Genomic DNA, 111,793 nt, shown 5'->3' with positions numbered 1-111,793 from the left:
CCATGGTGCAGTGCCCGGAGACCGGGTCGTAGACGGCGTAGAGGCAGGTGGCGCCGACCGCGCCGGCCGACTCGATGCCCTCTTCGGTCTCTTGGAGGATGAGGTCGTCGAGCTGGGTCAGCAGCTCGTCGGGGGAGAGATCCACGTCGGCGAGGGTGCGGACGGCCGTGCGCAGCCGGCCCATGGCCGCCGAGGCGTGGATGCCGTGGCCCACGACGTCGCCGACGACCAGGGCGACCCGGGCGCCGGAGAGCGGGATGACGTCGAACCAGTCGCCGCCCACACCGGCCTGGAGGCCGGCCGGCAGATACCGGGTTCCCGTCTCCACGGCGAGCTGGGCCCGCCTGTGGTGCGGGAGCAGGCTGCGTTGCAGGACCAGGTCGGCGCCGTCGTCCTCCTGCGGCAGCTCGGCCTGGAGGAACCACTGGACGTGTTGTTCGGCGTCCATCAGCGGGCAGGCCCGCACATGGGCGTCCACCTGACGTCCGTCGCGGTCGCGGAGTGCGACCCGTCCCGCCCAGGCCTGCCGCCGGAGGCCGCACGTCCTGGCCGGGTCGGGCAGGCGGGCGGCGAGGAGATCCGCCGCCGGACGCCCCACGGCCTCTGCGGGCGTGTAACCGAGGAGGAGCCGGGCGCCGCGGCTCCACGCGGTCACGACGCCCTGCGCGTCGACGGCCGCGACGGCCGTGTCCGTCACCTGCGGAGTGCCCTGTGTACGCATGACTCTCAGTTCCGCACATGTTTGGGGGCGGTGACCTCTTCATATGTCAGCACCGGGGGGGGCGGCCGGGCATTCCCGTGCGGGCGCCCCGCACGCCGAACAGTCCGGGGCCGGCGAGGTGTCAGCGCAGCCGGCGTGAGGTCACGGTGAACTGGGCGCCGTCGGGATCGCGCAGCACGGCTTCGTCCTCGCCCTCGTACAGGACGCTGCCGCCGTGGTGCTCCGCCGCCCGGGCGCACGGTTCCACCTCGGGTACGGCGAAATGGACCTGCCAGTGCGGCCGGACCGACGGGTCGGGCGGCGCCTCCACCGCGCCCGACTCGATGCGGGCCACGATGTCGCCCTGATGGCGCAGCAGCACCCCGCCGCCCGCGTACTCGACCTCGCAGCAGCCGGGGATGCCCGACGCCCAGTCGAGGACCTGGCCGTAGAAGATGGCGGCGTCGAAGGCGTCGCGGGTGTGCAGGGTGATGAACGTGGATCCCGCCTGCCGCCATGCCTCCCACTCGGTGACGAGCCGGCCCTGCCAGACCCCGAACGTGGCCCCGTCGCGGTCCGCGACCAGCGCCGCTCTTCCGGGCGGGAAGGAGATCGGCCCCACCGCCACGGTCCCGCTGCGCTCGCGCACGCGGGACACCGCCTGGTCGGCGTTCGTCACCGCGAAGTACGGCGTCCAGGCCACGGCCATCTGCCACATGCCGGCGACCTCCGCGATCCCCGCGACGGGCACGTCGCCCGCCAACGCGGTGCGGAACCGGTCGCCCAGTCGGGCCGGGCGCCACCGCCAGCCCATGACGGCCCCGTAGAAGTCCTGCGTCACCTCCAGGGCGCGGCTGCCGAGACTCACCCAGCAGGGAGCGCCGAACACGGAAGGCGTGGAGACGAGGTCCGCCGCGTCCGGTGAGTGTGTCGTGTCCTGGTTCATGGCCATCGCGCCCTGGTCTCGTACCCGGCAGCCGCCGCTCTGACTGACTCCAGTGTCCATTCAGAGTTCCCGGCCCGCACGCCACCTGCGCACGCCGGGTGTGTCCGGGCCCGCGGACGCTCCCCGCCGGAGGAGCCGCCTCGGGTTCTCATGGTGTACCGGGCCGGGACTCGTAGTGCAGGCTGTGGAAACGGCCGCGGTCCTCCCGTCCGGCGGGGTCGTGGCCCAGCGCCCGTACCGCCGTGATCGCGTACTCCCGTTCCCGTTCGTCGGTGAAGCGCCGCTGGGGGTACGTGCGGGTGGCGTCGAGCGTGGTGTGCAGTCCGCGCGCGGCCAGGGCGTCGACGATCGGCTGGTACGACACCGTGCGCAGTACGAACGCGCTGACCCAGACCGGTCGCCGGGCGCCGTCCAGCAGCGCGGTGAAGGTGCGGGCGGTGACATAGCTGCCTCCGCCGGTCAGCGTGATGAGGCCGACGTCGGCCAGGGCGCGTCTCAGCGCGGGGCCGGGCGGACCCTGTTCCAGGTCGTCGGTGAAGGCGGCGTCCAGCAGACCCACCTCGAGTGCGTACCGCACGGCGGGGGCGGCGACGTCCAGGCCGAACACCGGCACCGCGTCGGGCCGGCGCCGCGCGGCGTAGAACTCCCTGTCCTGCTCGGCGAGCCGGGCCGTGGACAGCTCCTGGCGGTCGGGCGAGACGTACCGCTCGTACAGGTCGGCCAGGGTGATGTCGTGGTTGAGGAGCGCGGCGTTGATGCCGTACGAGCAGCACACGTCCAGCACGGCCGGCCTGCCGGGGTGGCCGTCGTCGAGTGCCGCCCGTTCGGCGGCGGCGCGGCGGAAGACCGGCTGGGCGTGGTGCGGGATCTCGTACTCCAGCGGGGCGAGCCGCCGGAAGTACGTCCGGGGATCCGGCCGGTCGTAGATGTCGTCGAACCGGGCCTTGCCGCCCGCAACGCCCGCGGAGCCCCCTGTGCCCGACCCGGACATGCCGTACTCCTCCTCGCGGGACACATGTGTGTGTCTCCATCATGTCCCCGTCCCGGCGTACCGGGATCTCCGCCACACCCGGGAGCACACAGGTGCACCCGGTCGCCGCCCGGCGGGATCCGGGCCGTGCACCTACGGTGGTCGAAGGGGCACCGACGAGCCGAGCCGCCGTAACGGAGGAGGCCGCGATGGAGGAGCACTTCGTCTGGGTGACGACTCGCCGCATTCGGCCGGGCACCCTGGAGGACTTCGAGAAGGCGTGGCGGCCGGGCGCCCATCCGCAGGGGATGCGCCGCGCCTACGCCTACTGGTCCGAGGACGGCCAGGAGATCACCGGGGTGTCGTTCTGGGACTCCCAGGAGTCGTGCGACGCGTGGCGCGCCTCCGAACCGGAGGAACAGCGGCGTGCCGCCATGGCGCCGTACGTCGTGGAGGAGCGGGAGGGCTTCTACCGTGGCCGGGAGCTCGCCGTTCCCGGCAGCTCCGGGTGAGGGCCGCGGCGCCCGGCGGTGCCCGTGCCGCGCCCTCACAGGTCCGTCTGTTCCTCCTCGCCGGTGAGGAACCGGTCGAGCTGCTCGGCCTGCCGGAACGCCGACGTGCGGGCGCCCTCCGGGGCGAGAGCGGCCTGCAGCCGGTCGATGACGTCCGGGCGGGGTGAGTGCTCGACCTCGTCGCGCAGCGCGGCGGCCTCCGCCTCGACCTCGTGCACCGCGTCCGCGAGCCGGGCCAGTGCCTCGGGCGGCGCCGCCGAGCGCAGCCCTGGCAGGACGGCGCTCTCGAACTGCTCGCCGTGCCGGTGGACCGTGATGATGAGGTGCCGGACGAGTGGTTCGAACGGGCCGCTGCCGGTGTCGGTGTACTCGAGGTCCTTCATCGTCTCCTCGGCGCGGACCAGGTCCGTCGCCTGCTGCCGTACGAGCAGGTCGCCGCCGGGCACATACCGGCGCACGGTGCTGTGCAGCCGGCGGTCGGCCACGGCCATGTCGCAGGCCAGGGCGACGGCTGCGCGCTTCAGGCAGGTCCTGCGTCCCGGGTCGCCGGTCGGGAGCCGCAGGGTCTCCGTGAGGATCCGTTCCGTCTCGCGCCGCGGCCGGGTCAGGGTGGTGGTGATGTCGGTGCCATGTGCCATGTCCGTGCTCCCTGAACAGCTCCCGCGTACCCCGGCACACCGCGCTCGGCACACATCCCGGCGGTGTCCCCGCCCGTGTCCCGCCCGCGCGCCCGGACGAAGCCCCCTCGTGCACCAGCCGCGCACCAGCAACAAGCCTCCTCGTGCATCAGCGGCGCACCTCGAAGCCCCCGCGGCCGTCGAACCGCACCTCGCGCACCGCGTCGAATCCGTCCGCCGCCGTCGGCTCGCGCAGGCGCTTCAGCGTGGCCAGGACGCCGACGTCCGGGACGCGCTCCCGGCCCTCGCGGGCCGCGTTGCGGCGCAGCGAGCCGGTCACGTCCGGCGGGAACCAGTACGCGGTCGCCGTCGCCCCGTGGGCGTGGGCCGCCTCCACCAGCGGGCCCCACTCCGCCGGCGACGGATTGGTGTTGTCCACCGCCACCGGCCTGCCGACCGCGAGGTGCTCGGCGACGAGCCGCATCTGCCGCTGCTGCCTGTTCCTGGCGCCCCGCGGGAACAGGTCCTTGCTGACCAGCGCGTACCGGTCGGACAGACACCGCTCGTAGAAGGTGGACTTCCCGGAAGCCTGCAGCCCGACCAGCACGGCCAGATCCACTCCAGTGGCCATGCACGCCACGATGTCACGCGACCGGCGGACGGGCGAAGGCGCGCGAACCGCCCGCTCCCCCGGGCTGACGGACGTGGCGCGGGATCCGGCTGCCGGGTGACGCCCGGCGCCCGCGCCCGTTTACCGGCAATCTGGTACGAAAGCACCGAGAAGGGCCATGCGGCGCACGGCCGCTTCCCGCACTCGCATCGTGGGAGCACTTCTGATGAAACGTCGTGAGGGAGCGGTCATGAACAGCACTGGCGGTGTGGTCGTGGGCGTACTGGGCTCCTACGGGGGCCGCAACGTGGGTGACGAGGCGATCCTCACGGCCCTGCTGGACCGGGTACGGGCCGGGCGGCCGGACGCGCGCTTCGTCGTCTTCTCCCGCAATCCGGCTCACACCCGGGGCGCGCATCCGGACGTCGAGGTCGTCGGCTGGGAGGGGGTGTGCCGGGAGGGCATCTCGGACCATCTGCGCCGGCTGAACGTGCTCGTGCTCGGCGGTGGCGGGATCCTCTACGACACCGAGGCGCGCCGCTATCTGCGACTGGCCCGCACCGCCCAGGAGCTCGGCGTACCCGTCTTCGTCTACGCCGTCGGGGCCGGACCGCTGACCGACGAGGCGGACTGTACGTGGGTCCGCACGGTGCTCTCCGACGCGGTCGAGGTGACGGTCCGCGACGAGGAGTCGAAGCTCGTGCTCGAGGAGGCCGGGCTCACCCGGCCGGTGTCCGTCACCGCCGACCCGGCGCTGCTGCTGGAGCCGGGCGACCGCGGCCGGGCGCTGCTGCGGGCCGAGGCCGTGCCGCGCCGGACGCGGCTGGTGGGCATGAGCGTGCGGGAGCCGGGGCGGGCTGCCGAGCACCTCGACGAGGAGGGCTACCACCAGCTCCTCGCGAGCGTGGGCGACTTCCTCGTCCACCGCCTGGACGCCCATGTCGTCTTCGTGTCGATGGAGAGGGGCGACATCCGGCACGCGCACGCCGTGGTGTCCCGCATGGCCATGGCGGACCGCTGCTCGGTGCTGCACGGCGACCACGGCCCGCAGCAGGTCCTCGACATCGTCGCGCAGCTGGACCTGGCCGTCGGCATGCGGCTGCACTTCCTGATCTTCTCCGCACTCGCGGGCATTCCGGTGCTGCCCCTGCCGTACGCCGGGAAGGTCTTCGACTTCGCCCAGCGGATCGGCGCGCCGGCGCTGCGCGGCGTGATCAGGGAGACGACGGGCCTGCTGCTGGCGGAAGTGGACCGCCTGTGGGACGAGCGCCCGGCCCGGACGGCCGACGCGGCCGTCCGTACGGCCGCCCTGCGGTTGCGGGCGGCGCAGACCGCCGACCGTCTCCTCGCCCATCTGGACGCGGCCGCCGCGCACTCCGTCGTCCGGGACGGCACACCGGTGCCGGCCTCCGCCGCGGGCTGAAAGCCGATGCCCAGGGGGTTCTGACCGCCACCGGGTTCCGAGGAGGGACCGTGACCTACCTGAAGCCGCCCCGCGTCCCCAGGACAGTGGAGCTTCCGCCCCGCCAGGCGCTGCACGCGGGCTCCACCCAGGTGCTGGTGGTCGGCGGCGGGCCGGCCGGCATCGGCGCCGCCGTCGGCGCCGCGAACGCGGGCGCGGAGGTGGTCCTTGTGGAGCGCTACGGCTTCCTCGGCGGCAACGCCACCGCGGCCCTGGTGATGCCGCTGATGAGCTTCCACAACGAGATCAAGCAGGCGGTGGGCGGCGACACCGCGCGCCTGCTGCCGCCCGATCACGGCGAGGGCGAACCGGTGGTCGCGGGGGTGCTGTGGACGCTGCTCGACCGGCTCGTGCGCACGGGAGCGGCGATCCGGCCCTCACTGGACACCGGCTACACCGTGCCCTTCGACCCCGAGCTGTTCAAGCTGGTGGCGTACGAGCTGCTGGAGGACCACGAGGTCCGTACGCTGCTCCACGCCTTCGCCTCCGATGTGCTCAGCCTGCCCGACCGGGCACGGGCGGTGTTCGAGACCAAGTCGGGGCCCCTCGTCCTGGACGCGGACGTGATCGTCGACTGCACGGGGGACGGTGACATCGCCGCGGCGGCGGGGGCTGCGTACGAGATCGGGCGGCCGGAGGACGGCTGGACGCAGCCCATGTCGCTGATGTTCCGCATGGTCCGCTTCGGGCACGAGGAGTTCGCCGCGTACACCCGCGCCCACCCGGACCAGTGGCGGGGCGTGCACGGGCTGTGGGATCTGGTCCGGGCCGCCACGGACGCCGGGGAACTGGATCTTCCACGCGAGGACATCCTCTTCTTCGCGACCCCGAACAGCGGCGAGGTGGCGGTCAACTCCACCCGTGTCACCGAGGCGCTCGGCACCAGCGTCTGGGACCTCACCCGCGCGGAGTTCACCGCCCACCGGCAGATGGCGCAGATCGCCCGCTTCCTGCGCGAGCGCGTGCCCGGTTTCGCCGACTCCTACGTCGTCCAGAGCGGCGTGCAGGTCGGCGTCCGCGAGACACGCCGGATCACCGGCGACTACCAGCTGACCGGCGAAGACGTCCTGAAGGCCCGCAAGTTCGACGACGCCGTCGCCCGCGGCGCCTACCCGGTCGACATCCACAACCCGAGCGGCCGCGGCACCCTGCTCAAACGGCTGCCGCGCGGCGAGTCCTACGACATCCCCCTGCGCTGTCTCCTCCCCCGCGGCCTGGAGCGGATCCTGGTCGCCGGCCGGTGCATCTCCGGCGACCACGTGGCCCACTCCTCCTACCGCGTCATGCCGATCTCCATGGCCACCGGCCAGGCGGCGGGCGTCTGCGCGGCGCTCGCGGCGACCGGCGGCCGGCGGCCCCGCGACGTCCCCGCCAGCGCGGTCCAGCGGGAACTGCGCGCCCAGGGCGCAAGCCTCCCCTGAGCATCCGGCGGCCCGCGCGACATCCGGCGCGCCGGACGCGCCCCAGGTGACGCCGCGGCCCGCCGGGGTACGCGAACGCCGTCGCCGACCCGGCTGCGGGAGCAGGAGACGGGCGAACGGCTGGTGGACCGGCCGGCGAGCTGAGGCGACGGCCGTATTCGGGCGCCCGCACGGGGGTACCCCGGGTCGCATGGCCGGTATCGAACTCAGAAGCGCAGCCTTCAGCGACCACAGCATGATCCCGCGCCGTCACGCGCATGACGCGGACAACGTCTCCCCGCCGCTGGCCTGGTCCGGCGTGCCGGAGGACGCGGCGGAACTGGCCCTGCTGTGCGAGGACCCGGACGCCCCGTCAGGAACCTTCCTGCACTGGCTCGTCACCGGTATCGATCCGCACACCGGGGGCCTGGACGCCGGCGAGACGCCCCAGGGCAGCCGGCCGCACCGCAACGGCTTCGGGGAGCGGGGCTGGGGCGGCCCGCAGCCGCCGGTCGGCGACGAGGCCCACCGCTACTTCTTCCGCCTCTACGCCCTGCCCGCCCCGGTCTCGCTCCCGGACCGGGCCACCCCCGACGAGGCACACGCCGTCCTCGAACGGGAGCAACTGGCGAGCGGCACCATCGTGGGGCTCTACCAGCGCTGACCGGGCCGCCGCCCGGCCCCGGATGCGCGACCGGGCCGGGGCGGCGGCACTCGCGGTGCACGCCGGTGCCCCACCGCGCGGTGCACGCCGGTGATCAACGGCGGGGTGCGCGCCGGTGAACCACCGGGCGGTGGACGCCGGTGATCAACGGGCGGACCCGCCTCCCACCGCCAGGACCGCCTGGTCGATGCGGTCGGCCAGGTCGAGGTCGCGCGGGGTCACCGCCTGTACCGAGCGAGTCTGCAGGGTGAACCGCACCCCGTCCGGTGTCCGCTGCGTCCGCGGGTGTTCGCCGAGCTCGTCGGCGGCGCGCTCGACCTGTGTCAGCAGCAGCTGAACGCGGCCGGCCGGCAGTGCCACGGTGCGGGACAGCCCGTGGGTGTCACCGGTCCAGCCGGGGCGATCCCGCAGCGCGGCGGCGACCTCCTCCCCGGTCAGGGGGCCGGGGCGTCCGTGGCGCGGCTCGAGCGCTCGGGCATCACGTCGGGCTCCACGAACAGCGTGCCGAACTCGTCGGGCAGGGCGCTGCGCAGGTCCGACTCCAGGCCCGCGTCCTCGGCCGTGATCCGGCCGACCACGGTCTTGGCCAGGAACAGCGCCTGCTCCGGGGTGGCCCCCACGGGCCGCGCCACGTCGGCCAGCAGCTCGTCGAGCCGCACGTCGGAATCGTCCGCGGCGCCGCCTTGTTCCAGCACGCCCCGCTCGTGGGCGGGTACGGCCTGCCGCAGATGTTCCCGGCGTGGCGGGTCGAGGCGCCGGCCCAGCGCCGCGAGTACGAGGTGGACGGCGGCGTCGGCGGCCTCCGTGTCGTCGAGCCGGGCCCGAGAGGCCACCTCTTCCACCAGATGCCGATGGGTGATCATGCTGCCTCCCGCTGGTAGTTCGCGTACCGACGGGTGCCCCTGGGCCGTTGTGGATACACCGCCGCACCTGTCACGCGTGTCCCGCTGCCACGTGTATCCGCCGAAGGAGACATGGATCGCCGTATTCGTGGTAGTTCGGCACGTGCGGCACGGAAGCGCTGTGCAGAAGACGACGTTCCGGAGGTACGAACATGGCTACGGCACAGATGGTGCGCGACGTGATGACCGCCCCGCCGGTCGAGGTCGACCCGAACGCCTACGTGACCGACGTCGCCCGCCGTATGCGGGACGAGGACATCGGCGCGGTCGTGGTGACGGAGGAAGGCCACCCGCGCGGCCTGGTCACGGACCGGGACCTGACCGTGCGGATCCTCGCCGAGGGCGGCGACATCAGCGGTGTCCGGGTCCAGGACGCGTGCAGCACGGACCTGGTCACGCTCAAGCCCGACGACCCGGTCGACCGCGCCGCCGAGCTGATGAGGGAGAAGGCGGTGCGCCGGCTCCCGGTGGTCGATCCCGACCGGGACTGCGTCGTCGGCATCGTCTCGCTGGGCGACCTGGCCGTCGAACGCGACACCGACTCGGCGCTGAGCGAGATCAGCGCGGCACGACCGAACACCTAGTCCTCGGTCGCGGGCAGCACACGGCCGCGCGGAAGGAGAGACGCACGGAAGCAGAGAAGGAGAGAAAGGGGGAAGACCATGGATCACGACACGTTCATCGGGCAGGTACAGGCACGCGCCCGCCTCGACAGCCGCGGCAGCGCCGAGGCCGCCACCCGCGCCACGCTGGAAACCCTCGGCGAACGCATCCCCGCCTCCCTGGCGGGCAACCTCGCCGAGCAACTGCCGCGCGAGATCGGCGAGCACCTGCGCCGGGTCGCCACGGCACCGGACCAGCCGGACACCGGCATCCGGATGGACCACGGCACCTTCATCGACCGTGTCGCGGAGCGCGCGGGCGCCGACAGGGCGAAGGCGGCCCACGAGGCCCGCACCGTCATGGAGGTCGTGGGCGAGGCCACCCAGGGCGGCATGACGGACAAGGTCAGGCAGTCACTGGACGACGAACTCGCCCGGGTGCTCTTCGCCGGCAGCACCGGCGGCATCGCCTGACCCCGGGCTCGTCTTCGGCCGCCGGCTCGGCGACGAGCCGGCGGATCTGCGTGAGGACCGTCGGCGAGACCGGCCCCCGGGCGTCCCTAGCGCCACTCCCCCTCGGTCAGCGGTTCCAGGGGATGCTTCTCGCGCGGCATGTGCAGGCGGTGGAAGATCTCCGCCGACTCGGGAGTCTCGGGCTCGGTGTCGAACCGGACGTCCAGCTCCCGCTCCACGTCATGGGCGGCGCCGATGAGGAGGAACTCGGTTCCCTGCCGGTCGAGCAGTCCGGGATCGGCGCCGGTGAATCTGCGTCCCTCGAACCGTTCCTGCTCCCGTCGTGGCAGCTCGGCCCGCTGCGGCGGGGACAGACCGGCGCCGGGCGGCGCGCCCGCTCGGGGATTCCTGACCGCGATGACGTAGCTCGCCTCGGGCTCGATGGTCAGCTCCTTCTGCACGGCACCTGGACGTGCGGGCAGCTCCAGCGCGTACGTCAGGTGGGTGTGGTCGCCGTGCCGGACGATCGCGTAACGGCCCTCTCCGGCCGGCCTGGCCTCGGGCTGCGTCCGCTCGCCCCGCGTCCGCGTGCCGTACGTCCGCCGCTCCAGGTCCGCTTCGACGGCCTCGGGCCGGTCGGCCACCTCGTCGACGAAGCCCCAGAACCGCTCGTGCTCCTCCGGCCGCGGCAGGCGCTTGCGCCCGATGACGAGGCGCCGGCTGCGGTTGCCGTCCGAAGGCTGCAGGATCACGAAGAAGCGCTGGATGTCGTCGACGGCGTGGACCTGCTCCCGCTCGACCCGGGGCCGGTACGCGAAGTAGATGTCGCCTCGTTCGAGGACGTCGCTCACCATGACCACTCGCCACCCCTCACCGGCGATGACCGGCGAGTACCCGGTGCGGCCTGCCGCAGTCGGCGGCCGTGTCGGTGCGCTGCGCCACGGGTACCCGGCGGGCCGTGGAGCGGCAACGGGGGTGCGGGACGCGCCGGCGAGGTGCCGTCCCGCCGCAGGGAACAACCACTGGGGAGCCAGGGAGCACTGATGACGTCCAGGGAATTCCTCGCCGTCGTGCGGGAGCAGGGAGAGTACTCGGACCTCGACGAGGCGACGCGGGCCACCGAGGCGGTGCTGAGCACCCTCGGGGACCGTCTGCAGCCGGCCGCGGCGGATCATCTGGCGGACCAGCTGCCCGCGGAGATCGGCGAGTTCCTCACCGGTGTGGGGAACACCGGCCGGAGCTGGGGCGTGGAGGAGTTCCTCCGCCAGGTGGCCCGGGCCGCCGCCGAGGACGAGACGGCCGCCCGGCGCGACGCGGAAGCGGTCCTCACCGCCCTCGGCGAGACCGTGTCGGGCGGCGAGCTGAACCGGCTGATCAGCCAGCTGCCGAGCGGCTACGCCGAGCTGTTCGGCCACCCCGAACTCGCCTGACCCCTCGCGCCGCCTCCTGCCGCGTCCGGTCGGGCGGTACGGCACCGGGCCGGCCGAGTCACCTGGAGGAACCATGACCGCAGCCGGCCGCTCCGGCACCGTGCTGGTCGGCATGGACGACGCGCCGGATGCCTGGTCGGCCCTCGACTGGGCCGCCGCCGAGGCCGCACGGGGCGGTGACGCGCTGCGGATCCTGCACGCCGTCGGTGCCGGCGGAGAGCCGACGGGACCGGGTGGGGAGGCCGATCCGCACGTCGTGCAGGCAGGCGTCGCCCTGCTGGACGACGCGCAGGCCCGGGTCGCCTGCGCCAGGCCCGGTCTCGCGACCGATGTCGTCCTCGCCCGGGGTCACCCGGCCGAGGCGCTGATCGAGGCCGCCCGGGATGCCGGTGCCCGGCTGGTCGTGGTGGGGACCCGCGGCCGGGGCGGGTTCACGGGACTGCTGCTGGGGTCGGTCGGCCTGCGGCTGGCCGCTCACACGGACCGCCCGGTGGCCGTCGTCCGAGGACGGCGCACCGGGGGTGACGCGCCGCACGACGTGGTCGTGGTCGGCGTCCACGACGAACGCGACGCGGACGTCGTACGGTTCGGCCTCGAGGAGGCCGAGCGCCGCGGGACGACGGCGCGCCTGCTGCACGCCTGGACGCCGTTTCCCCGGACCGGCCTGATGGCGTCCCAGGTGAGCCGACTGGACGACGCACGGCGGCTGCACGAGCGACTGCTCGACCGCGCTCTCGGTCCGGTCGCCGGCCACCCGAAGGCGCCCACGGACACCGACTTCGTCATCGGCTCGCCCGCCGGCGTGCTGGTGGAGGCCTCGACGCGGGCCTGCCTGGTCGTGGTGGGGCGCCGCCCGCCGCGCGGCCCGCTGGGACTGCGGCTGGGAACGGTGTCGCACGCCGTCCTGCACCACGCGAGCTGTCCTGTCGCCGTGGTGCCCGTCGCAGGGGACGAGGAGTGAACCGGCGGCCTGTCGGCCGGTGAGAACCGGGAACCGGCGAGCGCCGTGCGGGCCGTGCGTCACACGCCCACGGGCCAGGTCTCCTGCTCCCGGCTCTCCGCGCCCAGCGGGCGCAGGGGGGTGAGCGCGTGGGTGCGGTCGAGATAGCAGAACGCGTCGTAACGCTCGGCCAGGACCGTGGGGACGTAGTTGCCGACGCGCTCGTACTGCGGCCGGTAGACCACGCCGATCGCGCGGTGACCGCGCTCTTCGTGGAACCACTCGCCGTGCCCGGCCGACGGCGGCCGCTGGAACTGCACATGCGGGAAGACGAACAGCGCCCGCGCCCCCGACAGCGCCCGGTGCAGCAGATCCTCCAGGCTGCCCCGGCGCGCGGCCGGCACGCCCATGACCTTCGGTACGCCGCCCCACGCGTCCGCGGCGATCACGGTGCCGGAGTGCGAACCGAACCCGACCAGCACCACACCGCTGCCCATGTGCCGTTCCCGCACCAGCTGGCCGACGTTGACCATGCCGGTGTCGGCCATGTCCGTGGCGCGGGCGTCGCCGACGTGCGTGTTGTGCGCCCACACCACGGCCTTGGCGCCGGAGCCGTAGTGCTCCGTCAGCCGGTCGAGGGTGTCGGCCATGTGACGGTCCCGGATGTTCCACGCCTCGGGCCCGCTGTCGAGCATGGCCCGGTAGTAGCGCTCGGCTCCCGCCAGCACCTCGGCGTTCTGCCGGGCGGTGAACTCGGCGAGGGAACCGTCCAGAGCGGCCGTGCGCGCCGCCCGCCGCCTCAGTTCGGTCAGCAGGGACATCACCTGCGGTTGACAGCCCTCGGGCACGTACCGGGTGGCCAGCGCGTAGGACTGCGGGTCCTGCGCGTACGGCTCGAAGCAGCGGTACGCCTCCAGGGCGTGCCCCACCTGGTCGGGGTCGTGTTCGCGCAGGTGGGCGAGGACCGCGCTCAGCGACTCCCACAGGCTGTAGACGTCCAGCCCGAAGAACCCGACGCGCCGCTCGGGCGGCAGCCCCTCGTTGTGCCGGCGCAGCCACCGCGTGAAGGCGGCCACGTCGGTGTTGCCCCACATCCACGCCGGCCAGCGCCGGAAGCCCTCCAGCACCTCGCCGGGATCCTCGGGGGCGCCGGGCGCGGCGACCACCGCGCTGTGGACGGCCTGGCAGTCCGGCCAGTCGCCCTCCACCGCGACGAAGGAGAAGCCCTTCTCCTCGATGAGCCGGCGCGTGAGCACGTCACGCACCTGGTAGTAGTCGGCGGTGCCGTGGGAGGCCTCGCCCAGGAGCACGTAGCGGGCGTCGCCGACGCGCTCCAGCAGCGGGTCCAGCGACGCCGGATCGGCCAGGGGCAGGGCCCGGGCCCGGATGCGGTCCTGGTCGGTGTCGGGCACGGCGTGCTCCCCCTTCCGCGGGGCATGCGCCCTTTCCTCGGGGCGCGCACCGGGTTCCCGCCCCGCCGCACGCCGAAACGGGCGGCAGGGGGCCGGGCCGCCCGTACGGCACGCCTCTGCTCAGGCGCGCGTCACCGGGCGCAGCCCACGTCCAGCACCTCGACCACGTCGCCCTGGATGGTGTAGACGAGCCAGCACCACTCTCCGAACGCGGCCGCGAGGTCCGGCGCCTGCGTCTCGGTGTCGTCCGTGACCGCTCCGATGAGCCGGATGATCTCTTCGTGCATGTCGTCCGGCACGTCGAAGAGAACGTTGGCGGCTGTCTGGATCATTTCGACTTTCATGGCACCCCCCGATCGGCAGGAGCGGCATGGTCCGGCGAAGCCGGGTACTCCGGGCTGCGCGCATGTCCCGGCATATCCCTCATCGACCACGGTAAACCCATCGGCCGTCCCTCAGGGAACGTCCACGGCCAGATCGTCCACCACCGCGCGCAGCCCCCGCAGTTCCGCGACGCGCCGCTGTCGGGCGGCGCCGGTCCCGGTGCACTGGACGGCGCTCAGCCAGTCGCCGACGCACTGGTCGTCACCGTGGCGGCCGAGGTGGGGCTCGATCCGTTTCCACAGCTCTTCGACGAGCCGGCCGACGGCCGTGGGGGCGCAGTCGCGGGTGTGGGTGGCCGGCAGGGTCCCGGCCGGCCCGTGCCGGGCGGCCCGCCAGCACGCGGCCGTCAGCAGTGCCTCGGGGACGTCCGGGGCGGGTTCCCCCGCGCGCACCAGGTCCACGGCGTGCCCGACGAGGGCGCGGACGAGCAGCGCGTACGCGGTGGTGGCCTCGGCGTCGGGCAGCACGTCCGCGATGCGCACCTCGATGGTGGGCAGGTGGGCCGAGGGCCGGACGTGCCAGTAGACCATGGCCGGATCCAGCGCCGCGCCGCTGGCCAGGAGCCGGCCGACGAGCCGCTCGTAGTGGTCCGCGTCGCGCAGAAGGGGAGGTGGCCCGGCCGACGGCCACCGGCTCCACACCATGGAGCGCCAGCTGGCGTATCCGGTGTCCGCGCCCGCGCAGTAGGGCGAGTTGGCGGTCAGCGCCAGCAGCAGCGGCATCCAGCCCCGCAGGTGGTCGACCGCCGGTACGGCCTCTTCCCTGTCGGCGACGCCGACGTGCACGTGGCACGCGTTCACGCCCTGCTCGTGGACGACCGGGCCGAAGCGGCGCGCCAGTGCGTGGTACCGGTCGCGGTCCAGAACGGGCGGCGGCCCGGCGCGGCCCAGGACCGCGACGCCGCTGGGCACCAGCAGGCAGTCGTGCTCGGCGGCGGCGAGGGCGGCGCCCGTGCGTAATCGGACGACCTCCGCCTGGAGTTCGGCGGCCGTACGGCACACGGCGCTGACGGTCTCCATCTGCGCCTGCGACAGCTCCGGTGTGGCGTACGGCCCGCCGAGACGCGCGCGGGCGGCGGCCACGACGGAGGCCGAGCGGCCGACGGCCGCCCCGCTGTGCCGGTCGGCCAGCACGAACTCCTCCTCCACGCCCACCGTCGTCGCTGCCGGCGTGGCCGGCGGGCATCCGGGGCCGCCGGCGGCGGCCGGGGTCACGGCATCAAACGGCTCTGGCACATCCAGCCCCTTCGCACGACACACGGGACACGGGCCTCCCCCGTCGCGGACTCCGCGCCGAGGGCGCACCGGCCGTCGGCGGACGGGCGACGAGGGGGAACCGCCATGCTCGGCCCTGCGCCGAAACCACCGCAAGCGGTTGCCCGGCCACCATCACCGCGGGCCGGCCGCCGGCCAGGAGCGCCGCCGGATGCGCCTGGTGCCCGTGCCACTGCTGTGACGTGCCCTCACCTCGCCGGCCGGAGGGACCGGGCGCGTCCGAACCACCGCGCCCTGGACGGAACTTGACGAAGCAGCCGAGCCGTTCATGTGCCGGGCGGCGGCCCGGTCGTGCCTCTCACTTCGAGGAACGGAGTGGCGAGGTCGACCTCGCCCGGACGGTCCGGCTCCTCGATCCGGTCGAGCAGCCGTTGCGCGGCGCGCCGGCCCACGTCGTGGCTGGCGTTGTCCACCGTGGTAAGCCACAGATGACGCAGACGGGAGAGGGAGGTGTTGTCGTAGCCGACCAGGGAGAGGTCACGCGGCACCTGGAGACCGCATTCCTCGGCGGCGGAGAGCGCGCCGACACAGGTCATGTCGTTGACGGCGAAGACGGCGGTCGGACGCTGCGGGCGGCTCAGGAGCCGGACCGCGGCCCGGTAGCCGCCCTCCTCGGTGAGGTCGCCCTGTTCCACGACCGCCGTGCCGGCGAGGCCGTGCTCGCGCATGGTCGCCTCGAAGCTGCGCCGGCGCAGGGCGCCGACCGCGCCCCGGCCCGCGATGTGGGCGATGCGGCGGTGGCCGAGGCCGATGAGGTGCTCGGTGGCCAGGCGGGCTCCGTGTTCGTCGTCGTTGGCGACGATGTCCACTCCGGGCAGCACCGGCTCGCGGGTGCCGGCGACGACCGTGGGGACCAGCCCGGCGGCGGTGCGCAGGGCCTGCGGGTCCTGGAGCGTGCCGACGGCGATCAGGCCGTCGACGCGGAGTTCGGTGAAGGTCCGGGTGAGGTCCTCGCCGAGGCGCCGGTTGAGGTGGCCGTCGGCCAGCAGCATGTGCAGGCCGTTGTCGTAGAGCCGGGTGTTCAGCCCGTCGAGCAGGTCCACGAACCAGGGGTTGCGCAGGTCGTTCAGCAGCACCCCGACGGTCCGGGTGCGCCGCTCGCTCAGGCTGCGGGCGGCGGCGTTGGGCCGGTAGCCGAGCGCTTCGACCGCGGCGAGGACCGCCTCGCGCTTCTCCGGCCGCACACCTCCCGAGCCGCGCAGCACCAGCGAGACCAGCGACTTGGACACGCCGGCCCGTTCGGCGACGTCACGGATGGTCGGGGAGCCCATGAATGGACCGTTCCATACCCTCCCCGCAGCTGTAAAGGTCTCTTGACACCCACAGGAGGCAGGACCCATGGTGGGCCCAGCCTCTGGAACGGTCCAAAGAAGGGTGCTCATGGTGCGTACGCTCGGCGTCGCCGTCGTGGGATTCGGCTGGATGGGACGGGTGCACACCCAGGCGTACGCCCGTCTGCCCCACCACTTCCCGCAGTTGTCCGTGCGGCCGGAACTCATCGCCGTCGCGGACGAGGTACCGGGCCGGGCGGAGGAGGCGGCCGGTCTGTACGGCTTCGCCACCGCGACCCGCGACTGGCGTGAGGTGGCCGCCGATCCGCGCGTCCAGGCCGTCAGCATCACCGCCCCGAACTTCCTGCACCGGGAGATCGGCGTGGCGATGGCCGAGTCCGGCAAGCACATCTGGATCGAGAAGCCGGTGGGGCTGACCGCCGACGACGCCCGGGCCGTGGCCGACGCGGCGGCGAAGGCGGGAGTCCAGGGCACGGTCGGCTTCAACTACCGCAACGCGCCCGCCGTGGAGACGGCCCGGGAACTGATCGCCTCCGGCGGGATCGGCACGGTCACTCACGTCCGCATCCGCCTGTTCAGCGACTACGCCGCCCATCCGGACGGCGCCCTGACCTGGCGTTACGAGCGCGGCCGCGGTGGCAGCGGCGTACTGGGCGACCTCGCCTCGCACGGCGTGGACCTGGCCCGCTTCCTGCTCGGCGAGATCGTCTCGCTCACCGCCGACACCGCCGTCTTCCTGCCGGAGCGGGCCCGCCCGACCGGCGCCACGGCCGGTCACAGCCTCGCCTCCGGCGGCGAACTCGGCCCGGTGGAGAACGAGGACTACGTCAACTGCCTGCTGCGCTTCGCCTCCGGCACCCGCGGGGTCCTGGAGGCCTGCCGGGTCTCGGTCGGCGAGCAGAACGCCTACGGCTTCGAGGTGCACGGCACCAAGGGCGCCGTCTTCTGGGACTTCCGCCGCATGGGCGAACTCGCCGTCAGCCGCGGCACGACGTACCAGGACCAGCCCGTCAGCACGGTGTACGTCGGGCCCGGCCACGGCGAATACGCCGCTTTCCAGCCCGGGGCGGCCACCAGCATGGGGTACGACGACCTCAAGGTCATCGAGGCGTACCGCTTCCTGCGTTCCGTGACGGAGGGAACGGCGACCGGCGCGACGCTGAGCGACGCCGTAGCGGCCGCGGTGGCCCTGGACGCGATGTCCCGCTCCGCCGAGCAGGGAACGTGGGTGGACGTGACGTGAGCGCCGTACGCGTCGGGGGCCGGCAGCGGGTTTCGTCGTCCCGCCCGCAGCCGGGTCGCGGCGCCACCCGATCGGTCGGTGCCTGGGACGGTCGGCGTGCCGCGGTCGCGGACTAGGATCCGAACCGTGGCAGAGGTCCCCGATGAGTTGACCAGGCTGGAACGGACCGCCGAGGAAGAGCGCGCGAAACTCGCGGGTCTCAGCGGTGACGCGTACGACGCCCAGGTTCGCCGCTGGCGCGAGGCGTCCGAGGCGGTACGGGCCGCCGTCGCCGCGTACGCCACGGCCACCGGCGCGAACCGGGACGAGGTCGAGCAGGCCGTGCGCTGTGCCGTACGGAAAAGCCAGGAGGACCCGGCCGTCGAGTAGGGCGCCGGACCGTCGGGCAGGTGGCGGAGAGCGCGTTCCGGGGCAGGGCCGGGCAGACAACGCGGGCTTGTTCGGCGATGCTGGACGGGACGGGGTGGCACACCTGCACGCGACAAGGAGCACGGTATGCCGACAGATCCGGTAGGACGATTCCTGGCGGCCCTCGACCCGGACCACCGGGAGGCCGTCGGCGCCAGACCGCGCCAGGAGCAGGAGCAGCTCGCAGCGGCCTGGGAACGGGAACTGGAATCCGACGACGAACTGGACACCCTCGACGAGCTGTCCCCGCCCGCCGCGGAGGCGGAGGCCGCCCGCCGGGTCCTGCACGGCCAGGCCGGTTAGGCCCTGCGCGGCAAGGTCCTGGACTGGAACCGGGCGCCTCGTGGGCGAGGAGCCCTCCTGGCGAGGAGGCCTCTCATGTCGTCGCGGCGACCACGGCGGAGACGACGGCGGTCGCGACCAGGCTGCCGATCATGACCAGTCCCACGCCGATGACGAAGAGTCCGCCGGCGTCGTCCGACCAGTCGGCGTAGGCGGCGAGGGTGAGCCCGGCCGTCGTGCCCAGCACCGCGCCCGCGACGTAGTGCCGGGAGGCGGCCCAGCACACCGGCAGCAGCAGCGTGAGGACCAGGCCGATGACCTGCCACGCCTCGTACGGCCCGGTCGTCGAGCCGTCCGGGTGCACATCACGGTGCTGGTCCCAGCCCAGCCAGGCGGCCCACACCGCCGACGACACCCCCGCGAGAACGAGGACCGACAGAAGCTGGGCGAGGTGTCTCGGTTGTCCATGACTCATGCCCTGAGCCTGGCGACCCGCGCGCCGCGCCGGCAGAGCGCGGGTACTCAGCTCGACCTGAGTACGCGAACGCGGCCCGGCCGGCATGGCGATGAGTTCGCGGCCGCCGGGCGGTCTTCATGGGAGGGACGGAAAGAAGGAGATGCATCATGCCCGGACCAGGAACCGCCGGACAGCCCGTCGCCGAGCTGGACGACCGCTACAGCTCCGCGCTCCAGGCCCGGCCGGGCGCCGCGGAGGTCACCGCCACGGACTGGGCGGAGGCCGAGCGGCAGCTGGCGGCCGCCGAGATCTTCTGGCTGTCCACGGTGCGGCCCGACGGCCGGCTTCATGTCACCCCCGTGATCGCCGCCTGGCACGAGGGGGTGCTGTACTTCTCCACCGGCTCAGGGGAGCAGAAGGCGCGCAACCTGGCTCACGACGGCCACTGCGCGCTGACCACCGGCTGCAACGCGCTCGGTGAAGGGCTGGACCTCGTGCTCGAGGGCGAGGCCGAGCCGGTCACCGATCCGGCCGTGCTGGAGCAGGCCATCACGGCGTACGAGGCGAAGTACCGGGAGCACATCACCTCCCCCGACGGCACCTTCCACGGGATCGGAGACGCCGCCCGCGCAGGGCATGTGGTGGTGTACGCGGTGACCCCGGACACGGCGTACGGCTTCGGCCGGCGCGAGGGTGTGTACAGCCATACTCGCTGGCTGTTCTGAGGCACGGCGAGCCTGGGGGCCGGTGGTCAGCCGCGCTGTTCGGTCGGCAGCTCCACGGGATAGGGCTCGCCGAAGTCGGCCGAGCGGCCGGCCTTCTCCCACTCGGTCGCCTGCGCCAGCTGACGCCGCGAGTAGTCCTGCGCCATCGTCACCGCGTTCACGCCCAGCAGGAGGTGGCTGGGGACCTGCTCCTGGTGCACGGTGCGGACGATGATCTCGGCCGCCCGGCGCGGGTCCCCTGCCGCACCGGCGGTGCTCTGCCGGACGCGCCGGTTCATCGCGCCCACCGTCTCGTCGTAGGCGTCGGGGATGGCGTGGACCGTCATGGAGGAACCGGCCCAGTCCGTGGCGAAGCCGCTCGGCTCCACGACCATGACGCGCACGCCGAACGGCGCGGTCTCGGCCGCCAGGACCCGGCTGAACCCGTCGACCGCGAACTTGGCCGCCTGGTACGAGGCGATGCCCGGCGAGCCGCCGACCCGGCCGCCGATCGAGGAGAACTGCACGACGGTGCCCGCCCGTTGCCGGCGCAGGAGGGGCAGCGCGGCCTTCGTGACGTGGTAGACGCCCCAGAAGTTCGTCTCGAACTGGGCGCGGAAGTCGTCGTCGTCCGCCGTCTCGATGGGCGCCACGTTGGCGTATCCCGCGTTGTTCACGATCACGTCGAGGCGTCCGAAGCGCGCGACCGCCTCGGCGACGGCCCGCCGGGCGGCGTCCGGGTCCGTGACGTCCAGGGCGAGGGGGAGGAGGCGGTCGCCGTACGCGCCGAAGGCCTCCGCGAGCACCTCGGGACGGCGGGCGGTGGCCACGACGCGGTCTCCGGCGTCGAGGGCGGCGGAGACCAGGGCGCGGCCGAGGCCGCGCGACGAACCGGTGATGAACCAGACCTGCGTGTTCTGTCGACTCATGCAGTTAGTACAACACCGTTCTCTTAATAACGCAACCTCGTTGCCTTACATCGTTCCTATGATGTCCTGCATGAACGAGCCTGCCTTTCAGCGTGCGCGCAGTGCCGAGGCCAAACAGGCACGGGAACGGGCGATCCTCGACGCGGCCCGCACGCTCGGCCGCCGGCACGGCATCCGCGAGGTCACCCTCACCGACATCGCCGCGGCCGTGGGCATGCACAAGTCGGCTCTGCTGCGGTACTTCGAGACCAGGGAGCAGATCTTCCTGGAGCTGACCGCGGAGGGCTGGCGGGAGTGGTCGGCGGAGCTGCGCGCGGGCCTGGAGAGCAGGGCGCAGGCCACGCCCGCCGAGGTCGCCGTCGCGTTCGCCGGCACGCTCGCCGCGCGCCCCATGTTCTGCGACCTGCTCGCCCAGGCGCCGCTGAACCTGGAACGGAACGTGTCGGTCGAATCGGTACGCTCGTTCAAGCTCGCGACCCTCCACGAGGTCGAGCTGATCGGCAAGGAGCTGCACCGGCTGCTCGGGCTGACCGAGACGCAGGCGGTCGACACGGTCGCCACGGCGACCGCGATGGCCGGGGCCCTGTGGCAGATGGCCACCCCCGGGCCGCGGCTGCGCGAGCTCTACGCGAGCGATCCCCGGCTCGGCCATGCCGTCGTCGAGGTGGAGCCCCGGCTGACCCGCGTTCTGACCGCCTATCTGACGGGGCTCGGCACCCGGCCCGCCACGGCCGCGTGAAGCGGGCGGCGTTCGAAGACGCGCACGCGACGAGCGGCGGCGGTCGTCACAGCGCCAGCTCGACCACCACGGGGCGGTGATCCGAGATCGCCGTGCCCGGCGCGGATGCCGAGCGCACCGACTCCGCCGTGACGCCCTTCGCGAGGACGCGGTCCAGCTGCACGAGGGGACGGTGGGCGGGATAGGTCGGGAGGCGGATCAGGTCCCGCCAGCGGTCGGCCGACCGCCGTGCCGAGCCCGGTGCCGCCAGGTCGAGCACGGTTCGCGGCAGCGCACCCACCAGGTTGAGGTCGCCGAGCAGCAGCTGCGGCCGGGGCAGTCCGGCGAGCCGGCGGCACACGGTGAGCAACTGGCCGATGTTCCAGCCGGGCACGAAGGAAAGGTGCACCGCCGCCACGGTGAACGGGCCGCGCGCTCCCTCCAGCACCGCCGCCACCGCGGCACGCGGCTGGTCCCGGCTCAGGGCGAGTCCGGGCCGGCCGGCGACCCGCAACGGGACCGGGCAGGGCGCCGGAGACAGCGGCAGCACCCGCCACTCCCGCACCGGAAGGCGGGACAGGAGCGCGATGCCGTGCGAGGGGGCCTCCGGCGCCGGGCCGGCGTGCTGCGGACCGTAGAGGAGCGGCCCCGGCCGCGCCGGGTCGGGGACCCAGCCCCGTCCCGGCACCGGCCTTCCGTGCAGGGCGGAGGCGTAACGCCAGTCGTGCGCGTCCATGGCGCCGGCGGCAACGGCGGCCTGGTCGGCCCGGCCCGACCGGTCCTGGAACCGGTCGAGCTCCTGCAGGGCCAGCACATCGGCGTCGAGAGCGGCGACGGCATCGGCCAGCGGCCGCCAGGGGACCTCGTCCGGCACGGGCACCGGACGGCCGTCGCCCCCCGTCTCCACGCCGTGCAGGACGTTGAAGGTCGCGAAGCGCACCCGCGCGTCACCCCGACCGCGCCGGAGGAGAGGACATCGTTCCCACACCCGACGGTCTATCACCCCCGGCGCGCTGGCAACGCGGAAACGCGGCCCTGCGTCGAGCCATGTCAGCCCGGCCGCCTGAACGATCAGCCGGCGAGGATCCTGCCCTCCTGCACGACGTAGTGCGCCGGTGCGGAGCAGCCGATGGACGGCGTGACCAGCAGGCTCACGGTGAGCGGTGCGGGTTCGGTGCTCGCGGTCGAGAACGCGCAGACCGCTCCGCTGCCCGTGAGCGGGTACCAGAACCAGCCGTCGGCGTCGCCGACGGTGACCCGGTCGGACTCCTTCCAGGCGCCCTGGGTGTGCCGGTAGACCTGCAGCCGGACGGAGGCGGCGTACTGGTCCTGCGTCGACCGCAGTGCGGTCAGCGTGACCTTGTAGTCGCTCCCGAGGACGGAGGAGGCGATGACCTGGGTGCGCGGTGCGGAGTCGGCGCCGGCCGCCCCGGCGCCGGCCGCGCCCAGGCCGGCCGCCAGGAGCAGCGTGCATGCCGCGGCGACTGCACCGCGCGCGTGGTTACGGAAAAGGCTCATACGTTCCCCCAGTGAAGCAAGCTGGACCAATCGGTCGGATCGGCTCGTACAGTGAGAGGACGAGTGATCTTGCCCCAGGGTTGTACGGGGTGAGCCGGTCAGGCGTAGAAGCGGGACAGACTCTGCAGCACCGCGGCCGGCTTGGCGCCGTCCTCGATCTCGATCGTGCCGTCGACGGTGATCTGGACGCCGCCGGGCACGTCCTCGACCGAGGTGAGGCGGGCGGCGAGCCGGATGCGGGAGCCCGCCTTCACGGGTGCGGGGAAACGGACCTTGTTCAGGCCGTAGTTGACCTTGGTGGTGACGCCCTGCACGTCCAGCAGTTCGGTGAAGAGGGGGATGAACAGGGACAGGGTGAGGTAGCCGTGCGCGATCGGTGCGCCGAAGGGGCCCTGGGCCGCCCGCTCGGGGTCGGTGTGGATCCACTGGTGGTCGCCGGTGGCGTCGGCGAAGGTGTCGATCCGCTCCTGCGTGACCTCGATCCACTCGCTGGTGCCGAGGTCGGTGCCGGCGAGCTTCTTCAGTTCGTCCAGGCCGTTGACGGTGATGCTCATGAGTCGCCTTCTTCTTCAGGGAGTCGGGGTGCCGTAGCGGTGGCGGAGGCGGGACTTGAGGAGTTTTCCGGAGGCGGTGCGCGGGAGTTCGTCCGCGACGACCACCGATTTGGGGATCTTGTACTTGGCCAGCCGCCCGGACAGCGTGGCCAGGACCTCGTCCGGGTCGAGGTCGGCCCCGTCGGCGGGGACGACGATCGCGCGGGGCACCTCGCCCCACGCGGCGTCCGCGACACCGATCACCGCGCACTCGGCGATGCCGGGGTGGGCGAGGAGGAGGTCCTCTATCTCGGCGGGGTAGACGTTCTCGCCGCCCGAGATGATCATGTCTTTGATCCGGTCGACGATGTACACGTAGCCGTCCTCGTCGACACGGGCCGCGTCGCCGCTGCGGAACCAGCCGTCGGCGAAGGCGGCCTCCGTCTCCTCGGGCAGCCCCCAGTAGCCGGGCATGACATGGGGTCCGCGCACCACCACCTCGCCGGTCTCGCCGACGTCGACCGGGGTGAGGTCGGGCCGTACGACGCGTACGTCGCTGAAGAAGTGCGGTACGCCGGCCGAGCCTGCCTTGCCGATGGCGTGCTCGGCGTCCAGGAAGAGGGTGCCGGGCGCGGCCTCGGTCATGCCGTAGCCCTGCAGGAAGGTGAGCCCGCGCTGCTGGTAGGCGGTGATGAGCGGGGTCGGCACCGGCGATCCGCCGCAGGTGAGGATGCGCAGCGAGGACAGGTCGGCGTCCGCCCAGCGGGGGTGCCGGGCGATCTGGTCGAACATCGTCGGCACCCCGAACATGAAGGTGATCCGGTGCCGTTCGATCATCTCGAGGGTCGTCCCGGGGTCGAAGGCCTCGGCCAGGACACAGGCGCCGCCCTTGAGCAGGACCGGCAGGGTGAGCATGTTGAGGCCGGCCGTGTGGAACAACGGGGCGGAGACCAGGGCGCGTTCGTCGGCGATCAGGTCGTGGTCGACCAGGACGTTGACGGCGTTCCAGGTGATGTTGCCGTGGGTGAGCATCGCGCCCTTGGGGCGTCCGGTCGTGCCCGAGGTGTACATGATGAGGCAGGTGTCGTCGGGGCCGACCGGTTCGTCGATGGGTTCCTCCGGCGCGGCCGCCAGCGCCTGTTCGTAGGCCGCGCCGGTCTCGAGGTACGTCCGTACGTCCGTCTCGCCCGGCAGTCCCGCGACGAGGCCGGCGTGGGCGGGGCCGTACACCAGGGCCCTGGCTCCGGAGTCGGCGAGCTGGTAGGCGATCTCGGGGCCGGCCAGGCGGGTGTTGAGGGGGACGAACACCGCGCCGAGGGTGCCGGCGGCGAACAGGGTCTCCAGGTAGGCGGGGTGGTTGGGGCCGAGGTGGGCGATGCGGTCGCCGCGCCGGACGCCTCGGGAGCGCAGGACGTGGGCGAGGCGGGTGACGCGGGTGTGCAGGGTGCGGTAGTCGGTCGACCGGCCGCCGTGGATCAGGGCCGTGCGGTGCGGGGTCTTGCGGGCCCGGCGTGCGGGCCACGACCCCAGTCCCTCGTTGCGCATCGGTCACCCCTTACGGTTTCGTCAGCCCGAGCAGCCGGGCCGCGTTCTCCTTGAGGATCCTGGGCCTGACCTCGTCCCTGACGTTCAGCTTCGCGAAGTCGGCCAGCCAGCGGTCCGGGGTGAGCACCGGGAAGTCGGAGCCGAACAGGACCTTGTCCTTCAGCAGCGTGTTGGCGTACTGCACGAGCTGCGGCGGGAAGTACTTCGGCGACCAGCCGGAGAGGTCGATGTGCACGCCGGGCTTGTGGGTCGCCACCGCGAGCGCCTCGTCCTGCCAGGGGAACGACGGATGCGCCAGGATGATCTTCATGTGCGGGAAGTCCGCGGCCACATCGTCCACGTGGAGCGGGTTGGAGTACTTCAGGCGGATGCCTCCGCCGCCGGGCACGCCGGCGCCGATGCCGGTCTGCCCGGTGTGGAAGAGGGCGATGGCGCCGGTCTCCTCGATCACCTCGTACAGGCCGTACGCCACCGCGCGGTCGTTCGGGAAGAAGCCCTGGATGCTGGGGTGGAACTTGAAGCCCTTCACCCCGTACTCCTCGACCAGCCGCCGGGCCTGCCGCACGCCCGCCCTGCCGCGGAAGGGGTCGACGGAGGCGAAGGGGATGAGGACGTCCGCGTTGGCCGCCGCGGCCTCGGCGACCTCCTCGTTGGGTACGGGCGCCGTGCCGGTCGCGGACTCGGCGTCCACCGTGAAGATGACGGCGGCCATCCGCCGTTCGCGGTAGTAGGCGGCGGTCTCCTCCAGGGTGGGCTTCCGGTTGCCCTCGACCTTGAAGTAGGCGGAGGAGGCGTCGTGCAGGTGGTCGTCCAGGGAGGAGTGGCCCTTGGAGGACACCTCCGCGTGGGTGTGGACGTCGATCGCGACGAGGTCCTCGACGTTGAGGGTCGGCATGCTCACGCCTCCGGGATCTTCGGGGCGGGGATGCCCACGGTCTGCGGTTCGGCGCCGACCGAGGTGTGCCAGGCGGCGGCCAGGGTGTCCGGCGTCCAGCCGCCGTCGGCGTAGGCGGCCCGGATCTCCTGCGGATGCGACCAGAGGGCCACCTTGTCGCCGCCGATCCCGATGCACTGGCCGGTGATGCCGCGGGCGGCCTCGGAGGCCAGGAAGGGGACGAGCGCCGCGCAGTCCTCGGGGGTGCCGAACCCCTCGCCCTTGCGCAGGAAGTCCGGCAGCGGCTCGCCGTTCCTCATGGCCTCGACGTACGGGGCGAAGGCGGGGATGGTCTCGGTCATCGCGGTGGCGGCGACCGGCACGATCGCGTTGACGGTGATGCGGGCGCGGGCCAGTTCCATGGACCAGGTGCGGGCCATCGCGGCGATCCCGGCCTTGGCGGCGGCGTAGTTGGTCTGGCCGAAGTTGCCCCGCTGCCCGGCCGGGGAGCCGACGAGGACGAGCGTGCCGCCCTCGCCCTGCTCGCGCATGCGGACGGCGGCGGCGCGGGCGCAGGTGAAGGTGCCCCTCAGATGGGTGGTGAGCACCGCGTCGAAGTCGTCGTCGGTCATCTTCCACAGCACCTTGTCGCGCAGGATGCCCGCGTTGGTGACGAGGACGTCGAGCCGGCCGAACTCCTCGACGGCGCGGCTGACCAGCCGGTCGGCGGCCTCGGCCGTGCCGACCGGGACCACCTCGGCCACGGCGGTGCCGCCGGCCTCGGTGAGGGACTTGACGGCCGCCTCGGCCACGGCGTCGTCGACGTCGTTGACGACCACGGACGCGCCGTGGGCGGCCAGGGCGTGCGCATAGGCCAGGCCGAGGCCCCGGCCGCTGCCGGTGACGACGGCGACCTTGCCGGTCAGATCGATGGTGGGCACGAGCGATCCCTTCGCATGGGGGTGGGGTCGTGGCGAGATCGAAGCTAAGAGCAATAATTGTTGTCGTCAATAGTTGTTGGCCACCTTCGCAGTACGCCATGCTGGACGCCGTACCCGACAAGCCACCCCTCGGGAAGCCTCACCGGCGCCCACGGGGGCCGAGACCAGGGAGCCCGCCATCGCCCGCCAGCACACCGACACCCCGACGCCCATCGACGCCGACGAGCCGTGGATGCGGGCGCTGCACGCGGACACCGGCTATCTGCTGTACCGCCTGGGGCTGCGCTCGGGGCAGTTGTTCAACACGTTCCTGCAGGAGTCGGGGCTGCGGCTGCGGCACTACGCCGTGCTCCGCTTCCTCGCCACGTGCGAGGGCGCGCTCCAGCGCGAGCTGAGCGCGCGGCTCGGCTACGACCCGAGCGCGATCGTCGGCCTGGTGGACGACCTGGAGAAGCTGGGCTTCGCCGAGCGCCGCCCCGCCCCGGAGGACCGCCGCAGCCGTATCGTCGTTCTCACCGACGGCGGCCGGGCGTTCCTGCGCGACACGGACCAGGCGGGCCGGCGTGTGACCGACGAACTGCTCACCCCGCTCGCCCCCGCCGAACGGGAGACGCTGCACGCCCTCCTGCTGCGCGTCGCGGAGAACAGGCTCGACTGAACGCGGGGGCGCCGGGCGCCGGCCACCGCGCGTGTCGGGCAGGGCGCGGCCTCGTAAGGTGTCCGCGTGACCGGTCCTGTCCCCCGCCCCCAGTCCCTCCTGCTCAGCTTCCTCGGTGACGAGGTGCTGGGCCGCGGGGTGTGCGTCTACACGGGCAGCGTCATCGAGGTCTTCCGGCGCGCCGGAGTGGGAGAGCAGGCCACCCGGTCCACGCTCACCCGCATGGTCGGCCGGGGCCTGCTGAGCCGGCGGCGCGAGGGCCGGCGGACCTATGTCGGCCTCACCGAGCGCTCGGAGGCGATCCTGCGCGACGGCGAGCGGCGCATCTGGAAGACGGGTGCGGTCAACCGGGACTGGGACGGCACCTGGACCCTGCTCGGCTTCTCGCTCCCGGAGTCGTGGCAGCGGCAACGGCACGATCTTCGTTCGCAGTTGACCTGGGCCGGCTTCGGCGCGCTGTTCAGCGGGCTGTGGATCGCGCCGGGCGAGGCGGACGTCTCCGGGATCGTCGCCGAACTCGGCCTGGAGGCGCACGTCAAGGTCTTCCGGGCACGCGCGGACACCGGGACGGACATCGCCGAGATGATCGACGACACCTGGGACCTGCCGGAACTGGCCGCACGCTACCGGGACTTCCAGGCGTCCTGGCAGCCGTACGCCTCGGGCGGCGCGCGTCCGGCCGGCGAGGACGCCCTCGCCCTGCGCCTCCGGCTGACCGCCGAGTGGCTCCAGGTGATCCGCAGCGACCCCCGGTTGCCCCTGCGGCATCTGCCGGCGGACTGGCCCGCGGCCGCCGCCGAGCAGACGTTCCGCGCGGTCCACGCCGCCCTGGAGGCGCCCGCACGGGACGCGGCGCGCCGGCTGATCGAGACGATCCCGGCGGCGTAGCGCCTCTGGTACCGCGCCCGCGGCGGGCCTCGGGCCCGCCGTCGTGCGGGTGGTCGCCGCCGCGCACGGCGGTGCGTCCGGCACCGGCGTGATGTTGTGCACTCTATTGACGGCCGCAAGAAATCAGCCCTACATTCCTCCCCACCTTCATTCAGTGCACTGAGCATCTGCCAGGTCTCCGCTCCGCAACCGCCTCGAGGAGCCACCTCCATGCCCGCCAGCACCCGCGCCCGAACTCCCCGTACCCGCCTGCGCATCGCCCTGGCCGCCCTCGCCGCCCTGGCGTCCGCGGCGCTCACCGCCCTCCCCGCACCCGCCGCCCGGGCGGAGACCGGCACCACCGCGCACCTCACCGGCACCCTCGCCGACGGCGCCGCCTGGATCGCGGACGTCCCCGCCCACTGGAACGGCACCCTGCTGCTGTTCAGCCACGGCTTCGGCCCCACCGTCGCCCAGGACGCCCCCTCCGGCGCCGTACGCACCGAGTTGCTCGCCGAGGGGTATGCGATGGCCGGGTCGTCGTACGACCCCCATGGCTCGATGTGGGCCCTGAACAGCGCCGAACGCGACCAGTTCGCCACGCTCGACGCCGTCAGCGCGAAGATCGGCAGCCCACGGCGCACCCTGGCCGTCGGCCAGTCCATGGGCGGGCTCGTCAACGCGCAGATCGCCCGCGACGGCGCCGGGCGCGTCGACGGCGCGCTCGGCCTGTGCGGGCTGGTCGCGGGCGCCACCGATCTGGACAACTACCAGCTCGACGCCGAGTACACCCTCGCCCGGCTGCTGCTGCCCGGGCAGGACGTCGGCCTGGTGCGCTTCGGCTCCGCCGACGACGCGGCCGCCACCGCCGGGAAGCTCACCGACGCGGTGACCGCCGCGCAGGGCACCCCGCAGGGCCGCGCCCGGATCGCGCTGGCCGCCGCCTTCCTCAACCTGCCCGCCTGGGCCCCCGGCCAGGACCGGCCCGCCCCGGGCGACTGGGCGGGCCAGGAGGAGCAGCAGTACGCGTGGTTCGCGCAGGGCATCCTGTCCTTCGTCGAGGGCGGCCGGTACGCCGTCGAGCAGTCCGCCGGCGGCAACAACTCCTGGAACCGGGGCGTCGACTACGGCCGCCTGCTCGCCGGTTCCGTGCACGCCCCGCAGGTCCGCGCGCTGTACCGGGCGGCCGGGCTCGACCTGCGCGCCGACCTGGCGTCCCTCACCCGGGGCGCCTCGATCACCGCCGACCCCGCCGCGGTGCGTGCCGCGCAGCGCACCTCGTCCGCCGGCCAGGGCCTCGGCGTGCCCCTGCTGGACGTGCACACCACCGCCGACAACCTCGTCCCGGTCGAGCAGGAACGGCAGTTCGGCGACCGGGTGCGCGCGGCGGGGGACGGCGCGCTGCTGCGGCAGGCCTACGTGGAGCGGCAGGGCCACTGCGCGTTCACCACGGCCGAGACCGTGGCCGCCCTGCACGCCCTCGAGCACCGCGTCGCCACCGGCCACTGGGACGACGCCGCGACCCCGGCCGCGCTCCAGCGCTCCGCCACCGCCCTGGGCCTGGACGGGGCGGCGTACGTCCCGTACCGCCCGGCACGCCTGACGGTCGGCCGCGACCGCCCGGCGCACCCCACCCGCCCCTGACGTTGGGACCCTGTCATGTCCGACGCATCCGCCGCCCCGCGCGGTTCTCTCCCCCTCGGCACGCTCGTCGCCGGCTGTCTCGCCGTCTGCCTCGCGCAGATCGGGCTGGCCATACCGGCCACCCTCAACGGCCTGTTCCAGGAGCACCTCCACCCCGTCGGCTCCCAGCTCACCTGGATCTCCGACGCGTTCCTGCTGCCCGTCGCCGTCCTGGAGCTCACCTTCGGGGTGCTCGGGGACCTCTTCGGGCGCAAGCAGCTCCTCGTCGGCGGCGCGGTGCTGCTGTGCGCGGGCGAGGCCGTCGCCGCGAGCGCCTCCGGCATCCATCAGCTGTGGGCGGGGCAGGCGCTGGCCGGCCTCGGCGCCGCCGCGCTCTTCCCCACCTCGCTCGCCATGATCGCGGCCGGCACGCACACCGGTCCGCAGCGCGCCCGCGCCATCGCCGTATGGGCGTCCAGCCTGTCGGCGGGCGGATTCCTCGCCCCGCTGCTCGGCGGCATCACCGGCACCTACGGCTCCTGGCGGTCGGCTTTCGTGGTGGTGGCCGCACTCGCCGCGGTCAGCGCCCTGGTCAGTCTCCGGCTGGCCGCCAACTCCCGCTCGCCCGAGGGCCGTTCCCTCGACGTCGGCGGCCAGGTCACCATCGGCGTCGGACTGTTCGCCCTGCTGTACGCCGTCATCCAGGGACCGGCGGACGGCTGGGGCTCGGTTCCGGTGGTCGTCGCGTTCGTGGTCGCGGCGGTGTTCGTGGGCCTCTTCGTGGCCGCCGAGAGCCGGGCCCGCTCGCCCCTGCTGCGTCTGGACCTGTTCCGCAACCGTTCCTTCGCGATCGCGTCGGTCGTCGCGGTCGTGGGCATGTTCAGCTTCCTCGGCACGGCCTACGCGGCGAGCATCCGGCTCGGCCCCATCCAGCACCAGAGCCCGATGCGCACGGCCTTCGCGTTCCTGCTGCTCAACGGCATCACCCCGGTGCTCACCCCGCTGACGTCCCGGCTGCTGCACCGGCTGCCCGCACGGGCGCTGCTCTCCAGCGGTCTCGCGCTGATCGCCGCGGGCGACTTCCTGGCCGCCGCGCTCGACGTCGGCGACGGGCACCTCACCTCGCTGATCCTGCCGCTCGGCCTGGTCGGCATCGGCTTCGCCTTCACGGTGTCGTCCATCACCGCGACCGCCGTCAACACCGTGCCGCTGCCGCTGGCCGGGATGGCGAGCGCGGCGACCAACCTGCTGCGGGACTTCGGCTTCACCCTCGGGCCCGCGGTCATCGGCGCGGTCGCGCTGAGCCAGGCGGCCTCCCGGGTGACCTCCTCACTGGCCGCCTCGGCGTCCCTGAACGCCGAGTCGCGGGCGGCGGCGCACGAGGTGCTGAAGGAGGGCGGCCCCCTCGCCCTGAACTCCGTGCCCGCCGCCTCCCCGCCGGGCGCGGCCCGCGGCTACGCCCTCGACGCCCTCGGCCACGGCTACGCGATCGGTTTCGTGGTGTGCGGCGCGGCCGCCCTCTTCTCGGCCCTGCTGGCGGTGACCGCACTGCGGGGGCGTACGGCGGAGGAGAGCGGGACGCCGGCGGAGGAGGGGACGGAGCGAACCGCCCTGGCGACGGGGTGAGCCGGGGCCGCTCCGGGCCCGTCTCTTGGTCGGCGTCCCGGCAGCGGCCGGTCCGACGGCAACTGCCACCCGGCAACAGCCGGTTCGACGGCAACTGCCGGGGGCGTGCGGGGAGTGCCGGAGATCAGTCGCCGGGGCGGAACCGGAGCGCCGACCAGGTGTCGTCGATGGCGATCTGCCGCACGGGCCGCACGCCCCGCTCGGACAGCGCGGCGGCCAGGGTGTCGCGGTTCAGGTCGGTGCCGAGCTTCCCGCCCTTCGGGTAGGCCACCCAGGCGAGGGCGTCGCGCCGCGCGGCGGCGAGCGCCGCCTGCGCGTCCGGGCCGGAAAGGTCGGCGGAGGAGGTGACGAAGGCGAGGACCGCGTCGGCCGACGCCGGGTCGGCGGCGGACTCCGACTCCAGGTGGACGTCGTCGGGCTCGCCCAGCACGGCGACGCTCTGGCCGGTCTTGATCTGCAGCTTGTCGAGTACGGACACCTCGCTGATCCTGCCACACGGCCGCTCGCCGGGGCTGTCGCCCGGCAAGGGCTGGTCGGACACCCGAGCCGGACGGGCCGGAGATCCGGCCGTCGGCGGCGGACAGTCAGACGGAGCTCGTCAGGCGCACGGGGGCGGTCGCGCTGCGTGCGGCCGCCCCCGCGACCAGGCCGGAGCACCACGAGGTGCTGCTGGACTTCCTGGTCCGGCCCGGCGCCGTGCGTGCCGTACGCACGACGGCCGTTCCCCTCTGCCGGCTGTGTCGGCTTCCAGGGGGAACGGCCATGCGCGGGAGGAGGCCCGGTGTCTCAGCCGGCGGCTTCGGTCTCCGGCTCGGGCTGCCGGCCCGTCTCCTGCTCGAAGCGGGCGTGGAACCGCCGGGTGTGGTCCACGTGGCGTTCCGGACCGGTGAGGGTGACCATGGCCGTCAGGCGGGCGTCGGTGCTGGAGGCCGCCAGACGCAGGTGCAGTTCTCCCGGTTCGACCACGCGCCGTCCGTCGCGGCCGGTGAAGGAGGCGAGGTCGGCCGGCACGGTCACCCGCAGCCGGCGGCTCTCGCCGGGCGCCAGCGGCACCCGGGTGTAGCCGACGAGGCGCTGCACGGGCTGCACGACGGAGGCGACGGGGTCGTGCAGGTAGAGCTGCACGACCTCGGTGCCGTGGCGTTCCCCGGTGTTGCGGACGGTGAAGGCGAGACGGAACTCGCCGCCGGTGTCCGCCTCCGCCTGCTCGACCGTCAGTTCGCTCCAGCGGAAGGACGTGTAGGACAGTCCGTGGCCGAAGGCGAAGGCCGCCGTGGGGTCGATGTTGGAGACATCGCTGGCCTGCGCGAGCCGGGCGCCGAGGTAGGTGGCGGGCTGGGCGCCGGAGCCGCGCGGCACGCTGACGGGCAGCCGCCCGGAGGGATTGGTGCGGCCGCTCAGCACTCCCGCGATGGCGGCGGTGCCCTCCGCGCCGGGGAAGAAGGACTGCACGAGGGCGGCCGCCTCGTCCACGGCGCGGCCGAGGGCGTAGGGCCGGCCGGCGAGCAGGACGGTGACGACCGGCGTGCCGCTGTCGAGCAGGGCGTCCAGCAGGTCCTGCTGGGCTCCCGGCAAGGTCAGTGATGCGCTGTCGCAGCCTTCGCCGCTGGTTCCGCGGCCGAAGAGGCCCGCGCGGTCTCCGAGGGCCGCGATGACGACGTCGGCCTCGCGTGCGGCGCGGACGGCCTCGTCGATGCCGGTCACGTCGCCGTCGTCGACGCCGGTGCCCCGTACGACGGTGAACTCGGCGTCGGGAAACTCGTGCCGGAGGGCGTCGTGCAGCGTCGGCAGGTCGATGCCGGGCGGCGTCTGCGGGTGGTGCACGCCGACGTGCTGGGGGAAGGAGTAGCAGCCCAGCACGGCCGTGGCCTCGGTCGCGTTGGGGCCGACCAGGGCGATCCGGCGCGGCCGGTCCAGGGGCAGGGTGCCGTCGTTGGCCAGCAGGACGACCGCTTCCTCGGCGACGGTGCGGGCCAGTTCCCGGTTGGCCGGGGTGTCCAGGTCGATGGTGCCGCGCAGCGTCTCCGGGTCGTCCGGGTCGGCTCCCGCGAGCGCGGCCGGGACCGGGTCCCAGCCGACGTCGAGCAGCCCGAGCCGGGCCTTCTGGGTGAGCACCCGGCGCAGGGCGCGGTCGATGAGCGCTTCGGGCACCCGGCCCGCCGCGACGGCCTCCGCGAGGGGCGCACCGAACGTCTTCACGGTGGGCAGTTCCACGTCGACGCCGGCCCGCAGGGCCGTGCCCGCGGCCTCCGCCCAGTCACCGGCGACGCCGTGCAGGGTCCTGAGGAAGGCGATGCCGAAGTAGTCCGCGACGACCGTGCCCTCGAAGCCCCAGGTGTCGCGCAGCAGCCCGGTGAGCAGGTCCTCGTCGGCCGCGGAGGGCATCCCGTCGGTGTCGGTGTAGGCGTGCATGACGGAGTCCGCTCCGCCCTCGCGCAGCGCCATCTCGAAGGGGGGCAGGATGACGTCCGCGCGCTCGCGCGGGCCCATGCCGACGGGCGCGAGGTTGCGGCCGGCGCGGGAGGCGGAGTATCCGGCGAAGTGCTTGAGGGTGGCGACGACGCCGGTGGACTGCAGGCCCTGGACGTAGGCGGTGCCGATGCTGCCGACCAGGTACGGGTCCTCTCCGATGGTCTCCTCGACGCGTCCCCAGCGGGCGTCGCGGACCACGTCGAGGACGGGGGCGAGGCCCTGGTGGACGCCGACGGACCGCATGTCGCGGCCGATCGCGGCGGCCATGCGGCGGATCAGGTCCGGGTCGAAGGTGGCGCCCCAGGACAGGGGCACGGGGTAGGCGGTGGCGCCCCAGGTGGCGAAGCCGGCGAGGCACTCCTCGTGGGCCAGGGCGGGGATGCCGAAGCGGTTCGCCGCGGTGATCCGCTTCTGGGTGCGCGCCAGGGACAGCGCCCCGAGGGCGGGGTCGACGGGTGCCGTGCCGAAGGGGCGGGTCAGCTGTCCCAGACCGGCGGGCAGGAGGGCGTCGAGGTCGACGGCCTCCTCCATGTCGTGCTGGTGCGGGGCGACTTCGCCGCCCTCGGCGGAGGCGCCGACCCACACTCCGTACAGTTGGGCGATCTTCTCGTCCAGGGTCATCGCGTCGATCAGCGCGGACACACGGACGGCGATGTCCTGGGTGGGGTCGTTCCAGACAGGGGCTTCGGGGGTGGTCTCTACGGCCACGTTGGCGGTCACTTTCCTCCCACGCCCATCAGGCCCTGGACGAGGGCCCTGCGGGCGAACAGGTAGACGAGCAGGACGGGCACCATCGACAGCATCACGGCGCCCAGCAGGCCGGGGATGTCGATGCCGTGTTCGGTCTGGAAGTTGTACAGCCCCAGGGTGATCACCTTGGCCGAGTCGGACTGGGTGAGGACCAGCGGGAACAGGAAGCCGTTCCAGGCCTGGAGTGCGGAGAACACCACGATGGTGGACAGGCCGCCGCGGGAGAGCGGGACGACGAGCTGGAAGAACATCCGCCGCGGGGTCGCTCCGTCCACGGTCATGGCCTCGAACAGCTCCGGGGAGATGTCGCGCATGGCGCCGCTGAGGATCAGGGCCGACATCGGCAGGCAGAACGCGGCGGTGGGCAGGATGATGCCCAGGAGGTTGTCGTACAGGCCGGCTTCGCTGATCAGGTAGAACATCGGGACGATGACCGCCTGGGCGGGGATGGCCAGGCCCAGCAGGAACAGCCGGAAGATCTGCGAGGTGACCCGGCTGCGGCTGCGGACGATCGCGTAGGCGAGCGGCGGCACGAGCAGCAGCACCACGCCCACGACACAGACGGTGACGATGACGGTGTTGAGGAAGTACCGGCCGAAGCCCGAGTCGAAGGCCGAGGTGTAGTTGTGCAGGGTGAAGTCGTGCGGGAAGGACAGCGGTCCGTTCTCGGCGTAGTCCTGCCGGGTGCGCAGGGTCGCCGCGAGCATGACGTACAGCGGCAGGCCGACCAGGACGAGCCAGACGATCGAGCCCGCTCCCGCCAGGTAGTTGGGGCGTCGCCTCATGAGACACCCTCCATGTCGCTGCGCATCTTGTCGTAGCCGGAGACGCGGACGACGATCAGCGAGATGATCGTGGCCGCGACGACCAGGCAGAGCGCGATGGCCGAGCCCGCGCCGAAGTCGAAGCCCTGGAAGGCCTTCTGGTACATGTAGTAGGCGCTGATCGTGGTGTCGCTGCCGGGGCCGCCCTGGGTGAGGATGAGGACCGTCTCGAACGTGGTGAGCCCGCCGACGACCATCAGGATCATCGAGGTGATCATCGAGTTGCGCAGCTGCGGCAGGGTGATGTGGAAGAACTGGCGGTAGCGTCCCGCGCCGTCGATCTCGGCCGCCTGGTACAGCACCTGCGGTATCGCGCGGGCGGCGCCCTGGTAGATCAGCGTGTGGAACGGCGTGAACTGCCAGGTGCTGACGAAGGCGAGCACGCCGATGGCGGTGGCCTGCCTGCCGAACAGGTTGCCGTCCCCGAACAGCCAGGTCATCCGTGCGGGGATGCCGAAGTTCGGGTCCAGCAGCGCCCGCCACAGCACCGACACCGCGGTGGAGGACAGCAGCAGCGGCACGAAGTAGATCGCCGACAGCACCGCGCGGTTGCGCTGGTGCCCGGCGGCCCACACGCCGAGCACGATGCTCAGCGGCGTCTGCAGGACCACGCCGAGGGTGGTCAGCAGGAGGGTGAGCCAGATGCTTTTGATCATCACCGGGTCGTCGAGGATGCGGTGCCAGTTGTCCAGGCCGACGAACCGAGGTGATCCCAGGCCGTTCCAGCTCATGAAGGACAGCACCGCCACCACGACGAGCGGGGCGATGGCGAAGAGGGCGAAGAAGACGGTCGCGGGCAGCGCCCAGAGGAAGGTCGGGCGCGTGCCGCGGGCGGCGCGGGTTTCCTCCGGCCGGCGCCGGGCCCGCTTGGGGGCCACGGCGGCGGGCGGAGCACTGGTGGTCTGTGTGCTCATGAGGGGTTTCACTCGGCGGGGAGGGCCTGCATGGCCTTGATGAAGCCGTCCGCGTCGATCTGTCCGTCGAAGAACTGCTGGACGGCCTGGTGGATCGGCGTCATCGCCGCCGGCGGGTAGGCCTGGTCCCAGGAGAGCTGGAAGGACTTGGCCTTGGCGACGAGGTCGTACTGGAAGCGGGAGTACGCGGGGCTCGCCGACTGGCCGAGGAACTTCGGGGTGTTGGTCGTCGTCGGCAGGTTGCCGATGGCCAGCTGGGCCTTCACGAACTCGTCCGAGTACATGAGCTTCAGGAACCTGGCGACGGCGTCGGGGTGCTTGGTCCGCTTCAGCACGGAGTAGAAGTTGTTGGTGTTGCCGACCACGTCGGAGGTGTCGCCCTTGCCGTCGGCGACGCTCGGGAACGCGGTGTAGCCGAGCCCCTTGGCGGCGAACTCCTTCGCGTCCTGCTGCTGCTGGGCGTAGTACCACGAACCCATCAGCTCGAAGCCGGCCTTGCCGGAGGCGACGAGGGCGGGCGAGGCGCCGTTGGTGTACTTCACCGAGTCGTAGTTCTTGCCGAAGGCCCCGGCGTCCACCAGCTGCTTGAGCATGCCGAGCGCCTTCTTGCTGTCCGGGCCGGCCCACGCCTCCTTGTCCCCGCCGAGGGCCTTCTGGAACAGGCCCGGTCCGGCGACCCGGTCGTAGACGTACTCGAACCACATGAGGGTCGGCCACTGGTCGCCGCCGCCGAGGGCGATCGGCGTGACGCCCGCGGACTTCAGCTTCTTCACCGCGGCGAGCAGTTCGTCCCAGGTCTGGGGCGGCTTGACGCCCGCCCTGTCGAGCACGTTCTTGTTGTTGAACAGCAGGACCGGCTGGGTGCCGCGCATGGGGATGCCGTAGGGGTGGCCGTCGACGACGGCGCTGTTGAAGACGGCGGGCAGGAACTTGTCGTCCAGGCTGGGGTCCTTCTTGATGAAGTCGTCCAGCGGCATCAGCAGGCCGGCCTTGACGAACGGCTGGATGCTGCCGCCGCCCCAGTTGAAGAAGATGTCGGGCGCCTTCGGAGTGCTGATGATCGTCTGCAGCTTCTGCTGGTAGTCGGCGCCGGGGATGGTGTCGAGAACGGCCTTGACGTCCGAGGTCTTGTTGAAGGTGTCGACGATCTGCTTCTCCACCTTGTTGCTGGCGTCCCCGTAGACCAGCACATGGATCTTGCCGTCGTCCGCCGAGCCTCCCCCGCTGCCGTTCCCGCAGGCCGCGAGACTCGCCGAGAGGGCGAGTGCCGTGGCACAGACGAGCACCCGGGACATCCGTACACGCATGATCATCCCCCTTCCGAAAATTTCGGCATCTTCGCCGAAAGTGCTGCGGCTGGACAGTAGGCGCATGGAGGAGAATCGGTCAACGGTCGTGCATCCACGCGGCCAAACCGTTATCGGTGGCCATGGCCTATGCTGCGGCCATGCGCGAAGAAGACCAGGTGGCCCGCAGAGTCACACTGGCGACCGTGGCCAGGGAAGCCGGTGTCTCGCTTCCGACAGTTTCGAAGGTGCTCAACGGTCGTTCGGATGTGTCCTCTGCGACCCGGGCCAAGATCGAGCATCTGCTGGAGGTCCACGGCTACCGCCGGCGGACGCTGGGCGCGCCGCCGACGCCCCTCATCGAGATCGTGTTCCACGAGCTGGAGAGCGTCTGGGCGATGGAGCTCATCCGGGGCGTGGAGAACGTCGCGAAGCAGCACAACGCGACCGTCGCGCTGACGGAGAGCGGGACGCGGCAGGCTCCCGGGCCCGAGTGGATCGAGGGTGTGCTGCGCCGCCGGCCCCTGGGGGTGCTGCTGGTCTTCTCCACCCTGCCCGAGGACGTGAAGCGGCAGCTCGTCTCCCGGGCCATACCCTTCGTGATCGTGGACCCGGCCGGCGACCCCGATCCCGACGTGCCGTCCGTCGGCTCGGCCAACTGGGCCGGCGGGCTTGCCGCCACGCGGCACCTCACCGACCAGGGCCACCGCCGCGTCGCCATCATCACCGGCCCCGAGGACCTGATGTGCTCGCTGGCCCGCCTCGACGGCTACCGCTCGGCACTGGCGATGGCCGGCATCGACGCGGATCCCGGGCTGATACGTTTCGGCGACTTCCATGTCCAGGGCGGTTTCGAGCACGCGCTGGACCTGCTGCGGCGCCCGGACCGGCCCACGGCGATCTTCGCCGGGAGCGACCTGCAGGCCCTCGGCGTCCTGGAGGCCGCACGGGTACTGGGGGTCAGCGTGCCCGGCGAGCTGTCGGTGGTCGGTTACGACGACGTGCCGCCCGCCCAGTGGTCGAGCCCGCCGCTGACCACCGTCCACCAGCCGCTCCAGCGCATGGCCGAGGAAGCGGCCCGTATGCTTCTGCAACCGAAGCACGCCAAGAAGTCCGCCTCGCGGATCGAGCTGGCCACGCATCTCGTGGAACGCCAGAGCACCGCACCGCCGGCCCGGGACTGAGAGCTTCGAAACTTTCGCAGCGTTCGATCGAACACCGCGAGGAGCCAGTGCGGATTGCATACCACTCCGAAGGGGCGTCCGTAAGACCCATAAGAGGTCAGCCCTGTGGTCCCGGCACACGAGGACGAAAGTTTCGTTAATGGAGAGGGCTCCGACAGAGAGACTTTCGTTGAAGTTTCGGAAACGAAGCCGTTGACCGCCCTTTCGAGCCGGGCGCATACTCACTGGCGCTCGACGCCCCGCAGCGGCGCCAGTTCACCCGTTCCATCGCGCTGCCGGGTCTGCCCATCGGCCTTCACACAGGAGGAAGCATGGACATGGACCACGCGTTCGACCCCTCGATGAGCCGCAGAGGCTTCATCGGCCGCGCCGGTGCCCTGGCACTGGGCGCCACCGCGTCCGGGCTGCTGCTGCCCGGAACCGCGCACGCGGCCACGACCATCACCACGAACCAGACCGGCACCAACAACGGCTTCTACTACTCGTTCTGGACGGACTACGGCGGGTCGGTCTCCATGACCCTCGGCTCCGGCGGCAACTACAGCACCTGGTGGCAGAACTGCGGGAACTTCGTCGCCGGCAAGGGCTGGAGCAACGGCGGGCGCCGGACCGTGCAGTACTCGGGCAGCTTCAACCCGTCCGGCAACGGCTATCTGTCCCTGTACGGATGGACCTCCAACCCGCTCGTCGAGTACTACATCGTCGACAACTGGGGCACCTACCGGCCCACCGGCACCTACAAGGGCACCGTCACCTCCGACGGCGGCACCTACGACGTCTACGAGACCACGCGGTACAACGCCCCGTCCGTGGAGGGCACCAGGACCTTCAACCAGTACTGGAGCGTCCGGCAGTCGAAGCGGACGGGCGGCACCATCACCACCGGCAACCACTTCGACGCGTGGGCCCGCTACGGCATGCCGCTGGGCAGTTTCGCCTACTACATGATCCTCGCCACCGAGGGCTACCAGAGCAGCGGCAGCTCCAACATCACGGTGAGCGGCTGACGTTCGCTTCCGCGACGGCTCGATCCGACCTCGGCCCCCCACCACGCCGACACGAGGAGGACCAACCCCGCATGCGCACCCCAGCACGCTCCCCCGTCATGGCCCTGGCCGCCGCCGCGACGGCCGTGGCCGCCACCGTCACGCTGTCCGTCGACGCCGGCCCGGCGCACGCCGCGACCTGCAACGGATACGTAGGACTCACGTTCGACGACGGCCCGTCCAACGATCACACCCCGGCCCTGCTCAACGCGCTCAGGCAGAACGGACTGCGCGCCACGATGTTCAACGAGGGCCAGTACGCCGCGGCCTACCCGTCCCAGGTGCAGGCCGAGATCAACGCCGGAATGTGGGTCGGCAACCACAGCTACACCCATCCGCACCTGACCCAGCTGAGCCAGTCGCAGATCGACTCCGAGATCTCCCGCACCCAGCAGGCCGTCGCGAGTGCGGGCGGCGGCACTCCGCAGCTGTTCCGTCCGCCCTACGGCGAGACCAACGCCACGGTGCAGGCGGTGGAGGCCAAGTACGGCCTGCGGCAGATCATCTGGGACATCGACTCGCAGGACTGGAACGGCGCGAGCACGGACGCGATCGTCCAGGCCAACGCCCGGCTGACCAACGGCCAGATCATCCTGATGCACGAGTGGCCCGCCAACACGCTCGCGGCGATCCCCCGCATCGCACAGGTGCTGGCGAGCAAGGGCCTCTGCGCCGGCCGGATCTCTCCGCAGACCGGCCGCGCCGTGGCCCCCTGACGGGTACTCAGGTGGCGCGGCGGTAGCACGCCGTCTTGCCGGAACCTACCCGCTGCCCATCGGCCCGGTCCCCTGCGGGACCGGGCCACATGCGTGGGCGATCGCGCCCCGCACGTCCCCTTGCGGAGACGGCAGTCGGGCGTGAAAGGCATGCACCCTACGGGCCGGGCCGCGCACCGGCGGACCTCCGGCGAGCGCGCACCCACCCGAACAGCACCACCGAACACAGCGCCGCGAACGCACACCAGGTCGACACGAACTCCAGCCGCCACAGCGCCCAGCACACCGCCGCGCCCACGGCGGCCAGGACGCCCAGCACGAACAGCCGGCGGTCGCCGGACAGCAGCAAAGAGCCGATCGTGGCCAGCAGATAGCCCACGACGAGCGGCACCACCGGCGAGACGTGCAGGGCGTATCCGACGGTGTGGCCGCGGATCTCGGCCGTCACCGGATCGCCGGCCAGGCCGCGGGCGAGCAGCGCGGCGGTCACCGCTCCCGCGGCGAGCGGGAGGAGCGGGCGTGGGGCGGTGCCGCACACATCACGCCCGCCGGGACCCAGAGCGCGAGCACCGGCAGCGCGATCACCGCCCAGGCGAGGGTCGCGGGGCCGCCGCCCCCGCCCGAGCGCCACACGGCCGACTCCACGATCTGATGGGCGCCCAGCAGCAACGGCACTGCCGCGAGCGGCAGTTCACGGCCGCTGCGCACCAGCGCCACACAGGCCGCCCCGACCGCCGCGACGGCACTGCCCGCCGCGAGATCGGCCGTCGCACTCCAGCACATCCACGCCACCAGGGGTCCGCCACGGGCCTTCCGGCTCTGCCGCCGACCACGGTACGGCCTTCTGCCGCGGCCTCCGAGATGATTGGCTTGCCCCGGCCCTCGCGCCCCACCACCCGGCCCGGCAGTCAGGAGGACTCCGCACCATGAGCAGTGGCTACGCGTTCGAGTACAAGGTCGTCACCTTCCGGGAGTCGCTGATCGGCGACGCCCTGGACAGCGACAGGCTGGAGAAGGTTCTCAACAAGCACGCGGAGGACGGCTGGGGCCTGAAGGCCATCACCTCCGCCGACGTCAAGGGCCGTATAGGGCCCGGGGCGGTGGAGGGGCTGCTGCTGACCTTCGAGCGCCCGCGGCAGTGACGTCCGCGCGCACCCTGCACTGACATCCGCGCGCCGGTGCACGGACGCCCGCGGAACCGGCCGGGCGCGGACAGGTCCCCGGCCGGCCGGAGGTGTGCCGGCCTGCCGCCCGGCGGGGTGGGCAGGTCCGGCTCCGGCCGGAGGCCCGACGGCCCTGCGCCGGCGCGATGAGGGAGGCCGGTAACGCCCCGCGGCCTGCCCGCTCCGCCGGGCGTCCGGCTCGAAGACACGCCCGGGTCCATGTGAGACTGTGGGGGCAGGAAACCCGTCTGCGGATACGGTCGAGCGATGGATCTCAGGGATCTGGCCGACAGGCACGGGGGCGATCCGTTCGGCATCACGACTGCCGCCGTCGCCCTCGTGGACGTACACGGCCTGATCCGCTACTGGAGCCGGAAGGCCGAGGACCTCCTCGGGTATCCGGCGTCCGGCGTGCTGGGGCGGCCGGCGGCGTCCCTGCTCGCCGGAGAGCGCTCACCCGCCTCCGTGCTCGCGGCGGCCCAGCGGCTCGGGGAGGGCTGGGAGGGGCTGATCACCGCACGCCACCGCGCGGGCCACCCGGTCGAGCTGGCCCTGCGGGTGTGTCCGCTCAGCGCCGAGCACGGCTCCGGCTGGCTCGCCGTGGCCTGCGCCGCCTCCGACTCACGCCGGTGGCAGCTCGACCAGGCGGTGATGCGCGGCCTGCTGGAGGAGTCGCCGATCGGTATCGCCGTCCTCGACTCCGAACTGCGCTTCCAGTGGGTGAACCACGTGCTGGCCGCCATGGAGGGACTGCCGGCCGACCTCGCGGCCAGCCGTGCGGCACCCCCGGGCCCGGAACAGCTGCCCTCGGCCGTGGACTGGCAGGCCCGCCAGGCGCTGATTTCGGGGCAGGGCGCGCCGACCGTGGAGCATGTGCCACCGCCGCACGGCAGGTCCCGGCGCAATGCGCAGAGTCACCTCAGGCTCCGTTCCTCCTTCCCGCTGAAGGACCTCGACGGCAAGACGCTCGGCGTGTGCCACACCGCCGTCGACTTCACCGCCCAGGACCGGGCACGCGCGCGGCTCGCCCTCGTCAACGAGGCCGCGCAGCGCATCGGCACGACCCTGGACCTCGACCGCACGGTGCAGGAACTTGCCGAGGTCCTGGTGCCGCAGCTCGCCGACTTCGTGGCGATCGACCTCTTCCAGGGCGTCCTCGCGGCCCGGGACCTCACTCCCGGACCGGTCACCGGCGGCCCTCTCCAGCGGGCGGCGCACGTGTCGATTCGCGAGGAGGTGCCGGAGGCGATCGTGCCCATCGGGGAGCCCTCCGCGTACGCGGCCAAGTCCCCGCAGCAACGGTGCCTGACCACCGGCCGGCCGATCCTCGATCCGGTGCTGGACCCGACGACGTGGTGGCTGGCGGACGATCCCCAGCGTCTGTCCAAGATCATCGGCCTGGGCGTGCACAGCCACCTGGTGGTGCCGCTCCGGGCGCGCGGCGTGACGATGGGTGTGGTCACGCTGCTGCGCTGGGAGAACCCCGGCCCCTTCGACGAGGACGACCTGCTGCTGGTGGAGGAACTGGTGGCGCGCGCGGCGGTGTGCGTGGACAACGCGCGCCGGTTCGTCCGCGAGCACCACGCCGCCCTCGCCCTGCAGACCAGTCTGCTGCCGCCCGACCTGCCCGATCACTGCGCCGTCGAGGTCGCCTACCGCTATCTGCCGGCTGACCCCGAGGCCGGTGTGGGCGGCGACTGGTTCGACGTCATCCCGCTGTCCGGGGCCCGCATCGCCCTGGTCGTCGGGGACGTGGTGGGCCATGGCATCCACGCCGCGGCCAGCATGGGCCGGCTGCGTGCGGCCGTACAGACGCTGGCCGACATGGACCTGCCCCCCGACGAGCTCCTCGCCCACGTCGACGACCTCGTCCTGCGCCTCTCCGACGAGGCGGAAGCGGCCGAGAACGGGCCGATGGTTATGGGCGCGACCTGCGTCTACGCGGTCTACGACCCGATCTCGCGGAAACTCAATGTGGCCCGTGCCGGACATCCCACTCCGGCCATCGCCCACCTGACCGAGCCGGTCGAACTGCCCGACATTCCCGCCGGTCCCCCGCTCGGGCTCGGCGGGCTGCCCTTCGAGTCGGCCGAGATCGAACTGGAGGAGGGCACGGTCGTCGCCCTCTACACCGACGGTCTCATCGAGGCGTCGGACCGCGACGTCGACGTCGGCTTCGAGCGGCTCTGCTTCGCCCTCGCCCACCCCGACCGGCCGCTGGAGGAGATCTGCGACACGATGGTCCGCATTCTCCTGCCGGACCGCCCGCACGACGACGTCGCCTTCCTCATCGCCCGGACTCACGCGCTCTCCCCCGACCACGTGGCCTCCTGGGAGGTGCCCTCCGATCCCCGCGCGGTGCACGAGGCACGCGACAACGCCCTCCGCCAGCTGGCCGCGTGGGGGCTGGAGGACATCGCCTTCACCACCGAACTGATCGTGAGCGAGCTGATCACCAACGCGATCACGCACGCCGTCGGACCGATCGGCCTGCGCCTGATCCGGGAACGGACGCTGATCTGCGAGGTGTCGGACGCCAGCAACACCTCGCCCCATCTGCGCCGCGCCCGCACCACCGACGAGGGCGGCCGCGGCCTCTTCCTCGTCGCCCAGCTCGCCCAGCGCTGGGGCACGCGCTACACCGCCACCGGCAAGACCATCTGGGCGGAACAGCAGGTCCCGGACAACGCGGCCTGCTGAGCGGGTCCCGCTCCTCGCCGGAACTCCGGACGCGATGGGCCTCGGTGCTTCGGCGAGGCGGCCGCACAGCAGGCCGGACCCTCCCGTTCGGGGGCGGCACAATGGCGGCGTGGATCGAGACAACCGGATCATCGTCGCCCTGGACTGCGACGACCGTGCCGCCGCCGAGGGCATCGTGGACCGGCTGGGCGAGGAGTGCGGCTTCTACAAGGTCGGCCTGGAGCTTCTCACCGTGGCCGGGCCCGACGTCGTCAGGCACCTCGTCGCGCAGGGCAAGGAGGTCTTCCTGGACCTCAAACTCTTCGAGATCCCGCACTCGGTCGCCGGTGCGGTGCGCGCCGCGGGAGCTCTGGGCGTCTCCATGGTGACCGTGCACGGCATGGGTGGTGCGGGCGTCCTGTCGGCCGCCGTCGATGCCGCCCGTGCCTTTCCCGGACTGCGCGTCCTCGCCCTGACCGTGGTCACCAGCATGACCGACGAGGATCTGGCCGGCATCGGCGTCCGCTCATCCGTCGGGGAGCAGGTGGTGAGGCTGGCCCGGCTGGCGGGCGAGGCCGGCTGCCACGGTGTGATCGCCTCGCCTCAGGAGGTCGCGGCCCTGCGCGGCGTCCTGGGCCCCGATGCGCTGATCGTCACCCCCGGGGTCACCCTGCCCGGTGACGCCCCGGCCGATCATGTCCGCCCCGGAACACCGCGCGCCGCCTTCGCGGCGGGCGCCTCCCACATCGTCGTGGGCCGGACGGTCACGCGGGCGGCGGATCCGGCGGCCGCGCTCCGTCGCCTTCGCGCGAGTCCGGCCCCGCAGGCGTCGGCTGCCGTCGGGTGACCGGCGCGGTGTTCCCGGCACCGCCCTACCGGCCCGGGCCCCGCCCGGCCTCCGGGAAACGGGCGGACTCGTCGTCGGGCACCCGTACGGTCGGCTCCGGGGTCGCTCGGCCTGTCGTCGTACGGCCCGGGAAACCGGCCCGCAGCACGGCGGCTGCCGCGGCGGCGGCCAGGACCACTGCGGCGGCGAGGAGGAGCGCCTGGTGGTAGCCGTGCCGCAAGAGCGGGGTGACGACCGGCGGGCCCAGCATCTGGCCGACGGAGTACCCGGCGGTGAGCAGGGCCACCGAGCGCGGAACCCGCAGGTGCGCTCCGGTGGCGAGGGCGAGTGTGCTGATGCCGATGAACGTGCCCCCGAACAGGGCCGCGGAGACCAGGGCGGCCGGCACTCCGGCGATCAGCGCCGGCAGGGCGATGCCGGCCGCCTGGACGAGGAGCGCGGCCAGCAGCAGGCCGGGGCGGGACCAGCGGCGCCCCAGCCAGGCCCACAGCGCCGCGGACGGCACGGCGGCCAGCCCCACCAGCACCCAGGCCCCGCTGCCGGCCCAGCCGGGGGAACTCTGCTCGATCGCCGAGACCAGGAAGGTGCCGGCCACGATGTAACCGATGCCTTCCAGGGCGTAGGAGACGAACAGGGCGGTGAACCACCGGTGCACGCCTGTTCCCCGGGGGGTTTCCCGGCCCTGTGGGGTTGGGGGCGGGGCCGCTTCGGGGCGCAGGTTCCAGGAGGCGGCGCTCAGCAGTGCGGCGAGGGCGGCCGAGGCGTACCAGGCGGTGCGCCAGTCGGCGAGCGGGCCGAGCCAGTGCAGCGCCAGGACGAGCAGGCCGGACAGCGCGATGCCGGCGCCGACGCCGCCGAACCCCCAGCCGGGCAGGTGCGCGGGGTGCTCCCGCAGGTGGCCGAGAAGGGAGCTGACGGCGATCACGAAGATGAGTGCGCTGGCCACCCCGGCCGACAGCCGGAGCAGGAACCACGCCGACGTGTCCCGGGTGGCCGGCATGGCGGCCAGGCTGCCGGTCAGTACGGCCAGGGAGGTGCGCAGGACGGTGGCGGAGCGCACCAGCGCCGGGAGCGCGATGCCCGCGAGCGCTCCCAGGAGGTAGCCGGCGTAGTTGGCGGTGGCCAGGTTCGCGCCGGCGCCCGCCGTCAGCCCCGCCTGGGTGTGCATCAGGGGCAGGATCGGGGTGTACACGAAGCGGCCGACCCCCATGCCCGCGGCCAGCGCCGCCGCGGCCCGGGCGACATGGCCCCACGGCGAGGCCGGGTGTCCGCCGCTTCGGTCCCGGAGGGCGCCCGGTCGTCGTGCGCTCATGACGGAGTCCTCCGGCCGTCCCTCATCTGCGCACTCCGTTCTCTGTCGCATGTCCCTGGGAAGGGCTGTGGCAGGGGTGGTCGGGCAGCCGGTGAGCCGCCGGCCGGGCCGGGCTGCCATGGCGTCATCGTCCGTCCGCCGCCGGTGGGGGCGCCACGACCGGATTCCTCACTGCTGATAGGCCGAGCCTCCTACCGGTCGTAGCATGAGGGCCGTGGAGCTGCGCCAACTCCGGTACTTCGCCGCCGTCGCCGAGGAGCTGAACTTCGGCAGGGCCGCCGAGCGGCTCCTGATCGCCGGGCCGTCCCTGTCCCAGCAGATCAAGGCTCTGGAACGCGACCTCGGAGTGCGCCTGTTCGACCGCGACCGCCGGTCCGTCTCGCTCACCGCGGCGGGCTCCGCCCTGCTCCCGCAGGTCCGCGACCTGCTGGCCCGGGCCGAGGAGCTGGAGCGCCGCGCCAGGACGCTGTCCGGTTCCGAGCCGGTACGGCTCGGGTACGTCAACTGGCTTCCGGCGGACCTGACCGCCCGCACCTCGCCGGTGGCCCGGGTGCACCTCGACGCCTGGGTCGCGCCCTCCCACACCCAGGCCGCCCGGGTCGCCGACGGCAGCCTGGACCTCGCGGTGTGCTGGGCCCCGGCCGCGGAACTGCAGCGGCTGGGGCTGCGCGCCACGCTGATCGGCGCCGACCGGCTCTACGCCGTCGCCACCGGTGACGACACCGGGCCCGTCCGCGCCCGTGACACCGCCGTCCTCGTCGACGCGGACACCACGTCCTGGCTGTCCTGGAACATCTACGCCGAGCGCCTGGCCGGGGACACGGGGGCCCGCGTGGTGCACATCAGCGACGGCGGCGTCACCGGCCCCGCGTTCTTCGACCACGTCCGCCGCAGCGACCGCCCGGTCGTCAACTCCCCCAAGGGGCAGACCAGTCCGCTCCCGCCCGATCTGGTACGGCGCCCGGTCGTGGCGCCGGAGATCCGCTGGACCTGGTCGGTGGTCCGGCGCGCCGCCGAGGACCGTGCCGCGGTCCTCGGCGTCGTCGAAGCCCTGCGCGACGGCGTCGGAGACCTCGGCATCCACGGCCCGGACGTCTGGCTGCCGGCCGGCGACCCGCACCGCTCACCGGGGCCCTCGCACCCGCCCGCGTCCCGCCGCTGACCCGCCGACCCGGGCCAGGAGGCGTCGCCCGCCCGTGTGGCCGGTTGTCTCCCGGGTCTCACCGGGCTCAGAGGCAACTGAGAGTTTGCTGTGGCAGTCTGGCGCGCCCCAACCCCCTCGGGAGCGCTCGAATGACTTTGATCAACGGTCTGCCCGCCCATGTCCTGCTGGTCCACGTGGTCGTGGTGCTGATACCGCTCACCGCGTTGGCCCTGGTGGCCGCCGCCATGTGGCCGCGGGCCGCCCGCCGGCTGGGGGCGATGCTCCCGCTGCTGGCCTTCGTGGCCCTGGCGAGCGTGCCGCTGACCACGCATGCCGGCGAGTGGCTCGAGCGGCACGTGGCGGACGACGCCCTGGTGCGCCGGCACACCGAGCTGGGCGACGGGCTGCTGCCGTGGGCCCTGGGCCTGTTCGTGCTGGCGGCCGTCGTGTGGTGGGCGGCGCGCCGTGGGGAGGCGGAGTCCGGGCGGGGCGGCGGCCTGCGCTGGTCCGCGCTGCCGGTGCGGATCGTGGTGGGCGTGCTCTGCGTGGCCGTGGCGGCGGGTGCCGTGGCGGACGTCTACCGGATCGGCGACTCCGGAGCGAAGGCGGCCTGGCACGACGCGTACTCGAAGTCGGCGACGCGCGGCGGGGACGGCTCCTGACCCCGCGCGACCGGGCGAAGCCGCACCCTCCGCGAGGCCGCGGGGCCGGCTCACCGCAGGGTGCGGTCAGCCGAACAGGCCGCGCACGCGGATCGTCTCGACGTGCCGCCACGAGCCGCCGGGCAGCAGCACCCAGTCGCCGTTCGCGGACGTCGCCTTGCGTACGGCGGCGGGGCGCGCCGCCCGGCGCGACGGCAACCGGGAACCGCAGCCCCGCGTCTTCGCCCGCTGCCGGGTGTGGGCCGACTTGCTCATGACCACTCCCGCGACATGATGCGCTGTACTCCACCGGGTTCCCCCGCGAGCGCCCTTGCTCCGTCCTCCATCGTCCCTCTGTTCCCGCGGGATCGCCCGGTGACGCGAAGGAGAACGGTGCGCACGGACCTGTGTGCGCGGTCCGCCGCGTCAGCACTCGATGACGTTGACGGCGAGTCCGCCGCGGGCGGTCTCCTTGTACTTGACCTTCATGTCGGCGCCGGTCTCCTTCATCGTCTTGATGACCTTGTCGAGGGAGACGTGGTGCCGTCCGTCGCCGCGCAGGGCCATGCGAGCCGCGGTGACGGCCTTCACCGCGGCCATGCCGTTGCGCTCGATGCACGGGATCTGGACCAGGCCGCCGACCGGGTCGCAGGTCAGGCCGAGGTTGTGCTCCATGCCGATCTCGGCGGCGTTCTCCACCTGCTCCGGGCTGCCGCCCAGCACCTCGGCGAGGCCGCCTGCCGCCATCGAGCAGGCGGAACCCACCTCGCCCTGGCAGCCGACCTCGGCGCCGGAGATGGAGGCGTTCTCCTTGAAGAGCAGGCCGATCGCGCCCGCGGCCAGCAGGAACCTCACCACGCCGTCCTCGTCGGCCCCGGGGACGAAGCGCAGGTAGTAGTGCAGGACCGCGGGGATGATGCCGGCCGCGCCGTTCGTCGGGGCGGTGACGACCCGGCCCCCGGCGGCGTTCTCCTCGTTCACCGCCATCGCGTAGAGGGTGACCCACTCCATCGCGCGGCCCGCCGGGTCGCCCTCGCTGCGCAGGGCCCGGGCCGCCGACGCGGCCCGCCGGCGGACCTTCAGGCCACCGGGCAGGATGCCCTCGCGGGACAGGCCGCGGGAGACGCAGCCCTCCATGACCCGCCAGATCGCCAGCAGGCCCGCGCGGATCTCCTCCTCGCCGCGCCACGCCTTCTCGTTCTCCAGCATCAGCGCGGAGATGGACAGGCCGGTCTCGCGGGCGAGCCTCAGCAGTTCGTCACCGGTGCGGAACGGGTGGGACAGCTCGGTGTCGTCGGCCTTGACCCGGTCGGCGCCCACGGCGTCCTCGTCGACCACGAAGCCGCCGCCGACCGAGTAGTACGTCTTCTCCAGCAGCGGCACGCCGTCGGCGTCGTACGCGAACAGGGTCATGCCGTTGGCGTGGTACGGCAGTGAGCGCCGGCGGTGCAGGACGAGCTGGGTGGAGGCGTCGAAGTCGATCTCGTGTGCGGAGCCGATCTCGGCGCCGAGGAGGCGGATGCGGCCGGTGCCGCGGATCCGTTCGACGTCCAGGTCGGCCTGGGTGACGTCGACGGTGTGCGGTTCGTTGCCCTCCAGGCCGAGCAGGACGGCCTTGGGGGTGCCGTGGCCGTGCCCGGTGGCGCCGAGGGAGCCGAACAGCTCCGCCCGCACCGCCGCGGTCTGGGCCAGCACGCCGTCCTTCTTCAGCCGGGCGGCGAACATCGCGGCCGCGCGCATCGGGCCGACGGTGTGCGAGCTGGACGGGCCGATGCCGATGGAGAACAGGTCGAAGACGCTGATTGCCACGCCGTGACTCCGGGGGACGGGCGGGGTGTGCCGGGCACGCCCTGCGGGAGGGTTGTCGGTTACCGGGGCGGGCCGTGGCGCAGACGCCGGCGCGTCCTGTCCCGGTGCACTGCCGACGTGCGCCGGGCCGGGATGAGTTGACGCGCGGCCCTCATGACACGGCAGGCACGGCGGCGGGGACGAGGGTGCGGCGGAGCCGGTTGAACAGCTTCGGCTGGTTCAGGGAGAGCACCGCGACCGGGGTGTCCTCGCGCCGGTAGACGGCGGTGAAGCACCGGCTGTCGAGGTCGCCGTCGACCACCTCGGGCTGGGCGCCGGGAGCGACGTGCCCGGCCAGCTGGATGCGCACCCGGTACTGGTCGGACCAGAAGTACGGTGCGGTGGCCGGGGCGGCAGCCGGGACGCCCGACAGCAGTGTGCGGGCGGCCGTCGTCCCGTGTTCCGTGGCGTTGCTCCAGTGCTCGATGCGGGCGTGCCGGCCGGTGAACGGATGGGGGCAGCGGGCGACGTCGCCGACGGCGACCACACCGGGGACGGTGGTGGCGCAGCCGGCGTCGCAGACCACGCCGTCGTCGACCTCGACACCGGAGCCGGCGAGCCAGTCGGTGGCGGGCCGCACGCCCACCCCGGCCACCACGATGTCGGCGGGCAGCACGCGCCCGTCGGCCAGGCGCACTCCGGTGACGCGTTCGCCGCCGACGAGTCCGGCCACGCCGGTGCCGCACAGCAGGCCGACCCCGTGGTCGCCGTGCAGCGAGGCGCACACCCGCCCCATCGTGCGGCCCAGTTGGCGCTCCAGCGGGACGTCGAGCGCCTCGACGACGGTGACGTGCAGCCCGAGCCGGTGGGCGGTGGAGGCCACCTCGGCGCCGATGAAGCCGGCGCCGATGACGACGACCCGGGGCAGGCCGCTCAGCAGTTCGGCGCGCAGCGCCTGGGCGTCGTCCAGGGTGCGCAGTGTGTGGACGCCGGCCAGTCCGTCCGTGCCGGGGAGGGTGCGGGCGGTGGCGCCGGTCGCGATGACCACGCCTTCGGTGCGCACGTGCCGTCCGCCGGCCAGCGTGACGGTCCGGGCCGCGGGATCGAGCCGCACCGCGCGCTCGCCGAGCAGCCAGTGGACGTCGAGGTCGTCGTACTCGTCCGCGTCGCCGAGCGCGAGCGCGTCGGCGTCGAGCTCGCCCTTGAGGAAGTCCTTGGACAGCGGCGGCCGGTCGTAGGGCGCGTGCCGCTCCTCCCCCACGACGACGATCTCGCCGTCGTAGCCCTGTGCGCGCAGCGCGCGGACGGTGCTCAGGCCTGCCAGTGACGCGCCGACGACGGTGATGCTCCTCATGCGGGCTCTCCGAAGGATGACTGTCTCGGACTGACTGTCTCGAATTACACAACATCAATCGCTATACGCAACATGCTTTCCATTGTTCCGGACGGCTGTCAAGGGGACGGGACGCATCAGTCCTGGGCGGGGTGCGCCTCGAGCCGGTCCCGCAGCCAGGTGTGGAAGGCGCCGATGTGGTGCTCGCTGGGCACCAGGACGCCGCCCTTGGCGTAGGCCCGGGAGCTCATCCCCGGCTGGGTGCGCTCGCAGGCGCCGAAGTCCTGCTGGTTCACCCGGTGGAACAGCTCCACCGAGCGGTCCACGTCCTTTCCGCTCTCCACCACGTGCGGCAGGTACAGCCAGTCGCACTCCACCACCGTGCGGTCGTGCGCCATGGGGTACATCCGGTGGACGATCACGTGGTCCGGCACCAGGTTGACGAACACCTGCGGCTTGACCGTGATCGCGTAGTAGCGGCGGTCCTGGTCCTGCCCGACGCCCGGGATGCGGTCCAGGCCCTCGCCGCCGTCGACGGTGAAGCCCTTGACCTGCGCACCGAACCCGGCGCCGTGGCCGACGTAGTACTGCGCCGCGTAGCCGTCGGCGAACTCCGGGAGCACCTCGGTGAGTTCGGGGTGGATGGTCGCGCAGTGGTAGCACTCCATGAAGTTCTCGATGATCAGCTTCCAGTTGGCCTTCACGTCGTACGTGATGCGCCGGCCGACCCGCAGGTTGTCGACGTCGTAGTTCTCGATCGACTCGGTGTCGCCGAGCCGTTCGGCCACCGCGCCGATCACGTCCTGTTCGAAGGACGGCGGGGTGCCGGCCAGACACACCCACACGTAGCCGAGCCACTCGCGGACATGGACGTTCACCAGGCCGTACGCGGTGCGGTCGACATCGGCCATCGACGTCAGGTTCGGCGCCGCCACCAGCTTGCCGTCCAGGCCGTACGTCCAGGCGTGGTAGGGGCACTGGAAGGCGCGCTTGACCTCACCGGACTCCTCCAGGCACAGCTTCGCGCCCCGGTGCCGGCAGATGTTCAGGAACGCCTTGACGGAGCCGTCCCGGGAGCGGGAGACCAGCACGCTCTCACGGCCCACCTGGCAGGTGCGGAACTGCCCCGGCCGCGCCAGGTCCGAGGCGCGGGCCACGCAGAACCACATGGCCTCGAAGACGCGTTCCTGCTCCAGGGCGAAGACCTCGGGGTCGGTGTAGTACTGCCCGGGCAGCGTGGCGATCAGGCTGGAGGGAAGGCTGGTCGTCGTCATCGTGGTCACCTCGGGATGCGTCAGACGCGCACGCGGCGCGGGCCGGAGAGGGCGATGGGGTGCTCGGTGGTGCCGTCGACGGTCAGGTCGGCGACGATCTCGCCGATCACGGGCACGAACGTGAACCCGTGGCCGGAGAACCCGCAGGAAGGGCCCGCCTGCGCAGGCCCAGGTGAGCTTGCGACGGAACCTGCTGAGGGGCGCCTCGTCGATGGCACGGATCGACATCGGACTTCCTGGTCTGGGGGGGGACGGCGATCAACGTTGCGCTTTACGAAACATGTCTCTTTACACGCAACTGAACATCGAGAGCGTTGCGCCGTCAAGACGGGGGGCGGAAGTCTGCCGCCCCTGAGGGCGAGTTGTTGCGCATGGCGCATCTTCTCGCTCAGGCAGGAACAAGCCTCTTGACCGGCCGCCGTCCACACCGGACCATGTTGCGTATCACTCTCACCGTTGCGTATTGCGCATTACGGAGGATGTCATGTCCCCTCGCCCGCAGCCCGGCCGCGAGTTCGTCCTCACCCTCTCGTGCCCCGACCGGTCAGGCATTGTCCACGCGGTCACCAGCTTCCTCGTGAGCCATTCCGGCAACATCCTCGAGAGCCAGCAGTTCGACGACCGCCTTCAGGACCGCTTCTTCATGCGGGTGCACTTCGAGGTCACCCATCCGGCCACGTCCCTGGAGCTGCTGCGCACCGGCTTCGGCCCGGTCGCCGAGGCGTACCGGATCACCTGGCAGCTGCATGACGCCTCGACCCCGACCCGCACCCTGATCATGGTGTCGAAGTTCGGCCACTGCCTGAACGACCTGCTCTTCCGCCAGTCCACCGGCTCGCTCAACATCGAGATCCCGGCGATCGTCTCCAACCACCGCGACTTCGAGCCGCTGGCCCGGAACTACGGCATCCCGTTCCACCACATCCCGGTGACCCGGGAGACCAAGGCCGAGGCGGAGGCCCGGCTGCTGGAGCTCGTCGCCGAACTCGGCATCGACCTGGTGGTGCTGGCCCGCTACATGCAGATCCTCTCCGACGACCTGTGCAAGCGGCTCGACGGCCGGGCCATCAACATCCACCACTCCTTCCTGCCGAGCTTCAAGGGCGCCCGGCCGTACGCGCAGGCGCACCGGCGCGGCGTCAAGCTCGTCGGGGCGACGGCACACTACGTCACGCCCGACCTCGACGAGGGCCCGATCATCGAGCAGGACGTCGTGCGTGTGGACCACTCCCACACGCCGGACGAACTGGTCACCATGGGCCGCGACGTGGAGGCCCGGGTCCTCGCCCGCGCCGTGCAGTGGCACAGCGAGAGCCGTGTGCTGACCAACGGCAACTGCACGGTCGTCTTCCGCTGACGCACGGGCCGCCCTACGGTAGGGGGGCCGGCCGGCGCCGACGGCCGGCGAGGTCCGGCAACGGCTCGCCGCGACCCTTCGCCGCACCCCTCCCTCTGCGTATAGTTGCGCCATGAGCAACCACACCGCAGATGGCGAAACAACGGCTCCGGCGGTGAGCGGGGTGCAGTCCGTCGACCGCGCCGTCAGCGTCCTGGAGATCCTCGCCCGGCGCGGAGAGGCGGGCGTCAGCGAGGTCGCCGCCGAGATCGACGTCCACAAGTCGACCGCGTTCCGTCTGCTCGGGGCGCTGGAGGCGCGCGGACTGGTGGAGCAGGCGGCCGAGCGCGGCAAGTACCGGCTCGGTTTCGGCATCGTGCGCCTGGCCGGCGCGGTCACCGGGCGCCTGGACATCACCCAGCAGGGCCGCGAGGTGTGCGAGCGGCTCAGCGAGGAGATCGGCGAGACCGTCAACATCGCCGTGCTGCAGGAGCATTACGCCGTCAACCTCTATCAGGTGCGCGGGCCGGGCGCCGTCGGCACCCACAACTGGGTCGGACAGCTCACGCCGGTGCACGCCACGTCCAGCGGCAAGATCCTGCTGGCGCACCTGCCGGCGCGAGAGCGGGACGAGGTGCTCGCGGCCTCGGGCCTCCGGAAGCACACCACGCGCACCCTGACCACCCGGGCGAAGCTGGAGAAGGACCTGACCGAGGCGCGGGAACGCGGGTACGCGGTGACGCTGGAGGAGCTCGAGATCGGGCTGCACGCCATGGCCGCCCCGATCCGCGCCCACCGCGGCGAGGTCATCGCCGCCCTCAGCTCCTCCGGTCCGGCGTACCGCTTCACCGAGGAGCGCATGCACGAGCTGGCGCCGCTGCTGATCAAGGGCGCGGCGGAGATCAGTCACCGCATGGGCCACGTCGGCTGACGTGCTCCGGGCGTGGACCGGGTACGGCGCTCGTCGCCGATGCACCCGCGCCCGGTGAGCCACCTCGGCGCCCCCGCGGGCGGTCACCCGCACCGCGTCGAGCGTCGCGGCGACGCCGTGCACACGCAGGCACCGGACGCCCTGCGCGGCGGCGAGGACGGACACGGCGCAGGGCGCGGACGTCCCGTGACGGCGCCGGGCGCGGGCGTCCCAGTGACGGCGCCGGGCGCGGGCGTCCCGTCGCCGCGCCGGCCGGCGCCCGGCCCGGGAAGGACTTGCGGGACGCGTCCACGGGGACCGGACGGCCAGGCGCGCGGCCCTCCGCCCGGCCGGGCCGGCAACTCCCGGTCATACCCGGCCCCTTGGCTAAGCCGAGCCCCGGGCCGACGACCAGGCGGCCGACCGGGACCCCGGCCTCCAGCGCGGCCGACTGCTTCCGGCAGATCGGCGGCGGCGTCGGCGCAGCGGTCTTCGCCCTCGATCCGCAGCCGCGGCTCGCCGGCCACATCGGTGACGACATCCCGGTGGACGGCGTCGGCCTGCATGCCGGCGGAGTGGCCGCGTCAGTGCGTCAGGACGTGCGGCGCCTTGCCGCGGGCCATCAGCGGCGGCATCGCGGGGTCGGCGAGGCCGCCCGAGACGTCGTTGCCATCCGTGCGCCGGCGTCGAAGACGCGGCCGGCGGCCACCTCGACCCGGATGGTGTCGACAAGTCGCCGGAGCGGCGAGTTCGCCTCCCGGCCGCCGCCGTGAGCGGCCGGGAGGCGTGCGGGTCACCGGTATTCGACGGCCGCGTCCAGCAGCCAGTCCGCCAGATAGCCGGCGAACGAGGAGCGCACCAGCACCCAGAACCCGGCCCTGGGTTCGTCGCGGGCCACCAGGACGACCTGGGTGCGGGCCAGCGTCGTCTGCGCGCAGCGGCCGGGGCCGAAGGCGCGTGGGTGCAGGTCCAGCGAGCAGCCGTGGGCCAGCAGGTCGCGGGCCCGGGGTCCGGCCACCAGCAGGGTGGTGCGCTGGGCGGAGACGTCGGTGACCGAGACCGGTTCGTCGCCGGCCGCCGCGCGGATCCGGCCCTCCAGGTCCCGCTCGGTGCCCGGCCGGCCCACCACCAGCCATTCGTCGGGGCCGAGCCACACCGCGGTCACGTCCCCCGCGTGCACGACGGTGTTGGGTTCCAGGGGCAGCTGGAGTCCCAGGGCGAGTCCGACGGCGTCCGCCGCCAGGCCCTTGGCGTCGAGGCGGACGTTCACCTGGGCCAGGAAGGGGAGTTCGGCCAGCCGGATCGCGCCCCGGGAAGAGCGCGTCGCGGCGGCCAGGCGGTGGGCGGCGTCGGTCAGGGGGCTGCGCTGCCACGGGGTCAGGGCGGTGTCAGCCATCGCGGCGGGCTCCCTCGGGGTCGTAGAGGACGGGGCTTGCGACGGTCACCGGGACCAGCCGGTCGCCGACGGGCGCGTAGAGGCGTTCGCCGATGCGGTCCCGGCCCCCCTTGACCAGGGCGAGCGCGAACGTCCGGTCGAGCGCCGCGCTGCGGTAGCTGGAGGTGACGTGACCGAGCATCGGGACGGGCGGGGCGGGCAGTTCGCTGTCGGCGACCAGATGGGTGCCCTCGGGGAGGAAGACGGCCGGGTCCTCCGGGAGGAGCCCGACGAGGTGCTTGCGGTCGGGGCGGACGGTGTCCGCGCGGGCGTAGGAGCGCTTGCCGATGAAGTCGGGCTTCTTCTTCGACACCGCCCAGCCCATGCCGAGGTCCTGCGGGGTGACCGTGCCGTCGGTGTCCTGCCCGACGATCGGATAGCCCTTCTCGGCGCGCAGGACGTGCATGGTCTCGGTGCCGTACGGGGTGATGCCGTACGGGGCGCCGGCCTCGTACAGCGCCTCCCACAGCCTGCGGGCGTCCCACGGCGAGACGTTGATCTCGTAGGCGAGTTCGCCGGAGAAGCTGATCCGGCACACCCGCGCCTCCAGGCCCGCGACCGTCGCGTCCCGCCACGCCATGAACGGGAAGTTCTCGTTGGAGACGTCCAGTTCGGGAGCGAGCGAGCCGAGGACCGCGCGGGACTTCGGGCCGACCAGGGCCACGGTGGCCCACTGCTCGGTGACCGACGTGCAGTGGGCCTTCAGTTCGGGCCACTCGGTCTGCAGCCACTCCTCCATCCAGTCCAGTACGGCCGCGGCGTTGCCGGTCGTGGTGGTGACCAGGAACCGGTCCTGGGCGAGCCGGATGACCGTGCCGTCGTCGAAGACCATTCCGTCCAGGCGGCACATCACGCCGTAGCGGATCATGCCGACCTTCAGGGTGCTCATCATGTTGGTGTAGAGCCGGTCGAGGAAGACCGCGGCGTCCGGACCCTGGACGTCGATCTTGCCGAGTGTGGAGGCGTCCATGAAGGCCACGCCCTCCCGGGCCGCCCGGCACTCGCGCAGCACGGCGGTCTCCATGTCCTCGCCGTCGCGCGGGTAGTACCAGGGCCGCTTCCACTGGCCGACGTTCTCGAACAGGGCGCCGTGCTCGACGTGCCAGCCGTGCAGGGCGGTGGTGCGCACCGGGTCGCTCAGCGCACCGCGGTCGCGGCCGGCGAGGGCGGCGAAGGACACCGGGGTGTACGGCGGCCGGAAGGTGGGCAGGCCGAGCGCCGAGACGTCCACGCCGAGGAGTTCGGCGACGACGCCGCTCGCCAGGACGCCGCCCGTCTTGCCCTGGTCGTTGGCGGTGCCGGCCGTGGTGTAGCGCTTGGTGTGCTCCACCGAGCGCAGGCCCGCGCCGGTCGCCCGCGCCAGGTCGTCGACCGTGACGTCGCGCTGGAGGTCGACGAACCGGGGAGCGCCGGTGTCGCCGGGGACGGTGAAGACCTGCATGGGCGGGTTGTACGGCTGCGCGGACACGGCCGGCAGGACGGGGGGCTCGGCCGTGCAGCCCTCCGCCTCGGCCGCGCGGACACCGGCCGACGCACCCTGCGCGAGGGCCGTGGCCAGGTCGAAGGCGCCGTTCGCGCTGCCCGCGACCTCCACCGCCTGACGGCAGCTGCCGGGCACGAACGCGCCGAGGGCGTCGTCGTGCCGGAGCTTTCCGCCCGCCTGGCTGAACAGGTGCGCGACCGGGTTCCAGCCGCCGGAGACCAGCAGCAGGTCGGCGGCGAACTCCCGCTGTCCCGTGGACCGGCCGTAGGGGGCGACCGTCACGGCGGTCAGCCGGGCGGCGCCCTCCGTGCCGATGACCGCGTGTCCGGTGAGCACCTCGATGCCGGCGGAGCGGGCCCGCTCGGCCCACTCCCCCGGCTCGGTCCGGGTGTCGACGATCGCCGCGATGTCCACGCCGGCGGCCGCCAGGTCGAGGGCGGCGGCGTAGGCGCTGTCGTTGGTGGTGAACACGACGGCGTGCCGGCCGGGGAGGACGGCGTAGCGGTGCAGGTAGGTGCGGGCCGAGGACGCCAGCATCACGCCCGGCCGGTCGTTGTCGCCGAACGCCAGCGAGCGTTCGTGGGCGCCGGTCGCGAGGACCACGCGCCGGGCGCGGATGCGCCAGACGCGCTCGCGGGAGACGTTCTCCGGAGCTGCGACCCCGAGGTGGTTGGTGCGGCGCTCGACGGCCAGGAGGTGGTTGTCGTCGTAGTAGCCGAAGACGGTGGTGCGGGGCAGGACGCGGACCTCGGGCGCCGCGTCGAGCCGGGCGCGGGTCTCGGCGACCCAGTCGAGGTGCTCGCCGGTGCCGAGCAGGCTGCCGCCGGCCTCCGGCTGGTCGTCGGCGAGGATGACGCGGGCGCCGCCGCTCGCCGCCGCGGCCGCCGCCGCGAGTCCGGCCGGGCCGGCGCCGACGACCAGCACGTCGCAGTGGGCGTGTACGGCGTCGTAGCGGGCGGGGTCGGGTGTGTCGGCGAGGCGGCCCTGGCCGGGAAGGCTGCTCGCGGCCAGGCCGTCGTAGAGCTCGACGGTGGTGGCGGGGAGCATGGGCTCGGGGAAGGGGGCCTCGATCTGGACGACCGCGTTGGGTTCCTCGACGCCGGCGGAGAAGATGCCGCGCGGGCGGCCCAGCTTGATGCTGGTGGCGGCCTGGATGACGCCGTTGGCGAGCAGGGCGGAGGCGAGGGTGTCGCCGCGGAACCCTTCGTACCGGGTGCCGTCGAATGTGAAGGTGAGGGGGGTGCCGCGGTCGATGCGGCCGCCTCCTGAGAGACGGAACGCCTGACCGGGGACGCCCGGCTCCGGAAACCCTGGAGCCGACGGCTGCGGGCCGGAGGTCGTGGAGCGTCCGCCGGAGCCGTCCTGGAGCGAGGAGCCGCCGCCGGAGCCGCCCTGGAGTGAGGAGCCGCCGGCGGAGCCGTCCTGGATCGCCGGACCGGCGGGCACGGACGGACGCGGTTCGAGGGCGGCCGGCCGGTCCTCCCCCACCCGGTACACCGCCAGGATCTCGTTCGTCGACGTGTCCCGCACCGCGTTGAACCACCGGCGGCAGCCCGCCGCGTGGCTCCACCGCTCGGCGAAGGGGCCCTTGGGGTTGTCGCGGAAGAACAGGTACCGCGCCCACTCCTCGTCGGTGAGGGCGGCGGGGTCCTCGGGGTAGGGGACGTGGGCCTGGCCGCCGTAGTGGAACTCGGCCTCGTCACGGGGCCCGCACCACGGGCAGGGGATGAGCAGCATGGTTCGGCTCCCTAGTGGGCCACCGCGGCAGCGCCGTGCTCGTCGACGAGCGCGCCGGTGGTGAAACGGTCGAGCGAGAAGGGGGCGTTCAGGGGGTGGGGCGTGTCGTGGGCGATGGTGTGGGCGTAGACCCAGCCGACACCCGGGGTGGCCTTGAAACCGCCGGTCCCCCAGCCGCAGTTGAGGTAGAGGTTGTCGACGGGGCTGAGGCCGACGATGGGCGAGGCGTCGGGGCTGACGTCCACGATGCCGCCCCAGGTGCGCAGCACGTGGGCGCGGGCGAAGACCGGGAAGAGCTCCAGGGCCGCCGACATCTGGTCCTCGATGATGTGGAAGGCGCCGCGCTGGGTGTAGGAGTTGTAGGCGTCGATGCCGGCGCCCATGACCAGTTCGCCCTTGTGCGCCTGGCTGACGTACACGTGGACGGCGTTGGACATCACCACCGTGGGGTGGACCGGTTCCAGGAGTTCGGAGACGAGCGCCTGCAACGGGTGGCTCTGCAGGGGCAGTTCGATGCCGGCCATGGCGGCGAGGACGGAGGTGTGACCGGCCGCGCACAGGGCCACCTTGCCGGCCGCGATCGGACCGCGGGTGGTCTGCACGCCGACCACCCGGCCGCCCGCCACATCGAGCCCGGTGACCTCGCAGTTCTGGATGATGTCGATGCCGGCGGCGTCCGCGGAGCGGGCGAAGCCCCAGGCGACGTAGTCGTGCTTGGCGATGCCGGCGCGCGGCTGGTAGGTGCCGCCGAGGACGGGGTAGCGCACGTCCGGGGAGGTGTTGACGATCGGGCAGACCTCTTTGACCCCGTCGGCGTCCAGCCATTCGGCGTCCACGCCGTTGAGCCGGTTGGCCTCGACGCGGCGGACGCTGTCGCGGACGTCCTGGAGGCTGTGGGCGAGGTTCAGCACACCGCGCTGGGAGAAGAGGATCGGGTAGTCCAGTTCCTCCTCCAGCCCCTCCCACAGCTTCAGCGCGTGCTCGTAGATGCCGGCGCTCTCGTCCCACAGGTAGTTGGAGCGGATGATCGTGGTGTTGCGGGCCATGTTGCCGCCCGCGAGCCAGCCCCTCTCCAGGACGGCGACGCTGGTGATGCCGTGGTTCTTCGCCAGGTAGTGGGCGGTGGCCAGGCCGTGTCCGCCGCCGCCCACGACGATCACGTCGTACGACGGCCTGGGGTCCGGGTCGCGCCAGAGGAAGTCCGGGTGGTCGGGGAGGTCGGCGCCGGGGGTGCGGGGGCTCATCGGGCGTCTCCGTCGTGCGAGAGGTGCGGGTAGAGCGGGTGCTTGGCGGCCAGCGCCTCGGTGCGGGCACGCAGGGCGGCCACGTCCGGCTCGGGCCGCAGGGCCAGCGCGATCACGTCGGCGACCTCGGCGAAGTCGTCCTCCGTGAAACCGCGGGTGGCCAGCGCCGGGGTGCCGATGCGCAGGCCTGAGGTGACCATGGGCGGGCGCGGGTCGAAGGGCACCGCGTTGCGGTTGACGGTGATGCCGATCTCGTGCAGGAGGTCCTCGGCCCGCCTGCCGTCGAGTTCGGAGTCCCGCAGGTCCACCAGGACCAGGTGGACGTCCGTGCCGCCGGTCAGCACCTTCACGCCGGCCGCGGTGGCGTCGGGCCGGGCGAGGCGTTCGGCGAGGATGCGGGCGCCGGCGAGGGTGCGGGTCTGGCGCTCGGCGAACTCGGGCGAGGCCGCGACCTTGAAGGAGACCGCCTTGGCTGCGATGACGTGCTCCAGCGGCCCTCCCTGCATGCCCGGGAACACCGCCGAGTTGATCTTCTTGGCGAGGTCGGCGTCGTCGGTGAGGATGACCCCGCCGCGCGGACCTCCGAGGGTCTTGTGCGTGGTGGTGGTGACGACGTGGGCGTGCGGGACGGGGCTCGGGTGCAGCCCGGCGGCGACCAGGCCCGCGAAGTGCGCCATGTCGACCATGAGGAGGGCGCCGACCTCGTCGGCGATCCGGCGGAAGGCCGCGAAGTCCAGCTGCCTGGGATACGCCGACCAGCCCGCGATGATCATCTTGGGGCGGTGCTCCTTGGCGAGCCGCTCCACCTCGTCCATGTCCACGAGGTGGTCCGCCTCGGAGACGTGGTAGGGCACCACGTTCAGCATCTTGCCGCTGTAGTTGATGCGCATGCCGTGGGTGAGGTGGCCGCCGTGCGCGAGGTCGAGGCCCATGACGGTGTCACCGGGCTGCAGGAGGGCGAAGAACACGGCGGTGTTGGCCTGCGCGCCCGAGTGCGGCTGGACGTTGGCGTAGGCGGCGCCGAACAGGGACTTGACGCGTTCGATCGCCAGCCGCTCGGTGACGTCGACGTGTTCGCAGCCGCCGTAGTAGCGGCGTCCCGGGTAGCCCTCGGCGTACTTGTTGGTCGCCACCGAGCCCTGCGCCTCCATCACGGCGGTGGGCGCGAAGTTCTCGGAGGCGATCATCTCCAGGGTGGACTGCTGGCGGCGCAGCTCGGCGCGCAGGGCTGCGTGGACCTCCGGGTCCAGCTCGGCGAGGCTGGTGTTCAGGGGGTTCATACGGCGTTCGCGTTCCTCTCGGCGGCCTCGACGACATTCGCGAGGAGCATCGCTCGGGTCATGGGTCCCACTCCCCCGGGCATCGGGGCGAGCCAGCCGGCGGCCTCGGCGGCCTCCGGGTGGATGTCGCCGACGAGCCCGTGCTCGGTGCGGGTGATGCCGACGTCCAGGACGGCAGCGCCGGGGCGCAGCATGTCCTTGGTGATCAGTCCGGGCGAGCCGGCGGCCGCGACGACGATGTCCGCCTCGCGCACGTGCCAGGCCAGTCCCTTGGTTCCGGTGTGGCAGAGGGTCACGGTGGCGTTCTCGGACCTGCGGGTGAGCAGCAGGCCGATGGGCCGGCCGACCGTGATGCCCCGGCCGACCACGCACACCCGGGCCCCGGCGAGCGGAACGTCGTGGCGGCGCAGCAGTTCGACGATGCCGCGCGGGGTGCAGGGCAGCGGGGCGTCGATGCCGAGGACGAGGCGGCCGAGGTTGACGGGGTGCAGTCCGTCGGCGTCCTTGGCGGGGTCCATGCGCTCCAGCACGGCGTTCGCGTCCAGGTGGCGCGGGAGCGGGAGCTGGACGATGTATCCGGTGCAGGCCGGGTCGGCGTTGAGTTCGTCGATGACGTCCTCGACCTGTTGCCGGGTGGCGTCGGCGGGCAGTTCGCGGCGCAGGGAGGCGATGCCGACCTGGGCGCAGTCGCGGTGCTTCCCGGCTACGTAGGCACGGCTGCCGGGGTCGTCGCCGACGAGGACGGTCCCGAGACCTGGCGGACGGCCGGTGAGGGCGGTCAGCTTGGCCACGCGCTCGGCCAGTTCACGGCGGATGGCGGCGGCGGTCGCCCTGCCGTCGAGGAGCTGTGCGGTCACCGGTGGTGTTCCTTCCCTCGGCTAGCCACGGAGGCGGGACATGGACGGGTCGAACAACGGTTCCTCGGCGACGACGGCCTCGACACGCTGGTCGAAGTAGCCGATGTGCACCCTCGTGCCGGGCTCGGCCAGCTCCGCCGGCAGCCACGCATAGGCGATCCCCTTGCCGATGGTGTAGCCGTACGCCGCGCTGGTGACGTAACCGACGGCGCGGTCGCCGTCGTACACGGGCTCCTTGCCCATGACGACGGCGTGCGGGTCGTCGATGGTGAGGCAGCTCAGCCTGCGCCGGACGTTCTCCTTGCGGCGCTCCAGCGCGGCCTTCCCGACGAAGTCGCCCTTGTCGAGCTTGACGGCGAAGCCGACGCCGGCCTCGTACGGGTCGTGCTCGTAGGTCATGTCGGTGCCGAAGGAGCGGTAACCCTTCTCCAGGCGGAGGCTGTTGAAGGCGCCGCGGCCGGCGACGACGCCGCCGAGCGGTTCGGCCGCGGCCCACAGGGTGTCCCACAGCTTCAGGCCCTGGTCGGCGGTGGTGTACAGCTCCCAGCCCAGTTCGCCGACGTACGACAGCCGCATCGCGGTGACCGGAACCGAGCCGATGTAGGCGCGCTTGGCGCGGAAGTACTTCAGGCCCTCGTTCGAGAAGTCCTCGTCGGTGAGCGGCTGCAGCACCTCGCGGGCGAGCGGGCCCCACAGGCCGATGCAGCAGGTGCCGGCGGTGATGTCGCGGACCTGGACGCGGCCGTCGGCGGGCAGGTGGCGGGTGAACCAGTCGAGGTCCAGGTTGCCGTTGGCGCCGACCTGGAAGAGGTCGCGGCCGAGGCGGGCGACGGTGATGTCGCTGCGGATGCCGCCGTCGTGGTCCAGCAGCAGGGTGTACGTCACCGAGCCGACGGACTTGGCGACCTTGCCGGTGACCAGGCCCTCCAGGAAGTCGGCGGCGCCGGGGCCGCTGACCTCGAGGCGCTTGAGGGCCGTCATGTCGTACAGGGCGACCTTCTCGCGGGTGACCTGCGCCTCGGCGCCGACCACGGGCGACCAGTAGCGGGCGGCCCAGTCGTTGGGCGTGGGGATCGAACGGCCCTCGACCAGGCCTGCGTTGGCCTCGTACCACTGGGGGCGCTCCCAGCCGTTCGCCTCCAGGAAGAACGCGCCGTGTTCCTGCTGGCGGGCGTAGAAGGGGCTGGTGCGGATCGGGCGCGGCTCACCCGAGGGCTGGAGCGGATGGAGGATGTCGTAGACCTCCACGAAGTTCCGGCAGTCGCGGGCCAGGACGTACTCCGGGGAGAGCTGGTGCGGCTCGAAGCGGTTGACGTCGCACTCGTGCAGGTCGAAGGAGGAGCAGTAGCCGTCGACCAGCCATTCGGCGACGGCCCGGCCGACGCCCGCGGAGTGGGTCACCCACACGGCCTCGGCGACCCAGAAGCCCTTGACGTCGGGGGACTCGCCGAGCAGCGGGTAGCCGTCGGTGGTGAAGGAGAACAAGCCGTTGATGCCCTCCTCGATCTTCGCCTCCTTGGTCGCCGGGAGCAGGGACTGCGTCTCGGTCCAGGCCGGCTCGAAGTCCTCCTCGGTGAACTTCAGCACCGAGGGCATCTGTTCGGCCGCGTCCACGGAGAGGATGTCGTCGGCGGAGACCGGCATGGGGCGGTGGCCGTAGTAGCCGATGCCGAGGCCGTCGTAGCGGTCGCGGTAGTACAGGTCGGCGTCCTGGTGGCGCAGGATCGGGCGGACCGCCTCCTCGGTCTGGCCGGCGAGGGCGGGGACCGGGCCGGTCCAGGCGAGCTGGTGGGCCAGCGGGGTGAGCGGCAGGTTCATGCCGGCCATGCGGGCGATCTTCGGGCCCCAGATGCCGGCGCAGCACACGACGACGTCGGCGTCGATCTCGCCGTGGTCGGTGACGACGCCGGTGACGCGGCCTTCGCTCTGCCGGATGTCGAGGACCTCGTGCCGGGCGAGGAAGCGCACGCCGCGCTCGGTGGCCCGGCGGATCTGGGCCTCGACGGCGAGGACGGCCTTGGCCAGGCCGTCGGTGGGGACGAACAGACCGCCGAGGACCTTGTCGCGGTCGACCAGCGGGTGCTTGGCCACGCACTCGTCGGGGGTCAGCAGGCGGGCCTCGATGCCCCACGCGGTGATCCAGCCGTGCCGGCGCCGGATCTCGGCGAGCCGCTCGGGGCTGGTCGCCACCTCCAGGCCGCCGACCTGCAGGAAGCAGGGCTTGCCGTCGACGTCGAGGGAGCAGAACTTCTCGACGGTGTAGCGGGCCAGCTCCGTCATCGTCTTCGAGGCGTTCGTCTGGAAGACCAGGCCGGGGGCGTGCGAGCTGGATCCCCCGGTGGCCGGGAGGGGGCCCTGGTCGACCACGGTCACTTCGGTCCAGCCGCGCGCGGAGATCTCGTCCGCCAGGGCCGCTCCCACGACACCCGCTCCGATGATCACCACTCGGGGTCCCGCCATCGCCCAACCTCCGAACTTGAGACCGGCTCAGTTGCTTTTGGCGCAACGTGATTCAGGTTACGCAACTCAATGTGCCTGTCGCCGCGAAGGGTGTCAAGGGGGCGGTGACGTCGGAAAACAGGCCGGAGAAGGGGCCCGGGCACGGCAACGCCCGGCGGGCGGTGCGCACCTGCGCGCACCGCCCGCCGGGCGTCGTCAGCCGGCCTCTTTCCGGTCCCGTCCTACTTCAGCCAGGCGTCGACCTTGTCGCGGTTCGCGTCGACCCACTTCTTGGCCGCCGCGTCGTCCGACATCTTGTCCACCGCGATGTACCGGGCCACGGTGTTCTGGTCGTCGTTGGTCCAGTGGAAGTTCTTCACCAGCTTGTAGGCGGGGCTGCCCGACTTGGCGAACCGCGCGCTGACGATCTTGTCCAGGTCGTAGACGGGATAGTCGCAGGCGATCTTCGCGGCGTCGGCGTCACAGCCCGCCGTGTACTTCGGCAGGTTGACCTTGACCAGCGGCACCTCGGACAAGAACCACTGCGGTTCGTAGAAGTAGCCGATCACCCACTGCTTGTTCTTCTCGGCCGTCCGGTAGGCCTGGATGAGCGCCGTCTCGCTGCCCGCGTACACCACCTTGAAGTCGAGCTTCAGGTTCTTCACCAGTGCCGCGTCGTTGGTGACGTACGACGGGTCGCCGTCGAGGAGCTGGCCCTTGCCGCCCGACTCCGAGGTCCTGAACTTGTCGGCGTACTTGTCCAGGTTCTTCCAGTCGGTGATGTCCGGGTGGGCCTTGGCGAGCCACGGCGGCACGAACCAGCCGATCACACCCTTGTTCCCGGTCGACCCCGCTTCCACGGCGGTCTTCTGCTCGGTGATGTACTTCTTCTTCAGATCGTCGTGGCCCCAGTTCTCCAGGACGGCGTCCACCTCACCGGTTCCGAAGCCCTGCCAGGCGATCTCCTCCTTCAGGTCCTTCTTGTTGACCGTGCAACCGAGGTCGTGCTGCGCCACGTACGCGACGACCGCCGCGTCCGCCTCGTAGCCGACCCACGGGTTGACGGCCAGGTTGAAGGCGCCGCACTTGCCGTCCGAGGACTTGGCGCCGGCCGAAGTGCTGTCGCCGACCTTCGCTCCCGAGCAGGCCGTGAGGGTGAGGCCGAGGACGGCCGCAGCGGCCGCGCCGGCCCGCCAGTGATGTGCCATGGTGTCGTGCTCCTTATGCCCTGGCGCGTCGCGCCGCAGCCTGCGTGATCCGGTCGAACATGACTCCGAGCAGTACGATGGCGAGCCCTGCCGCCAGCCCCTTGCCGTACAGCTCTCCCTGCGAGAACCCGGCCACGACGTCGTAGCCGAGGGCGCCTGCCCCTACCAGGCCGCCCACAACAACCATCGACAGCACATAGATCAGACCCTGGTTGGTGGCGAGGGTCAGCGCGCTGCGTGCCATCGGCAGCTGGACCTTGGTGATGATCTGCCAGGTGTTGCACCCGGAGGAGACGGCCGCCTCCACGGTGGACTCGGACACGTTCCGCACACCGTCCGCGATGATCTTGATGGCGACGGGCGCCGCGTACACGACGGCCGCGACGATCGCGGTGAACCGGGTGGCGCCGAACAGCGCCAGGAACGGCACGAGGTAGACGAACGGCGGCATGACCTGCGCGGCGTCCAGAGTGGGCCGCACCAGCCGGTCCACCAGCCGGCTGCGGCCCATCCACACGCCGAAGACGACGCCGAGCAGCATCACCAGCACCGTGGCGACGGCGGTGGAGGCCAGTGTCGTCATGCCGTCGGACCACACACCCGTGCCGACCAGCAGACCGACGCACACCGCGGCCGTCGCCGCGGCGCGCCGGCCGCCGAGCACCGCGCCGAGCGCGACGAGGGTGATGCCGACCAGCCACCACGGGGAGTCGGTGAGCAGCGTCTGGAACGGGTTGAGCAGACCGGTGGTGATGACGTTCCGCAGCCCGTTGGTGATCCCGGACAGATGGTCCTGCAGCCAGGTGGTCGTGGTGTCGGCCGCGCTCGCGATGTGGCTGCCCGTGGCGCCGTCGCCCGGGAACTCGGCCGCCCAGACGTAGGTGTGGGACAGGTAGACCAGGACGGCGGCCCCGGCGCCGCCCGCCACCAGCAGAGGGCGGCGCCACCGCGACAGGCGGCCGCCCGTGCGGCGGGTCCCGGTGCGCGCGGCCGCCGCGGTGGTGACCCGGTCGAGCACGATGGCCATGACGACGATGGCGAGCCCGGCGTTGAACGCCGTGCCGACGTCGAGCGACTGCAGGGCCTGGACCACGGTCTTGCCGAGGCCGGGCGCGTCGATCAGGGCGGCGATGGTCACCATGGCCAGCGCGGCCATGATGGTCTGGTTGACGCCCATGACGACCGTGCGCCGGGACATCGGCAGCAGCACCTTCAGCAGCTGCTGCGAGCGTGTGGTGCCGAGCGAGTCGGCCGCCTCGACGGTGGTCTTCGGCACCGAGCGGATGGCGTGCGCGGTGATGCGGATGGCGGGCGGTGCCGCGTAGATGACGGTGGTGATCACGGCGGAGGCGCCGCCGATGAGGAAGATCAGGGTCAGCGGGGCGAGGTAGACGAAGGTCGGCATCGTCTGCATGAAGTCCAGGAAGGGCGTCATGATCCGGTTGAACCGGTCGGACAGCCCGGCCCACACGCCCAGCGGGATGCCGATGAGCAGCGCCACGAGGACCGCCGACGCGGTCAGCGCGAGGGTGTCCATGCTCTGCTGCCACAGGCCCTGGAGCCCGAAGAAGGTGAAGCCCGCGACCGCCAGCAGCGCCACCCGCCAGTTGGCCACGGCCCAGGAGACGTAGCCGGTGAGGCCGACGACGCCGAGCCAGCCGATCTGCGGCACCGGGCGGGTGCCGGTGGGCTGGGAGATCAGGGACTGGACGAAGGTGACCAGGTTGTCGATGGCCAGCCGGATCTCGTTGAAGAAGTACAGGAAGAGCGGGTTGGAGTTGCGGTTGGCGCCGATGCTGTCGTTGAGGTCGTTCAGCCACCGGTGCAGGCCGGTGAGGTCGGCCGCCGCGAGGGCCAGGGTCTGCCGGCCGCGCAGTACGGCGAAGAGCACCAGCCACGCGAGCAGGACGGCCGCCACCACCATGGGGCGGCTGACCTTGTGACGTGTCGTCGCGACCGGCGCGGTCGCGTCGGCGGCGGCCATCAGGCACCGCCTTCCCGCCCGGCGACGACGGAGAGGATCTCCTCGTCGCCGACGATGCCGAGCAGCTTGCCGTTCTCCACGACCTTGACGGGCTTCTCGGCGGCGAGCACCGCGCGGGTGGCCTCGCGCACCACGACGTCCGGCCCGAGCTCGGGTCCGTCCAGGGCGTCGCCGGGCTCGGCGGGGCGCATGATCCAGCGCAGGGTGAGGACGTCGCCGCGCGGCACGTCCTTGACGAAGTCCCGTACGTAGTCGTCGGCGGGGGCGCCGACGAGTTCGTCGCCGGTGCCGCACTGGACCGTCTTGCCGTCCCGCATGATCAGGATGCGGTCGCCGAGCTTCAGGGCCTCGGACAGGTCGTGGGTGATGAACACCATGGTCTTGCCGACCTCGTGGTGCAGCCGGATGACCTCGCTCTGCATGTCGCGGCGGATCAGCGGGTCGAGCGCGGAGAACGGCTCGTCGAAGAAGAGGACGTCGGGATCGCCGGCGAGGGCGCGGGCGAGGCCGACGCGCTGCTGCATGCCGCCGGAGAGCTGGTCGGGGTAGGAGTTCTCGTATCCGGCCAGGCCCACCAGTTCGACGACCTCCAGGGCCTTCCTGGTGCGCTCGGCCTTGCCCATGCCCCGTATCTCGAGGCCGAACGCCACGTTGTCGACGACCCTGCGGTGCGGCAGCAGGCCGAAGTGCTGGAAGACCATGGAGAACTTGCTGCGCCGCAGCTCGCGCAGCCGCCTGGCGTCGGCGCCGCGGATGTCCTCGCCCTCGAAGACGATCTCTCCGGCGGTGGGTTCGATCAGCCGGGTGAGACAGCGCACCAGGGTGGACTTGCCGGAGCCGGACAGGCCCATGACGACGAAGACCTCGCCGGGTGACACGTCGAAGCCGACATCCCGTACGGCGGCGGTGCAGCCGGTGCGGTCCATCAGCTCGCGGCGGCTGAGCCCGCACAGCTCCTCGGAGCCCGGCACCTCGTCGGCCCTGGGTCCGAACACCTTCCACAGCCGGCGCACGGAGATGACCGGCGTACGCGCCTGGGGCTCCTGGGACGTGTCGCTGGGCGGCGACACCTCGGTCTGGGCTGGGGTCATGATCGGGCCTCTCTCGGGCGGTCAGCCGCGGAACCAGTGCTGCGGCCGGGGTTGGATGTTCTGCCAGACGTGCTTGGGCTCCCGGTACTCGTCGAGGCCGGCCGGTCCCAGCTCACGGCCCACGCCCGAGTGTCCGAAGCCGCCCCATTCCGCCTGCGGTACGTAGGGGTGGTAGTCGTTGATCCACACGGTGCCGTGGCGCAGCCTCCGGGCGACCCGCTGGGCCTTGCCCGCGTCCTGGGTCCAGACGGCTCCCGCGAGGCCGTACTCCGTGTCGTTGGCGATGCGGACGGCGTCGTCCTCGTCGTGGAAGCGTTCGACGGTGAGCACGGGTCCGAAGGACTCCTCGTGCACCACGCGCATGTCCTGCCGGCACTCGTCGAGGACGGTCGGCGGGTAGTAGAAGCCGTTCGCCAGCGCGCGGTCGCCGGGGCGGGCTCCGCCGCAGCGCAGGACGGCGCCCTCGGCGAGCCCCGCGGCGACGTACGCCTCGACCTTCTCCCGGTGCTGTGCGGAGATCAGCGGCCCGGTCTCGGCCTCCGCGTCGAAGGGGCCGCCGAGCCGGATCCGCCGGGCGCGGCGTACGACCTCGTCGACGAAGGCGTCGTGCACCGCGTCCTCGACGATCAGGCGGGCGCCGGCCGAGCAGACCTGCCCGGAGTGCAGGAACACGGCGGTGAGCGCGAAGTCGACGGCCGTTTCGAAGTCCGCGTCGGCGAACACCACGTTGGGGTTCTTGCCGCCGAGTTCGAGGGCGACCTTCTTCACGGTCGCCGCGGCGGTGGCCATGATGTGCCGCCCGGTGTGCAGTCCTCCGGTGAACGACACCATGTCGACGGCCGGGTGCTCGGCGAGCGGCGCGCCCGCCTCGGCCCCGGCGCCGAGCACCAGGTTGGCCGCGCCGGCCGGGAGCCCCGCCTCCTGGAGGGCCTTCATCAGCAGGATCGAGGTGGAGGGCGTCAGCTCGCTGGGCTTGAGGACGACCGTGTTCCCAGCGAGCAGTGCCGGGGCGATCTTCCAGCTCGCTTGCAGCAGCGGGTAGTTCCAGGGGGTGATCAGTCCGCAGACGCCGACCGGTTCATAGGTGACGCGGCTGAGCGCGTCGTCGCGTCCGGTGTCGACCACCCGGCCGGCGCTGGTGCCCGCGATGCCGCCGTAGTAGCGGAAGCAGGAGACGACGTCGGCGATGTCGTACTCGCTCTCCACCAGGCGCTTGCCGGTGTCGAGGGACTCGGCGCGGGCGAACTCCTTGGCGTCGCGCTCGATGATGCCGGCGGTGCGCAGCAGCAGTGCGCCGCGCTCGCGCTCGGGGGTCCGCGGCCAGGGGCCGTCGTCGAAGGCGCGCCGGGCCGCGCCGATCGCCGCCTCGGTGTCGGGGCGGGTCGCCTCCGAGACCGTCGCGACCAGGGTGCCGTCGGCCGGACAGCGGATCTCCCGGTGGCCGCCGGCCACTGGAGCGCGCCATTCTCCGTCCACATACAGATCTGCCACGCGCTGCGCCCTTCGAGCGGAATCCGTTGCGCATTGTGCATCGAATTGCTTGTGGTGGAACACCATTGCGGAATGGGCTGACGCCCGTCAAGAGGTCGGCATGTCTCGGTTTCGCCGTCCCCGGTCCGATTCCCCGGCCCCCCCTGCCCGGACCGTGTCAGCCGGCCAGGCGGTCCAGTGCCGCACGGCGCCAACGCTCCGTCTCGGCGATCTGGTTGAAGGTGAACAGGTGCAGCCCTGCCACCGCGGCGGCGGGCGCGGTGAACGCGGGCGCGCCGCGGGTGAGCAGGCGCTCGGGGGCGTATCCCCCGGGTGCCGCCAACCGCAGGAACCAGGAGGGGTGCCGGGTGAGGAAGCGCGTCGACTCCCCCACCCCGATCTTCGCCGCCATCGACAGCAGCTTGGCCCGCTGCACGGGCCCGGCGACGCCCAGGTGCACGGGCAGCGTGACGCCGCGGCGCCGGACCCGGGCGAGCCAGTCGCCGAGCACGCCCGCGTCGAAGCACAGGTTGCTGACGATGTAGGTGGCGTACGTCCGCTTGTCCCACATCGACTGGATGGTGACGTCGTCGTGGATCAGCGGATGACTCTCCGGATAACCGGTGATGCCCAGGTCGGCGAATGGGCCGCCCAGGTCGGCGAGTGCGCGCAGCACCGGCAGGGCGCCGTGGTACGGCCCGGCCGGCGGATCGGCGTCACCGGCCGGGACGAAGACGTCCGCCACGCCTGCCGTGCGCAGCCGTTCGGCGACGTCCTTCAGGTGCGTGTCGTCCCGCAGCAGCCGCGCGGGTACGTGCGGCACGACGCGGTACCCGTGCGCCGCGAGCCGCTCGGTGAGCAGCAGCGTCGGCTCCAGCCCCTTGACCGGCGACGCCGTGACCGTGACCACGACGTCGCGGGGCACATGCGCGAGGACCTTCTCCTCGGCCGCCTTCGCCGGCAGCACCTCGTAACGGACGCGGGTGAGCAGCCTCCGCAGGGCCTGGGCGCCCATGGCTCAGCCGGCCTGTTTCTGGGCGTCGCGGTGCCGGTAGTAGGCGACCTTGGACGGGGGCAGCGGCTCGTTGCCCAGGATGAGGTCGGCGGCCTTCTCGGCGATCATCATCACCGGTGCGTAGATGTTGCCGTTGGTGACGTACGGCATCACTGACGCGTCCACCACGCGCAGGCCGTCCAGTCCGTGCACCCGCATGGTCAGCGGGTCGACGACGGACATCTCGTCGGTGCCCATCTTGCAGGTGCACGAGGGGTGCAGGGCGGTCTCTCCCTCCTTGGCGACCCAGGCGAGGATCTCCTCGTCGGTCTCGACGGAGGGCCCGGGCGAGATCTCGCCGCCGTTGTAGGGGGCGAGGGCGGGCTGGTTGAGGATCTTGCGCGCCACCCGGATCGCCTCCACCCACTCCCGGCGGTCCTGCTCGGTGGACAAGTAGTTGAAGCGCAGGGCGGGCTTCACCCGCGGGTCCCGGCTCTTGATCTTCACCGATCCGACGGCGTCCGAGTACATGGGCCCGACGTGCACCTGATAGCCGTGGCCGCCGGCCGGCGAGGAGCCGTCGTAGCGGACGGCGACCGGCAGGAAGTGGAACATCAGGTTGGGATACTCCACGTCCTCGTTGCTGCGGGCGAAGCCGCCGGCCTCGAAGTGGTTGGTGGCCGCGGGGCCCTTGCGGAACAGCCACTGCAGCCCGATCAGCGGGGCGCGCCACTTCGCCATGTACGGCTGCATGGAGACGGGCTGCGTGCAGGCGTACTGGACGTACACCTCCAGGTGGTCCTGCATGTTCTCGCCGACGCCCGGCAGGTCGTGCACGGTGTCGATGCCGAGGGCGGACAGCTCGGCGGCGTTGCCGACGCCGGAGAGCTGCAGCAGCTGCGGGGAGTTGATGGCGCCGCCGCACAGGATCACCTCGCCGGCGCGGACCTGCTGGACGGCGCCCCTGCCGCGCCGGTACTCGACGCCGACGGCCCGCTTGCCCTCGAAGAGCACCCGGGTGACCAGGGTGCGCGTCTTCACGGTGAGGTTCGGCCGCTTCATCGCGGGGCGCAGGTACGCCTTGGAGGCGGACAGCCGGCGCCCGCGGTGGACGTTGCGGTCGAACTTGGCGAACCCTTCCTGCCGGTAGCCGTTGACGTCGTCGGTCGGCGCGTAGCCCGCCTCCTGGGTGGCCTTGAGGAAGGCGGTGAACAGCGGGTTGGTGGCCGGGCCGCGCTCCAGGACGAGGGGGCCGTCGTGGCCGCGGAACTCGTCGTCGGGGTCGGCGGCCAGGCAGTTCTCCATGCGGCGGAAGTACGGCAGGCAGTGGGCGTAGTCCCAGGTCTCCATGCCGGGCCCGGACGCCCAGCGCTCGTAGTCCATGGGGTTGCCGCGCTGGAAGATCATGCCGTTGATGCTGCTGGAGCCGCCGAGCACCTTGCCGCGGGCGTGGTAGATGCGCCGGCCGCCCATGTGGGGCTCGGGCTCGGACTCGTACTTCCAGTCATAGAAGCGGCTGCCTATGGGGTAGGTCAGCGCGGCGGGCATGTGGATGAAGACGTCCCAGGGATAGTCGGAGCGGCCCGCCTCCAGGACCAGCACCCGGTTGGCGGGATCGGCCGAGAGCCGGTTGGCCAGTGCACTGCCGGCCGATCCACCGCCGACGATGACGAAGTCGTACTGCAAGTCAGCCATGGTGCCTCGTCTCGCTCGCGCCTTGTGATGTGCGGGGCATGCTAGTACGGGTGCCGCTATACGCACCAGGTTGCGAACAACGCAACTTGTAAGATCTTTGTGCACGCCGCGTTACTTGCAGAGTTGTTGTTTACTCCGCGTATAGTTCCGCTATGAGCAACTACAGTCCGGATACGGAAACGCAGGGTTCACCGCCCGGCGGAGTGCAGTCCGTCGACCGGGCCATCAGCGTGCTGGAGATCCTGGCCCAGCGCGGCGAGGCCGGTGTCAGCGAGGTGGCTGCCGAGATCGATGTGCACAAGTCCACCGCGTTCCGCCTGCTCGGCGCCCTGGAGGCGCGCGGCCTGGTGGAGCAGTCGGGCGAGCGGGGGAAGTACTCGCTCGGCTTCGGCATCGTACGCCTGGCGGGCGCCGTCACGGGACGCATCGACATCACCCAGCAGGGCCGCGCGGTGTGCGAGCGGCTGGCGGAGGAGATCGGCGAGACGGTCAACATCGCCGTGATGCAGGAGCACTATGCGATCAACCTCTACCAGGTGCGCGGCCAGTCCGCCATCACCGCGCACAACTGGGTCGGCCAGCTGACCCCGCTGCACGCCACCTCCAGCGGCAAGATCATGCTGGCCCACCTGCCGGCCAGGGAACGCGCCGCGCTGCTCGCGGAGGCGGGCCTGAAGAAGCTGACTCCGCACACGATCACCGCGAAGACGAAGCTGGAGAAGAACCTCTCCGAGGCCCGGGAGCGCGGCTACGCCTGGACGCTGGAGGAGCTGGAGATCGGCCTGCACGCCATGGCCGCCCCGATCCGGGACCGGGAGGGCCGGGTCATCGCGTCGATCAGCGCCTCCGGGCCCGCGTACCGGTTCACCGAGGAGCGCATGCACGAGCTGGCTCCGCTGCTGGTCAAGGGCGCGGAGGAGATCAGCCACCGGATGGGATACCTCGGCTGACCGCCCCGTCCGCGACCGCCGCACGACCGTCGCACGGCCCGCGTACGCCCCCCGCGCGGGCCACGGCCGCCCCTCCCCGCCGTCGCGTCACCGGGGCCGCGGCGTGCCGAGACGCTCGTTCACCCAGTCGTGGAAGGCGCCGATGTGGTGCTCACTGGGCACGAGCACGCCGCCCTTGGCGTACATCCGCGAGCTCATCCCGGGCTGGGTGCGTTCGCAGGCGTCGAAGTCCTGGCGGTTGACCCGGTCGAACAGCTCCACCGAGCGGCTGACGTCCTTGCCGCTCTCCACGACGTGCGGCAGGTAGAGCCAGTCGCACTCGACGACCGTGCGGTCGACGGCCACCGGGTACATCCGGTGGAAGATCACATGGTCGGGCACCAGGTTGATGAACACCTGCGGCTTGACCGTGATGGCGTAGTAGCGGCGGTCCTGTTCCGCGGAGACCCCGGGGATGCGGTCGAGGCCCTCGGAGCCGTCCACGGTGAAGCCCTGGATCTCCTCACCGAACTCCGCGCCGTGGCCGACGTAGTACTGGGCCGCGTAGCCGTCGGCGAACTCCGGGAGCACCTCGGTGAGTTCGGGGTGGATCGTGGCGCAGTGGTAGCACTCCATGAAGTTCTCGATGATCAGCTTCCAGTTCGCCTTCACGTCGTAGACGATCCGCCTGCCCACCGACAGGTTCGCGATGTCGTAGCGCTCGATCGACTCGGTGTCGCCCAGCCGCTCCACCACCGCCCCGATCACGTCCTCCTCGAAGGAGGGCGGGTTCTCCGCCAGGCACACCCAGACATAGCCGAGCCATTCGCGGACGGTCACGCCCACCAGGCCGTACTCCGTGCGGCCCACGTCGGGCATCTTGGTGAGGTTGGGGGCCGCGACGAGCTTGCCGTTCAGGTCGTAGGTCCAGGCGTGGTAAGGGCACTGGAAGGCCCGCTTCACCTCGCCCGTCTCCTCGGTGCACAGCTTGGCGCCGCGGTGCCGGCAGACGTTGAAGTAGGCGCGGATGGAATGGTCCCGGGCCCGGGTGACGAGGATGCTCTCGCGGCCCACGTCCACGGTGCGGAAGGCGCCGGGCCTGGCCAGCTCGGAGGCGCGTGCGACGCAGAACCACATGGTCTCGAAGACGCGTTCCTGTTCCTGGGCGAAGACGGCGGGGTCCGTGTAGGCGGAGCCGGGGAGGGTGGCGATCAGGCTGTCCGGCAGGCTGGTCGAGGTCACGGTGCACTCCTCGGGGGAACGTCGTGGATCGGTAGGTCACGCGCCGGGAAGAGCGACTCCGGTCAGCGTTGTGTATGAAGCAACACTGCGTTTGATGTGCAACGCAGCATGAGGTGGCGCCGGGGTGGTGTCAAGACGCGGCGGCGGCGAACTGCCTGCGCCGGCGGGTGAACAGCCGAGGCTGGTTCATGCCGAGCACGGCGACTTCCCGGCCGTCCTTGCGGTAGACGGCCAGAAAGCTGCGGTCGTCGACCGAGCCCTCCTCGACCGTCACGCTGTCGGCGCCGGCGGCGTGCCCGACGAACTGGATCTTCACGCCGTACTGGTCGGACCAGAAGTACGGCGGCCGGGGCGCGGCCGGTTCGATCGCGCCGTGCGCGAGCAGCGCGGCGACGGCGGCGTCCGGACGCTCCCGTGCGCCGGTCCAGTGCTCGACCCTGCGGTGGAGCCCGGTGTGCGGGTCGTACCAGTTGGCGCAGTCGCCCACGGCGACCACCCCGGCCACGCTGGTCCGGCCGTCGGCGCCGCACTTCACGCCGTTGTCGAGGGCGACGCCGGATCCCGCCAGCCACTCGACGCAGGGGCGTGCGCCGACGCCGACGACGACGGTGTCCGCGGGGACGGTGCGGCCGTCCTCCAGCAGCACGGCCTCGACCCGGCGCTCTCCGCTCAGCCCCTTGACCCCGACGCCGCACAGCAGGCGCACACCGTGGTCCGCGTGGAGGGCGGAGACGACCCCGCCCATGGTCTCGCCGAGCGGTCCGGCCAGCGGCGTGCGGGCCGCCTCGACCACGGTCACGTCCCGTCCGAGGGCGTACGCCGTGGAGGCGACCTCGGCGCCGACGAACCCGCCGCCGATCACCACCACCCGTCCGCCGCGGGCGAGGTCGTCCCTGAGGGCGCGGGCGTCGTCGAGGGTGCGCAGCACGTGGACGCCGGCCAGACCGTCGGTGCCGGGCAGGGTGCGGGCGGCCGCGCCGGTCGCGATGACCACGCCGTCGGCGCGTATCGCACGGCCGTCGGCGAGCCGGACGGTCCGTTCGGCGCGGTCCAGCCCGGTGGCGCGGGCGCCGAGCAGCCACTCCGCGCGCAGCTCGTCGTCGTCCGTCTCCAGCGCCAGATCCGCTTCGCCGATGGCGCCGGCCAGGAACTCCTTGGACAGCGGCGGCCTGTCGTAGGGGCGGTGGGGCTCGTCGCCGACGATCACCAGCCGGCCGTCGTACCCCCGTTTCCGCAGCGAGCGCGCGGCCGACAGACCGGCCAGCGAGGCGCCCACCACGGCGACGGTCCTCACGCGGGGCCTCCGGCCAGGCGGGCGGCGACGCACGGCGGCAGGTTGGGCGCCTCGGTGGAGAGCCGCACGTAGATCATGCCGTCCTCGACGACGACCTCGTGGGTGCGGACGGGAAGCTTGGCCGGCGGTGCGTCCACGGCTCCGGTCCTCAGGTCGAACTTCGAGGCGTGCAGGGGGCATTCGACCTCGCAGCCCTCAAGCCAGCCGTCGGCGAGCGACGCGTCCTGGTGGGTGCAGGTGTCGTCGATGGCGAAGAGTTCGCCGTCGTCGGTGTGGAACACCGAGACCGGCGGGTCGATGTCGAGCCGGTGGGCCTCACCTCGCGGCAGATCCGCGAGACGGCACGCGGGAATCATCATGACACCTCGGTGCGTATAGCGAAACGGATTGCATTAAGCGCAACGTCAGTCTGGGGCCGCCCTGAAGGGATGTCAAGGCGTGCGCGAGGCGGTTCGCACGGCGTTTCACGCGCGTCGTCAGGGCAGCCGGAAGCGCTCTCGAAACCGCAGGTCAGCGTGCGGATCGGCAAGCTTCGCGGAGGACGGCGACGGCCCTGCCCCGGTGCCGTGACGCTCGGGTCCGTCACCGGGGCAGGGCCGTCGGCCGCCGGGCGGTCAGTGACCGCGTTCGATCCACTCCTTCAGGTGCGGCGCCTCGGCGCCGATGGTGGTGGTGTCGCCGTGACCGGTGTGCACGACGGTGTCCTGGGGCAGGGTGAGCAGCCGCTGGCTGATCGACCGGATGATGGTCGGGAAGTCGCTGTACGACCGTCCCGTCGCCCCCGGCCCGCCGGAGAACAGGGTGTCGCCGCTGAAGAGCGCGGAGAGCCGCGGGGCGTGCAGGCAGACGGCGCCCGGGGCGTGTCCCGGGGTGTGCAGCACGGTCAGCTCCACGCCGGCGACGGACAGGCGCTGCCCGTCGGCCAGCTCGCCGTCGGGCGCCCGGTCGGGATGGGTCTGTTTCCACAGCGGCAGGTCGTCGGGGTGCAGCAGGACCGGGGCGCCGGTGCGGGCCGAGAGTTCGGGTGCGGCGTCGATGTGGTCGTTGTGCGCATGGGTGCTCACGATCGCCCGCAGCGCGCGTCCGCCGACCGCCCGGGCGATGGCCTCGGCGTCGTGGGCGGCGTCGATGACGATCACCTCCCGTTCGTCGCCGACGATCCACACGTTGTTCTCGACGTCCCAGGTGCCGCCGTCGAGGGTGAACTGCCCGCTGGTGACGAGGCGTTCGATGCGTACGGTCATCAGAACACCACCACCGAGCGCAGCACGTCACCGCCGTGCATCCGCTCGAAGGCCTTCTCCACCTCGTCCAGCTGGATCGTCTCGGTGACGAAGGCGTCCAGGTCGAGCCGGCCCTGCAGATACAGGTCGATCAGCATGGGGAAGTCGCGGGAGGGCAGGCAGTCGCCGTACCAGGAGGACTTCAGGGCGCCGCCGCGGCCGAAGACGTCCAGCAGGGGCAGTTCGAGCTGCATCTCGGGTGTGGGGACGCCGACCAGGACCACGGTGCCTGCGAGGTCGCGGGCGTAGAAGGCCTGCCGGTACGTCTCGGGGCGGCCGACGGCCTCGATGACGACATCGGCGCCGAAGCCGCCGGTCAGCTCGCGGATCGCCTGCACCGCCTCGGTGTTCCTGGAGTTGACGGTGTGGGTGGCGCCCAGCTTCCTCGCGGTCTCCAGCTTGCGGTCGTCGATGTCCACCGCGATGACCTTGGCCGCGCCGGCCAGGCTCGAGCCGACGACCGCGGCGGCTCCGACGCCGCCGCAGCCGATCACGGCCACGGTGTCCCCGCGCCCGACGTTCCCGGTGTTGATGGCGGCGCCGATGCCGGCCATCACCCCGCAGCCCAGCAGCCCGGCGGCGGCCGGCGAGGCGGCCCGGTCGACCTTGGTGCACTGGCCCGCCGCCACGAGGGTCTTCTCGGCGAAGGCGCCGATGCCCAGCGCGGGCGACAGCTCGGTGCCGTCGGCCAGGGTCATCCTCTGCTGCGCGTTGTGCGTGTTGAAGCAGTACCAGGGCCGGCCGCGCAGACAGGCCCGGCAGTTCCCGCACACCGCACGCCAGTTGAGGATCACGAAGTCACCGGGCGCCACGTCGGTGACCCCCTCGCCGACCGCCTCGACGACACCGGCGGCCTCGTGCCCCAGCAGGAACGGGAAGTCGTCGCTGATGCCGCCCTCGCGGTAGTGCAGATCGGTGTGGCAGACACCGCAGGCCTCGATCTTGACCACTGCCTCGCCCGGACCCGGGTCGGGCACGATGATCGTCTCCAGACTGACGGGGGCGCCCTTGCTCCGCGCGACGACACCGCGGACCTGCTGAGTCATGGCCACTCCTCGGCTCACAGAGGGGCGAGATGTTGCCTATTACGGCACACCTCTCACGTTTCGCAACACAGCATCGCGGAGGCCGAAGCAGCGGTCAAGGATCCGGCACGAGGGAACAGGCAGCGGGTATGGGTGGGGTGTGCGGCAGACAAATGCGGTCCCGGCACGGTTGCACCGGCGGGCCGCTCGGCACACGCGCAAAGGCAGGGGTTACCGGCCGGGTATCGGCGGACACGCGAAAGCGACGGCGCCCGGGGCCGGACGCGATGGCATCCGGCCCCGGGCGCCGTCCCTGCGCCGCGATCAGGCGTAGACGTGCTGCACGAACTCGGCCAGCTGGCCTCGGTCGAGGTGCCGGGCGATGTCGGTCTCGCTGATCATGCCGATCATGCGCTTGTTCTCGACCACCGGGAGCCGCTTGATCTGGTGGCCCTCCATCTCGCGCAGCGCCTCCGAGATGTCGGCGTCCGCATCGATCCAGCGCGGCGTCCCCTCGCACAGGTCGGCACAGGTCATCCGCGCCGGGTCGTGGCCCGAGGCGACGCACTTCACCACGATGTCGCGGTCGGTGATGATGCCGACCATCCGGTCGCCGTTGTCGGGGTCGCTGACCGGAAGCGCGCCCACCTCGTGGTCCCGCATCATCTGTGCGGCGCGGTCCAGCGTCTCGTACCGGGGGATCCACTGGGCCCCCGGGTGCATGATGTCCTTGGCAGTCGTCATCGCTCGTCCTTCCACATGTTGCAGCGCGCGGAGCGGCAGGGCGCGAGGTCCGGACGCCGTCAACGCGTCACGGGCGTACGCCGGTTCCGCTCGCGCAGATAGGTGACCAGATCGGTGCGCAGGTATCGACGGGCGGCGTCGGCCGCCTCGCGCGGGGTACGCTCGCCCATCAGCACACACAGCGTGTAACCGCAGTCCTCGAAGGCCGCGCGGGTGGCGAGGTCGGCGGGCGCCGCGACCGCGGCCCGCTCGCACACCAGGTAGCGACGCAGCTGACGGAACACTTCGGATCTGGACGGTAGGAGCATGATCCAGGTCACCGCCCCAGGGACTCGGCGGACTCTCCGACAGTGGTGACGCCGCTGCCACGGCGCAACGGCGTGCGTCCTTCACCCCGAACAAGGCCTTCAGCCATCGTGCACCAGCTGTACGGCGATGTCTTGTTGGGCTTTCAATCGGTGGCCCGGCGAGCACCGGGGAGGAGGGGCGTCCCGGGGACGCCGCTGCGCCCGGTCATGGCCCTCCGGCGTCCAGGTCCTCGCCCGGGATCATGCGGGCCCGAGCGTGGTCGTGTCCCCCGTCCCGCGCCGCCAGGGAGTGCGAGGGCGGCGGTGACGGCGGCGGTGGCCGGCGCTCGCCGACATCATGGCCAGCCCCAGACAGAAGATCAGCGCCAGCGCGAGGCCCGAGCTGAACAGCGCGAGCCCGTTCATGCTGGCGATGTCGTGCCCGAGGACGGAAACGGTGTACTGGGGCCCGCCCGACAGGTTGTCGAGGATCGCCAGGGCCGTGAAGGCGCCGGCACCCGCGAGCAGGAGCAGTCCGAGGAACAGCATGCGAGTCATCTCCTCAGGAAACGTCTGCCGACGCGTCGGGTACCCGCCACACTGAGCCCGTACCGCCGCGGCACAGCGCGCCGTCCGGGGCGGCAGGGGCCCGTGCGAGACGCGGCCCGGGGCACTACGCCGGCCCGCCCGTGCTCCCCGTCTCGAGGACGAGCGTGCCGTCGGCCGTGACGCCGATGTGGAGGCCGTGGCTGACGCGGTCGAGGGTCGAGCGCAGCCAGGCCCGGTCCTGCTCGCCGGCGGGCTCCAGCCGCATCCGCCGCGCCCTGAGGGGGAACATCCGCAGCCCGGCCAGGGCGCCCGTGTCCGCCTCCGCCGAGACCAGGTAGCCGAGCCGGAGGTCGTCGCGGTACTCCTCGTAGCCGGTGATGCCCTCGTAGTCGTCGATGAAGTCGCCGCAGCCGTAGAGGATCAGCCGGTCCCGGTACACCTCGGCGGGGCGGGGGTGGTGCGAGGAGTGCCCGTGGACGATGTCGACGCCGCCGTCCACCAGGGTGCGCGCGAAGCGGATCTGCTCGCGGGGGACGCCGTAGCCCCAGTTGGATCCCCAGTGCACGGACACCACCGCGATGTCCCCCGGCCGCCTCGCCCGCCGTACCCGCCGGACGCAGCCCTCGGCCGCCGCGGCGGACAGCTCTCGGACGAAGGCGACGCCCGGCCGGTCCGCGGTGGCGGCCCAGTCGGGCGGTATGCCGCTGGACGGGGCGCCGAGGGCGAAGACCAGGACGCGGCGGCCGGGGCCGGCGGGGACCGCAGCGGGCGCGAAGGCCTCGTCGGCGTCGCGTCCCGCGCCCACGGTCCGCAGGCCCGCGCCGGCGAGCGAGTCCAGCGTCTCCTCCAGGCCCGGCCGGCCGAAGTCCAGCACGTGGTTGTTGGCCAGCACGCACACATCGGGCCGGGCCACCGTCAGGGCGGACAGGTTGGCGGGGTGCATCCGGTAGTGCACGGCCTTGCCCGGGGCGAACGCGTCACTGCGGGTGACAGCCGTCTCCAGGTTCACGATCCGGGCGTCCGGGGCGGCCTCGTCCAGCAGCCGCAGCGCCTCGCCCCACGGCCAGCCGGGCGCGACCGGTGCGGGGACCGGGCCGCTGACCGCTTCGGCCAGCTCCACGTAGGAGCGGGCGTCCGTCACGTAGCCCTCGCGCAGCACCGGATCTCCCGGGTGCGGAAGGATCTGGTCGACGCCGCGCCCCAGCATCACGTCACCGCAGAGAAACAGCGTCACCACGCCGCCCATGCCCTCCACCCTAGGCGGCTCGGCCCGGAGTGGGGACGGTGCGCACAGGCCTGCGGGCAGCACAGCGCGACCGGTGGCGGCTCTCCGTGTCCGCCCGCACGCAGCATCATCGCCGAGCGCGGAGGCCTGGCCCGGAAGCCGTGGCCGCGAGCGTGCCGGTGAACGACGAGGACCCCGGCGGGCGGGTGGCCTGCCTGGGGTCCTCGGCGCATCAGGGTGCGTCAGCCGTCGGACTCCGACGACGGGATGTAGGCACCCGGCACGTCGTTCGGTGCGTAGATCTTCTTCTCACCGGGGTACGGCGTCTGCCAGTTGTGCGTCATGTACCAGGTGTAGTGGTTCATCTGGGCGGGGTTGGCGAAGTCGGGGACGGCGTGGGAGCCGGTGAGGTGCTGCTTCGACTTCCAGCCGTCCCACTCGGCGGCGAGCTGCTTCATGCCGGCCGGGACCTTCGTCGCCGGGACGGCCGCCGCCTTCGGGTCCTGCGCCGCCGGGGTGTCCGTACCGCAGGAGGGCGGGGTCTTCAGGCCGTCGGTCAGCGAGGTCCGGTTGGGCAGCGCCGTGAACGGCGTGTAGTCCGGGCGCCGGGTGAAGGCCCCGCGCATCGGAGTGGCCGCGCTGTCCTTCTGGTTCATCGGGTGGATCCCGAGGATCTGCTCGATGGTGCGGATCATCGTGATCTGCGAGTAGTAGTGGCTGTCGACGGCGCCGTGCTGGGCCCAGGGGCTGATGACCTGGATCGGGGCACGGTGGCCGTCGACGTGGTCGAGACCGGCCTGGGAGTCGTCCTCGACGACGAAGATCGCCGAGTCCTTCCAGTACTTGCTGTGCGAGATGGTGTCGACCATCCTGCCGACCGCGAGGTCGTTGTCCGCGACCTGGGCCGCCGGGCTCGCCGGACCGCCGGTGTGGTCGTTGGAGAGCCAGAACATGTTCAGGTTCGCCGGACCGTTCTTCTCGAAGTCCTGCTTCCAGATCTCGTACTTGTAGACGTCCGGGACGTCCAGGTCGAACATCGGGAAGCCGGGCGCGGACACGGAGTTGAGCGACGGTATCGCCGAACCCGTCTGGATGGGGTAGGCGGTGGGCTGACCCGTGGCGTCCATGTTCTTGGCGTCGCAGTACAGGTTCTGCCAGGTCGCACCGGCCGGCTTGCTCTCGACCGACTGGAACTCGCCGAAGTCCCGCACCGTCTTGCCGGCGGCTTGCGCACCGGACCACAGGAAGCCGGACTTCTGGTGGCCGAGGGCGTCGTTCTCGGTGTCGTAGCTGCGCTGGTACTCGCCCGCCGAGGACTCGGTGTACTCCGGGTCGTCGGCCTGCATCAGCCAGTTGTGGCCCTCGGCGGAGTTGGTGCCGATGTCGTAGGTGTTGTCGTACAGGCCGAACTGCTTGGCCAGCGCGTGCTGGTTCGGCGTCACGTTCTCGCCGAACTGCGTCACCGACGGGTCGCCGTTGCCCTGCGGCATGTCGCCGAAGACCTGGTCGTAGGTCCGGTTCTCCTTGACGATCAGGAAGACGTGCTTGATCGTCGACGGGTCGCCGAGCCGCTGCGGCACCGCCACCGGCTGCGCCGTGCCGCGGCCCTTGGCCACGGAGACCGAGCCGGGCGTCCAGCCGTTCTGCTGGAAGACCTTGGCGGTCTCGGACCTGATGACGCTGTCGTCCGGCAGGGTGAACCGCGTCAGGCTCGAGGTCGTGTCGTGGGTGCCGTGCCCGGCGGGGTTGTTCGGGCGGCGGGCGTCGATACCACGCGTGTTGGACACCAGCACCTGGTCGCCGACGGTCGTGATCTCCGCGGGGAAGTAGTCCGTCGGGAGCAGGCCGACGTAACTCACCGGCTCCAGCGGGCTCTTGTACCGGTAGACGGCGACCGCGTTGGCGCGGCCGAGGGTCACCAGCAGGCGGCCGTCGTCGGTGAGGGTCACCGCGTTGGGCTCGTAGCCGACCTTCGCCTCCGGCCACGGCTGGGTGTCGATGGTCTGGACGACCTTGTTCTTCTGGGTGTCGATGACCGACACGCTGTTGTCGGCGGTGTTGGTGACGAACAGCGCCCTGCCCTTGGCGTACAGCGCGGTCGGGTGCAGACCGACGTCGATGCTGGCGGGGGCGGCCTGCGGGTTCGCCAGGTCGATGACGCTGACCGTACCGGTGGTGGTGGCACCGGTCTTCGGGTCGGCCGGCACCTGGGTGCCGTACGAGTTCATGGTGGTGTCGCCGGCCTTGGCCGGGCGGCCGCCCTCGTTGCTGACGTAGAGCTTGTCGCCGACCTGGACCAGGTCGCGCGGGGCGTTGCCCACGCTCCAGCTCTGCTTGACGGCGCCGGTCGCCGTGTCGATGGCGACCACCCGGTTCTGGCCGTTGACCGCCGAGTACACGGTGGAGCCGTCGGCGGAGAACACCGCCGCGCCGACCAGGGCGCGCTGGGAGCCGTCCGCCGGGATCCTGACGGCCACCGGATTGGCGACCGTGCCGTCCGGGTTGACCGTGAACTTGGTGTAGCCGTCGGTCTGGCCCAGCCACAGCTGCTTGCCGTCGGGCGAGTACGTGGGGCCTTCCTGGCCCACGGAGTTGCTGCTCAGGCGCGGGCTCGAGGTGGCCGCGGTGCCGACGACCTGCTGCACCTTCCAGTTCTTGACGTCGACGATGGCCAGCGCCGCACCGCCGTCGGCGACCGAGGCCGCGACGTGGGTGCCGTCCGGGCTGGGCGAGGACGACATGATCTTGCCGTTGTTGATGACGAGGCGGTCGCCGTAGGGGGCGATGTACTGGTCGCTGGAGATCACCTGGCCGCGGTCGGTCGTCTGACCGACCTGGTCGGTGCCGAACTGGTGGGTCTGGGCGTAACCGACGCCGGCGGTGACGGCGAGGACCACGGCCGTGGCGCCCACCGTGAGGGCGCTGCGGCGCCCCCCTCGTCTGGCACGGAACTCCGTCTGCTCGGATCGGCGGTTGCGGGTTACCTGCATGGGGAGAGTCATCCCTTCGAGGGCTGGAGAAGTTCGACGTTGCCGTCGAACTGCCAAAGTGGGTTCGGTGCGTCGCCGGTCGGGGTCCGCACCAGGAAGTAGCCGTTCACTTCCTTCGGTCCGTCGCCGTCGGCGACGAACCGCCCGTCTGAGGTGACGTCGAGTTGGTAGACGGCCGTCCCGGTGGCCTCGACGCCGGGCAGATGCCAGGACACGACGCAGCGCCAGTCGTTGCCGGGGCCCTCGGCGGCGACCCGCACGCTGCCCTTGTCGCACGAGGCCGTGGTCTTCAGCTGCGCTTCCGTGACATCGGGACGGTGGAGCTGCTCGGTCTGCAGGCGGTACAGGTGGGCGAACTCGGTGGCGAGCGAGCGCTGCACCTTGTCCTGCGAGATGCCCGAGCCGGTGGCCCCGGTCGCCGGGGCGAGGACGGCGACGGTGACGCCGGTCAGTGCCAGCAGCGGCAGGAGGCCGGCGGTGACCGCGCGGAGTCCCAGGCCGTCGGCGGTCACGTGCGTGAAGTCCCGCCGGAGGAACAGCAGATACGCCAGCGTTGTCGCCACCACGGCCCACAGCAGGCCGACCCCCACCCCGATCAGGAGCGGGCCGAGCTGTGCGGGGCTGGTGAACAGGCCGTTCCAGGCGATGAAGGCGTAGCCGGGCAGGGCGAGGCGTACCGCGACCGGGAGCGGCAGCATCTGGGCGAGCTGCATCGCGAGCGCGACGACCGCGGGCAGCAGCAGCCCCATCGGGGACCGCCCCAGCACGATGGAGCCGAGGAGCCCGATCGCGGCGAGGGCCAGGGTGGGGGCGAGGACGCACAGCCAGGCGAGGGCGACCTTGCCGGCCGCGTCCGAGGGCGTCAGCTGGTGGCCGTCGAGGCCGACCAGCGGCCGGCTGCCGACGGTCACGAGGCCGCCGGCCGCGCTGGAGCAGGCCAGCCCGGCCACGAGCAGCACGATGACGGTGAGCCCGGCCAACGCCTTCGCCGCGAAGATCCGCCGGGGCGAGCGGACCGCCACGAGCAGGTGCCGCCAGGTGCCGAGCCGGTCCTCGGAGGCGAACACGTCACCGGCGACCACCGAGGTCAGCAGCGGCAGCGCCCAGGTGCCCGAGAAGCCGAGCATCACCAGCGGCCCGGCCCATCCGGTGGTGAGCATCCAGCGGCCGAAGAGGGTGTCCGAGGGGAGCGTGCTCTGCTGGCTCACCGCCGCGACGAAGAGCCCCGGCGCGACCCAGCAGGCGAGCACCAGCAGACGGATCCGCCATTGGGAGACGAGCTTCACCAGTTCGAAGCGGTAGCCCCGGGCAACCGAGACACGTGCGGGAGCGGTGGTCCGGTCGGGGGCGGGTGCGGGTGCGGTCGCGGTCATCGGCCGGCCTCCTGCTGCTGGGCGTGGGTGTGCTGGGCCGAAGCGCCGGCTTCCTGCCGCGGTACGGCGGCGGAGACGGGCCGGCTCGTGAGGGGCTCCGGCTGCCCGGCACCGGAATCCGCCCTTTCCCCGCCCTCCCCCTGATGCTCCGTCAGGGCGAGGAAGGCCGCCTCCAGCGGGGAGACCACCGGGGCGAGTTCGCGCAGGGCGATGCCCGCCCGGACGAGCCGCACCACGAGCGCGTCGAGGTCCGGCACCAGGGCGCGTACGACGAGCAGTTCCTCGCCGCCAGGGCGCCCCTCCTCGACGAGGTGGACCCCGGGCGTGTCGGCGGCGATGCGGCGGGCGCCCTGCGGGTCGGAGGCGATCAGCCGGTAGTCGAGTTCCCGGCTCTCGGCGGCCAGTTTGCGCACGGGTCCGGAGAACACGACCCGTCCGGTGGCGAGGATGGTGACGTCGGAGCACAGCGCCTCGAGGTCGTCCATGCGGTGGCTGGAGAGCACGACACCGGTTCCCTCCGCCGCCAGCCGGGTGAGGACGCCGTGGACGTGCTTCTTGCCCGCCGGGTCGAGGCCGTTGGACGGCTCGTCGAGCACGAGCAGCCGGGGCCTGGTGAGCAGGGCGGCGGCGAGCCCGAGCCGCTGCCGCATGCCGAGGGAGAAGCCGCGGACGCGGTCGTCGGCGACATCGGTGAGTCCGACCTGGCCGATGACGTCGTCGATGCCGGCCGTGCGCACGTCGCCGCCGCGCAGGGCGGCGAGCGCGGCGAGGTTCTGCCGGGCGGTCAGCGACGGGTAGAGGCCGGGGCCGTCGACGAACCCGGCGACCCCGTCGGGAGCGGCGTACGTCCTGCCCACCGGCGTGCCGAGGATCTCCAGACGGCCGCTGTCGGCCACGGCGAGCCCGAGCAGGAGCCCGAGAAGCGTCGTCTTGCCGGCGCCGTTCGGGCCGACCAGGCCGTGGATCCGTCCCTGCGCCACATCCAGATCGATCCCGTCGAGAGCGACGACATCACCGAAGCACTTGGTGATCCCGCGAGCCCGGACGGCGAGGAGTGAGTCCATGAGCCCCTTCTTTCGCAAGCCTCATGGACCCTAGGGAGAGCACACCGTACGCACAGGAAGCGTCAGTTGAACGCTCACGGAACGCAAGACAACAGCCGTCCGTCGGTCCCGGACGGCAAGGCCGCCGCAGCCCCTGCGGCTCCCGGGCCCCGTGACGTGCCGTCAACCGCAGGTCAGAAGACGGCACGCACCTCCCCCACCTCCTCCCCGCGGCCCAGCACCGGCGCGCGGCCGACGCGCTCCAGGACGGGCGCCGTGACCCCCGTCAGTCGCAAGGCGCGGGCCAGCACGGGGCCGAGGGCCCGGACTCCCCCGTCCTCGATCTTGAGGGCCAGGGCACGCCCGTCGGGCAGGGCGAGGCCCTGTACGGCTTCGGCGCCCACCTTCGCCAGGACGCCCGGTATCTCCCGCATGAGCCAGGTGTCGTGGCGGTGGGTGCCCGCGACGTACTCGGGGTGGGCGCGCATGGCGTCGGCGACCCGCTGTTCGGGGCTGCCGGGGGCGGCGAGGACGAGGGAGCGGAAGGCGCGGGCGAGGCCGGTCAGGCTGATCGCCATCAGCGGCGCACCGCAGCCGTCCACGCCGACGGCGGCCACCGGTTCGCCGGCCGCCTCCTCCACGGCCGTGCGGATGACGCGCTGGAGGGGATGCTCCGGGTCGAGGTAGGACTCCAGCGGCCAGGTGCGCAGTGCGGCGGCGGCCAGCATCGCCGTGTGCTTGCCGGAGCAGTTCATGGCCACTCGGTCGCGCCGGCCGCCGGCCGCGAGGTAGGCCTCCTGCTCCTGCTGGTCCAGGGGGAGGGCGGGCGGGCACTGGAGGTGATCGGGGGTGAGCCCGTGCTCCTTCAGCATCGTGCGCACGAGGTCGCGGTGGAACGGTTCGCCGGAGTGGCTCGCGGCGGCCAGGGCCAGCCGCTCGCCCGCGAGGTCGAGGCCGGCCCGCAGCATGCCCGCCGCCTGCATCGGCTTGTTGGCGGAGCGCGGGAAGACGGGGGAGGTGACATCGCCGATCGCCCACTCCACCGACCCGTCCGCGGCGAGCGCCACCACGCTGCCCCGGTGGCGCCCTTCGACGAATCCGGAGCGGACGACCTCGGCGAGGACCGGGGCGGTCGGCGTGCTCGCGGCGGGTGTCGTGGCGGGCTGAGGCATCGGCGGGTCACCTTCCTGACGGAACCAGGGGCCTGACGGGGCGACCCTCCCGGCCGGTCCCGGGATCGCCGGGCACGCGGCCGGATGAGCGGGTCGCTGCGCACGCTACCCGGGGCCGGGCCTCGCTCGGCAAGCAGGCCCGACCGCCCGGTCGTTCACAACCATGAACATTGCACACATGGGTGTACGCGGGGGCGGCCGCCGTGCCAGACTCCCTCAACGTCCCTGCAGCACCGCTGACTTGGAGGCGTCCATGAGCGTTCCCCGGCGCACCGTGCTCACCGTGGCGGCCGGTGCCACGGCCACCGCCGTCGCACCCGCACAGACAGCTCAGGCGTCCGGCGACCCGGTCCCGGCGCCGACCGTGCGAGCACTGCGTGCGGCCGCCGACTACGCGGTGGAGAAACTGCGCGCCGTCGCGCCGGGGGTGACGGACTTTCCCGTCGGCACGAAGGCCGAGAAGTGGGTCTACTCGCAGGACGGTGACTGGGTCGGAGGGTTCTGGCCGGGGACCCTCTGGATGGCGTACCTCCACAGCGGGGACGGCATGTTCCGGACGCTGGCCCTCGACTCCGCCCGCCGGCTCGCCCCGCGCCGGTACGACACCACCACCCACGACCTCGGATTCCTGTTCTCTCCGTCCTGGGTCACCGCATGGCGGCTGACCGGCGACGACTACTGGCGCGCTGGCGCGATCGAGGCGGCCGGGTCGCTCATCCGGCGCTACAACCCCCGCGGCCGCTTCATCCGGGCCTGGGGAGCGCTGAACGACCCGGTCGACGCGGGCCGGGTCATCATGGACACCATCATGAACCTCGACCTGCTGGCGTTCGCCGGCCGGCAGACGGGAGACGACAGGTATCTTCACATCGCCGTGGAGCACGCCAGGACGGCGCAACGGGTCTTTCCCCGCCCGGACGGCTCGACACCCCACGTCTTCGACTTCGACCCCGGCACCGGCGCCCCGATCGGCCCCGGCACGGTCCAGGGGTACAGCCCGGATTCCTGCTGGTCCCGCGGACAGGCCTGGGGCGTCTACGGGTTCACCACGATGTACCGCCGGACCGGAGACCGGCAGTTCCTGAGCACGGCGTGCAGACTCGCCGACTTCGCGGTGGGAGCGCTGACCCCGGACCACGTCCCCGTGTGGGACTACCGCGCGCCCCAGGCGCCGTACGACGTCAAGGACGCCTCGGCCGGCGCGGTCATGGCCTGCGGGCTGCTCGACCTGTCCGCCGCGACCGGCCGGCCCGGCTACCGGCAGGTGGCGCTGCGGATCCTCACCGCGCTGGCGCAGACCTGCCTGACCCGGAACTCCACCCGCGCGCAGGCGATAGTCGCCCGCTGCACCCGCAACCGGCCGGCCGAGGACGGAGTCGAGATATCCCTCCCCTACGCCGACTACTACCTGCTGGAAGGCATCCTGCGCGTGCTGCGGCCGCGGGACGTCGACCGGGCCATCGACCTGTCGACGGTCTGAGGCCGGTCACCCGGCTCACTCCCCCGCCGGCAGGGACAGGCCGTAGGTTGGGGCCGTGAGCGACGACTGGCGTGACGATCGGATCGGGGCTGCTCTGCGGGGTGAGAACCCCACGGTGCTGCGGCGGCTGGAGGCGGGCTTCGCGGTGATCGGGGATGTGCAGTTCCTGCCCGGCTACTCGGTCCTGCTGGCGGACGAGCCGGGTGTGGAGCGGCTGTCCGACCTGCCGAGGGCGAGGCGGCTGGCGTTCCTGTCCGACATGGACCGGCTCGGCGAGGCCGTGGAACGGGCCTGCCGGCGCCTGGATCCCGCCTTCCGCCGGGTGAACCTGGAGATCCTCGGCAACACGGACCCGTTCCTGCACGCCCACGTCTGGCCCCGGTTCGAGTGGGAGCCGTCCGAGCTGGTGGGCAAGCCGGTGTGGCTGTACCCGCCGGAGCGGTGGCGTGACGAGCGGTTCGCACTCGGTCCGGAGCACGACGCGCTGCGGGACGCGATCGCAGGCGAACTGGACCTGGCGGCCTCGGCCGCCTGACGCACGTGTGCGCCGCAGCGCGTCGCGTTCCCACCCTGACCTCCTTTGGGAGCACCGGTGCGGGAATGTCCGTGTTACACCCCTGTGACAGCGAACGGACGATTCGAAGATCCGGATCTGTCAGGCTCGGCCTGGAACAGAGCGGCAGACCATCGCGTGGCCTTCAGCGACCAGGGCGCCGACCATGCGGCTCTGACACAGACGCAACGACCCGACCAGTCGACGTTCCTGGGGGAATGCACTCATGACCACCCGCACCCGCACCGTGGCGGCCGCCATCGCCGTGGCCGCCGCCGTCACCGGTTCCGCGCTGCTGGGCGTCTCCGGCGCCGCCTCGGCCGCCACCGGCGCCGCGCACGGCACCCTCACCATCAGCAACGGCACCCGGTATGTGCTGATCAACGGCCACAAGGTCGACTTCAAGGTGCCCGTCCGCGACCTCGCCTGGTCCCCGGACGGCAAGAAGGCCGCCTTCGTGGACGGCTCCGGCAACCTGGACACCGCCAACCCCGACGGCAGCGGGCGTGTGGTGGTCGCGAAGAACCCCGGCGACCAGAACTGGTCCCACCCGACCTGGCAGGTCGCCGCCAAGGACACCCGGGACCACATCCCCGCCAAGGACAACCTCATCTTCGCCGCCCGCGCCAAGGGCGTCTCCCGGCTGAAGTACGTGTCCGCCAAGGCGGTTCACGGCACGCCGAAGACCCTGCCGCTGAACGGTTCCCCCGACCCGGACGGCGCGGTCCCGCAGACCGGCAACGTCTGGCCGAACGCGGCCGGCCACTACGGCACCTCGGTGTACGCCAACGCCGACACCGGCGCCGTCTACATCCGCGACGACTATCTGCGCCAGCAGGGCGGCAAGCTCGCCAAGGGCTCCCAGCCGGCCCTGTCCCCGAACGAGGAGGAGGTCGTCTTCGTGCGCTCGGTCGCCGGACACGACCACGTGCTCGTCGAGGACTTCCTGCACGGCAACCGCGTCAAGGACCTCACCCCGCACGCCACGACCGACTACACCGAGCCCGCCTGGTCCCCCGACGGCAAGACCCTCGCGGTGCGCACCCCGTCCGGGACGGTGACCCTGCCGGCCGACGGCTCGGGGCATCCGACGAAGGTCACCTCGACGGTCGGCCTGGCCGCGTACCGCCCCTGACCTGATGTCAGGCGACGGGCCGGGCGCGTCCAGGGCGCGGAGTGCGGGTCACTTCGCGGTCCGGGCGAGCTCGGCCCGCAGTTCGTCCAGGTGGGCGTCGGCGGTGTCGTGCGGCAGGAACTCGACCACGTCGAGGAACCGGAAGAGCACCCGGGTCTCGGTGACGGCGTACTCGTACTCGCCGAAGCCCACCACCGCGCCCATCGTGCCCCGCACCGCGCCCCGCACCACATGCGCGGTCAGGTCGTCCGGCTCCGCCGCCGACATGCCGCGCCGGGCGTTGGGCCGGGCCAGATACGGGCACACCATCGACGCGTACAGCATGCAGGCGCGGTGCCCCGGCCCCTCGAGGGTCGGCGCGAGATTGCGGTAGGGCCGCCCCGCGGCCAGCGCCTCGCCGATCGCCGCGCTCTCCGCGGCCCCCACCACCCGCCACACCGGCCCCTGGGGCATGCCCTGGTTGCACACCGAGCACAGGCGCTTGCGGGCGCATGCGGCGCTGCGTTCGTAGTCGGTGAGAGCGAACTGGGGCTCCTCCCCTTCCCAGGGGGTGATGGCGGGCACCGGATATCCGCGGGTGTCACGGGGCCGTGCCGCGACCGCCGCCGGCATGGGAACGCTCTCGAATCGCACAGGCCATGCCTACCAGCAGCAGCGGCTTGCGGCCAAGGCCGGGCGGGCGGGTGACCGGCCGGCAGCGGACGCGGCCCCGCGAGGACAGGCCTGGTCGACCCTCGGAACGGACCTGGCCGACGACCTCCCCACCGGGCCCGGCCCCGTCCCGACACCCCGGCAGCCGCCGCTCGACCCCGAACCGGGCGCGGTTCTCGGGGGCTTGCGGCCAAGGCCGGGCGGGCGAGCGGTGACCGGCCGGCAGCGGACGCGGCCCCGCGAGGACAGGCCTGGTCGGCCCTCGGCACGGACCTGGCCGACGACCTCCCCACCGGGCCCGGCCCCGTCCCGACACCCCGGCAGCCGCCGCTCGACCCTGAACCCGCCGCGGTTCTCGGGGGCTTGCGGCCCGCGGCGAGGGGCCCCGTCACCCAGTCACCAGTCCGCCGGCCTCGGCACCTGGCACCGGAAGTCCAGCGCGACGGCGTGGCAGGCGCTGCCCGGCGTCCGGTACGGCGCCGCCGGCCTGCCCGGGCCGCCCCCGGCCTGTACCGACGCGGGGCCGGCCGAGACCGTGCGGGACGAGGCCGTGGCGTACGCGCAGGGACCCGGCAGGCCGGCGGCCGGGCCGGACTCCGCGTCTGGCCGGGCGCCTTCCACGGCCAGGCCACCACCGCTCCCGCGGCGGCCCTCAGCGCAGGCGCCCGCGACGCCCGCACCCGCCGGCCGCCGCGCGTCCCCGCGCGGACGTGACGACGCCGTAGGTGACGAGGCCGTAGGCGAGGTGGGGCAGCGCGTCCGCGGTCCAGTCGGCGGGCGACCAGGTGCGGGGGTCGCTGACGTCCAGGGCCGCTATCGGCGCGTCGGTCAGCGTCATGGCCAGCGCTCCGGTCAGCACCCCGCCGAGGCAGGGGTGCGGGCGCAGACCGGCGCGGTGGAGCAGGGACACGGCGACGCCGGTCCCGACTGCGACGGCGATGCCCGCCAGCGCCCCCAGTCCGGAGAGCCGGTTGTCCCGTTCCTCCCCGTCCGGGACCCGGAGTCCCGCCCTGGTGGTGATCTTGTCCACCACGGCCTGCGGCGCGCCGCTCGACGGACGGCCACGCAGCGCCATGTCCAGATAGCCGACGGCGTTCAGCGCGGTGGTGCCGGCGGCCCCTGCCACACAGCCGCGCGCGAGGCTTCGGAACATGCCGCTCCGGGTCCCCGTCCGCGCCCTGCGCCAAACGGTGCCGCCTGCGCGAGTGCCGTCACCCCGGGATGAAGCGGACCGGCGTGCCCGCGGTGGCCTGCGCGGCCGCGGAAAGGGCGTCCTCGGGCACGACCCCGATCACCGGATAGCCCCCCGTGGTGGGGTGGTCGTGCAGGAACACCACCGGGCGCCCGTCCGGAGGGACCTGTACGGCGCCGAGCACCATCCCCTCGCTGGGCAGCTCGCCGGTCGAGACGCGTTCCAGCGACGGTCCTTCGGTGCGCAGGCCGATGCGGTTGCTGTGCTGCGACACGCGGTAGGCCGCCGAGGTGAGGGTGCGCAGTGCGGCGGGGGCGAACCAGTCGGCGCGCGGCCCGAGCGTGAGCGGCAGGGTCAGTTCGGTGGGCGGCGCGGGCCAGGGGGCGCTGTCGGGAAGCGCGGGCAGCGGGGCGGGGGCGCCCAGCGGGAGGACGTCGCCGTCGCGCAGGGGGGCCGGGCCGAGTCCGGAGAGCAGGTCCGTCGAGCGGCTGCCGAGGACCGGTTCGACGGCGATGCCGCCGGCGACGGCGACGTACGCGCGCACTCCCGCGGTCACCCCGCCCACGTTCAGCACGGCGCCCGCGGGCACCCGTACGGGCACACCCCAGGCCACCGGCCGGCGCTCGACCGTCACCGGGCAGGGCGCGCCGCCCACGACGACGGTGAGGGCGCGGTCGGGGCGCAGGGCGCAGCCGGTCAGGGTGGTCTCCAGGACGGCGGCGTCGGGGTGGTTGCCGAGGAGCCGGTTGGCCAGTCGCATGGCGGGGGCGTCCAGGGCGCCGGAGCGGGGGACGCCCAGGTGGGCGTGGCCGCGCCGGCCGCCGTCCTGGACGGTGGTCAGGGCGCCGGAGCGTACGACGGTGAGCTCGGCGGTCATGGTGTGCCGCCCTCTGCCGTGAACCGCACCCGGGTGCCCGGCGTGAGCAGGGCCGGTTCCTCGCGGCCGAGGTCCCACAGCGGGGCCGGGTCCGGCATGGTGCCGATGAGCTGCCAGCCGCCGGGGGTGGCGCGCGGGTAGACGGCGCTGTAGGGGCCGGCGAGGGCGACCGCGCCGGCCGGGACCCGGGTGCGGGGGGTCTCGCGGCGCGGCACGTGCAGCTCGGGGGGCAGGCCGGTGAGGTAGCCGAAGCCGGGGGCGAAGCCGCAGAAGGCGACGCGGTAGGTGTACGAGGAGTGCCGGGCGGCGACCTCGTCGGCTCCGACGCCCCACAGGTCGGCCACGCGCGCCAGGTCGGGGCCGTCGTAGCGCACGGGGATCTCCACGAGTCCTCCGGTGTCGGCGGGGCGGGCGGGCACGTCCCATGCGGCGATCCGGCGGGCCAGTTCGCCGGGGCGGGCGACGCCGTCCAGCAGGACGGTCCGTGCGCCGGGCACGATCTCCTCGACCGGGGGCAGGGTTCCCGCCGCGCGGCGCCGCAGCAGCTCGGCGTGGAAGGCCGCGGTGCGCTCGGCGTCCGGCAGCTCGACGAGCAGTGCGTGCCGTCCGGCGGGGCGCACGTCCAGGGACCGGGTGTCCGTCATGCGAACGCCCCGACCTCGACCCCGGCCGCCTCGAGGGCCTCGCGCACCCGCGCCGCGATCCTGGCGGCGCCCGGGGTGTCGCCGTGGACGCACAGGGAGCGGGCGGCCACCGGGACCGTCGTACCGTCCGCGGCCTCGACCGCGCCGTCCACGGCGAAGGCGAGCGCGCGCCGGATCACCGCGTCCTCGTCGGTCACCACGGCGCCCGGTTCGCGGCGCGGCACGAGGGTGCCGGCGGGGGTGTAGGCGCGGTCCGCGAAGGCCTCCGGTACGGCGGTCAGGCCGGCCTCCTGCGCGGCGGCCAGCAGGCGCGAGCCGGGCAGGCCGAGCACCGGCAGGGCCCCGCCCGCGAGCCGGACGCCGGCCACGACGGCCGCGGCCTGCTCGGCGTCGTGCACGGTGCGGTTGTAGAGCGCGCCGTGCGGCTTGACGTAGACCACGTCGGCGCCGGCGGCCTGGGCGAAGACCCGCAGCGCGCCGATCTGGTAGGCGACCTCGGCGGCCAGCTCCTCGCCGGGCACGTCCATGGCGCGGCGGCCGAACCCGGCCAGGTCGCGGTAGGAGACCTGGGCGCCGATCCGGACGCCGCGCTCGGCGGCCAGGCCGCAGACGCGGCGCATCACGGAGGGGTCGCCGGCGTGGAAGCCGCAGGCGACGTTGGCGCTGGTCACGACGGAGAGCAGGGCGTCGTCGTCGGTGAGGGTCCAGCGGCCGAAGCCCTCACCGAGGTCCGCGTTGAGGTCGATCACATTCCGAACCTAATCGATTGTTGAACGATCCGACAAGAGATGCATTTACCGAACGCCCCCTTGTTCGATCGTTGAACGATCCCCTAGGGTCCCTGCATCCCCCACGGGTCCGGGGTCCCGGATCCGTGCCGCCCGGGCGTCGCGCCCGCACAACCCCAAAGGCCACCGCATGATCGTTCTCCTCGGCGTCGTCGTGGTGATCCTCGGATTCGTCACGCGCCGCAATCCCGTCCTCGTGGTGGGCGTCGCCGGTGTCTTCACCGGGCTGATCGGCGGAATGAACCCGCTGGAGGTCCTGGCGGCCTTCGGCCGGTCCTTCGCCGACAGCCGCTCGGTCACCGTCTTCGCCGTCGCCCTGCCCGTGATCGGTCTGCTCGAGCGCTACGGCCTGCGGGAACAGGCCCGCAGGCTCATCGCCCGGCTCGGCGCTCTGAGCACCGGCCGGTTCCTCACCGTCTATCTGCTGGTCCGTCAGGTCACCGCGGCGTTCGGCCTGACCAGCATGTGCGGGCCGGCGCAGACGGTGCGGCCGCTCGTCGCGCCCATGGCCGAGGCCGCCGCCGAGCGCTCGGCGGGTGCGGCGCTGCCCGAGCGGCTGCGGGAGAAGGTGCGGTCCTACTCCGCGTCCGCCGACACCGTCGGCGTGTTCTTCGGCGAGGACTGCTTCGTCGCAATCGGCTCGATCCTGCTGATCACCGGATTCGTCAACTCGACGTACCACCAGAACCTGGAGCCGACCCAGCTGGCCCTGTGGGCGGTCCCGGTCGCCGTCTGCGCCTTCCTGGTCCACGGCGCCCGGCTGCTGCTCCTGGACCGCCAGTTGCAGCGCGAGATGGCGCTCGCCGCCGCCGAACACGACCTGCCGCTGCCGAAGGAGAGCAACAAGTGATCAAGGTCGAATGGCTGTACTGGCTGGTGGGTCTCGTCTTCGTCGCGATGGCCGTGCAGATGGCGGCCGACCGCAGCAACCCCAAGCGGTGGACCTCCGCCGCGTTCTGGGGCCTGCTCGGGCTGACCTTCCCCTACGGCACCGGGGTCGCCAACGCCACCGCGAAGAACGGCGGCTGGACCCTGCCCGCCGAACCGCTCGGCGCCGCGGTCCTCGCCCTCATCGTGCTCGCCGGCTTCAACTTCCTCGGCAAGGGCGTCCCCGTCACCAGCACCGCCGAGGAGCGCAAGGCCTCCGCCACCCGGCTCGGCAGCCGCATCTTCGTCCCCGCCCTGACGATCCCGCTCGTCGCCATCGTCTGCGCCTCGGTCCTCGACGGCTCGGGCCTGTTCGAGACCGGCAAGGCCACCCTGATCGGACTCGGCATCGGCTGCCTCGTCGCCCTCGGCGTCGGCATGCTGGTCACCGGCGAACGCAAGCCGTCCGTGCCGCTGCACTCCGGGCGTTCCATGCTGGAGGCGATGGGCTCGGCCCTGCTGCTGCCCCAGCTCCTCGCCGTACTCGGCTCGATCTTCGCGCTCGCGGGCGTCGGCACCCAGGTCGGCAGACTCGTGCACGACGTCCTGCCGGACCACTCGAAGTACCTCGCCGTCCTCGCCTACTGCGTCGGCATGTTCCTGTTCACCGTGATCATGGGCAACGCCTTCGCCGCGTTCCCGGTGATGACCGCGGCGATCGGCTGGCCCGTCCTCGTCCAGCAGATGCACGGCGACCCGCCGGCCGTCCTCGCCGTCGGCATGCTGGCCGGCTTCTGCGGCACGCTGTGCACGCCGATGGCCGCCAACTTCAACATCGTCCCGGCGACCCTGCTGGAGCTGAAGGACCAGTACGGCCCCATCAAGGCGCAGATCCCGACGGCCCTTCCGCTGCTGGTCTGCTGCACGGCGCTCATGGCGTTCTTCGCGTTCTGACCGGTCCGGCCACCGCACCCGAGGAGGGAAGTGCCATGACCCGCGTGCTCGTCACCGGCTTCGCCCCCTTCGACGGCCAGAAGGTCAACCCGTCCTGGCAGGCGGCCTCGCTCGTGGCCGCCGAGCCGCCCGCCGGGTTCACCGTCACCGCCGCCGAACTCCCCTGTGTCTTCGGCCAGTCCATACAGGCCCTGCGCGACGCCGTCCGCGCCGCCGAACCCGATCTGATCCTGTGCCTGGGCCAGGCGGGCGGCCGTCCCGGCGTCACCGTCGAACGCGTCGCCGTCAACGTCGACGACGCCCGCATCCCCGACAACGCGGGCAACCAGCCCGTCGACGAGCCCGTGGTCCCCGGCGGCCCCGCAGCGTACTTCTCCACGCTCCCGGTGAAGGCCTGCGTCGCCGCCCTGCGCGCGGCGGGCGTGCCGGCCGCGGTGTCCAACACCGCCGGCACGTTCGTCTGCAACCATGTCGCGTACGGCCTGGGTCATCTCATCGCCACCGAACTCCCGCACACCCGCGGCGGTTTCGTGCATGTGCCCTGGGCGCCGGAGCAGGTCACCGACGGCACCGCGCCCGCCCTGGAGCCCGCCACGGTCGCCCGGGGACTGCGCGCGCTGCTGCCGGTCGCCGCCCGCACGCCCGCGGGCGGCGACCTGAAGGTCACCGAGGGAGCCACCCACTGATGCCGCTCGCCGCGCACGCGGCCGGGTTCGCCCGGCTCGCCCTGGCCAACGTCACCCGCGAGTACCCCAACTCCCCCGCCCACCTGATGACGTCACCGGACGAGGAGGTACGGCCCCGCGCCCTGCACCCCGCCTTCTACGGCTCCTACGACTGGCACTCGTCGGTCCACATGCACTGGCTGCTGGTCCGCCTCCTGCGCCGGCACGGCGGCACGCCCGCCCTGCCGGACACGGCGCCGGTCACCGACGTCCTCGACCGGCACCTCACCCCCGCGAACCTCGCCGTCGAAGCCGCCTATCTGCGCGGCCGTCCCTCCTTCGAGCGGCCGTACGGCTGGGCCTGGCTGGTGGCGCTCGCCGCCGAGTGCCGGGCGTACGCAGGGGCGGCCGGGGCCCGCTGGGCCGCGGCGCTGGCGCCGGCGGTCGCCGCCGTCGACGCCCTGCTGGCCGAGTGGCTGCCGAAGGCCACCTATCCGGTGCGCCACGGCACCCATCCCAACAGCGCCTTCGCGCTGGGCCTCCTGCTCGACACGGGCGAACTGCCCGCCGCGACCGCCGAGGCCGTACGGCGGCGGCTGCAGGCCTGGTTCGCCGACGACCACGACGCGCCCGCGCACTGGGAACCGTCCGGCCAGGACTTCCTGTCCCCGGCGCTGACCGAGGCCGACGCCATGCGCCGGGTGCTCGGCAGGGAGCAGTTCGCCCGGTGGCTCGACCGCTTCCTGCCCGCCCTGCGCTCGGGCGCCCCCTGCCCGCTGCTGGAGGTGCCCGTCGTCTCCGACCGGACCGACCCGCAGATCGGCCATCTGCTCGGACTCACCCTCAGCCGGGCCGCCGCCCTGCGCTCGATCGCCGCAGGGCTGCCGGACGGACCGGTGCGTCGGCGCCTGGCCGAGGCCGCCGACGCCCATCTGGCGGCGGGCCTGCCCGCCGTGCGGCGCGAGGACTTCACCACCGGCCACTGGCTGGCCACGTTCGCGGCGCTGGCCCTCGACGCCGGACCGGGTGACACCGCGCGGTCCGGCTGACGGCCGGCGGCCAGGCTGCCTCAGGGACGGTCCGCCGGGCGGGCGAGCATGGTCATGGCCGCCAGCCAGCCGCGGATGCCGGGGCGGTCCAGGTTGATCTCGATGGTGGCCGGCACGGCGAAGTCGAGGTGCAGCGGGCCGGCGAACGTGTCCGTGAGGTCGTCCCGGGTCAGCCGGTGCGGTCCCGCGGCACCGGGTGTCTCGGGCTCCCGGTCGCTGAAGCAGAGCAGGAAGTAGCGGCCGCCGGGGCGCAGGACGGCGCGCAGGCCGCGGGTGAAGGCGGGACGGTCGTCCGGGTCGAGCATGTGGAACATGCCGCTGTCCAGGACGGTGTCGAACCGCTCGCCCAGGTCCGCCAGCCTCCGGGTGTCGTGGTGCAGGAACCGGGCCCGCAGGCCGCGCCGGCGCGCCTTGTCCTCGGCGGCGCGCAGCGCGGTGTCCGCCAGGTCCACGCCGGTGGCGTCGAGCCCGAGGCCGGCGCACAGGAGCACGTGCTCGCCGGTGCCGCAGCCGACGTCGAGCACCCGGCCCCGGACGGCCCCCGACCGGGCGAGGGCGAGGAACGCCGGCTGGGGCTGTCCGATCTCCCAGGGCGGCCGTCCGGCGTAGAGGGCGTCGAGCCGCTGCGAGGACGTCACCGCGTCCGCCTCACCCCGTGCATCCGGTGCGTCCTGTGGATCGGATCCGGCCATGGCGACGACCTCCCTCGGTGGGCATTCCCTCCCACCGACGGTATGCAATCCCGCTCGTCCGGTCACGGCAGCCCGGCGACCGACGCGCAGGGGTTGCGTACGGTGACCGGCCCTGCCGGCGCGACGACGGCCCACAGGAGCACATGGCTCGACCGGAGCCCACCGACGTCGGCTCCCTCCTCGCCTTCCGCACCATGCTGCCGTGCAGCGGGTTCCTGCCGCGCGGGCCGGCGCTGCGCTCATCTCCGATGACGATGACGGCCATCGCGAACCATCGCGGCCGGGAGGGAAGCACAGGGGCGATCCGGTTGCTGGTGCCGGTATGAGCGGCCAGGAGGCCGCTCGGCTCCCGCGACGAAGAAGGTCCCCGTGCCCCAGCCATCCGAACTCCGGACGTCACGCCCGCGTGCGACCCGTGCCGAACCCGCACACGGTGTGCCGGGCCGGCTGATCGCGCTGCTGGCCGTCGCCTCCGGCATGACGGTCGCCAACCTGTACTACGCCCAGCCCCTGCTCTCCTCGCTGCGCGAGGTGTTCCACACCAGCACCGCGGCGGCCGGCTGGCTGATCACCCTCACCCAGGTCGGCTACGTGATCGGCATGCTCTTCCTCGTGCCGCTCGGCGACCGGCTGGAGAAGCGCGGCCTGATCACGGTGCTGCTGGCGGTCACCACGGCCGCTCTCCTGACGGCCGGGCTGGCCGGGAACTTCCCCACTCTGCTCATCGCCTCCCTGGTCGCCGGCGCGACCTCGGTCGTCGCCCAGATCCTGGTCCCGTTCGCCGCGAGCCTCGCGCCCGACCACGCGCGCGGCCGGATCGTGGGCCGGGTGATGAGCGGGCTGCTCACCGGGATCCTGCTCTCGCGCACCCTCAGCGGTCTGGTGTCCGACATGGCCGGCTGGCGCGTGGTCTACCTGGGCTCGGCGGGCCTGATGGCCGTGCTCGCCGTCGCCCTGCGCTCGGCCCTGCCCCGGCACGCGCCGACCACGGCCATCCCGTACGCCCGGGTGCTGCACTCCACCGTGCGGATGCTGCGCATCCACCCCGCGCTGCTGCGCCGCGCCCTGTACCAGGCGGCGATGTTCGGCGCGTTCAGCGCCTTCTGGACCACCGTCTCCTACCTCCTCGCCGGTCCCGGCTTCCACTACTCCGCCCTCGGCATCGGCGTGTTCGCCCTGGTCGGGGCCGCCGGTGCGGCCGTGGCCCCGCTGGCCGGACGGTGGGCCGACCGGAACCTGACCCGGCCCATGACCGGCGCCGCGTTCCTCCTCGCCGCGCTGGCCTTCGGCGTCGCGGGCATCGGCCGGCACCACATCGTCCTGATCGCCCTGGCCGCCGTCCTGCTCGACATGGCCGTACAGGCCACCCTGATCCTCGGCCAGCACACCATCTACCAGCTCGATCCCGACGCCCGCGCCCGCCTCAACAGCGCCTTCATCGCCACCTTCTTCCTCGGCGGCGCCCTCGGCTCCCAACTCGGTTCGCTGACCTACCACTCCGGCGGCTGGACGGGGGTGACGGCGCTCGGCGCGGCCCTGCCCGTCGCGGCGCTGCTGTACTGGCTCACCGAGCACCGGAAGGCGGAGCGGAACCGCGTCCGGGACACCGCATAGGGACGTCCCGCGCACCCCGGCAGGCGTCCGGACGCCGCCCGTCCGCATACGATGCAGCGAAGATCCCCGGCCCGCGGACGGGCACGGCGTCACCTGGAGCGGATGATGGACCTGCGGCAGATGGAAGTCGTCGTCGCGGTGGCGGACGCGGGCGGGTTCACGGCGGCGGCGCGGCGGCTGCACGTCGTCCAGTCCGCCGTCTCCGGCACGGTCCGCGCCCTCGAACGGGAACTGGGCACCGCGCTGTTCACCCGGAACACCCACCGCGTGGCGCTCACCCCGGCCGGCGAAGCCTTCGTACCCGCGGCACGGGCCGCCCTGCGCGCCGCCGAACTGGCTCGCGAGGCCGTCGACGCCGCGAAGGGGGAACTGCGCGGCCGGGTGACCGTCGGCATCATGCAGGGCGTCTGGGCGGGACTGCACCGCGCGCTGGCCGCGCTGCGGGCGGAACATCCGGGGGTGGTGGTCCAGCTCCGGCAGGCCGCGGTGACCGACATCCGGCAGGCCCTGCGCGAGGGCACCGTGGACCTGGCCGTGGTGGCGCTCGACCGCCAGCAGCAGCGCGGGCTGGTGACCCGGCTGCTGTCCCGCGAGGAGATGGTCCTGGTCGCCTCCCCCGGCCGGGACCTCGCGGCGAGCGCCCCCGAGGGCGCCGTCGAACCGGACACGGTCGCCCGGTTGCCGCTGGTGGACTTCACCCCCGGCTGGGCGATCCGGCACGCCGTCGACCGGGCCTTCCGCGCCGCCGGCGTCGACCGCGTCACGACCTTCGAGGTGAACGACATCGTTGCGGCGGCCGAACTGGTCCGCGGCGACCTGGGCGTCTGCATCATGCCCCCGTCCATCGCCGGCCGCTTCCCGGACCTGGCCACCTACCGCTTCGCCCGGCACGCGCCGAGCTGGAAGGTGATGGTGGTACGGCCGCACGGCGATCCGCCGCCGGCGGTCGCGGCCCTGCTGCGGCACATCACCTGACACCGGGCGCATGCCGGGCGGCGCGGCCGGCCGCGCGTCCCGGCGAGGTACGGCGCGGGAGTCAGCCGTCGGCGAGGTCGGTGCGCAGGACGGCGCGCCGGCCGTGCAGTTCGCCCTTCTCCATCCGGGCGTGCACGTCGGCCGCCGCGCTCAGCGGGAAGACCTCTATGGTGCGGGACCGCAGCACACCGCGGCCCAGCAGGTCGTTGATGTACGCGGCGGCCTCGGCGAGTTCGCCGGGTGTCGCGTGCGAGATCACGAACCCCACGACGGAGCGGTCGTTCATGTACAGCGCTCCGGCGGGCAGCACGGGACGGGTCCGGGGGCCGGCCAGCAGCACCACGCGGCCCCTGAGGGCGAGCAGGTCGACCCAGGTCTCCAGGTCGTTGACGCCCGCCGTGTCCAGGTACAGGTCCAGTCCCGACGGCGCCGCCGCGCGGATCCTCTCCGTCAGGTCCGGATCCCGGTAGTCGAACACCTCGGCCGCGCCCAGCTCCGCGCAGTACCGCGCGTCCCGCGCGGCGGCCGTGGCGAGGACGCGGGCGCCGGCCCGCACCGCCATCGTCACCAGCGCGCTGCCGACGTTGCCGGCGGCGCCCGCGACCAGCACGGTCTCCCCCACGTGCAGCCGCCCGTGCACGAACAGGGCCAGATAGGCGGTCGCGGCCGGGTGGAACACCGCGACCGCGGCGCACGGGTCGACTCCCTCGGGCAGCCGGTACAGCCGGTCGGCCGCCACCACCGCCTGCTCCGCCGCCGCGCCCTGCCGTCCGCCGTGCCCGAGGCTGTTGCACCACACCCGGTCCCCGGTGCGGAAGCCGGTGACGCCGGGGCCCGTCTCCGCGACCGTGCCGACCAGGTCGCGGCCGACGACGAAGGGGAAGTCGACGTGGGTGCGGAAGAGCCCCGAGCGCACGTAGGCGTCCACCGGGTCGACCGCGGTGGCCAGGACGTCCACCAGCACGTCGGTGGGTCCCGGCCGGGGCGGGGCGATCTCGCCGTACCGGATGACGTCCGGGGACCCCAGCTCCTCGATGTACGCAGCGCGCATGGCACCCCATGGTTCCATCTCCGCCCCGAACCGGACCCGACGCATCCGGCCACGTGTGCCGGATGCGCGGAGGCCCGGTCGGCGCGAGGGGGGAAGTCAGCGCCCGGGCTCGGCGCCCTGCGCGCCCAGCGCCCAGGCGCCGTAGGCCGACCCGGCGGTCTCGAAGGAGAAGATCACGTGGGAGGCCGCGGTGTTGACGTCGCGCCAGAAGCGCTGGACCGGGTCGGACTCGAAGTGGCCCGTCGTCCCGGTGGCGCGGAAGAGCCGTTCGACGGCCGACACCGACAGCTCGACCGCGAGCGCCAGGTCCCGCGGCCCGCGCACCGCCGCCTCGCCGTCCCTGGTCGCCTCGACGCCGTCGGCGACCCGGGCGGCCCGCTGGACGAGGAGTTCCGCGGCGTCCACCTCGGCGGCCGAGCGCGCCAGGTCGGTCTGCACCGACGGCTTCTCGCGCAGCGGGGCGCCGCGCCGGTCGGTGCGCCGCATGGTCTGCTCGGCCGCGGTCCGCACCGCCCCGCGGGCGGCACCGACCACGGGGACGGCGAGCGGCAGCCCGTTCACCTCGTTGACGGGCGCCGTGTGGCAGCGGGCCGTGGAGGCCGTGGCCCGCCCCGCGTTGCTGTCGAGCCTCGACAGCGTCAGATGCTCGGGCACGAAGACGTCGTCCAGGACCATGGTGTCGCTGCCGGTCCCGCGCATGCCCAGCGTGAACCAGGTGTCCTTCACGGTGACGTCGGCCCGCGGCACCGCGAAGAACCGCACCTCGCCCCGCCCGTCGGGGCCCACCTTGCCGGGTACGGCGGAGCAGGCGAAGACCCAGTCGGCGAACCGGATCCCGCTGATGTACTTCCACTCGCCGCTGAGCCGCCAGCCGCCGGAGACCGGCTCCGCCTTCCCGGCCGGCATGAGCGCGCCCGCCATCAGGGCGTCCGGCCCGTCGGCCCAGAGCACCGCCTGTCCCTCCGGGGGGAGGTACGCCCCGTACCGGGCCGCGTAGGCGGACAGCGAGGCGACCCAGGCCGCCGAGGCGCAGCCCTCGCCGACCAGGGTCACCGCCGAGGTCATGTCCGCGAAGCGGCCCTCCGCGCCGCCGTAGGCCGCGGGGACGAAGTGCCGGGCGAATCCGGCCGCCCGCACCGCGTCGACCACGTCCGGCGCAAGCCTCCGGGCGGCCTCCGTCTCGTCGCTGCACCGCGCCGCGATCTCGGCCACGCGCGGAGCACCGGCGACGACCGCCGCCACGCCCGGCTTCTCGGCGATGGTCGTCGCCGTGGCTGTGCTGTCGCTGAGCATATGTTCGCCACCTCCGTCGGGATGACGGCAGTCTCTCCGGGCCTGCCCGCGACAGGCCGCAGCCGAGCCGGGACCTGCCCGTCAATCACCCGACCGGCTTCCCCGCCCTCCCGCCGCACGGACGCACATCGGCGGGCGGGACCGGCGCGCGGGCGCAGAGCACCGCTCGACCTCCTGCGCCGGCGGCCGGAACCTACAATGACGACATCACTCTGTCCGCCGTCCGCCGGACCGGGCGCACGGCGGCCGGGAAGGGTGCGGCTCGCCGTGATGGCCTGCGTCGACAGTGGGAGGCCGCCGTGCAACTGGAAGAGTTCCTGGCCCAGGTCCGCGAGCGCGGGGAGTACCGGAGCCGCGAGGAGACCGAGCACGTCTGCGAGGCGGTCCTGTGGGCGCTCGCGACCCGGATCGCCCCCGAAGAGGCCGACGAGCTGGCCGCCCGGCTGCCCGCCCCGCTGGACGAGGCCCTGCATCTGGAGCGGGGGCGTCCCGAGACGTTCGACTGCGACGAGTTCCTGCGCCGCGTTTCCGTGCAGACCGGCGCCCGGCCGCGCACCGCGGAGTGGGACGCGGACGCCGTGCTGTCCACGGTCGCCGACGCGGTGCCGGACCGGCAGCTGGAGGAGCTGCTGTCCGGGCTCCCGGCCCGCTACGCCGAGTTCTTCGGCCGCTCGAGTCCGAGCTGACGGTCCTCGGGTCCGAGCGGGCGGGCGGGCCTCGGGTCCAAGCGGGCGGTCCTCGGGTGCGAGCGGGCGGGCCTCGGTCCGAGCTGACGGGCCTCGGGTATGAGCGGGCGGTTCTCGGGTGCGAGCGGGCGGGCGGCGCCGCCCGAGCCAGCGGGCGGCACGGGCGGCGACTCCAAGCCGACGCGCAGGCAGGCAAGCTCCGAGCCAACGCACAGGCAGGCGGCAGCTCCGAGTCGACGGGGCCGGGCAGCTCCGAGCCGACGGGCGGGGGCGGCTCCCAGCCGACGAGCAGGCAGGCAGCGGCCCGAGCCGACGCGCGGTGGCGCTCGCGGTCGTCAGGCGTGCTGTGCCGTCTGTCCGGTCAGCCGCTCCTCGCACCACCGCCTGGCCACCTCGGCGACCTCTTCGAGGGCACCGGGCTCGCCGAACAGGTGGGTGGCCCCCGGAACGATATGCAGGGTGTGCGGGACCCGCAGGTACCCGGCCGCTTCCTCGTTCAGCTCCTGCACCTGCTGGTCGTTGCCGCCGACGATGAGCAGGACCGGGGTCCGCACCCGTCCCAGGGCGTCGCCCGCCAGGTCGGGGCGGCCGCCGCGCGACACCACGGTCAGCACCCGGTCCGGACGCTCGGCCGCGGCCACCAGCGCCGCGGCGGCACCCGTGCTGGCGCCGAACAGGACGACCGGGAGGCCCCGGGTGTCCGGCTGGGTGTCGAGCCAGTCGATCGCGGCCACGAGCCGCCGGCCCAGCAGCGGGATGTCGAAGCGGTGCTCGCCGGTCACGGCGTCGTGCCGCTCCTCCCGCTCGCTGAGCAGGTCCATCAGCAGGGTGCCGAATCCGGCGGTGCGCAGCTCGGCGGCGACCATCCGGTTGCGCGGACTGTGCCGGGAACTGCCGCTGCCGTGGGCGAAGAGCACCACGGCGCGCGCCGCCGAGGGAACGACGAGGTCACCGGGGAGAGTGGCGTCGCTGGTGGGCACCAGGACCATGTCGGAGATCATCGCAATCACTTCTTCCACGCCGCCGGCCCAGCGGATCGCGCGAGTTCGGGTGTCCCCCGCGTACCCACCATATCCAGCACCATCTGTCCCGTCCCGCCCGAATTGCTCCCCATCATGACGAGGCACCACAGGCATTGATGCGCCCTACACGTACATGCATAATGCGCTTATGCACAAGCGGGTTGTCGACCCTGCCGGCCCAGCGGACGCGCCGGCCGAGCGCCTGATGCTCGCCGTGGAGGAGATCGTCCGGTACGTGCGCCGCAGCGCCACCGCCGGCGGGCTCAGCACCGCGGCCTCGTCCGCGCTCAGCCGGCTGGGACGCGAGGGACCCCAGCGGCTGACCGAACTGGCCCGGGCCGAGAACGCCTCCCAGCCCAACATGACCCAGCTCGTCACCCGCCTGGAACGGGCAGGACTGGTACGCCGCACAGCCGACCGCACCGACGGCCGCGGGGTGCTGGTGGAGGCGACCCCCGCCGGTCTCGACGTCTTCCGCCGGCGCCGGTCCGAGCGCGCCGGCGCCCTCGCCGAGCTCCTCGAGGAGCTGACCGAGCCGGAGCGGCACGCCGTGGCCGTCGCGCTGCCCGCGCTGGCCCGGGTGATCCGCCACCGCCGGGCCGGTTCCTGAACCCGCCCGCCCCCTCGCACCGTCCCCGCCAAGAACTGGAGATGAAGCGGTCATGAGCGCACCGCACGGAAAGACCGCCGGCCCGTTCCGGCAGCCGAAGGCCGTCTGGGCCGTGGCGTTCGCCTGCGTGATCTCGTTCATGGGCATCGGCCTGGTCGACCCGATCCTGCCCGCCCTCGCCGAGAGTCTGCACGCCTCGCCCAGCCAGGTCTCCCTGCTGTTCAGCAGCTATCTGATCGTCACCGCGGTGGCCATGCTGGTGGTGGGCTGGTTCTCCAGCCGGTTCGGCGCCAAGCGCACCCTGGTCATCGGGCTGGCCGTCATCGTGGTGTTCGCCGCGCTGGCCGGCTCCTCGGACTCGATCAACGGGATCGTCGGCTTCCGCGCGGGCTGGGGTCTGGGCAACGCCCTGTTCATCGCCACCTCGCTCGCGGTCATCGTCGCCTCGGCCAGCGGCGGCTTCGGCGGCGCGATCATCCTCTACGAGACCGCGCTGGGCCTCGGCATCGCCGTGGGGCCGCTGCTCGGCGGCGAGTTGGGCGCCATCAGCTGGCGCGGCCCGTTCTTCGGCGTCGCCGTCCTGATGTCCATAGCCCTCGTGGCGACCCTCGCGTTCGTGCCGTCACTGCCGAGGCCCGCCCGGCGCACCTCCCCCATGGCGCCGCTGAAGGCGCTGCGCCACCGCGGTCTGCTGACCATGGGCATCATGGCCCTGCTCTACAACTGGGGCTTCTTCACCATGCTCGGCTACGCGCCCTACCCGATGAAGCTGAGCGCCCACGAGCTGGGCCTCGTCTTCACCGGCTGGGGCCTGCTGGTGGCCGCGTTCAGCGTGTTCTTCGCCCCCCGCCTGCAGGCCCGCTTCGGCACCGCCCCGGTGCTGTACGCCAACCTCGCCGGCCTCGGCGTGGTGATGGCCGTCATCGCCGCCGGCGTGCAGACGCCGGCCGTGGTCATCGTCGCCGTCATCGTCAGCGGCGCCTTCATCGGCGTCAACAACACCCTCACCACCCAGGCCGTCATGCTCGTCTCCCCGGTGGAGCGTCCGGTGGCCTCCTCCGCGTACGGCTTCCTGCGCTTCATCGGCGGCGGCCTGGCGCCGTACGTCGCCGGCAGGCTCGCCGACGCCACCGACCTGAGCGTGCCGTTCTACCTCGGCGCCGCCACCTTCGTCCTGGCCGTCCCCGTGCTGGCCGGCGGGCACGGCCTGCTGCGCCGGGCCGAGACGGACACCGGCGACGGCGAGCCGATGACGCCCTCGCTGACCCCCGTGGGCCGCCCGGCCGTCCCGGGCGCACCGCCGGTCATCGTCGCCGTGGGCGCGCACGAGCGGGCCGCCGCCATCGTCGACGCCGCGGCCCGCCTCGCCCGGGACACCGGGAGCCCGCTGGAGGTCGTCCACGTCCAGCAGACGGCGGTGGTCGAGGAGCAGGCCGTCGAGACGGAGACCACCGAGCACGCACGCGCCGCCGTCACCGCGCACCTGGACCGGCTCGCCGGCCGGGGCATCGCCGCCACCGGCCAGATCCTCACCAGCGTCGGCGATCACGCGGCCGCCGGCCGGGCGCTGGCCCGGCACGCGGCGCAGGTGGGCGCCCGCGCGGTCGCGGTCGGCCGCTCCCCGCGCGGTCCGCTCGCCCAGTTCGCCGACGGCAGCCTCACCACCGCGCTCACCCACAGCGCCCCGTGCACGGTGGTCCTGGTCGACGCCGACCACACGCCCCGCCCCCTGACCCCGGACACCCTGGCGGAGCTACGCGGCACGGCGGCCTGACGGCGCCGCTGCCGGCCCTGCTCACGTCCGGCGGCTCGGCAGCGTGCGCGCTCGCAGCCCGGCCGCGGGCGACCGGAGCGCACCGGCGACCCCGCCGGTGGTGACGTCGCGTCCGGCGCCGCCGCACGCCGTCGCCTCCGTGGTGAACCGCGGAGAACGCACAGCTGGTTGCCGTTGCAGAACGCCTCGTCAGCGGGGCGCTCCCGGGGACACCGGCGTCGCCGGCCCGGCCGTCGGCTGCGCGGTGCGCCACGGCTCGGCCATGCGGAGGTTCCGGTTTGCGCTCGGGTATGCCGCCGCTCATGGTCGGAGGGTGAGCATGTCCTCCGCGCTGCGGTCGCCCGGCAGCCCCCGCGACGGCGGCCGCGGTCGGGTGGAGAGTCCTCCGGGAGTGCTGCGGGCCCTCGGTGTCTTCGCCGTCGTCCGGCTCGCCGGGCTCGTGGTGCTGGTGATCGTCGACGCCGTGGCCGGCCGCCCGTTCGGCAAGAGCCTGGTCCATGCCTGGGACTCGGTCTGGTACCTGCACATTGCCGAGTACGGCTACGGCACGCAGCTGCGGATCACCTCCACGGGCGCCGTCCAGACCGACTGGGCGTTCTTTCCGCTGTACCCGGGGCTCGTCCGCGCCCTGCGCGGACTGCTGCCCGTGTCCACGGGGGCGGCGGGGCTGCTGATCGCCTGGGCGTCCGCGGCACTCGCCGTCCACGGCATCTACACGGTCGGCCATCACCTGCACGGCCGACGCGTCGCCACCGCGCTGGTCGCCCTGTGGGCCGTACTGCCGCAGTCGGTCGTCCTCACCCTGGCCTACACCGAGCCGCTGTTCACCGCGTGTGCCGCCTGGTCCCTGTACGCCGTGCTGCGCCGCCGCTGGCCGGCCGCGGGCGCGCTGGCGATGCTGGCCGGGCTCACGCGCCCGACCGGCATCGCGGTCGCCGTGGCCGTCGCCGCCGCGGCCGGGCACGAGATCGTACGGCAGCGTGGGCGCGCCTCGCCGGGGCTGCTGGCGGGGGTGGTCCTCGGTCCGCTGGGGTGGGCGGGTTATGTGCTGTGGGTGGGACGGCAGACCGGTGACCTGGTGCGTGGCTATCTGCAGGTGCAGAGCGCCTGGAACTCCCGACTGGATCTCACGGTCGGGCCGCTGCGGTTTCTGGCGTCGATGCCGTTGCAGGGCAGTTGGGTGACGTATCCGGTGGCCCTGGCCCTCGTCCTGGCCGCCGTCGTGTCGTTCTGCGTGCTGTGCCTGGACCGCGCCCCGCTGCCGCTCGTGGTGTTCGCGGGCGTCCTTCTCCTGATGGTGGTCGCAGTTTCCGGCCCCTTCTCCTCCAAACCTCGCTTCCTGCTCCCGGCCTTCCCCCTGCTCATCCCGCCGGCTCGCGCCCTCGTCCGGTCCTGGCACAGCGGCCCGTCCCCCCGCGCCCGCCTGCTGTGCGGGTCCCTGACGGCCCTGTCCGTCCTCTACGGCGCCTACCTGGCATCCCTCGCCAGCCAGCCGCTGTGAAAACGCCGGCGCCGAGGGACCCGGAGTGCGGCCGGCTCCCTGGCCGCCGAGGCCGGTCGTCGCGACGGACTTCACGATGTGCCGCTGGAAGAACATGAAGACGACGAGCGGCAGCGCCGCCAGGGCGTACTGGATGCCGTAGGCGTCCTTCACGGAGGTGATGCCGACCGGCAGGGTCATCAAGTCGGGTCGGACGTCGACACCACCGTCGCCCCCGGCAAACAGGAGGTCGCCCGGGTCGCCGTGTCGCTGCTGCTGGAGCGGATCGACGACCCGGACGCCGCTGCCGTGCGCGACCATGTGGCCGGGCACCGGATCATCGTGCGGGAGAGCACGGACGGTTGAGCGGCGCAGGCGCGCTCGGTCGTGCTCAGTCCTCGGCGGGGCGGTACGGACCGGGCACGAAGACCAGGGCGTCGCCCACGGCGCGTTCGGCGGGCCCGCTCGGGTGGTTCACCAGGGCGCCCTCGACGGACAGGGTGGTGGAGCCGCCGCCGTCCAGGTTGACCGCGTCGGTCAGGCCCAGCGCGTC

The 111,793-nt window shown here is 72.8% G+C and carries 107 protein-coding genes and 4 pseudogenes (2 of these 111 cut by a window edge); 43 read left to right on the top strand and 68 right to left on the bottom strand.

The features are described from left to right. The 3 genes and pseudogenes from OG956_RS34975 to OG956_RS34960 form a co-directional block, all read right to left on the bottom strand. Nucleotides 1-721, bottom strand: a pseudogene (locus tag OG956_RS34975) (SpoIIE family protein phosphatase); its annotated part reaches 704 nt to the left of the window's first position; the annotation flags it as partial. Nucleotides 722-842: 121 nt separating this feature from the next. Further along, on the bottom strand, nt 843-1,646 hold the full coding sequence (locus tag OG956_RS34965) for a VOC family protein (protein WP_330343029.1): 804 nt from the start codon (nt 1,644-1,646) through the stop codon (nt 843-845). Nucleotides 1,647-1,794: 148 nt separating this feature from the next. Beyond that, the gene (locus OG956_RS34960; protein ID WP_330342031.1) at nt 1,795-2,661 is read right to left on the bottom strand and encodes a hypothetical protein; all 867 of its coding nucleotides are present in this window, start codon (nt 2,659-2,661) and stop codon (nt 1,795-1,797) included. Between the two features lie 164 nt (nt 2,662-2,825). Between OG956_RS34960 and OG956_RS34955 the strand changes: the two genes are divergently transcribed. After that, a complete protein-coding gene (locus OG956_RS34955; protein WP_330342030.1) occupies nt 2,826-3,128 on the top strand; it encodes an antibiotic biosynthesis monooxygenase in 303 nt (100 codons plus the stop codon). Nucleotides 3,129-3,163: 35 nt separating this feature from the next. Here OG956_RS34955 and OG956_RS34950 read toward each other — a convergent pair whose 3' ends face one another. Next, entirely contained in the window at nt 3,164-3,766 is a 603-nt protein-coding gene (locus OG956_RS34950; protein WP_330342029.1) for a hypothetical protein, read from the bottom strand. 148 nt (nt 3,767-3,914) lie between these two features. Beyond that, the gene (locus OG956_RS34945) at nt 3,915-4,376 is read right to left on the bottom strand and encodes an AAA family ATPase (protein WP_330342028.1); all 462 of its coding nucleotides are present in this window, start codon (nt 4,374-4,376) and stop codon (nt 3,915-3,917) included. Between the two features lie 229 nt (nt 4,377-4,605). Here OG956_RS34945 and OG956_RS34940 point away from each other — a divergent pair, with 229 nt between their 5' ends. The 3 genes from OG956_RS34940 (at nt 4,606) to OG956_RS34930 (ending at nt 7,881) form a co-directional block, all read left to right on the top strand. Then, nucleotides 4,606-5,778, top strand: coding sequence for a polysaccharide pyruvyl transferase family protein (locus OG956_RS34940; protein WP_330342027.1), 1,173 nt, complete (start codon nt 4,606-4,608; stop codon nt 5,776-5,778). A gap of 50 nt (nt 5,779-5,828) precedes the next feature. Beyond that, nucleotides 5,829-7,238, top strand: coding sequence for an FAD-dependent oxidoreductase (locus OG956_RS34935; RefSeq protein WP_330342026.1), 1,410 nt, complete (start codon nt 5,829-5,831; stop codon nt 7,236-7,238). A gap of 190 nt (nt 7,239-7,428) precedes the next feature. Then, nucleotides 7,429-7,881 (top strand): YbhB/YbcL family Raf kinase inhibitor-like protein, encoded by a 453-nt coding sequence (locus OG956_RS34930; protein WP_330342025.1) that lies wholly within the window; start codon nt 7,429-7,431, stop codon nt 7,879-7,881. A 144-nt stretch (nt 7,882-8,025) separates the two neighbouring features. Here the strand turns inward: OG956_RS34930 and OG956_RS34925 are convergent, their stop codons facing one another. After that, complete coding sequence (locus OG956_RS34925; RefSeq protein WP_330343028.1) at nt 8,026-8,292, bottom strand: 4a-hydroxytetrahydrobiopterin dehydratase; 267 nt, start codon at nt 8,290-8,292, stop codon at nt 8,026-8,028. A gap of 23 nt (nt 8,293-8,315) precedes the next feature. Then, complete coding sequence (locus OG956_RS34920; protein WP_330342024.1) at nt 8,316-8,744, bottom strand: DUF2267 domain-containing protein; 429 nt, start codon at nt 8,742-8,744, stop codon at nt 8,316-8,318. 191 nt (nt 8,745-8,935) lie between these two features. On the opposite strand from OG956_RS34920, the gene OG956_RS34915 reads away from it, so the two are divergent. Together OG956_RS34915 and OG956_RS34910 are read left to right on the top strand one after the other, a co-directional pair. Beyond that, the gene (locus OG956_RS34915) at nt 8,936-9,367 is read left to right on the top strand and encodes a CBS domain-containing protein (RefSeq protein WP_330342023.1); all 432 of its coding nucleotides are present in this window, start codon (nt 8,936-8,938) and stop codon (nt 9,365-9,367) included. A gap of 78 nt (nt 9,368-9,445) precedes the next feature. Next, nucleotides 9,446-9,859, top strand: coding sequence for a DUF2267 domain-containing protein (locus tag OG956_RS34910; RefSeq protein WP_330342022.1), 414 nt, complete (start codon nt 9,446-9,448; stop codon nt 9,857-9,859). Nucleotides 9,860-9,945: 86 nt separating this feature from the next. Here the strand turns inward: OG956_RS34910 and OG956_RS34905 are convergent, their stop codons facing one another. Further along, a complete protein-coding gene (locus OG956_RS34905) occupies nt 9,946-10,692 on the bottom strand; it encodes a hypothetical protein (RefSeq protein WP_330342021.1) in 747 nt (248 codons plus the stop codon). 189 nt (nt 10,693-10,881) lie between these two features. On the opposite strand from OG956_RS34905, the gene OG956_RS34900 reads away from it, so the two are divergent. Together OG956_RS34900 and OG956_RS34895 are read left to right on the top strand one after the other, a co-directional pair. After that, nucleotides 10,882-11,268, top strand: coding sequence for a DUF2267 domain-containing protein (locus tag OG956_RS34900; protein WP_330342020.1), 387 nt, complete (start codon nt 10,882-10,884; stop codon nt 11,266-11,268). A 73-nt stretch (nt 11,269-11,341) separates the two neighbouring features. Beyond that, a complete protein-coding gene (locus tag OG956_RS34895) occupies nt 11,342-12,229 on the top strand; it encodes a universal stress protein (protein WP_330342019.1) in 888 nt (295 codons plus the stop codon). A gap of 59 nt (nt 12,230-12,288) precedes the next feature. On the opposite strand, the gene OG956_RS34890 is transcribed toward OG956_RS34895, so the two are convergent. The 4 genes from OG956_RS34890 to OG956_RS34875 form a co-directional block, all read right to left on the bottom strand. Further along, nucleotides 12,289-13,620 carry an erythromycin esterase family protein gene (locus OG956_RS34890; protein ID WP_330342018.1) on the bottom strand — a complete coding sequence of 444 codons (1,332 nt, stop codon included), beginning with the start codon at nt 13,618-13,620 and terminating at the stop codon, nt 12,289-12,291. 131 nt (nt 13,621-13,751) lie between these two features. Beyond that, on the bottom strand, nt 13,752-13,952 hold the full coding sequence (locus OG956_RS34885; RefSeq protein ID WP_330342017.1) for a hypothetical protein: 201 nt from the start codon (nt 13,950-13,952) through the stop codon (nt 13,752-13,754). 123 nt (nt 13,953-14,075) lie between these two features. Continuing rightward, nucleotides 14,076-15,239, bottom strand: a complete 1,164-nt coding sequence (locus tag OG956_RS34880; RefSeq protein ID WP_330342016.1) for a carboxylate-amine ligase — start codon at nt 15,237-15,239, stop codon at nt 14,076-14,078. A 305-nt stretch (nt 15,240-15,544) separates the two neighbouring features. Further along, nucleotides 15,545-16,549: a LacI family DNA-binding transcriptional regulator gene (locus OG956_RS34875; RefSeq protein WP_330342015.1), complete on the bottom strand. Its 1,005-nt coding sequence runs from the start codon at nt 16,547-16,549 to the stop codon at nt 15,545-15,547. Nucleotides 16,550-16,658: 109 nt separating this feature from the next. On the opposite strand from OG956_RS34875, the gene OG956_RS34870 reads away from it, so the two are divergent. The 3 genes from OG956_RS34870 to OG956_RS34860 all read left to right on the top strand — a co-directional run bounded on the left by OG956_RS34870 (nt 16,659) and on the right by OG956_RS34860 (nt 18,524). Then, nucleotides 16,659-17,813: a Gfo/Idh/MocA family protein gene (locus OG956_RS34870; RefSeq protein ID WP_330342014.1), complete on the top strand. Its 1,155-nt coding sequence runs from the start codon at nt 16,659-16,661 to the stop codon at nt 17,811-17,813. Between the two features lie 126 nt (nt 17,814-17,939). Continuing rightward, the gene (locus OG956_RS34865) at nt 17,940-18,182 is read left to right on the top strand and encodes a hypothetical protein (protein WP_330342013.1); all 243 of its coding nucleotides are present in this window, start codon (nt 17,940-17,942) and stop codon (nt 18,180-18,182) included. 126 nt (nt 18,183-18,308) lie between these two features. Further along, a complete protein-coding gene (locus tag OG956_RS34860) occupies nt 18,309-18,524 on the top strand; it encodes a hypothetical protein (protein ID WP_330342012.1) in 216 nt (71 codons plus the stop codon). Between the two features lie 73 nt (nt 18,525-18,597). Here OG956_RS34860 and OG956_RS34855 read toward each other — a convergent pair whose 3' ends face one another. Continuing rightward, nucleotides 18,598-18,978, bottom strand: a complete 381-nt coding sequence (locus tag OG956_RS34855; RefSeq protein ID WP_330342011.1) for a hypothetical protein — start codon at nt 18,976-18,978, stop codon at nt 18,598-18,600. A 149-nt stretch (nt 18,979-19,127) separates the two neighbouring features. Here OG956_RS34855 and OG956_RS34850 point away from each other — a divergent pair, with 149 nt between their 5' ends. Then, the gene (locus tag OG956_RS34850; RefSeq protein WP_330342010.1) at nt 19,128-19,685 is read left to right on the top strand and encodes a pyridoxamine 5'-phosphate oxidase family protein; all 558 of its coding nucleotides are present in this window, start codon (nt 19,128-19,130) and stop codon (nt 19,683-19,685) included. A 26-nt stretch (nt 19,686-19,711) separates the two neighbouring features. Here the strand turns inward: OG956_RS34850 and OG956_RS34845 are convergent, their stop codons facing one another. Next, nucleotides 19,712-20,593, bottom strand: coding sequence for an SDR family NAD(P)-dependent oxidoreductase (locus OG956_RS34845; protein WP_330342009.1), 882 nt, complete (start codon nt 20,591-20,593; stop codon nt 19,712-19,714). A 70-nt stretch (nt 20,594-20,663) separates the two neighbouring features. Here OG956_RS34845 and OG956_RS34840 point away from each other — a divergent pair, with 70 nt between their 5' ends. Further along, the gene (locus tag OG956_RS34840) at nt 20,664-21,332 is read left to right on the top strand and encodes a TetR/AcrR family transcriptional regulator (RefSeq protein WP_330342008.1); all 669 of its coding nucleotides are present in this window, start codon (nt 20,664-20,666) and stop codon (nt 21,330-21,332) included. A gap of 46 nt (nt 21,333-21,378) precedes the next feature. Here the strand turns inward: OG956_RS34840 and OG956_RS34835 are convergent, their stop codons facing one another. The 6 genes from OG956_RS34835 to OG956_RS34810 form a co-directional block, all read right to left on the bottom strand. Beyond that, the gene (locus OG956_RS34835; protein ID WP_330342007.1) at nt 21,379-22,251 is read right to left on the bottom strand and encodes an endonuclease/exonuclease/phosphatase family protein; all 873 of its coding nucleotides are present in this window, start codon (nt 22,249-22,251) and stop codon (nt 21,379-21,381) included. Nucleotides 22,252-22,382: 131 nt separating this feature from the next. Continuing rightward, on the bottom strand, nt 22,383-22,829 hold the full coding sequence (locus tag OG956_RS34830) for a hypothetical protein (RefSeq protein ID WP_330342006.1): 447 nt from the start codon (nt 22,827-22,829) through the stop codon (nt 22,383-22,385). Between the two features lie 98 nt (nt 22,830-22,927). Further along, nucleotides 22,928-23,383 carry a MaoC family dehydratase gene (locus OG956_RS34825; protein ID WP_330342005.1) on the bottom strand — a complete coding sequence of 152 codons (456 nt, stop codon included), beginning with the start codon at nt 23,381-23,383 and terminating at the stop codon, nt 22,928-22,930. Between the two features lie 15 nt (nt 23,384-23,398). Further along, nucleotides 23,399-24,907, bottom strand: a complete 1,509-nt coding sequence (locus OG956_RS34820; RefSeq protein ID WP_330342004.1) for an acyl-CoA synthetase — start codon at nt 24,905-24,907, stop codon at nt 23,399-23,401. Between the two features lie 10 nt (nt 24,908-24,917). After that, on the bottom strand, nt 24,918-25,802 hold the full coding sequence (locus OG956_RS34815; protein ID WP_330342003.1) for an amidohydrolase family protein: 885 nt from the start codon (nt 25,800-25,802) through the stop codon (nt 24,918-24,920). A gap of 2 nt (nt 25,803-25,804) precedes the next feature. After that, nucleotides 25,805-26,722: an SDR family NAD(P)-dependent oxidoreductase gene (locus OG956_RS34810; RefSeq protein ID WP_330342002.1), complete on the bottom strand. Its 918-nt coding sequence runs from the start codon at nt 26,720-26,722 to the stop codon at nt 25,805-25,807. 232 nt (nt 26,723-26,954) lie between these two features. Between OG956_RS34810 and OG956_RS34805 the strand changes: the two genes are divergently transcribed. The 4 genes from OG956_RS34805 (at nt 26,955) to OG956_RS34790 (ending at nt 31,496) form a co-directional block, all read left to right on the top strand. Beyond that, nucleotides 26,955-27,380 carry a MarR family winged helix-turn-helix transcriptional regulator gene (locus tag OG956_RS34805; protein ID WP_330343027.1) on the top strand — a complete coding sequence of 142 codons (426 nt, stop codon included), beginning with the start codon at nt 26,955-26,957 and terminating at the stop codon, nt 27,378-27,380. Nucleotides 27,381-27,446: 66 nt separating this feature from the next. Continuing rightward, a complete protein-coding gene (locus tag OG956_RS34800; protein ID WP_330342001.1) occupies nt 27,447-28,268 on the top strand; it encodes a PaaX family transcriptional regulator in 822 nt (273 codons plus the stop codon). 210 nt (nt 28,269-28,478) lie between these two features. Next, nucleotides 28,479-29,891, top strand: a complete 1,413-nt coding sequence (locus tag OG956_RS34795) for an alpha/beta hydrolase (protein ID WP_330342000.1) — start codon at nt 28,479-28,481, stop codon at nt 29,889-29,891. 15 nt (nt 29,892-29,906) lie between these two features. Next, nucleotides 29,907-31,496: an MFS transporter gene (locus tag OG956_RS34790; protein ID WP_330341999.1), complete on the top strand. Its 1,590-nt coding sequence runs from the start codon at nt 29,907-29,909 to the stop codon at nt 31,494-31,496. Nucleotides 31,497-31,620: 124 nt separating this feature from the next. On the opposite strand, the gene OG956_RS34785 is transcribed toward OG956_RS34790, so the two are convergent. The 5 genes from OG956_RS34785 to OG956_RS34765 all read right to left on the bottom strand — a co-directional run bounded on the left by OG956_RS34785 (nt 31,621) and on the right by OG956_RS34765 (nt 37,769). Next, nucleotides 31,621-31,974, bottom strand: a complete 354-nt coding sequence (locus OG956_RS34785; protein WP_330341998.1) for a hypothetical protein — start codon at nt 31,972-31,974, stop codon at nt 31,621-31,623. 308 nt (nt 31,975-32,282) lie between these two features. Next, a complete protein-coding gene (locus OG956_RS34780; RefSeq protein WP_330341997.1) occupies nt 32,283-34,688 on the bottom strand; it encodes a glycoside hydrolase family 3 N-terminal domain-containing protein in 2,406 nt (801 codons plus the stop codon). Next, nucleotides 34,685-35,503, bottom strand: coding sequence for a carbohydrate ABC transporter permease (locus OG956_RS34775; RefSeq protein WP_330341996.1), 819 nt, complete (start codon nt 35,501-35,503; stop codon nt 34,685-34,687). The genes OG956_RS34780 and OG956_RS34775 overlap by 4 nt, the downstream gene beginning before the upstream one ends. Then, nucleotides 35,500-36,456: a carbohydrate ABC transporter permease gene (locus tag OG956_RS34770; protein ID WP_330341995.1), complete on the bottom strand. Its 957-nt coding sequence runs from the start codon at nt 36,454-36,456 to the stop codon at nt 35,500-35,502. The genes OG956_RS34775 and OG956_RS34770 overlap by 4 nt, the downstream gene beginning before the upstream one ends. Before the next feature lie 8 nt (nt 36,457-36,464). After that, nucleotides 36,465-37,769, bottom strand: coding sequence for an ABC transporter substrate-binding protein (locus OG956_RS34765; protein ID WP_330341994.1), 1,305 nt, complete (start codon nt 37,767-37,769; stop codon nt 36,465-36,467). 134 nt (nt 37,770-37,903) lie between these two features. Between OG956_RS34765 and OG956_RS34760 the strand changes: the two genes are divergently transcribed. The 3 genes from OG956_RS34760 (at nt 37,904) to OG956_RS34750 (ending at nt 40,688) form a co-directional block, all read left to right on the top strand. Next, nucleotides 37,904-38,926, top strand: coding sequence for a LacI family DNA-binding transcriptional regulator (locus OG956_RS34760; protein ID WP_330341993.1), 1,023 nt, complete (start codon nt 37,904-37,906; stop codon nt 38,924-38,926). Between the two features lie 311 nt (nt 38,927-39,237). Continuing rightward, nucleotides 39,238-39,933 (top strand): glycoside hydrolase family 11 protein, encoded by a 696-nt coding sequence (locus OG956_RS34755; RefSeq protein WP_443065635.1) that lies wholly within the window; start codon nt 39,238-39,240, stop codon nt 39,931-39,933. A gap of 71 nt (nt 39,934-40,004) precedes the next feature. After that, nucleotides 40,005-40,688, top strand: coding sequence for a polysaccharide deacetylase family protein (locus tag OG956_RS34750; protein WP_330341992.1), 684 nt, complete (start codon nt 40,005-40,007; stop codon nt 40,686-40,688). A 157-nt stretch (nt 40,689-40,845) separates the two neighbouring features. Here the strand turns inward: OG956_RS34750 and OG956_RS34745 are convergent. Next, nucleotides 40,846-41,471: pseudogene (locus OG956_RS34745) on the bottom strand (DUF6629 family protein). 143 nt (nt 41,472-41,614) lie between these two features. Between OG956_RS34745 and OG956_RS34740 the strand changes: the two are divergent. From OG956_RS34740 to pyrF, 3 genes are all read left to right on the top strand, one after another. Further along, complete coding sequence (locus OG956_RS34740) at nt 41,615-41,830, top strand: DUF4177 domain-containing protein (protein ID WP_330341991.1); 216 nt, start codon at nt 41,615-41,617, stop codon at nt 41,828-41,830. 288 nt (nt 41,831-42,118) lie between these two features. Next, nucleotides 42,119-44,551 (top strand): SpoIIE family protein phosphatase, encoded by a 2,433-nt coding sequence (locus tag OG956_RS34735; protein WP_330341990.1) that lies wholly within the window; start codon nt 42,119-42,121, stop codon nt 44,549-44,551. Between the two features lie 109 nt (nt 44,552-44,660). Further along, nucleotides 44,661-45,377 (top strand): orotidine-5'-phosphate decarboxylase, encoded by a 717-nt coding sequence (pyrF, locus tag OG956_RS34730; protein ID WP_330341989.1) that lies wholly within the window; start codon nt 44,661-44,663, stop codon nt 45,375-45,377. Nucleotides 45,378-45,402: 25 nt separating this feature from the next. On the opposite strand, the gene OG956_RS34725 is transcribed toward pyrF, so the two are convergent. Continuing rightward, entirely contained in the window at nt 45,403-46,689 is a 1,287-nt protein-coding gene (locus OG956_RS34725) for a YbfB/YjiJ family MFS transporter (protein ID WP_443065634.1), read from the bottom strand. A gap of 205 nt (nt 46,690-46,894) precedes the next feature. Between OG956_RS34725 and OG956_RS34720 the strand changes: the two genes are divergently transcribed. Further along, the gene (locus tag OG956_RS34720) at nt 46,895-47,851 is read left to right on the top strand and encodes a LysR family transcriptional regulator (RefSeq protein ID WP_330341988.1); all 957 of its coding nucleotides are present in this window, start codon (nt 46,895-46,897) and stop codon (nt 47,849-47,851) included. A 131-nt stretch (nt 47,852-47,982) separates the two neighbouring features. After that, nucleotides 47,983-48,495 carry a DUF2231 domain-containing protein gene (locus OG956_RS34715; RefSeq protein ID WP_330341987.1) on the top strand — a complete coding sequence of 171 codons (513 nt, stop codon included), beginning with the start codon at nt 47,983-47,985 and terminating at the stop codon, nt 48,493-48,495. A gap of 66 nt (nt 48,496-48,561) precedes the next feature. Here the strand turns inward: OG956_RS34715 and OG956_RS34710 are convergent, their stop codons facing one another. The 5 genes and pseudogenes from OG956_RS34710 to OG956_RS34690 form a co-directional block, all read right to left on the bottom strand. Then, nucleotides 48,562-48,750, bottom strand: coding sequence for a hypothetical protein (locus OG956_RS34710; RefSeq protein ID WP_330341986.1), 189 nt, complete (start codon nt 48,748-48,750; stop codon nt 48,562-48,564). Between the two features lie 150 nt (nt 48,751-48,900). Further along, a complete protein-coding gene (locus tag OG956_RS34705; protein WP_330341985.1) occupies nt 48,901-50,283 on the bottom strand; it encodes an L-serine ammonia-lyase in 1,383 nt (460 codons plus the stop codon). A 151-nt stretch (nt 50,284-50,434) separates the two neighbouring features. Next, a complete protein-coding gene (locus OG956_RS34700) occupies nt 50,435-51,616 on the bottom strand; it encodes an NAD(P)/FAD-dependent oxidoreductase (protein ID WP_330341984.1) in 1,182 nt (393 codons plus the stop codon). A 116-nt stretch (nt 51,617-51,732) separates the two neighbouring features. Next, entirely contained in the window at nt 51,733-52,869 is a 1,137-nt protein-coding gene (locus tag OG956_RS34695; protein ID WP_330341983.1) for an aromatic ring-hydroxylating oxygenase subunit alpha, read from the bottom strand. A gap of 20 nt (nt 52,870-52,889) precedes the next feature. Continuing rightward, nucleotides 52,890-53,018 (bottom strand): annotated as a pseudogene (locus OG956_RS34690) (N-methyl-L-tryptophan oxidase); the annotation flags it as partial. A gap of 335 nt (nt 53,019-53,353) precedes the next feature. Between OG956_RS34690 and purU the strand changes: the two are divergent. The 3 genes from purU to OG956_RS34675 all read left to right on the top strand — a co-directional run bounded on the left by purU (nt 53,354) and on the right by OG956_RS34675 (nt 55,888). Further along, the gene (gene purU, locus OG956_RS34685) at nt 53,354-54,226 is read left to right on the top strand and encodes a formyltetrahydrofolate deformylase (RefSeq protein WP_330341982.1); all 873 of its coding nucleotides are present in this window, start codon (nt 53,354-53,356) and stop codon (nt 54,224-54,226) included. A gap of 112 nt (nt 54,227-54,338) precedes the next feature. Further along, entirely contained in the window at nt 54,339-55,136 is a 798-nt protein-coding gene (locus tag OG956_RS34680) for an IclR family transcriptional regulator (RefSeq protein WP_330341981.1), read from the top strand. Nucleotides 55,137-55,498: 362 nt separating this feature from the next. Continuing rightward, nucleotides 55,499-55,888 carry a hypothetical protein gene (locus OG956_RS34675; protein ID WP_330341980.1) on the top strand — a complete coding sequence of 130 codons (390 nt, stop codon included), beginning with the start codon at nt 55,499-55,501 and terminating at the stop codon, nt 55,886-55,888. Between the two features lie 20 nt (nt 55,889-55,908). On the opposite strand, the gene OG956_RS34670 is transcribed toward OG956_RS34675, so the two are convergent. The 12 genes from OG956_RS34670 to betA all read right to left on the bottom strand — a co-directional run bounded on the left by OG956_RS34670 (nt 55,909) and on the right by betA (nt 74,032). Then, the gene (locus OG956_RS34670) at nt 55,909-56,511 is read right to left on the bottom strand and encodes a sarcosine oxidase subunit gamma (protein WP_330341979.1); all 603 of its coding nucleotides are present in this window, start codon (nt 56,509-56,511) and stop codon (nt 55,909-55,911) included. After that, a complete protein-coding gene (locus OG956_RS34665) occupies nt 56,504-59,770 on the bottom strand; it encodes a sarcosine oxidase subunit alpha family protein (RefSeq protein ID WP_330341978.1) in 3,267 nt (1,088 codons plus the stop codon). The genes OG956_RS34670 and OG956_RS34665 overlap by 8 nt, the downstream gene beginning before the upstream one ends. Nucleotides 59,771-59,781: 11 nt before the next feature. Beyond that, nucleotides 59,782-61,014: a sarcosine oxidase subunit beta family protein gene (locus OG956_RS34660; RefSeq protein ID WP_330341977.1), complete on the bottom strand. Its 1,233-nt coding sequence runs from the start codon at nt 61,012-61,014 to the stop codon at nt 59,782-59,784. Continuing rightward, nucleotides 61,011-62,294: a serine hydroxymethyltransferase gene (gene glyA / locus OG956_RS34655; protein ID WP_330341976.1), complete on the bottom strand. Its 1,284-nt coding sequence runs from the start codon at nt 62,292-62,294 to the stop codon at nt 61,011-61,013. Before glyA ends, OG956_RS34660 begins: the two co-directional genes overlap by 4 nt. After that, the gene (locus tag OG956_RS34650) at nt 62,291-63,151 is read right to left on the bottom strand and encodes a bifunctional methylenetetrahydrofolate dehydrogenase/methenyltetrahydrofolate cyclohydrolase (protein ID WP_330341975.1); all 861 of its coding nucleotides are present in this window, start codon (nt 63,149-63,151) and stop codon (nt 62,291-62,293) included. The genes glyA and OG956_RS34650 overlap by 4 nt, the downstream gene beginning before the upstream one ends. A gap of 21 nt (nt 63,152-63,172) precedes the next feature. Next, on the bottom strand, nt 63,173-65,611 hold the full coding sequence (locus tag OG956_RS34645) for a GcvT family protein (protein ID WP_330341974.1): 2,439 nt from the start codon (nt 65,609-65,611) through the stop codon (nt 63,173-63,175). Between the two features lie 221 nt (nt 65,612-65,832). Beyond that, the gene (locus OG956_RS34640; RefSeq protein WP_330341973.1) at nt 65,833-66,798 is read right to left on the bottom strand and encodes an ABC transporter substrate-binding protein; all 966 of its coding nucleotides are present in this window, start codon (nt 66,796-66,798) and stop codon (nt 65,833-65,835) included. A 13-nt stretch (nt 66,799-66,811) separates the two neighbouring features. After that, the gene (locus OG956_RS34635; protein ID WP_330341972.1) at nt 66,812-68,782 is read right to left on the bottom strand and encodes an ABC transporter permease; all 1,971 of its coding nucleotides are present in this window, start codon (nt 68,780-68,782) and stop codon (nt 66,812-66,814) included. Beyond that, nucleotides 68,782-69,873, bottom strand: a complete 1,092-nt coding sequence (locus OG956_RS34630) for a quaternary amine ABC transporter ATP-binding protein (RefSeq protein WP_330341971.1) — start codon at nt 69,871-69,873, stop codon at nt 68,782-68,784. Before OG956_RS34630 ends, OG956_RS34635 begins: the two co-directional genes overlap by 1 nt. A gap of 21 nt (nt 69,874-69,894) precedes the next feature. Then, complete coding sequence (locus OG956_RS34625; protein WP_330341970.1) at nt 69,895-71,364, bottom strand: aldehyde dehydrogenase family protein; 1,470 nt, start codon at nt 71,362-71,364, stop codon at nt 69,895-69,897. A 157-nt stretch (nt 71,365-71,521) separates the two neighbouring features. Next, a complete protein-coding gene (locus OG956_RS34620) occupies nt 71,522-72,358 on the bottom strand; it encodes a 5,10-methylenetetrahydrofolate reductase (RefSeq protein WP_330341969.1) in 837 nt (278 codons plus the stop codon). Between the two features lie 3 nt (nt 72,359-72,361). Continuing rightward, nucleotides 72,362-74,032 carry a choline dehydrogenase gene (betA, locus tag OG956_RS34615; RefSeq protein ID WP_330341968.1) on the bottom strand — a complete coding sequence of 557 codons (1,671 nt, stop codon included), beginning with the start codon at nt 74,030-74,032 and terminating at the stop codon, nt 72,362-72,364. A 152-nt stretch (nt 74,033-74,184) separates the two neighbouring features. Between betA and OG956_RS34610 the strand changes: the two genes are divergently transcribed. After that, nucleotides 74,185-74,982 carry an IclR family transcriptional regulator gene (locus tag OG956_RS34610; protein ID WP_330341967.1) on the top strand — a complete coding sequence of 266 codons (798 nt, stop codon included), beginning with the start codon at nt 74,185-74,187 and terminating at the stop codon, nt 74,980-74,982. A gap of 87 nt (nt 74,983-75,069) precedes the next feature. Here the strand turns inward: OG956_RS34610 and OG956_RS34605 are convergent, their stop codons facing one another. From OG956_RS34605 to OG956_RS34545, 13 genes are all read right to left on the bottom strand, one after another. Continuing rightward, nucleotides 75,070-76,203 carry an aromatic ring-hydroxylating oxygenase subunit alpha gene (locus OG956_RS34605; protein WP_330341966.1) on the bottom strand — a complete coding sequence of 378 codons (1,134 nt, stop codon included), beginning with the start codon at nt 76,201-76,203 and terminating at the stop codon, nt 75,070-75,072. 130 nt (nt 76,204-76,333) lie between these two features. Next, nucleotides 76,334-77,497, bottom strand: coding sequence for an NAD(P)/FAD-dependent oxidoreductase (locus OG956_RS34600; protein ID WP_330341965.1), 1,164 nt, complete (start codon nt 77,495-77,497; stop codon nt 76,334-76,336). Beyond that, the gene (locus OG956_RS34595) at nt 77,494-77,856 is read right to left on the bottom strand and encodes a bifunctional 3-phenylpropionate/cinnamic acid dioxygenase ferredoxin subunit (RefSeq protein WP_330341964.1); all 363 of its coding nucleotides are present in this window, start codon (nt 77,854-77,856) and stop codon (nt 77,494-77,496) included. The genes OG956_RS34600 and OG956_RS34595 overlap by 4 nt, the downstream gene beginning before the upstream one ends. Nucleotides 77,857-78,111: 255 nt before the next feature. Next, a complete protein-coding gene (locus OG956_RS34590) occupies nt 78,112-78,741 on the bottom strand; it encodes an MBL fold metallo-hydrolase (protein WP_330341963.1) in 630 nt (209 codons plus the stop codon). Next, a complete protein-coding gene (locus OG956_RS34585) occupies nt 78,741-79,826 on the bottom strand; it encodes an S-(hydroxymethyl)mycothiol dehydrogenase (RefSeq protein ID WP_330341962.1) in 1,086 nt (361 codons plus the stop codon). The genes OG956_RS34590 and OG956_RS34585 overlap by 1 nt, the downstream gene beginning before the upstream one ends. A 303-nt stretch (nt 79,827-80,129) precedes the next feature. Then, nucleotides 80,130-80,549 carry a CBS domain-containing protein gene (locus OG956_RS34580; RefSeq protein ID WP_330341961.1) on the bottom strand — a complete coding sequence of 140 codons (420 nt, stop codon included), beginning with the start codon at nt 80,547-80,549 and terminating at the stop codon, nt 80,130-80,132. A gap of 59 nt (nt 80,550-80,608) precedes the next feature. Beyond that, the gene (locus OG956_RS34575; protein WP_330341960.1) at nt 80,609-80,857 is read right to left on the bottom strand and encodes a DUF5133 domain-containing protein; all 249 of its coding nucleotides are present in this window, start codon (nt 80,855-80,857) and stop codon (nt 80,609-80,611) included. Between the two features lie 240 nt (nt 80,858-81,097). Beyond that, complete coding sequence (locus tag OG956_RS34570) at nt 81,098-81,385, bottom strand: hypothetical protein (protein ID WP_330341959.1); 288 nt, start codon at nt 81,383-81,385, stop codon at nt 81,098-81,100. Between the two features lie 124 nt (nt 81,386-81,509). Further along, on the bottom strand, nt 81,510-82,631 hold the full coding sequence (locus OG956_RS34565; RefSeq protein WP_330341958.1) for a CapA family protein: 1,122 nt from the start codon (nt 82,629-82,631) through the stop codon (nt 81,510-81,512). A 221-nt stretch (nt 82,632-82,852) separates the two neighbouring features. After that, nucleotides 82,853-85,600 carry a bifunctional YncE family protein/alkaline phosphatase family protein gene (locus tag OG956_RS34560; protein WP_330341957.1) on the bottom strand — a complete coding sequence of 916 codons (2,748 nt, stop codon included), beginning with the start codon at nt 85,598-85,600 and terminating at the stop codon, nt 82,853-82,855. A gap of 8 nt (nt 85,601-85,608) precedes the next feature. Then, on the bottom strand, nt 85,609-86,973 hold the full coding sequence (locus tag OG956_RS34555) for an ABC transporter permease (RefSeq protein WP_330341956.1): 1,365 nt from the start codon (nt 86,971-86,973) through the stop codon (nt 85,609-85,611). Then, the gene (locus OG956_RS34550; protein ID WP_330341955.1) at nt 86,970-88,037 is read right to left on the bottom strand and encodes an ABC transporter ATP-binding protein; all 1,068 of its coding nucleotides are present in this window, start codon (nt 88,035-88,037) and stop codon (nt 86,970-86,972) included. Before OG956_RS34550 ends, OG956_RS34555 begins: the two co-directional genes overlap by 4 nt. A 173-nt stretch (nt 88,038-88,210) precedes the next feature. Next, on the bottom strand, nt 88,211-89,188 hold the full coding sequence (locus tag OG956_RS34545; protein ID WP_330341954.1) for an asparaginase: 978 nt from the start codon (nt 89,186-89,188) through the stop codon (nt 88,211-88,213). 253 nt (nt 89,189-89,441) lie between these two features. On the opposite strand from OG956_RS34545, the gene OG956_RS34540 reads away from it, so the two are divergent. The 3 genes from OG956_RS34540 (at nt 89,442) to OG956_RS34530 (ending at nt 92,356) form a co-directional block, all read left to right on the top strand. After that, a complete protein-coding gene (locus tag OG956_RS34540; protein ID WP_330341953.1) occupies nt 89,442-90,668 on the top strand; it encodes a glucuronyl hydrolase in 1,227 nt (408 codons plus the stop codon). Nucleotides 90,669-90,723: 55 nt separating this feature from the next. Further along, on the top strand, nt 90,724-91,203 hold the full coding sequence (locus tag OG956_RS34535) for an HIT family protein (RefSeq protein WP_330341952.1): 480 nt from the start codon (nt 90,724-90,726) through the stop codon (nt 91,201-91,203). Nucleotides 91,204-91,447: 244 nt separating this feature from the next. Then, nucleotides 91,448-92,356, top strand: coding sequence for a hypothetical protein (locus OG956_RS34530; RefSeq protein WP_330341951.1), 909 nt, complete (start codon nt 91,448-91,450; stop codon nt 92,354-92,356). A gap of 48 nt (nt 92,357-92,404) precedes the next feature. Here OG956_RS34530 and OG956_RS34525 read toward each other — a convergent pair whose 3' ends face one another. The 5 genes from OG956_RS34525 to OG956_RS34505 form a co-directional block, all read right to left on the bottom strand. Continuing rightward, on the bottom strand, nt 92,405-92,989 hold the full coding sequence (locus OG956_RS34525; protein ID WP_330341950.1) for a hypothetical protein: 585 nt from the start codon (nt 92,987-92,989) through the stop codon (nt 92,405-92,407). 670 nt (nt 92,990-93,659) lie between these two features. Next, a complete protein-coding gene (locus OG956_RS34520; protein ID WP_330341949.1) occupies nt 93,660-94,160 on the bottom strand; it encodes a hypothetical protein in 501 nt (166 codons plus the stop codon). A 58-nt stretch (nt 94,161-94,218) separates the two neighbouring features. Continuing rightward, nucleotides 94,219-95,076: a biotin-dependent carboxyltransferase family protein gene (locus OG956_RS34515; protein WP_330341948.1), complete on the bottom strand. Its 858-nt coding sequence runs from the start codon at nt 95,074-95,076 to the stop codon at nt 94,219-94,221. Beyond that, nucleotides 95,073-95,720 (bottom strand): 5-oxoprolinase subunit B family protein, encoded by a 648-nt coding sequence (locus tag OG956_RS34510; RefSeq protein WP_330341947.1) that lies wholly within the window; start codon nt 95,718-95,720, stop codon nt 95,073-95,075. The genes OG956_RS34515 and OG956_RS34510 overlap by 4 nt, the downstream gene beginning before the upstream one ends. Continuing rightward, nucleotides 95,717-96,469, bottom strand: coding sequence for a LamB/YcsF family protein (locus OG956_RS34505; RefSeq protein ID WP_330341946.1), 753 nt, complete (start codon nt 96,467-96,469; stop codon nt 95,717-95,719). Before OG956_RS34505 ends, OG956_RS34510 begins: the two co-directional genes overlap by 4 nt. Before the next feature lie 169 nt (nt 96,470-96,638). Here OG956_RS34505 and OG956_RS34500 point away from each other — a divergent pair, with 169 nt between their 5' ends. From OG956_RS34500 to OG956_RS34485, 4 genes are read left to right on the top strand one after another with little or no spacing between them, the layout of a single operon-like run. After that, nucleotides 96,639-97,358, top strand: a complete 720-nt coding sequence (locus OG956_RS34500; RefSeq protein WP_330341945.1) for a DUF969 domain-containing protein — start codon at nt 96,639-96,641, stop codon at nt 97,356-97,358. Continuing rightward, nucleotides 97,355-98,329, top strand: coding sequence for a DUF979 domain-containing protein (locus tag OG956_RS34495; protein WP_330341944.1), 975 nt, complete (start codon nt 97,355-97,357; stop codon nt 98,327-98,329). The genes OG956_RS34500 and OG956_RS34495 overlap by 4 nt, the downstream gene beginning before the upstream one ends. A 35-nt stretch (nt 98,330-98,364) precedes the next feature. Continuing rightward, complete coding sequence (gene pcp, locus OG956_RS34490) at nt 98,365-99,015, top strand: pyroglutamyl-peptidase I (RefSeq protein ID WP_330341943.1); 651 nt, start codon at nt 98,365-98,367, stop codon at nt 99,013-99,015. Beyond that, a complete protein-coding gene (locus tag OG956_RS34485; protein ID WP_330341942.1) occupies nt 99,015-100,043 on the top strand; it encodes a DUF2891 domain-containing protein in 1,029 nt (342 codons plus the stop codon). Before pcp ends, OG956_RS34485 begins: the two co-directional genes overlap by 1 nt. A gap of 20 nt (nt 100,044-100,063) precedes the next feature. On the opposite strand, the gene OG956_RS34480 is transcribed toward OG956_RS34485, so the two are convergent. Continuing rightward, the gene (locus tag OG956_RS34480) at nt 100,064-100,735 is read right to left on the bottom strand and encodes a class I SAM-dependent methyltransferase (RefSeq protein WP_330341941.1); all 672 of its coding nucleotides are present in this window, start codon (nt 100,733-100,735) and stop codon (nt 100,064-100,066) included. Nucleotides 100,736-100,878: 143 nt separating this feature from the next. On the opposite strand from OG956_RS34480, the gene OG956_RS34475 reads away from it, so the two are divergent. The 3 genes from OG956_RS34475 to OG956_RS34465 all read left to right on the top strand — a co-directional run bounded on the left by OG956_RS34475 (nt 100,879) and on the right by OG956_RS34465 (nt 103,324). After that, a complete protein-coding gene (locus OG956_RS34475) occupies nt 100,879-101,061 on the top strand; it encodes a hypothetical protein (protein ID WP_330341940.1) in 183 nt (60 codons plus the stop codon). Between the two features lie 109 nt (nt 101,062-101,170). Beyond that, nucleotides 101,171-102,349 carry an MFS transporter gene (locus OG956_RS34470; RefSeq protein ID WP_443065701.1) on the top strand — a complete coding sequence of 393 codons (1,179 nt, stop codon included), beginning with the start codon at nt 101,171-101,173 and terminating at the stop codon, nt 102,347-102,349. A gap of 102 nt (nt 102,350-102,451) precedes the next feature. Continuing rightward, nucleotides 102,452-103,324: a LysR family transcriptional regulator gene (locus OG956_RS34465; RefSeq protein WP_330341938.1), complete on the top strand. Its 873-nt coding sequence runs from the start codon at nt 102,452-102,454 to the stop codon at nt 103,322-103,324. Nucleotides 103,325-103,385: 61 nt separating this feature from the next. Here the strand turns inward: OG956_RS34465 and OG956_RS34460 are convergent, their stop codons facing one another. Both OG956_RS34460 and OG956_RS34455 read right to left on the bottom strand, forming a co-directional pair. Further along, nucleotides 103,386-104,375 carry an NADPH:quinone reductase gene (locus OG956_RS34460; RefSeq protein ID WP_330341937.1) on the bottom strand — a complete coding sequence of 330 codons (990 nt, stop codon included), beginning with the start codon at nt 104,373-104,375 and terminating at the stop codon, nt 103,386-103,388. 96 nt (nt 104,376-104,471) lie between these two features. After that, the gene (locus OG956_RS34455) at nt 104,472-105,668 is read right to left on the bottom strand and encodes an acyl-CoA dehydrogenase family protein (protein WP_330341936.1); all 1,197 of its coding nucleotides are present in this window, start codon (nt 105,666-105,668) and stop codon (nt 104,472-104,474) included. Between the two features lie 299 nt (nt 105,669-105,967). Between OG956_RS34455 and OG956_RS34450 the strand changes: the two genes are divergently transcribed. Beyond that, complete coding sequence (locus tag OG956_RS34450; protein WP_330341935.1) at nt 105,968-106,354, top strand: DUF2267 domain-containing protein; 387 nt, start codon at nt 105,968-105,970, stop codon at nt 106,352-106,354. 335 nt (nt 106,355-106,689) lie between these two features. Here the strand turns inward: OG956_RS34450 and OG956_RS34445 are convergent, their stop codons facing one another. Beyond that, complete coding sequence (locus OG956_RS34445) at nt 106,690-107,355, bottom strand: dienelactone hydrolase family protein (RefSeq protein WP_330341934.1); 666 nt, start codon at nt 107,353-107,355, stop codon at nt 106,690-106,692. Nucleotides 107,356-107,524: 169 nt separating this feature from the next. Here OG956_RS34445 and OG956_RS34440 point away from each other — a divergent pair, with 169 nt between their 5' ends. The 3 genes from OG956_RS34440 to OG956_RS34430 all read left to right on the top strand — a co-directional run bounded on the left by OG956_RS34440 (nt 107,525) and on the right by OG956_RS34430 (nt 111,261). Beyond that, nucleotides 107,525-107,986 (top strand): MarR family winged helix-turn-helix transcriptional regulator, encoded by a 462-nt coding sequence (locus OG956_RS34440; protein WP_330341933.1) that lies wholly within the window; start codon nt 107,525-107,527, stop codon nt 107,984-107,986. Between the two features lie 52 nt (nt 107,987-108,038). Next, the gene (locus OG956_RS34435; RefSeq protein ID WP_330341932.1) at nt 108,039-109,760 is read left to right on the top strand and encodes an MFS transporter; all 1,722 of its coding nucleotides are present in this window, start codon (nt 108,039-108,041) and stop codon (nt 109,758-109,760) included. Nucleotides 109,761-110,079: 319 nt separating this feature from the next. Then, nucleotides 110,080-111,261: a hypothetical protein gene (locus OG956_RS34430; RefSeq protein ID WP_330343024.1), complete on the top strand. Its 1,182-nt coding sequence runs from the start codon at nt 110,080-110,082 to the stop codon at nt 111,259-111,261. A 42-nt stretch (nt 111,262-111,303) separates the two neighbouring features. Here OG956_RS34430 and OG956_RS34425 read toward each other — a convergent pair. After that, nucleotides 111,304-111,450: pseudogene (locus tag OG956_RS34425) on the bottom strand (carbohydrate ABC transporter permease); the annotation flags it as partial. Nucleotides 111,451-111,631: 181 nt separating this feature from the next. Continuing rightward, nucleotides 111,632-111,793 carry the final stretch of a phosphodiester glycosidase family protein gene (locus OG956_RS34420; RefSeq protein WP_330341931.1) on the bottom strand. Its footprint extends 1,125 nt past the window's final position, so 162 of the gene's 1,287 nt are visible here — the last part of the coding sequence; its start codon lies beyond the right edge, outside the window — the gene reads right to left on this strand; it ends in the stop codon at nt 111,632-111,634.

The organism is Streptomyces sp. NBC_00557, from assembly GCF_036345995.1.
GTDB lineage: Bacteria > Actinomycetota > Actinomycetes > Streptomycetales > Streptomycetaceae > Streptomyces.
The sequence above is the reverse complement of the archived record's forward strand: the minus strand, read 5'-3'. Positions and strand labels throughout refer to the sequence as shown.

Coding starts and splice junctions, on each gene's coding strand:
- OG956_RS34965 (WP_330343029.1), bottom strand. CDS start 1,646: ATGAACCAGGACACGACACACTCACCGGACGCGGCGGACCTCGTCTCC.
- OG956_RS34955 (WP_330342030.1), top strand. CDS start 2,826: ATGGAGGAGCACTTCGTCTGGGTGACGACTCGCCGCATTCGGCCGGGC.
- OG956_RS34950 (WP_330342029.1), bottom strand. CDS start 3,766: ATGGCACATGGCACCGACATCACCACCACCCTGACCCGGCCGCGGCGC.
- OG956_RS34945 (WP_330342028.1), bottom strand. CDS start 4,376: ATGGCCACTGGAGTGGATCTGGCCGTGCTGGTCGGGCTGCAGGCTTCC.
- OG956_RS34940 (WP_330342027.1), top strand. CDS start 4,606: ATGAACAGCACTGGCGGTGTGGTCGTGGGCGTACTGGGCTCCTACGGG.
- OG956_RS34930 (WP_330342025.1), top strand. CDS start 7,429: ATGGCCGGTATCGAACTCAGAAGCGCAGCCTTCAGCGACCACAGCATG.
- OG956_RS34920 (WP_330342024.1), bottom strand. CDS start 8,744: ATGATCACCCATCGGCATCTGGTGGAAGAGGTGGCCTCTCGGGCCCGG.
- OG956_RS34915 (WP_330342023.1), top strand. CDS start 8,936: ATGGCTACGGCACAGATGGTGCGCGACGTGATGACCGCCCCGCCGGTC.
- OG956_RS34910 (WP_330342022.1), top strand. CDS start 9,446: ATGGATCACGACACGTTCATCGGGCAGGTACAGGCACGCGCCCGCCTC.
- OG956_RS34905 (WP_330342021.1), bottom strand. CDS start 10,692: ATGGTGAGCGACGTCCTCGAACGAGGCGACATCTACTTCGCGTACCGG.
- OG956_RS34900 (WP_330342020.1), top strand. CDS start 10,882: ATGACGTCCAGGGAATTCCTCGCCGTCGTGCGGGAGCAGGGAGAGTAC.
- OG956_RS34895 (WP_330342019.1), top strand. CDS start 11,342: ATGACCGCAGCCGGCCGCTCCGGCACCGTGCTGGTCGGCATGGACGAC.
- OG956_RS34885 (WP_330342017.1), bottom strand. CDS start 13,952: ATGATCCAGACAGCCGCCAACGTTCTCTTCGACGTGCCGGACGACATG.
- OG956_RS34875 (WP_330342015.1), bottom strand. CDS start 16,549: ATGGGCTCCCCGACCATCCGTGACGTCGCCGAACGGGCCGGCGTGTCC.
- OG956_RS34870 (WP_330342014.1), top strand. CDS start 16,659: ATGGTGCGTACGCTCGGCGTCGCCGTCGTGGGATTCGGCTGGATGGGA.
- OG956_RS34860 (WP_330342012.1), top strand. CDS start 18,309: ATGCCGACAGATCCGGTAGGACGATTCCTGGCGGCCCTCGACCCGGAC.
- OG956_RS34855 (WP_330342011.1), bottom strand. CDS start 18,978: ATGAGTCATGGACAACCGAGACACCTCGCCCAGCTTCTGTCGGTCCTC.
- OG956_RS34850 (WP_330342010.1), top strand. CDS start 19,128: ATGCCCGGACCAGGAACCGCCGGACAGCCCGTCGCCGAGCTGGACGAC.
- OG956_RS34845 (WP_330342009.1), bottom strand. CDS start 20,593: ATGAGTCGACAGAACACGCAGGTCTGGTTCATCACCGGTTCGTCGCGC.
- OG956_RS34840 (WP_330342008.1), top strand. CDS start 20,664: ATGAACGAGCCTGCCTTTCAGCGTGCGCGCAGTGCCGAGGCCAAACAG.
- OG956_RS34830 (WP_330342006.1), bottom strand. CDS start 22,829: ATGAGCCTTTTCCGTAACCACGCGCGCGGTGCAGTCGCCGCGGCATGC.
- OG956_RS34825 (WP_330342005.1), bottom strand. CDS start 23,383: ATGAGCATCACCGTCAACGGCCTGGACGAACTGAAGAAGCTCGCCGGC.
- OG956_RS34820 (WP_330342004.1), bottom strand. CDS start 24,907: ATGCGCAACGAGGGACTGGGGTCGTGGCCCGCACGCCGGGCCCGCAAG.
- OG956_RS34815 (WP_330342003.1), bottom strand. CDS start 25,802: ATGCCGACCCTCAACGTCGAGGACCTCGTCGCGATCGACGTCCACACC.
- OG956_RS34805 (WP_330343027.1), top strand. CDS start 26,955: ATGCGGGCGCTGCACGCGGACACCGGCTATCTGCTGTACCGCCTGGGG.
- OG956_RS34795 (WP_330342000.1), top strand. CDS start 28,479: ATGCCCGCCAGCACCCGCGCCCGAACTCCCCGTACCCGCCTGCGCATC.
- OG956_RS34790 (WP_330341999.1), top strand. CDS start 29,907: ATGTCCGACGCATCCGCCGCCCCGCGCGGTTCTCTCCCCCTCGGCACG.
- OG956_RS34775 (WP_330341996.1), bottom strand. CDS start 35,503: ATGAGGCGACGCCCCAACTACCTGGCGGGAGCGGGCTCGATCGTCTGG.
- OG956_RS34770 (WP_330341995.1), bottom strand. CDS start 36,456: ATGAGCACACAGACCACCAGTGCTCCGCCCGCCGCCGTGGCCCCCAAG.
- OG956_RS34765 (WP_330341994.1), bottom strand. CDS start 37,769: ATGATCATGCGTGTACGGATGTCCCGGGTGCTCGTCTGTGCCACGGCA.
- OG956_RS34760 (WP_330341993.1), top strand. CDS start 37,904: ATGCGCGAAGAAGACCAGGTGGCCCGCAGAGTCACACTGGCGACCGTG.
- OG956_RS34755 (WP_443065635.1), top strand. CDS start 39,238: ATGGACATGGACCACGCGTTCGACCCCTCGATGAGCCGCAGAGGCTTC.
- OG956_RS34750 (WP_330341992.1), top strand. CDS start 40,005: ATGCGCACCCCAGCACGCTCCCCCGTCATGGCCCTGGCCGCCGCCGCG.
- OG956_RS34740 (WP_330341991.1), top strand. CDS start 41,615: ATGAGCAGTGGCTACGCGTTCGAGTACAAGGTCGTCACCTTCCGGGAG.
- OG956_RS34735 (WP_330341990.1), top strand. CDS start 42,119: ATGGATCTCAGGGATCTGGCCGACAGGCACGGGGGCGATCCGTTCGGC.
- OG956_RS34725 (WP_443065634.1), bottom strand. CDS start 46,689: ATGAGCGCACGACGACCGGGCGCCCTCCGGGACCGAAGCGGCGGACAC.
- OG956_RS34720 (WP_330341988.1), top strand. CDS start 46,895: ATGAGGGCCGTGGAGCTGCGCCAACTCCGGTACTTCGCCGCCGTCGCC.
- OG956_RS34715 (WP_330341987.1), top strand. CDS start 47,983: ATGACTTTGATCAACGGTCTGCCCGCCCATGTCCTGCTGGTCCACGTG.
- OG956_RS34710 (WP_330341986.1), bottom strand. CDS start 48,750: ATGAGCAAGTCGGCCCACACCCGGCAGCGGGCGAAGACGCGGGGCTGC.
- OG956_RS34700 (WP_330341984.1), bottom strand. CDS start 51,616: ATGAGGAGCATCACCGTCGTCGGCGCGTCACTGGCAGGCCTGAGCACC.
- OG956_RS34695 (WP_330341983.1), bottom strand. CDS start 52,869: ATGACGACGACCAGCCTTCCCTCCAGCCTGATCGCCACGCTGCCCGGG.
- purU (WP_330341982.1), top strand. CDS start 53,354: ATGTCCCCTCGCCCGCAGCCCGGCCGCGAGTTCGTCCTCACCCTCTCG.
- OG956_RS34680 (WP_330341981.1), top strand. CDS start 54,339: ATGAGCAACCACACCGCAGATGGCGAAACAACGGCTCCGGCGGTGAGC.
- OG956_RS34670 (WP_330341979.1), bottom strand. CDS start 56,511: ATGGCTGACACCGCCCTGACCCCGTGGCAGCGCAGCCCCCTGACCGAC.
- OG956_RS34665 (WP_330341978.1), bottom strand. CDS start 59,770: ATGCTGCTCATCCCCTGCCCGTGGTGCGGGCCCCGTGACGAGGCCGAG.
- OG956_RS34660 (WP_330341977.1), bottom strand. CDS start 61,014: ATGAGCCCCCGCACCCCCGGCGCCGACCTCCCCGACCACCCGGACTTC.
- glyA (WP_330341976.1), bottom strand. CDS start 62,294: ATGAACCCCCTGAACACCAGCCTCGCCGAGCTGGACCCGGAGGTCCAC.
- OG956_RS34645 (WP_330341974.1), bottom strand. CDS start 65,611: ATGGCGGGACCCCGAGTGGTGATCATCGGAGCGGGTGTCGTGGGAGCG.
- OG956_RS34640 (WP_330341973.1), bottom strand. CDS start 66,798: ATGGCACATCACTGGCGGGCCGGCGCGGCCGCTGCGGCCGTCCTCGGC.
- OG956_RS34635 (WP_330341972.1), bottom strand. CDS start 68,782: ATGGCCGCCGCCGACGCGACCGCGCCGGTCGCGACGACACGTCACAAG.
- OG956_RS34630 (WP_330341971.1), bottom strand. CDS start 69,873: ATGACCCCAGCCCAGACCGAGGTGTCGCCGCCCAGCGACACGTCCCAG.
- OG956_RS34620 (WP_330341969.1), bottom strand. CDS start 72,358: ATGGGCGCCCAGGCCCTGCGGAGGCTGCTCACCCGCGTCCGTTACGAG.
- betA (WP_330341968.1), bottom strand. CDS start 74,032: ATGGCTGACTTGCAGTACGACTTCGTCATCGTCGGCGGTGGATCGGCC.
- OG956_RS34610 (WP_330341967.1), top strand. CDS start 74,185: ATGAGCAACTACAGTCCGGATACGGAAACGCAGGGTTCACCGCCCGGC.
- OG956_RS34595 (WP_330341964.1), bottom strand. CDS start 77,856: ATGATGATTCCCGCGTGCCGTCTCGCGGATCTGCCGCGAGGTGAGGCC.
- OG956_RS34590 (WP_330341963.1), bottom strand. CDS start 78,741: ATGACCGTACGCATCGAACGCCTCGTCACCAGCGGGCAGTTCACCCTC.
- OG956_RS34585 (WP_330341962.1), bottom strand. CDS start 79,826: ATGACTCAGCAGGTCCGCGGTGTCGTCGCGCGGAGCAAGGGCGCCCCC.
- OG956_RS34580 (WP_330341961.1), bottom strand. CDS start 80,549: ATGACGACTGCCAAGGACATCATGCACCCGGGGGCCCAGTGGATCCCC.
- OG956_RS34575 (WP_330341960.1), bottom strand. CDS start 80,857: ATGCTCCTACCGTCCAGATCCGAAGTGTTCCGTCAGCTGCGTCGCTAC.
- OG956_RS34570 (WP_330341959.1), bottom strand. CDS start 81,385: ATGCTGTTCCTCGGACTGCTCCTGCTCGCGGGTGCCGGCGCCTTCACG.
- OG956_RS34565 (WP_330341958.1), bottom strand. CDS start 82,631: ATGGGCGGCGTGGTGACGCTGTTTCTCTGCGGTGACGTGATGCTGGGG.
- OG956_RS34560 (WP_330341957.1), bottom strand. CDS start 85,600: ATGCAGGTAACCCGCAACCGCCGATCCGAGCAGACGGAGTTCCGTGCC.
- OG956_RS34555 (WP_330341956.1), bottom strand. CDS start 86,973: ATGACCGCGACCGCACCCGCACCCGCCCCCGACCGGACCACCGCTCCC.
- OG956_RS34550 (WP_330341955.1), bottom strand. CDS start 88,037: ATGGACTCACTCCTCGCCGTCCGGGCTCGCGGGATCACCAAGTGCTTC.
- OG956_RS34545 (WP_330341954.1), bottom strand. CDS start 89,188: ATGCCTCAGCCCGCCACGACACCCGCCGCGAGCACGCCGACCGCCCCG.
- OG956_RS34540 (WP_330341953.1), top strand. CDS start 89,442: ATGAGCGTTCCCCGGCGCACCGTGCTCACCGTGGCGGCCGGTGCCACG.
- OG956_RS34530 (WP_330341951.1), top strand. CDS start 91,448: ATGACCACCCGCACCCGCACCGTGGCGGCCGCCATCGCCGTGGCCGCC.
- OG956_RS34520 (WP_330341949.1), bottom strand. CDS start 94,160: ATGTTCCGAAGCCTCGCGCGCGGCTGTGTGGCAGGGGCCGCCGGCACC.
- OG956_RS34515 (WP_330341948.1), bottom strand. CDS start 95,076: ATGACCGCCGAGCTCACCGTCGTACGCTCCGGCGCCCTGACCACCGTC.
- OG956_RS34510 (WP_330341947.1), bottom strand. CDS start 95,720: ATGACGGACACCCGGTCCCTGGACGTGCGCCCCGCCGGACGGCACGCA.
- OG956_RS34500 (WP_330341945.1), top strand. CDS start 96,639: ATGATCGTTCTCCTCGGCGTCGTCGTGGTGATCCTCGGATTCGTCACG.
- pcp (WP_330341943.1), top strand. CDS start 98,365: ATGACCCGCGTGCTCGTCACCGGCTTCGCCCCCTTCGACGGCCAGAAG.
- OG956_RS34485 (WP_330341942.1), top strand. CDS start 99,015: ATGCCGCTCGCCGCGCACGCGGCCGGGTTCGCCCGGCTCGCCCTGGCC.
- OG956_RS34480 (WP_330341941.1), bottom strand. CDS start 100,735: ATGGCCGGATCCGATCCACAGGACGCACCGGATGCACGGGGTGAGGCG.
- OG956_RS34475 (WP_330341940.1), top strand. CDS start 100,879: ATGGCTCGACCGGAGCCCACCGACGTCGGCTCCCTCCTCGCCTTCCGC.
- OG956_RS34465 (WP_330341938.1), top strand. CDS start 102,452: ATGATGGACCTGCGGCAGATGGAAGTCGTCGTCGCGGTGGCGGACGCG.
- OG956_RS34460 (WP_330341937.1), bottom strand. CDS start 104,375: ATGCGCGCTGCGTACATCGAGGAGCTGGGGTCCCCGGACGTCATCCGG.
- OG956_RS34455 (WP_330341936.1), bottom strand. CDS start 105,668: ATGCTCAGCGACAGCACAGCCACGGCGACGACCATCGCCGAGAAGCCG.
- OG956_RS34445 (WP_330341934.1), bottom strand. CDS start 107,355: ATGATCTCCGACATGGTCCTGGTGCCCACCAGCGACGCCACTCTCCCC.
- OG956_RS34440 (WP_330341933.1), top strand. CDS start 107,525: ATGCACAAGCGGGTTGTCGACCCTGCCGGCCCAGCGGACGCGCCGGCC.
- OG956_RS34435 (WP_330341932.1), top strand. CDS start 108,039: ATGAGCGCACCGCACGGAAAGACCGCCGGCCCGTTCCGGCAGCCGAAG.
- OG956_RS34430 (WP_330343024.1), top strand. CDS start 110,080: ATGTCCTCCGCGCTGCGGTCGCCCGGCAGCCCCCGCGACGGCGGCCGC.